The sequence below is a fragment of the Paraburkholderia sp. GAS32 genome, from assembly GCF_050434225.1.
In the GTDB taxonomy this organism is placed as follows: Bacteria; Pseudomonadota; Gammaproteobacteria; order Burkholderiales; family Burkholderiaceae; genus Paraburkholderia; species Paraburkholderia madseniana.
The window spans coordinates 57,672-173,014 of the sequence record NZ_JBNPVS010000008.1 but is presented as its reverse complement, the minus strand read 5'-3'; the positions used below and the strand labels follow the sequence as shown (position 1 = coordinate 173,014).

General features: G+C 62.0%; 94 protein-coding genes (1 of these 94 only partly in view). 38 read left to right on the top strand and 56 right to left on the bottom strand.

Features of this window, described 5'->3' with window-relative positions; translation table 11 throughout:
• Nucleotides 1-94: 94 nt before the first annotated feature.
• Nucleotides 95-1,291 carry an extracellular catalytic domain type 1 short-chain-length polyhydroxyalkanoate depolymerase gene (locus P3T25_RS12715; protein WP_154557919.1) on the bottom strand — a complete coding sequence of 399 codons (1,197 nt, stop codon included), beginning with the start codon at nt 1,289-1,291 and terminating at the stop codon, nt 95-97.
• 356 nt (nt 1,292-1,647) lie between these two features.
• On the opposite strand from P3T25_RS12715, the gene P3T25_RS12710 reads away from it, so the two are divergent.
• From P3T25_RS12710 to P3T25_RS12695, 4 genes are all read left to right on the top strand, one after another.
• On the top strand, nt 1,648-2,349 hold the full coding sequence (locus P3T25_RS12710; protein WP_154557920.1) for a phosphatase PAP2 family protein: 702 nt from the start codon (nt 1,648-1,650) through the stop codon (nt 2,347-2,349).
• 169 nt (nt 2,350-2,518) lie between these two features.
• On the top strand, nt 2,519-3,292 hold the full coding sequence (modA, locus tag P3T25_RS12705) for a molybdate ABC transporter substrate-binding protein (protein WP_154557921.1): 774 nt from the start codon (nt 2,519-2,521) through the stop codon (nt 3,290-3,292).
• 18 nt (nt 3,293-3,310) lie between these two features.
• The gene (gene modB / locus P3T25_RS12700) at nt 3,311-3,985 is read left to right on the top strand and encodes a molybdate ABC transporter permease subunit (protein ID WP_154557922.1); all 675 of its coding nucleotides are present in this window, start codon (nt 3,311-3,313) and stop codon (nt 3,983-3,985) included.
• Between the two features lies 1 nt (nt 3,986).
• Complete coding sequence (locus P3T25_RS12695) at nt 3,987-4,688, top strand: sulfate/molybdate ABC transporter ATP-binding protein (protein ID WP_154557923.1); 702 nt, start codon at nt 3,987-3,989, stop codon at nt 4,686-4,688.
• 94 nt (nt 4,689-4,782) lie between these two features.
• Here P3T25_RS12695 and P3T25_RS12690 read toward each other — a convergent pair whose 3' ends face one another.
• Both P3T25_RS12690 and P3T25_RS12685 read right to left on the bottom strand, forming a co-directional pair.
• Complete coding sequence (locus tag P3T25_RS12690) at nt 4,783-5,619, bottom strand: TOBE domain-containing protein (RefSeq protein ID WP_154557924.1); 837 nt, start codon at nt 5,617-5,619, stop codon at nt 4,783-4,785.
• A gap of 133 nt (nt 5,620-5,752) precedes the next feature.
• Nucleotides 5,753-6,136 carry a tautomerase family protein gene (locus P3T25_RS12685; protein ID WP_154557925.1) on the bottom strand — a complete coding sequence of 128 codons (384 nt, stop codon included), beginning with the start codon at nt 6,134-6,136 and terminating at the stop codon, nt 5,753-5,755.
• Nucleotides 6,137-6,236: 100 nt separating this feature from the next.
• Here P3T25_RS12685 and P3T25_RS12680 point away from each other — a divergent pair, with 100 nt between their 5' ends.
• Both P3T25_RS12680 and P3T25_RS12675 read left to right on the top strand, forming a co-directional pair.
• A complete protein-coding gene (locus P3T25_RS12680) occupies nt 6,237-7,088 on the top strand; it encodes a LysR family transcriptional regulator (protein WP_154557926.1) in 852 nt (283 codons plus the stop codon).
• A gap of 89 nt (nt 7,089-7,177) precedes the next feature.
• Complete coding sequence (locus tag P3T25_RS12675) at nt 7,178-8,101, top strand: HTH-type transcriptional regulator ArgP (protein WP_168435515.1); 924 nt, start codon at nt 7,178-7,180, stop codon at nt 8,099-8,101.
• 13 nt (nt 8,102-8,114) lie between these two features.
• Here P3T25_RS12675 and P3T25_RS12670 read toward each other — a convergent pair whose 3' ends face one another.
• Complete coding sequence (locus P3T25_RS12670) at nt 8,115-8,723, bottom strand: hypothetical protein (protein WP_154557927.1); 609 nt, start codon at nt 8,721-8,723, stop codon at nt 8,115-8,117.
• A 112-nt stretch (nt 8,724-8,835) separates the two neighbouring features.
• Between P3T25_RS12670 and P3T25_RS12665 the strand changes: the two genes are divergently transcribed.
• Together P3T25_RS12665 and P3T25_RS12660 are read left to right on the top strand one after the other, a co-directional pair.
• Nucleotides 8,836-9,273 carry an MbcA/ParS/Xre antitoxin family protein gene (locus tag P3T25_RS12665; RefSeq protein WP_054034811.1) on the top strand — a complete coding sequence of 146 codons (438 nt, stop codon included), beginning with the start codon at nt 8,836-8,838 and terminating at the stop codon, nt 9,271-9,273.
• Nucleotides 9,270-9,971, top strand: coding sequence for an RES family NAD+ phosphorylase (locus tag P3T25_RS12660; protein ID WP_168435516.1), 702 nt, complete (start codon nt 9,270-9,272; stop codon nt 9,969-9,971). The genes P3T25_RS12665 and P3T25_RS12660 overlap by 4 nt, the downstream gene beginning before the upstream one ends.
• Before the next feature lie 21 nt (nt 9,972-9,992).
• Here the strand turns inward: P3T25_RS12660 and P3T25_RS12655 are convergent, their stop codons facing one another.
• The 4 genes from P3T25_RS12655 to P3T25_RS12640 form a co-directional block, all read right to left on the bottom strand.
• Nucleotides 9,993-10,730, bottom strand: a complete 738-nt coding sequence (locus P3T25_RS12655; protein WP_171927057.1) for a metallophosphoesterase — start codon at nt 10,728-10,730, stop codon at nt 9,993-9,995.
• A 148-nt stretch (nt 10,731-10,878) separates the two neighbouring features.
• Entirely contained in the window at nt 10,879-12,306 is a 1,428-nt protein-coding gene (locus P3T25_RS12650; protein WP_429358186.1) for a c-type cytochrome, read from the bottom strand.
• Nucleotides 12,307-12,326: 20 nt separating this feature from the next.
• Nucleotides 12,327-13,928 (bottom strand): GMC family oxidoreductase, encoded by a 1,602-nt coding sequence (locus P3T25_RS12645; protein ID WP_154557931.1) that lies wholly within the window; start codon nt 13,926-13,928, stop codon nt 12,327-12,329.
• A gap of 112 nt (nt 13,929-14,040) precedes the next feature.
• Nucleotides 14,041-14,691: a sugar dehydrogenase complex small subunit gene (locus P3T25_RS12640; protein WP_154557932.1), complete on the bottom strand. Its 651-nt coding sequence runs from the start codon at nt 14,689-14,691 to the stop codon at nt 14,041-14,043.
• Nucleotides 14,692-15,058: 367 nt separating this feature from the next.
• Here P3T25_RS12640 and P3T25_RS12635 point away from each other — a divergent pair, with 367 nt between their 5' ends.
• The 8 genes from P3T25_RS12635 to treY all read left to right on the top strand — a co-directional run bounded on the left by P3T25_RS12635 (nt 15,059) and on the right by treY (nt 34,641).
• Nucleotides 15,059-15,721, top strand: coding sequence for a DUF1345 domain-containing protein (locus tag P3T25_RS12635; protein WP_154557933.1), 663 nt, complete (start codon nt 15,059-15,061; stop codon nt 15,719-15,721).
• 474 nt (nt 15,722-16,195) lie between these two features.
• Nucleotides 16,196-19,648 (top strand): alpha-1,4-glucan--maltose-1-phosphate maltosyltransferase, encoded by a 3,453-nt coding sequence (locus P3T25_RS12630; protein WP_154557934.1) that lies wholly within the window; start codon nt 16,196-16,198, stop codon nt 19,646-19,648.
• Entirely contained in the window at nt 19,645-23,106 is a 3,462-nt protein-coding gene (treS, locus tag P3T25_RS12625; protein WP_154557935.1) for a maltose alpha-D-glucosyltransferase, read from the top strand. The genes P3T25_RS12630 and treS overlap by 4 nt, the downstream gene beginning before the upstream one ends.
• Nucleotides 23,099-25,309 carry a 1,4-alpha-glucan branching protein GlgB gene (gene glgB, locus P3T25_RS12620; protein ID WP_154557936.1) on the top strand — a complete coding sequence of 737 codons (2,211 nt, stop codon included), beginning with the start codon at nt 23,099-23,101 and terminating at the stop codon, nt 25,307-25,309. The genes treS and glgB overlap by 8 nt, the downstream gene beginning before the upstream one ends.
• Nucleotides 25,310-25,407: 98 nt before the next feature.
• Nucleotides 25,408-27,627 carry a glycogen debranching protein GlgX gene (gene glgX, locus P3T25_RS12615; protein WP_154557937.1) on the top strand — a complete coding sequence of 740 codons (2,220 nt, stop codon included), beginning with the start codon at nt 25,408-25,410 and terminating at the stop codon, nt 27,625-27,627.
• A gap of 29 nt (nt 27,628-27,656) precedes the next feature.
• Nucleotides 27,657-29,576 carry a malto-oligosyltrehalose trehalohydrolase gene (gene treZ, locus P3T25_RS12610; protein ID WP_154557938.1) on the top strand — a complete coding sequence of 640 codons (1,920 nt, stop codon included), beginning with the start codon at nt 27,657-27,659 and terminating at the stop codon, nt 29,574-29,576.
• Complete coding sequence (gene malQ / locus P3T25_RS12605; protein WP_168435517.1) at nt 29,573-31,774, top strand: 4-alpha-glucanotransferase; 2,202 nt, start codon at nt 29,573-29,575, stop codon at nt 31,772-31,774. The genes treZ and malQ overlap by 4 nt, the downstream gene beginning before the upstream one ends.
• Nucleotides 31,771-34,641, top strand: coding sequence for a malto-oligosyltrehalose synthase (treY, locus tag P3T25_RS12600; protein ID WP_154557939.1), 2,871 nt, complete (start codon nt 31,771-31,773; stop codon nt 34,639-34,641). Before malQ ends, treY begins: the two co-directional genes overlap by 4 nt.
• Before the next feature lie 84 nt (nt 34,642-34,725).
• Here the strand turns inward: treY and P3T25_RS12595 are convergent, their stop codons facing one another.
• The gene (locus P3T25_RS12595; RefSeq protein ID WP_054034925.1) at nt 34,726-36,069 is read right to left on the bottom strand and encodes a hemolysin family protein; all 1,344 of its coding nucleotides are present in this window, start codon (nt 36,067-36,069) and stop codon (nt 34,726-34,728) included.
• Between the two features lie 94 nt (nt 36,070-36,163).
• Nucleotides 36,164-36,970 carry a sensor histidine kinase gene (locus P3T25_RS12590; protein ID WP_429358185.1) on the bottom strand — a complete coding sequence of 269 codons (807 nt, stop codon included), beginning with the start codon at nt 36,968-36,970 and terminating at the stop codon, nt 36,164-36,166.
• Between the two features lie 189 nt (nt 36,971-37,159).
• Here P3T25_RS12590 and P3T25_RS12585 point away from each other — a divergent pair, with 189 nt between their 5' ends.
• Together P3T25_RS12585 and P3T25_RS12580 are read left to right on the top strand one after the other, a co-directional pair.
• On the top strand, nt 37,160-37,501 hold the full coding sequence (locus tag P3T25_RS12585) for an FKBP-type peptidyl-prolyl cis-trans isomerase (protein WP_027803023.1): 342 nt from the start codon (nt 37,160-37,162) through the stop codon (nt 37,499-37,501).
• Nucleotides 37,502-37,545: 44 nt separating this feature from the next.
• The gene (locus P3T25_RS12580; RefSeq protein WP_154557940.1) at nt 37,546-38,325 is read left to right on the top strand and encodes an AraC family transcriptional regulator; all 780 of its coding nucleotides are present in this window, start codon (nt 37,546-37,548) and stop codon (nt 38,323-38,325) included.
• A gap of 66 nt (nt 38,326-38,391) precedes the next feature.
• On the opposite strand, the gene P3T25_RS12575 is transcribed toward P3T25_RS12580, so the two are convergent.
• The 17 genes from P3T25_RS12575 to leuC form a co-directional block, all read right to left on the bottom strand.
• Entirely contained in the window at nt 38,392-39,582 is a 1,191-nt protein-coding gene (locus tag P3T25_RS12575; protein ID WP_154557941.1) for an O-succinylhomoserine sulfhydrylase, read from the bottom strand.
• A gap of 294 nt (nt 39,583-39,876) precedes the next feature.
• Nucleotides 39,877-41,424 (bottom strand): amidophosphoribosyltransferase, encoded by a 1,548-nt coding sequence (gene purF, locus P3T25_RS12570; RefSeq protein WP_153142101.1) that lies wholly within the window; start codon nt 41,422-41,424, stop codon nt 39,877-39,879.
• Between the two features lie 133 nt (nt 41,425-41,557).
• Entirely contained in the window at nt 41,558-42,052 is a 495-nt protein-coding gene (locus P3T25_RS12565; RefSeq protein WP_154557942.1) for a CvpA family protein, read from the bottom strand.
• A gap of 7 nt (nt 42,053-42,059) precedes the next feature.
• The gene (locus tag P3T25_RS12560) at nt 42,060-42,980 is read right to left on the bottom strand and encodes an SPOR domain-containing protein (protein ID WP_154557943.1); all 921 of its coding nucleotides are present in this window, start codon (nt 42,978-42,980) and stop codon (nt 42,060-42,062) included.
• Nucleotides 42,981-43,009: 29 nt separating this feature from the next.
• The gene (folC, locus tag P3T25_RS12555; RefSeq protein ID WP_154557944.1) at nt 43,010-44,320 is read right to left on the bottom strand and encodes a bifunctional tetrahydrofolate synthase/dihydrofolate synthase; all 1,311 of its coding nucleotides are present in this window, start codon (nt 44,318-44,320) and stop codon (nt 43,010-43,012) included.
• Between the two features lie 148 nt (nt 44,321-44,468).
• Nucleotides 44,469-45,341 carry an acetyl-CoA carboxylase, carboxyltransferase subunit beta gene (gene accD / locus P3T25_RS12550; RefSeq protein ID WP_074289018.1) on the bottom strand — a complete coding sequence of 291 codons (873 nt, stop codon included), beginning with the start codon at nt 45,339-45,341 and terminating at the stop codon, nt 44,469-44,471.
• An 81-nt stretch (nt 45,342-45,422) separates the two neighbouring features.
• Nucleotides 45,423-46,235: a tryptophan synthase subunit alpha gene (trpA, locus tag P3T25_RS12545; protein WP_093634943.1), complete on the bottom strand. Its 813-nt coding sequence runs from the start codon at nt 46,233-46,235 to the stop codon at nt 45,423-45,425.
• Between the two features lie 33 nt (nt 46,236-46,268).
• Nucleotides 46,269-47,186 (bottom strand): DNA-methyltransferase, encoded by a 918-nt coding sequence (locus P3T25_RS12540; RefSeq protein ID WP_154557945.1) that lies wholly within the window; start codon nt 47,184-47,186, stop codon nt 46,269-46,271.
• An 11-nt stretch (nt 47,187-47,197) separates the two neighbouring features.
• Entirely contained in the window at nt 47,198-48,391 is a 1,194-nt protein-coding gene (trpB, locus tag P3T25_RS12535) for a tryptophan synthase subunit beta (protein WP_154557946.1), read from the bottom strand.
• A 60-nt stretch (nt 48,392-48,451) separates the two neighbouring features.
• Nucleotides 48,452-49,165: a phosphoribosylanthranilate isomerase gene (locus P3T25_RS12530; RefSeq protein WP_154557947.1), complete on the bottom strand. Its 714-nt coding sequence runs from the start codon at nt 49,163-49,165 to the stop codon at nt 48,452-48,454.
• The gene (gene truA, locus P3T25_RS12525) at nt 49,162-49,974 is read right to left on the bottom strand and encodes a tRNA pseudouridine(38-40) synthase TruA (RefSeq protein ID WP_168435519.1); all 813 of its coding nucleotides are present in this window, start codon (nt 49,972-49,974) and stop codon (nt 49,162-49,164) included. Before truA ends, P3T25_RS12530 begins: the two co-directional genes overlap by 4 nt.
• The gene (locus P3T25_RS12520; protein WP_429358192.1) at nt 49,971-52,652 is read right to left on the bottom strand and encodes a FimV/HubP family polar landmark protein; all 2,682 of its coding nucleotides are present in this window, start codon (nt 52,650-52,652) and stop codon (nt 49,971-49,973) included. The genes truA and P3T25_RS12520 overlap by 4 nt, the downstream gene beginning before the upstream one ends.
• Nucleotides 52,653-52,821: 169 nt before the next feature.
• Complete coding sequence (gene asd, locus P3T25_RS12515; protein ID WP_027805102.1) at nt 52,822-53,943, bottom strand: aspartate-semialdehyde dehydrogenase; 1,122 nt, start codon at nt 53,941-53,943, stop codon at nt 52,822-52,824.
• Nucleotides 53,944-54,304: 361 nt separating this feature from the next.
• The gene (gene leuB, locus P3T25_RS12510; RefSeq protein ID WP_054034794.1) at nt 54,305-55,372 is read right to left on the bottom strand and encodes a 3-isopropylmalate dehydrogenase; all 1,068 of its coding nucleotides are present in this window, start codon (nt 55,370-55,372) and stop codon (nt 54,305-54,307) included.
• A gap of 26 nt (nt 55,373-55,398) precedes the next feature.
• Nucleotides 55,399-56,052 carry a 3-isopropylmalate dehydratase small subunit gene (gene leuD, locus P3T25_RS12505; RefSeq protein ID WP_154557949.1) on the bottom strand — a complete coding sequence of 218 codons (654 nt, stop codon included), beginning with the start codon at nt 56,050-56,052 and terminating at the stop codon, nt 55,399-55,401.
• A gap of 85 nt (nt 56,053-56,137) precedes the next feature.
• Nucleotides 56,138-56,296: an entericidin A/B family lipoprotein gene (locus P3T25_RS12500; protein ID WP_154557950.1), complete on the bottom strand. Its 159-nt coding sequence runs from the start codon at nt 56,294-56,296 to the stop codon at nt 56,138-56,140.
• A gap of 6 nt (nt 56,297-56,302) precedes the next feature.
• A complete protein-coding gene (leuC, locus tag P3T25_RS12495) occupies nt 56,303-57,712 on the bottom strand; it encodes a 3-isopropylmalate dehydratase large subunit (RefSeq protein ID WP_154557951.1) in 1,410 nt (469 codons plus the stop codon).
• Between the two features lie 133 nt (nt 57,713-57,845).
• Here leuC and P3T25_RS12490 point away from each other — a divergent pair, with 133 nt between their 5' ends.
• Both P3T25_RS12490 and P3T25_RS12485 read left to right on the top strand, forming a co-directional pair.
• Nucleotides 57,846-58,088 (top strand): hypothetical protein, encoded by a 243-nt coding sequence (locus P3T25_RS12490; protein ID WP_154557952.1) that lies wholly within the window; start codon nt 57,846-57,848, stop codon nt 58,086-58,088.
• 139 nt (nt 58,089-58,227) lie between these two features.
• On the top strand, nt 58,228-59,745 hold the full coding sequence (locus tag P3T25_RS12485; protein ID WP_154557953.1) for a Fic family protein: 1,518 nt from the start codon (nt 58,228-58,230) through the stop codon (nt 59,743-59,745).
• A 160-nt stretch (nt 59,746-59,905) separates the two neighbouring features.
• Here P3T25_RS12485 and gltA read toward each other — a convergent pair whose 3' ends face one another.
• The 7 genes from gltA to P3T25_RS12450 form a co-directional block, all read right to left on the bottom strand.
• Nucleotides 59,906-61,207, bottom strand: coding sequence for a citrate synthase (gltA, locus tag P3T25_RS12480; protein ID WP_028196113.1), 1,302 nt, complete (start codon nt 61,205-61,207; stop codon nt 59,906-59,908).
• A 92-nt stretch (nt 61,208-61,299) separates the two neighbouring features.
• Entirely contained in the window at nt 61,300-61,572 is a 273-nt protein-coding gene (locus P3T25_RS12475; RefSeq protein WP_097397112.1) for a succinate dehydrogenase assembly factor 2, read from the bottom strand.
• Between the two features lie 84 nt (nt 61,573-61,656).
• Complete coding sequence (locus P3T25_RS12470) at nt 61,657-62,361, bottom strand: succinate dehydrogenase iron-sulfur subunit (protein WP_054034792.1); 705 nt, start codon at nt 62,359-62,361, stop codon at nt 61,657-61,659.
• A 24-nt stretch (nt 62,362-62,385) separates the two neighbouring features.
• Nucleotides 62,386-64,161, bottom strand: coding sequence for a succinate dehydrogenase flavoprotein subunit (gene sdhA, locus P3T25_RS12465; protein ID WP_093634934.1), 1,776 nt, complete (start codon nt 64,159-64,161; stop codon nt 62,386-62,388).
• Between the two features lie 4 nt (nt 64,162-64,165).
• Nucleotides 64,166-64,534 carry a succinate dehydrogenase, hydrophobic membrane anchor protein gene (sdhD, locus tag P3T25_RS12460; RefSeq protein WP_063498406.1) on the bottom strand — a complete coding sequence of 123 codons (369 nt, stop codon included), beginning with the start codon at nt 64,532-64,534 and terminating at the stop codon, nt 64,166-64,168.
• A gap of 4 nt (nt 64,535-64,538) precedes the next feature.
• Nucleotides 64,539-64,955 (bottom strand): succinate dehydrogenase, cytochrome b556 subunit, encoded by a 417-nt coding sequence (gene sdhC, locus P3T25_RS12455; RefSeq protein ID WP_054034790.1) that lies wholly within the window; start codon nt 64,953-64,955, stop codon nt 64,539-64,541.
• A 157-nt stretch (nt 64,956-65,112) separates the two neighbouring features.
• A complete protein-coding gene (locus P3T25_RS12450) occupies nt 65,113-65,913 on the bottom strand; it encodes a GntR family transcriptional regulator (protein WP_154557954.1) in 801 nt (266 codons plus the stop codon).
• Between the two features lie 505 nt (nt 65,914-66,418).
• On the opposite strand from P3T25_RS12450, the gene P3T25_RS12445 reads away from it, so the two are divergent.
• The 6 genes from P3T25_RS12445 (at nt 66,419) to acnA (ending at nt 74,833) form a co-directional block, all read left to right on the top strand.
• Complete coding sequence (locus tag P3T25_RS12445; RefSeq protein WP_154557955.1) at nt 66,419-67,402, top strand: malate dehydrogenase; 984 nt, start codon at nt 66,419-66,421, stop codon at nt 67,400-67,402.
• A gap of 228 nt (nt 67,403-67,630) precedes the next feature.
• Nucleotides 67,631-68,644: an HpcH/HpaI aldolase/citrate lyase family protein gene (locus P3T25_RS12440; RefSeq protein ID WP_154557956.1), complete on the top strand. Its 1,014-nt coding sequence runs from the start codon at nt 67,631-67,633 to the stop codon at nt 68,642-68,644.
• Nucleotides 68,645-68,807: 163 nt separating this feature from the next.
• A complete protein-coding gene (prpC, locus tag P3T25_RS12435) occupies nt 68,808-69,995 on the top strand; it encodes a bifunctional 2-methylcitrate synthase/citrate synthase (protein ID WP_429358184.1) in 1,188 nt (395 codons plus the stop codon).
• 105 nt (nt 69,996-70,100) lie between these two features.
• A complete protein-coding gene (locus P3T25_RS12430) occupies nt 70,101-70,598 on the top strand; it encodes a hypothetical protein (RefSeq protein ID WP_154557958.1) in 498 nt (165 codons plus the stop codon).
• Nucleotides 70,599-70,623: 25 nt separating this feature from the next.
• Nucleotides 70,624-72,075 (top strand): bifunctional 2-methylcitrate dehydratase/aconitate hydratase, encoded by a 1,452-nt coding sequence (locus P3T25_RS12425; protein ID WP_154557959.1) that lies wholly within the window; start codon nt 70,624-70,626, stop codon nt 72,073-72,075.
• Nucleotides 72,076-72,115: 40 nt separating this feature from the next.
• Nucleotides 72,116-74,833, top strand: a complete 2,718-nt coding sequence (acnA, locus tag P3T25_RS12420; protein ID WP_154557960.1) for an aconitate hydratase AcnA — start codon at nt 72,116-72,118, stop codon at nt 74,831-74,833.
• A 103-nt stretch (nt 74,834-74,936) separates the two neighbouring features.
• Here the strand turns inward: acnA and P3T25_RS12415 are convergent, their stop codons facing one another.
• The 4 genes from P3T25_RS12415 to P3T25_RS12400 all read right to left on the bottom strand — a co-directional run bounded on the left by P3T25_RS12415 (nt 74,937) and on the right by P3T25_RS12400 (nt 79,820).
• Nucleotides 74,937-76,106, bottom strand: a complete 1,170-nt coding sequence (locus tag P3T25_RS12415; protein ID WP_154557961.1) for a hypothetical protein — start codon at nt 76,104-76,106, stop codon at nt 74,937-74,939.
• Nucleotides 76,103-77,128: a sensor histidine kinase gene (locus tag P3T25_RS12410; RefSeq protein ID WP_154558025.1), complete on the bottom strand. Its 1,026-nt coding sequence runs from the start codon at nt 77,126-77,128 to the stop codon at nt 76,103-76,105. The genes P3T25_RS12415 and P3T25_RS12410 overlap by 4 nt, the downstream gene beginning before the upstream one ends.
• A gap of 689 nt (nt 77,129-77,817) precedes the next feature.
• Nucleotides 77,818-78,453 (bottom strand): response regulator transcription factor, encoded by a 636-nt coding sequence (locus tag P3T25_RS12405; RefSeq protein WP_154557962.1) that lies wholly within the window; start codon nt 78,451-78,453, stop codon nt 77,818-77,820.
• 305 nt (nt 78,454-78,758) lie between these two features.
• Nucleotides 78,759-79,820 carry an OmpA family protein gene (locus P3T25_RS12400; RefSeq protein ID WP_154557963.1) on the bottom strand — a complete coding sequence of 354 codons (1,062 nt, stop codon included), beginning with the start codon at nt 79,818-79,820 and terminating at the stop codon, nt 78,759-78,761.
• Between the two features lie 177 nt (nt 79,821-79,997).
• Between P3T25_RS12400 and P3T25_RS12395 the strand changes: the two genes are divergently transcribed.
• From P3T25_RS12395 to P3T25_RS12375, 5 genes are read left to right on the top strand one after another with little or no spacing between them, the layout of a single operon-like run.
• On the top strand, nt 79,998-80,765 hold the full coding sequence (locus P3T25_RS12395; protein ID WP_429358183.1) for a TetR/AcrR family transcriptional regulator: 768 nt from the start codon (nt 79,998-80,000) through the stop codon (nt 80,763-80,765).
• Nucleotides 80,762-81,721 (top strand): HlyD family secretion protein, encoded by a 960-nt coding sequence (locus P3T25_RS12390; protein ID WP_154557965.1) that lies wholly within the window; start codon nt 80,762-80,764, stop codon nt 81,719-81,721. Before P3T25_RS12395 ends, P3T25_RS12390 begins: the two co-directional genes overlap by 4 nt.
• On the top strand, nt 81,718-82,671 hold the full coding sequence (locus P3T25_RS12385) for an ABC transporter ATP-binding protein (RefSeq protein WP_154557966.1): 954 nt from the start codon (nt 81,718-81,720) through the stop codon (nt 82,669-82,671). The genes P3T25_RS12390 and P3T25_RS12385 overlap by 4 nt, the downstream gene beginning before the upstream one ends.
• Nucleotides 82,668-83,810, top strand: a complete 1,143-nt coding sequence (locus P3T25_RS12380) for an ABC transporter permease (RefSeq protein ID WP_429358182.1) — start codon at nt 82,668-82,670, stop codon at nt 83,808-83,810. The genes P3T25_RS12385 and P3T25_RS12380 overlap by 4 nt, the downstream gene beginning before the upstream one ends.
• Before the next feature lie 12 nt (nt 83,811-83,822).
• On the top strand, nt 83,823-85,280 hold the full coding sequence (locus P3T25_RS12375; protein WP_154557967.1) for an efflux transporter outer membrane subunit: 1,458 nt from the start codon (nt 83,823-83,825) through the stop codon (nt 85,278-85,280).
• A gap of 178 nt (nt 85,281-85,458) precedes the next feature.
• Here P3T25_RS12375 and P3T25_RS12370 read toward each other — a convergent pair whose 3' ends face one another.
• The 4 genes from P3T25_RS12370 to P3T25_RS12355 all read right to left on the bottom strand — a co-directional run bounded on the left by P3T25_RS12370 (nt 85,459) and on the right by P3T25_RS12355 (nt 90,082).
• Entirely contained in the window at nt 85,459-86,298 is an 840-nt protein-coding gene (locus P3T25_RS12370; protein WP_154557968.1) for an ABC transporter permease, read from the bottom strand.
• Nucleotides 86,299-86,322: 24 nt separating this feature from the next.
• Nucleotides 86,323-87,591: an ABC transporter permease gene (locus P3T25_RS12365; protein WP_154558027.1), complete on the bottom strand. Its 1,269-nt coding sequence runs from the start codon at nt 87,589-87,591 to the stop codon at nt 86,323-86,325.
• Between the two features lie 219 nt (nt 87,592-87,810).
• Complete coding sequence (locus P3T25_RS12360; RefSeq protein ID WP_154557969.1) at nt 87,811-88,860, bottom strand: ABC transporter substrate-binding protein; 1,050 nt, start codon at nt 88,858-88,860, stop codon at nt 87,811-87,813.
• Nucleotides 88,861-88,984: 124 nt separating this feature from the next.
• Nucleotides 88,985-90,082, bottom strand: a complete 1,098-nt coding sequence (locus P3T25_RS12355) for an ABC transporter ATP-binding protein (protein ID WP_154557970.1) — start codon at nt 90,080-90,082, stop codon at nt 88,985-88,987.
• Between the two features lie 130 nt (nt 90,083-90,212).
• Between P3T25_RS12355 and P3T25_RS12350 the strand changes: the two genes are divergently transcribed.
• Nucleotides 90,213-91,772, top strand: a complete 1,560-nt coding sequence (locus P3T25_RS12350) for a PLP-dependent aminotransferase family protein (protein WP_154557971.1) — start codon at nt 90,213-90,215, stop codon at nt 91,770-91,772.
• A gap of 73 nt (nt 91,773-91,845) precedes the next feature.
• Here the strand turns inward: P3T25_RS12350 and P3T25_RS12345 are convergent, their stop codons facing one another.
• Nucleotides 91,846-95,607: a DUF748 domain-containing protein gene (locus tag P3T25_RS12345; protein ID WP_154557972.1), complete on the bottom strand. Its 3,762-nt coding sequence runs from the start codon at nt 95,605-95,607 to the stop codon at nt 91,846-91,848.
• Nucleotides 95,608-95,901: 294 nt separating this feature from the next.
• Nucleotides 95,902-97,323 carry a DUF1254 domain-containing protein gene (locus P3T25_RS12340; RefSeq protein ID WP_154557973.1) on the bottom strand — a complete coding sequence of 474 codons (1,422 nt, stop codon included), beginning with the start codon at nt 97,321-97,323 and terminating at the stop codon, nt 95,902-95,904.
• Nucleotides 97,324-97,665: 342 nt separating this feature from the next.
• Between P3T25_RS12340 and P3T25_RS12335 the strand changes: the two genes are divergently transcribed.
• A complete protein-coding gene (locus P3T25_RS12335; protein ID WP_154557974.1) occupies nt 97,666-100,113 on the top strand; it encodes a heavy metal translocating P-type ATPase in 2,448 nt (815 codons plus the stop codon).
• Nucleotides 100,114-100,251: 138 nt separating this feature from the next.
• Complete coding sequence (locus tag P3T25_RS12330) at nt 100,252-102,234, top strand: methyl-accepting chemotaxis protein (RefSeq protein WP_154557975.1); 1,983 nt, start codon at nt 100,252-100,254, stop codon at nt 102,232-102,234.
• 52 nt (nt 102,235-102,286) lie between these two features.
• On the opposite strand, the gene P3T25_RS12325 is transcribed toward P3T25_RS12330, so the two are convergent.
• Nucleotides 102,287-102,940 carry a glutathione S-transferase family protein gene (locus P3T25_RS12325; RefSeq protein ID WP_054034774.1) on the bottom strand — a complete coding sequence of 218 codons (654 nt, stop codon included), beginning with the start codon at nt 102,938-102,940 and terminating at the stop codon, nt 102,287-102,289.
• 219 nt (nt 102,941-103,159) lie between these two features.
• On the opposite strand from P3T25_RS12325, the gene P3T25_RS12320 reads away from it, so the two are divergent.
• Entirely contained in the window at nt 103,160-104,623 is a 1,464-nt protein-coding gene (locus P3T25_RS12320; protein WP_154557976.1) for a polyhydroxyalkanoate depolymerase, read from the top strand.
• 1 nt (nt 104,624) lies between these two features.
• Here P3T25_RS12320 and P3T25_RS12315 read toward each other — a convergent pair whose 3' ends face one another.
• Nucleotides 104,625-105,059 (bottom strand): cupin domain-containing protein, encoded by a 435-nt coding sequence (locus P3T25_RS12315; RefSeq protein ID WP_093634459.1) that lies wholly within the window; start codon nt 105,057-105,059, stop codon nt 104,625-104,627.
• 179 nt (nt 105,060-105,238) lie between these two features.
• Nucleotides 105,239-105,850, bottom strand: a complete 612-nt coding sequence (locus P3T25_RS12310) for a flavin reductase family protein (protein WP_154557977.1) — start codon at nt 105,848-105,850, stop codon at nt 105,239-105,241.
• Nucleotides 105,851-106,085: 235 nt separating this feature from the next.
• On the opposite strand from P3T25_RS12310, the gene P3T25_RS12305 reads away from it, so the two are divergent.
• A complete protein-coding gene (locus tag P3T25_RS12305; protein ID WP_154558028.1) occupies nt 106,086-106,481 on the top strand; it encodes a helix-turn-helix domain-containing protein in 396 nt (131 codons plus the stop codon).
• A gap of 370 nt (nt 106,482-106,851) precedes the next feature.
• Here P3T25_RS12305 and P3T25_RS12300 read toward each other — a convergent pair whose 3' ends face one another.
• The 7 genes from P3T25_RS12300 to P3T25_RS12270 form a co-directional block, all read right to left on the bottom strand.
• Complete coding sequence (locus P3T25_RS12300) at nt 106,852-107,106, bottom strand: DUF7660 family protein (RefSeq protein WP_154557978.1); 255 nt, start codon at nt 107,104-107,106, stop codon at nt 106,852-106,854.
• A 394-nt stretch (nt 107,107-107,500) separates the two neighbouring features.
• A complete protein-coding gene (locus P3T25_RS12295; RefSeq protein WP_154557979.1) occupies nt 107,501-107,914 on the bottom strand; it encodes an Imm70 family immunity protein in 414 nt (137 codons plus the stop codon).
• A gap of 508 nt (nt 107,915-108,422) precedes the next feature.
• Nucleotides 108,423-109,376 carry a 3-hydroxyacyl-CoA dehydrogenase family protein gene (locus P3T25_RS12290; protein WP_154557980.1) on the bottom strand — a complete coding sequence of 318 codons (954 nt, stop codon included), beginning with the start codon at nt 109,374-109,376 and terminating at the stop codon, nt 108,423-108,425.
• 109 nt (nt 109,377-109,485) lie between these two features.
• Entirely contained in the window at nt 109,486-109,791 is a 306-nt protein-coding gene (locus P3T25_RS12285; RefSeq protein WP_154557981.1) for a hypothetical protein, read from the bottom strand.
• A 435-nt stretch (nt 109,792-110,226) separates the two neighbouring features.
• Nucleotides 110,227-110,385, bottom strand: coding sequence for a hypothetical protein (locus P3T25_RS12280; protein ID WP_166618131.1), 159 nt, complete (start codon nt 110,383-110,385; stop codon nt 110,227-110,229).
• A 192-nt stretch (nt 110,386-110,577) separates the two neighbouring features.
• On the bottom strand, nt 110,578-110,886 hold the full coding sequence (locus tag P3T25_RS12275) for a hypothetical protein (RefSeq protein ID WP_154557982.1): 309 nt from the start codon (nt 110,884-110,886) through the stop codon (nt 110,578-110,580).
• A gap of 273 nt (nt 110,887-111,159) precedes the next feature.
• Complete coding sequence (locus tag P3T25_RS12270; protein WP_154557983.1) at nt 111,160-112,578, bottom strand: hypothetical protein; 1,419 nt, start codon at nt 112,576-112,578, stop codon at nt 111,160-111,162.
• 438 nt (nt 112,579-113,016) lie between these two features.
• On the opposite strand from P3T25_RS12270, the gene P3T25_RS12265 reads away from it, so the two are divergent.
• Nucleotides 113,017-114,126, top strand: coding sequence for an AGE family epimerase/isomerase (locus P3T25_RS12265; RefSeq protein WP_154557984.1), 1,110 nt, complete (start codon nt 113,017-113,019; stop codon nt 114,124-114,126).
• A 54-nt stretch (nt 114,127-114,180) separates the two neighbouring features.
• Here P3T25_RS12265 and P3T25_RS12260 read toward each other — a convergent pair whose 3' ends face one another.
• Nucleotides 114,181-114,456, bottom strand: a complete 276-nt coding sequence (locus P3T25_RS12260) for a hypothetical protein (protein ID WP_054034765.1) — start codon at nt 114,454-114,456, stop codon at nt 114,181-114,183.
• Between the two features lie 218 nt (nt 114,457-114,674).
• On the opposite strand from P3T25_RS12260, the gene P3T25_RS12255 reads away from it, so the two are divergent.
• Nucleotides 114,675-114,878: a cold-shock protein gene (locus P3T25_RS12255; RefSeq protein WP_007178724.1), complete on the top strand. Its 204-nt coding sequence runs from the start codon at nt 114,675-114,677 to the stop codon at nt 114,876-114,878.
• Nucleotides 114,879-114,990: 112 nt separating this feature from the next.
• Here P3T25_RS12255 and P3T25_RS12250 read toward each other — a convergent pair whose 3' ends face one another.
• On the bottom strand, nt 114,991-115,343 hold the 3' portion of the coding sequence (locus tag P3T25_RS12250) for a methyl-accepting chemotaxis protein (protein WP_154557985.1). 1,270 nt of this gene lie beyond the right edge of the window; 353 of the gene's 1,623 nt are visible here — the last part of the coding sequence; its start codon lies off the right edge, out of view; the stop codon is at nt 114,991-114,993.

Genomic DNA, 115,343 nt, shown 5'->3' with positions numbered 1-115,343 from the left:
AATGAGTTTAGGCGTTAACGCCTAAGGGATAACCCGTATTATAGGGAAAACCCTAGGATTACGCCAATACTCATTTCGAAGTGTTGTTCCAACGTCACCGTGCGCCTGCCGAAGCTTCTGTGGCGGTGCTTTCAGCGATACGGCCGGTGCCCGTGCGGCGTTGGTGCCTGAAAAATTCCCACACCATGGCGCTTGCGTCCGGACCTTTGGCGGAATGGAAAGGTACGGCGTCATCGCCGCCACTCCATGCGTGCGCGAGCCCCTGGACACGGCACAGCCGCACCACGCGCCGGCCGCCGCGCAGGTAGTCGCGCATCACTACGCCACCTTTGCGCTCTTCCTTCACTTCGCCGGATTTGCGCGCGCCTTTCTCGTCGACGATCCGGTTCAGACGGAGAAACTGCACCGCCAACTGGTCCGCATTGACGGGCGCGACCACATGGTCGGTGTCGCCGTGGAGGATGATGGCCGGCATCCCGGGGTATTCAGCCACGTTAACGAGTTCGTCGACCAGCTCGGCCGGCTCGCGACGCGCGCCGCGCCGCATCACGTCCATCGCCGCAATGCCGGAGCGAGCCTCGCCGAAAGCGGGGCCGGAATGCAGCGCGACCGCCGCGAATCGCTCCGGGTAGTTAGCGGCCAGAAGCGCCGTCAGGCCGGCCCCGGCAGAGATTCCGGCGACATAGACGCGCTCGCTGTCGAAGCCGTGCTGGGCAACCAATGAATCCACCAGCGAGACGACCGCACGCGCCTCAGCACCACCGGCGCTGTCGCTGGCGTCGTACCAATGCCAGCAGCGATGCGAATGCACATGCTTCGACTGTTCCGGATAAACCACGGCAAAGCCGAACCGGTCGGCGAGCACGTTCATCCGCGTGCCTTCGGCGAATTCGTCAATCGACTGGGTGCAGCCGTGCAGCATCACCACCAGCGGCATCGCCTCGTGCGCATGGCCGGTCGGGATGTACAGCCCGTACTGAAGGTGGTTGACGAGCCGCCCAGGCGCGGTAGGCGCCGAATGGAACGAGCGCGTCCATGAACCGCTCGCCCATGCAGAGGCGCGCGGACGAACCCGCGATTCCCGTGGAGCGGCACGCGGCGCGTCGCGTTTCGCGGATGCGCGCAGCGCGGCCGCCGGCTTGACAGGACGGACCTTGGCCGAAGGTTTGGTGGTAGCGGCGCGTGCCGGCCGCGTGGGGGCGCGCTTGGTGGTTGCGTGAGTGTGCTCGGTTTGAATGGCGAGCAGCCGCTTGAGACCACGTAGCCAGATTTTCGACAGACTTTTTGCCATCGGCGGGTAACCTCGCAAAAAGGGACAGGTGTCGTTCGATCGAACGACGCTTTGTTGTGCAATGCACAATAACACCAATCCTCATGCGATGCTGACGGCCTTAGCCTCTGCCGGATACCGAATTTTCCGCCCGGCGAACCTTGCAGCAGCAGCAACGTCAAATCATGGCAAAGCTTGTTCGCTAGCCAACGCCCCGCTACAAAAAGCCTGACGCGTGGCGAATCCCGCCCGCAGCACCCGTCTATACTGGCGGGTAAATAATGTCGGTGACGCCTTCGCCGCGTCGGCGATTCGCGCCGTTCGCGCGTTAAACCATTACCAACCCGATTCTACGCGGCCTTGGTCGCGCCTTTGCCATGCCCGATTTACCTGCCCATCTGTGGTACTCGATCACCAGCCTCGGCGGCGCCGGCATGACGCTGCCGCTCGCGTTCGCCATCGCACTTTGGCTGGCGATCGGCTACACGTGGCGCATGGCGGCTGGCTGGTTGCTGCTGCTTGGCGCGGCCATCGGCGTTGTGACCGTGACCAAACTTGCCTTCCTCGGCTGGGGCGTCGGCGTGCGCGAACTGGATTTCACTGGCGTCAGCGGTCACGCCATGCTGTCGACCGCCGTCTATCCGGTCGCGCTGTTCCTGATGTTGCTGCCGGCGCGCCCGGCGATTCGTCTGCTCGGCGTCTTGTTGGGCCTGGCTGCGGGTATTGCGGTCGGCTTGTCGCGCGTCGTACTGAGCGCTCACTCACCGTCTGAAGCCGTAACCGGCTGCCTGGTCGGCGCGCTGGCGGCGCTCTTCTTCGTGCGAATGGCGTGGCATGCCGAGCCGGGCCGGTTGTCGGCGGCGCCCGTCGCCGCAAGTCTGATGATCCTCGCGCTGCTGATGCACGGTGTTCATGTGCCGACGCAACGCTGGGTCACGCATATCGCGCTGAAGGTGTCCGGTCACGACCGGCCGTTCATTCGCGCCAAGTGGCGGGCCGTGCGTGACGTACGCCCCGCTATGGCACCCCTGTCGCAGACGCTCAACACGCTTACGCCGCCGCACTCGCCGGACGTCTGAAGCGCGTTCAATCGATTTCCTGTTTGGCAACTGAAGCCCACCCCTGCCGGCCCACGCGCCGCGTTATGCGCGCAACTGAATAATCAGCATGGGTACCGCTATAACCTTTCATATATTACGATAGCGTTTTAACCCCCCAGTTCCGGCCCACGCCGGACATCCAGCCTTCATGACACTGTCCCGCCGCCTTGTGAAACATGCGCTGTTCATCGCCAGCGCCATCTCCGTTGCAGTCAGCGCCAACGCACGTGCCGACGAACTGGTGGTTTCCGCCGCCGCCAGCCTGACCAACGCGTTCAAAGCGGTGAGCGAGGTCTTCGAACAGCAGCATCCCGGCACCAAGGTCCTGCTGAACTTCGGCGCCTCCGACGTGCTGATGCAGCAAATCGTCAAGGGTGCGCCCGCTGACGTGTTCGCCTCCGCCGATCAGAAAGCAATGGACAAGGCCGCGGCGGAAAAAGTGATCGTTCCGGCTACGCGCAAGGACTTTGCCGCCAATTCGCTGGTGCTGATCGTGCCGACCGACAGCCATTTCGCGCCGGCCTCGCTGAACGATCTGACGTCGGCGAATGTGAAGCGTGTGGCCTACGGTGATCCGGCTTCGGTGCCGGTTGGCCGCTATACACAGGGCGCGCTGCAAGCCGCGGGCGTGTGGGACGCGGTCAGCGCAAAGGCTGTGCTGGCATCGAACGTACGCCAGAGCCTGGACTATGTGTCGCGCGGTGAAGTCGACGCCGGCTTCGTGTTCAGCACCGATGCCGCAGTCATGCCGGACAAGGTCAAGGTCGCGATGAACGTGCCGACACAAACGCCGATCACCTATCCAATCGCGCAGGTCGAAGGCAGCCGTCACGCGGCCGACGCGCAAGCCTTCATGAACTTTGTGCTCTCGCCGGCCGGCCAGGCCGTGCTCGCGAAGTACGGCTTCAAGCCCGCGCATTAACCTGGGTACCGCACGCACATGCAACAGGCCTGGATTCCGCTCCTGCTGTCACTGAAAGTGGCGGGCTGGGCCACCGCGCTCAATCTGGTGTTCGGCGTCGCGGCCGGTTTCGGTTTGTCGCGCTGGCGCTCCGGCGCGCGCGATGTGATCGATTCGCTGCTCATGCTGCCACTCGTTTTGCCGCCCACCGTGCTCGGCTACTACCTGCTGGTCCTGCTCGGGCGGCGCGGCGTGATCGGCGGATGGCTCGACAAGCTCGATATCCAGTTGGTGTTCACCTGGCAGGGCGCGGTGATCGCGTCGACGGTGGTGGCGTTCCCGCTCGTGCTGAAGTCGGCGCGCGCCGCCTTCGAATCCGTCGATCCACAACTCGAGCGGGCCGCGCGCACGCTCGGCGTCAGCGAAACGGCGGTCTTCTTTCGCGTGACACTGCCGCTCGCCGCTCGCGGCATCCTCGCGGGCGGTCTGCTGGCGTTTGCGCGGGCGCTCGGCGAATTCGGCGCGACGCTGATGATCGCGGGCAACTTGCCGGGACGCACGCAGACGCTTTCGGTTGCAGTCTATTCAGCCGTGCAGGCCGGCGACGACAGCACCGCGAATTTCCTTGTGCTCGTGACTTCGGTGACGTGTGTCGTGATCCTGTTGCTCGCGGGCCGTCTGGTGCCGCAGCACACGCTTTTGACGTCCCGCTGATATGTTGCTTACCGTCGACATCCGCAAGACCTTCGAGAGCGCCGAGCGCCATTTCACGCTCGACGTCTCGTTCAAGGCGACCACGCAGCGCGTCGTGCTGTTCGGGCCGTCCGGCGCGGGGAAGAGTCTGACTTTGCAGGCCATCGCCGGTTTGCTGCACCCCGACGAAGGGACAATCACGTTGCACGGCAACGCGTTGTTCGACAGTGCGCGCGGTATCGATCAGAAACCGCAGGCACGCAAGATTGCGTATCTGTTTCAGGACTACGCGCTGTTTCCGCATCTGAACGTGCGGCAGAACATCGGCTTCGGGTTGCAGCAGGGTTGGCTCAATCCGCGCGCGCGAATCTCGCACCCGCAAGTCGATTACTGGCTCGATGCGCTCGAGTTGAAGAGTGTGGCGGGTAATCATCCGGCGCAGCTTTCGGGTGGACAGAAGCAACGCGTGGCCCTGGCGCGGGCGCTCGTCGCTGAGCCTCGCCTGCTATTGCTGGACGAACCGTTTTCCGCACTCGATAGCGCGCTGCGTCAGCGTATGCGGAGCGAGTTGTCGGACCTGCAGACGCGGCTCGATATTCCGATGGTGTTAATCACGCACGATCCCGACGATGTCGCCGCGTTCGGCGATCAGGTCGTGCAGGTCAGCGATGGTTGCGTGCGTGAGAACCATCCGTTTGCTGGGTACGAGCGCAGCGTGCCGTAAGGTCTGCGCGCGCCGTCGGATGGTTCGGGGCCATCCGGGACGCCACAATTCTCAGAATCGCCAGAGCCTGCGCCCTTCAGTGCCCTCGGCTCATTCAATCCTTCACGCCAAGAATCACGCTCGACGCCTTGAATACCGCGACCGCAGTCCCGCCTTCCACAAGCCCAAGCGTATCGACGCTTTGATTCGTGACGACCGCGGTAATCACCGCGCCGCCGTCCAACAGCAGCGACACCTCCGCGTTGACCGCCCCGCGCTTCACGCTCTGCACCGCGCCGCGCAACTGATTGCGCGCGGACAGTTGCAGCGGCGCACCGCTTTCGTTCTCCACGAGCAGCACCACCCACGACGCCTTGATCAACGCAAACGCCGCCGCCCCCACCGCGAGGCCCAACGTCTCCGTACTTTCATGCGTGACTACGGCGACGATCGTATGGCCGCCTGGTAGCGCCAGCGACACTTCATCGTTGACCGTCCCGCGCGTAATTGCCGACACCGTGCCATAAAGCTGATTGCGTGCGCTCGTTTTCACGCCGATGCGGCCAATCAGGTCCCAATCCGTTGCAAAGCCTTCGATCGCCGCACCCGCGCGTTCGAGAAAACGCCGATGCTCGCGTTCGACCGCCCGAAACGTATCGATCAGCTTCACGGCGCGCGGCGTGAGTATCGTGCCGCCACCGCCTTTGCCACCGGTCGAGCGCACGACGAGCGGCTCGCCGGCGAGATTGTTCATCGTGTCGACGGCGTCCCACGCGCCTTTGTAGCTCATGCCGATGGCTTTCGCCGCGCTGGTGATCGAACCGGTCTCGCCGATCGCCGCGAGCAGCGCAATCCGCGACGCGCCGCCGAGCGTTTGCGCGCCTGCCTTAAACCAGACGGAGCCGCCAAGTTCGAGGGCTTCGTGGGACGGATCGATGCGGTCGGATGTCATGGCGGCGGAGTGTCGGTGGGTGAGGAAAGGACAGCGAACCATTATAGCGACGCATCGTTGCCTGTCTGGCTGCCCCGCGCATCCATTCCCGCCCGCCTCAATTACGCGCAGGCCACCTGAGTTCGTCAGTCACTCAAACCGCGTACTGCGCGATTCCATTACCGAACGACCAATTCTCCTTCAGCACTTCGACGAGATTGATGAATACATCCTCTCGTCGCAGTCCGGGCGACTCCGCCAGTTCATCCGCCATGCGCTTGTACAGCGCCTTCTTTTGTTCGAGCGTGCGCGTATTGTTAAACGTGATCTGAATCACCACGAGATCGTCGCTGCGTTCGATGTTCAGATACTGCTTGTCGTACACAAAATTGCCGGCATCGTGCTCGGTGATGAGCATGAAGATGTCGTCTTTCGGCACATTGCACGTCTCCACCAGCGAACGCTGGATGCTGTCCGTCAGCGCCTTCCGGTATTCCACCGGCTTGCCGGCGCGCAATGCGATTCGTGTGAGCGGCATGATGAAACTCCTTGGTTGCCGTGATTGGGTAAACACAGCTTAGGCGCGCTCAGTCATAATGAACAGCCATCTTTGGCTATTTCATCCATATTCAACTGAAATGAAAGTCCTCGATCTCGATGCGGTGCGCGCCTTCGTGCTGGTCGCCGATCTGCACAGCTTCACGCGGGCAGCGGACGCGCTCGATACCACGCAATCGGCCGTCAGCCTGAAGCTGAAACGGCTGGAAGCGCATCTCGGCAAGCAGTTAGTGGAACGTACGCCGCGTGTCGTGCGCCTTTCCGCGGATGGCAACGCATTCCTTGGCGCGGCCCGGGATCTGCTGAGCGCACATGAGCGGGCGCTGGGTTCGTTGTCCGTGGAGCGTCGGCGGCTCACGCTGGGGCTGAGCGAGCACGTCGCGGGAACGAACTTGCCGCAGTTGCTCGCGCGGCTCAACGCGCACGATCCGGGTCTGGTGGTCGAATTGCATCTGGGCATGTCCGCTGCACTGCTCGCACAATTCGATGAACGGCGCCTCGACGCAGTGATCGTTCGCTACGGCGCCGATGAGCCGCCGCGTGACGACGCGCAAGTGCTGTTCAGCGAGCCGCTTGGCTGGCTCGCTACGCCGGAATGGCTGCCGCGCGTCGGCGAGCCGTTGGCGCTGGCACTGCTGAGTCCGCCGTGCAATGTGCGCGACGTCGCGCTGCACACGCTGAATGAGGCGGGGCTTGCATGGCAGGAAGTGTTCGTCGGCGGCGGAGTGGCTGCCGTCGGCGCCGCGGTCGCGGCTGGTCTTGCGGTGTCGCCGCTGGCGCGCAGAGTGGCGCCGCGTGGATTGATCGATGTCGGCGCACGGCTGGGTTTGCCGCCGCTGCCGGAATCACGCGTGACCCTGCATTCGCGCGTGAGGGATGCGCGGTCGATGGAGACGTTGCGGTTGGTGACGAATGGGTTGGCAACGCAATGACAAAACGACTTCTCGCCCTAAATCATGAATAAAGTTCGCCGGCTTTCGCTTAAGCTGGAAAACCAACCATTTCATTTAAAAGTAGATCAGTGGACCTCGACCCCCGACAAACCGCCGCCGTCCGCGCGGTCATCGAAACCGGCAGCTTCGAGCAGGCCGCCGTTCGCCTGAACATCACGTCGTCGGCGGTATCGCAGCGTGTGCGGGCGCTCGAAACGCGCCTGGGCAATCCGCTGATCGTGCGCACGCGGCCCTGTCGCGCGACGCAGATGGGCCAGCGTCTATTGCAATATCTACGGCGTGCCGCCCTGCTCGAAGACGACTTCGCCAGCGATCTTGCGGGCGCCAACGAAGCGCTGCTGAACGTCGCCGCTGCCGTCAACGCAGATACGCTGTCCACATGGTTTTTTCCCGCGCTCTCCGAGATCCTGCTGCAGGAAAACGTGCTGCTCGATCTGACCGTCGACGACCAGGATCACACCCACGCGCTGCTCGCCTCAGGCCTCGCGATCGGCTGCATCACCACCGAACCGGCGCCGATGCGCGGCTGCTTCGCGGAACGGCTCGGCGCGATGCGCTACCGGCTGGTGGCGTCGGCGGCGTTCGTCGAGCGATGGTTTCCGAACGGCTTGACGCGTGAAGGCGCGCGGCGCGCGCCGGTGATCCTGTCCTCACGCAAGGACGCGTTGCAGGCGCGCTTTCTCGAGACGCGCTTCGGCCTGCCCCCGGAAGCTTATCCGTGCCACTACGTGCCCGCGCCAGTGCCGCGCTACATGGCGATCCAGCGTGGCCTCGCCTATGGCATGGTGCCCGAACTGGAATTCGGCGATGCCGTCGAGCGCGGCGAACTGGTCGACCTTGCGCCGAAGCAGCCCACCGACGTCGAGTTGTACTGGCACGCCTGGAAGGTCCAGTCGCCACGCCTCGAAAAGCTCTCGGCGCGCATCGTCGAACTCGGCCGCACGGCGCTGGGTCCGCCGGGCACCAAGGCCAAACGCAAACGCGCCGCCTGAATCGAACAGAGGGTCAGTGGAGAATCGGCGGCAACGACCCGCTGCTGACGGTCGCCAGATTAGCGGGCGCGGTCGCCGCGGGACTTGCCGCTACGTTTGCGGCCTTGGCAGGCGCCTTCGTGTGAACCACGGCCGGTTTGGCCACGCTGGTTTTCGCCGTCACATTGACCACCTTGGCATGCGCTGCATGGCCTTGAACCAGGTCGGCGTGCATGATCCGGCCCTGCCCCGATTTCGCCTGAGCGAGTTGTGCGTGCGGCTTCTTACCCTGCGCCACCACCGCTGCCTTCGACTTAGGTTTGCCCGCGCCCTTCACCACGCCACCGTGGCCAACATTCCTGGCGGCGACCTTCTTCACGCTGCCGTGCGCTGCCGGCTTGGCACCGCTCTTCGACACCGACGCGACCCGTTGCGCCCCATGCTGCCCCTTCGCCGCCTGCTTCGAACCCACCTTCGCGCCGGCGATAGACTTGACCTTGGCGGCACCCGTCGTTTTCTTTGCGTGCTTCGCCGCATGCCCGGTCGACTCGGGCGGATTCCACACTTCCGCATAACCAGCGGCCATTGCCGCCCCGGACACGCACCACACTGCAACTGCCGTTGCTACTGCTCGAACCCACATCTCCTGCTTCTCCTGATCTTCGACTTCATAACGAGTCGGGATTATATTCTCTTGCAAAAATCCATTTTTAGACTAATATCAACAACAAGTACAGATAAGGACTCACCCCATCATGGCTCACGCCGCCCGCGTCACCCAGCCCGAACCGCCCATCCGCCGGCCGGTTTCGGAACCCACGCTTACGGAAATGTCGGCGGCAGGCCTGCGCGCGTTCTTCAACATCGCGCGAGACTGGGATTTGAGCGCCGAAGAGCAGATCGTGTTGCTCGGCTCGCCGGGCCGTTCCACCTACTTCAAATGGAAATCCGCGCCGGGAACCGCACGTCTGGGGCGCGACACGCTGGAACGCCTGTCGCTGCTGCTCGGCATCTATAAGGCGCTGCAGATCCTGCTGCCGCAGCCCAGCGCCGCCGACACCTGGATCAAGCGCCCCAACAGCGCGCCGCCGTTCGGCGGCCGCCGCGCGCTGGACCGCATGCTGGCCGGCAACATCAGCGATCTCGTGGCCGTGCGCCAGTATCTCGACGCGATGCGAGGCGGCTGGGCGTGACAGAACCGCATTGGCAGCACCGCTGGCGCAACGCGCCGCTCGACTGGTCGCCCGCGTATCGCGTGATTCCAACGCGCTTTCCGGCCGTCAATCTGTTCGACCGGGTCGCATCGCCCGAAGATTTCGACGCCCTCTACGCGCTCGAAGCGATGACCAACGACCGCCTGCGCACCGAAGTCGGCGAACTCGATCTCGTGCCACGCGAAGAGCGCCGGTTCGGTCCGGGCTATGGGCCGATCATGGCCGCGTTGACACACCTGAATCCACTCGGCAGCCGTTTCTCGGACGGCACGTACGGCGTGTTCTATTGCGCCCGTTCGCGTGCCACTGCGATCGCGGAGACGCGCTACCACACAGGGAAATTTCTGGAGGCGACAGCCGAGCCACCCATGCGGCAGCAGATGCGGCTCTACACCGTCGTGGCGCAAGGCAACGTGGTCGACATCCGCGACGACGCATCGCTCGATCTCGCGGTGCTGTCGCCCGACGACTATGTCGCCGGACAATCGCTCGGCCGTGCCGTGCGCGAGGGTGGTGCGCCGGGCATCGTGTATCCATCGGTGCGGGATGACGAAGGCGAGTGCCTCGCCGCGTTCAGAACCACGCTGCTACGCGACTGCCATCACGCGGCGTATCTGGAATACAACTGGAATGGCACGAGCATCGATATCGTGTTCGAGCTCAATCAGGTGGGCTAAGAGCTAAGAGACTCGCAACAATCAGGGCAGGGCCAGCGCCGCCGCCCCGCTCTCCCGCGCCGCCTCAACCGAGATCGACCAGCGCCGCAACGCCTGCGGCTCCACGATGGTCAGCTTGCCACCGGGCCCGAACGCGCCGGTGTCGATGAAAATCTGCGAGCCGATCTGCTGGATGTCGCGCATCGGCGTATGGCCGCAATAGGTCAGCGAAAGCCCATGCTGCCGCTGCGGATCGCCATTGCCCAAGGCCAGATCCCGCCCCCACAGCAATTGCTGGCGCGTTTCGGCGGAAAAATTCCCGGCGTCGAGTTCGGCGTCCGTGCCGAAGAATTCGGCATGCAGAATATTGAAGCGCTCCTTACCGCTGCCGACCACGCGTACGAGCGGCAGCGTCCGCAGACGTTCGGCGTAGTGTTGCAAACGTTCGTCGGACAAACTCGCCGCCCATATCCCGCCGATTCCATACCACCACTGGCGCCGCAAGCGCCCATCGGCGACGCCGCACAAGGTGTCTTCATGATTGCCGAGCACCGCGTGAAACCACGGCTTGTCGAGCAGGGCCAAAGCCTCTTCGGAATGTTGACCGCGGTCTACCAGATCGCCGACCGAAAAGAGCCGGTCACGCGCCGGATCGAACGCGATGTCGCGCAGCAGATAGCGCAGCGCATCGACACAGCCATGCAAATCGCCGACGACAAAGTCGCGGCCACTCCGATTGGCCGGATGATGCTGAACGGAGTTGACGAGTACGGAATCCATTCGCTCATGATAGTGCGGCATCCGCAAGTGCGTATGCGCGTTCCCTATCTTATCCTGACGTCTCGCATCGCTCGAATGACGTAGAAACAACGCAAGAACGGCGCGTCTCCGGCAGGACTTACCGGAAAACGCGCCGGCCGCGCACTCATTATTGCTGGGTTCGCAGTTTGGCGACCTGATCCACCGTCACCGTGGACTGCGGATTGCCGAACTGTTTGGTGACGTAATTGGTGATAGCCGCCACCTGGTCGTCGGTAAGCTGGGTGCCGAACGCGGGCATCAACACGTCAGCCTGTTTCGTAGTACGGCTAACGCCGTGCAGGATCACCATCGCCAGATTGTTGGCGTCGCTCGCGCCGACCGCCGAGTTGTGAATCAGTGACGGATACGCGCCCGGCGCGCTGGCGCCGACACCCTGACCTGTCCAGTTATGGCACGTCGCGCAATTGGCGATGAACAGTTGCGCACCGTTCACCGCATTGATCTTGGTGCCGCGCAGCGCGGTGACATCGTCGACGGCGGGATTGCCCCACTGGTCGCGCGGACGCGATTCGCCGCCGTTGATCGGCGGCACCGAGCGCAGATACGTGACGATCGAGCGGACGTCCTCGTGCGTCAGATACTGCGTGCTGTCGGTCACCACCTCGGCCATGGGGCCCGCCGCATTGGCTCGACCAGGCGCTGCGCCGGTCGACAGATACGCCACCAGCTCGTCATCGCTCCAGTTGCCCACGCCGCTGGTCTTGTCCGACGTGATGTTGTACGCATGCCAGCCGGCCTGCACCGCGCCGGAGAAGCGCGAACTCGTCTTCAAGCCCTGCGTGAAATTGCGCGGCGTGTGGCATTCCTCGCAATGCGCAAGACCCTGGACCAGATACGCGCCGCGATTCCATTCGGCGCTTTGCTTCGGATCGGGCACGAAGCGGCCTTCGTCGAAATTGAACAGGTTCCAGAACACCATCAGCCAGCGCAGATTGAAGGGGAATTTCAGGCTGTTGCTCGGCGGCGCGTAGTGGATCGGCGTGAGCGTGTTCAGATACGCGCGAATCGCCAGCACGTCCTGATCGGTGACCTTGGTGTATTCCGCGTACGGGAACGCCGGATAGAGCCGTTCGCCGCTCTTGCCAACGCCTTCATGCATCGCGCGCAGAAAATCGGCGTCGCTCCATTGGCCGATGCCGGTATCTGGGTCGGGCGTGATGTTCGGCGTCACGATCGTACCGAACGGTGTGTTGATCGGCAGGCCGCCCGCGAACGGGCGTGCTTTGTCAGCGGTGTGGCAGGCGACGCAATCGCCGGCGCGCGCAAGGTATTCACCGCGTTTCACGAGATCGCTGCTGGTCGCCGCCGCCGGCGTGGCCGCCGCATTGTCCGGTTGCGCAGCGTTGTCCGCGTGGGCCTGTGTGATCGGCAGCTCGTCGTTATGTCGTGCGGTCGGCCCATGCGCTTCGTGCCAGGCGACATACAGCGCAAACAGCGAAAAGACGGCCGCCAGCGTCGCCACCCGGAAGTGCTGACGACGCGCACGCTGAACAAGCGCATCGGCCGGCTGCACGCGAGAGGTGTTCTTCGTCATTGTGGCTCTCCGTTCAGGGCTCAGATTTCACGCTTGAGCTTGTCGGCCAGTTTCAGCGACAAGGCGGCGATCGTCAGCGTGCAATTCACGGAGGCCGCAGTCGGCATCACGCCGCTGCTGGCGATGAACAGATTCGAGTGATCGTGTGTGCGGCAATCCGCGTCGACAACCGAATCGCCTGCATCGCTGCCCATGATGGTGGTACCCATGATGTGATTGTTCGGCGCGAAAGTATCATCGAACGAGACCTCGGCACCGCCGAACAGCGAGGCGATCTGCGCATACAGTTCATGCGTGTTCGCCGCGCTCTTCTTCACGTAATCGTTGATCGAGTAGTAGATCTCGGGCTGCGGAATGCCGAGCGCATCCTTGTGATCCGCCGAGGGCACCACGCGGTTCTGCGGCTCCGCCAGATGCTCGTGAAAACTGTTGATGTTCAGCGTGCGCGACGCGCGGTCGCGAATCTGCCGGTCGAGTTCGGCACCGGTGAGGCCTTGTTTCAGCAGATCGGCGGTCACGCTCATGGTCGGCACGCCATTCGACAGATGCAGCTTTTTCGCTGCGTAATCGGAGCGGAACGAGCCGTCGCGGAAGTTGACGATCGAGGTCATCTCCATCGGCCCGCGTCCGGGCCACAGCGGTTCGTTGGCGAGGAAGGTGACGCCCGTGCCCGGATGGTCCATCAGGTTGCGGCCCACCTGGTCGGAGCTGTTGCCAACGCCGTGCGGGAATTTGTCGGAAGTTGACATCAGCATCAGCTTCGGCGTTTCGATGCCGTTCGCGGCGAGCACGAACAGCTTGCCGGTCACGCGTGTGCTGTTGCCGTTCGGGTCCTTGTAGTGGACGGCCGTGATGAGCCCTTTGTTGTCCGCTTCGACGCGGTACACGACCGCCTCGGGAATCAGCTTCGCGCCGGCCTGTTCGGCCTTCTCCGCGTGCACCACGCCGTTGTACATCGCGGCGATCGGGCAGATCGGCATGCAGTTGTTGTTGCCGCAGCAGGTGGGCCGCGCATCGTACGGACGGCTGTTACGCGCCACCGGCTCGGGCACCACCTTGAAGCCTTGTGCGTTGAGCACGTCGCTAAAGCGCTGATCCATGTACGAGAGCGGCAACGCGCTCATCGGGTAGGGCTTGGAGCGCGGCGAACCGAGATCGATCGTGCTGTCCGGTCCGGAAACGCCCAATTGCATTTCAGCCGCTGAATACCAAGGTTCCAGCGTTTCATACGGATAGGGCCAATCACGTCCCACGCCATACAGCTTGTGCAACTGGAAGTCCGACGGCAACAGCCGCCAAGCAGCGGCAGCCCAGTGCCACGTCGTGCCGCCGACCAGCCGCACATACTGTGAGTTGTACGGATAGTCACCTTTCTGGATCAGATAATTGTTGGCGGGTGCGTACTCGGGATGCGGTGCGTAAGGCGTGGAGGGATAGGGTGTCGCGAAGTCGGACTTGGCCGGCGAATTGCGGAAGTTCTCGACGATCTGCCAGCGCGGAATGCGCGGCCCGGCTTCGAGCAGAATCACCGACGCGCCGGCCAGCGCCATTTGATGCGCGACCAGTCCACCTGCCACGCCCGAACCGACTACGACGATGTCGGCGGAATTTGAGTTTGCCATTGTTGCCCTCATTTACTGGCTTATCTTTGCTTGCTGATCTCGCGTGCCGGCGTTTCGTCGAACGGCTCAATCAGGCCATGCGACGACAAGGCACGCGTGAGAGGAACATCGGTCAGGCGCTCACCGGTTTCTGCGTCCAGTAGAACGGCACGTCGCGGCAATAGGACGGAATCGTCAGCACGTCTTTGACCGGCTCGAACATCAGCGCTTTTTCATAAGCGACCACATCCACATGCGGCATGTCGCCCACGAGACCGAGATACCACGCGCGCATGATCGCGCTCACGGATTTCGCGAGCGCCGGCTGATCGACCTGCAAGGCCTGAGTGACCGTATCGGACGGCACGCCGCCATGGCCTTGCAGCCACGTGTTGAGCGCGGCGACGTTCTGGGAGAACTGGCTGTCGGATTTGGCGAGGGCGTCGTAGACGCGTTTGCCGAGCACGGCGTCGAAGCCCGTGTGACCGGTGAGACGCTGCGAGAGCGCAAGGAAGGCATCGAGTCCGCCACCGGGGGGCGCGGTGTCAGCGAACGCCGGCGCGATCCACGAGAGCGAGCGGCCTGCCCCGGCAAACGCGAGCGCCGCGGCCGTTGCGCATGCGCCTAGCACCCAGGCTCTGCGCGAGGCGGAAAACGATGCATGCAGCGAAGATGAGCGAGTGGATCCCGGCGAAGAAAGCGGCGAAGAGGACTTTGGCGACGGAAACCTGGCCAGATGCGTCACGTCATGGTGCGCATCTTTATTCTCAGGAACATCTGTCATGGGGGCTCCAGATGGTGAGTTGATCGTGAGTTGTTCTCAACAGACAACGCCGCCGTGGCGTGATGCCGTTGGCGCGCTGCGTCGATTTCTCTACCCCAAACCTAGTCTGGCGCCGCTTAAGCGGTCTTGTGTGGCTGCATGATGCCGATGCGAGCCGCATTACGTTGTGCCGATGACAGCCTTGTGAAAACAGCCTGACTGCGCGGCACGCGCGGCGAAAAACCCGCCGCCTGCCAATCGCCTTTCAACTGAAAGCGGCCCGCAAGGCCGTTGCGAAAGACTATAGCCTGTGATTCCCCCATTCGACAAATGGTGCCCGAAGCGCGAGTAGAATCCGCGGCACAGACGGCCCTTCACCCTATATCTCATGCTCCTAAAATATTATCCGCAGGTTCTTCGCAATCGACCCCGCATGCTGATCGGCCTCGCCGTCGGCCTCGTGGCAGCGCTGGTGGCCCCTGAACACACACGCCCCATGGTGCGTGTTCTGGCCGGTTGGGATGCCGCGGTGTGGATCTACCTCCTGCTCATGTGGGTGCACATGGCCGCCGCCGACGAAGGCCGTGTCCGCGAATTCGCGCAGCGCGACGACGAGAACGCGGGAGTGGTGCTGGTTGTGATCTGCGTCGCGACGGTCGCCAGTATTGCCGCGATCGTGCTCGAGCTGGCCTCGGCGAAGGGCACGGCCGGCGCCTCGACTGCATGGCACTACCTGTTGACCGGCCTCACGATGTTCGGCGCCTGGTTCATGATCCCCACCATTTTCACATCGCACTACGCGCGGCTTTACTACGATCCGGATGCAGCGGAGACCCCCCTGCTGTTTCCCGACCACAAGCTCCAGCCGAACTACTGGGATTTCCTGTACTTCTCGTTCACCATCGCCGTGGCCTCGCAAACCTCAGACGTGGTGCTGCGCTCACGATCGATTCGCCGTGCCGCGCTCGCGCAGTCGATCCTGGCGTTCTACTTCAACGTCGCCGTGCTCGGCTTGTGCGTGAACATCGCAGCGGGCTTGCTCGGCTCCTGACCCGCCGAGCTTCCTTAAAAGCCTTTTCCCCTCGACGCTTGCCCCGCCGGCCGCCACTTCGCCTTTTGCGGCCCCGGCGGCCCCCGCGCCCGCGTCGCGCCACCCCGTGTAAAACCCGGGCGAGGCCCGTCCGTTTTACACGCAAGCCACCCGCCACCGCGCGCCCACCGCGTCCGGCCGTCCGTCGCGCCTCCCCTTAGGGCGCGCGCGCCGCCACCCTTCCGCTTCAGTCCAGAACGCACTGGCACAACGTTTGCTGCGTCTTGCGAATAGTTCTGGCCGGCCCCGTGCCATCGACGCCTGGCGTCAAAGCACCCCTTACTGGCCAGCGGCGTGACGATCTTTGCACTACATTGACCAGTACGCGCCCTCGCTTCACGCATCGCGCGGTATCCGGCTCTGGAAGCCCAATGAGCGCTGTGATCGCATGTCAATTGCATCCACACCGCAGCAGGACGAATCTGGAAACGACCGATGGAATCCCCAAACGGGTACGCGCCGCGGATTTACTTTTTCCATTCACTTCTCGTTGGGCCGCTCGATGCATGGCCTGCGCAGTTCGCTCACGCAGCCGGACTGGGCTTCGATCACGCGCTGATCGGCGGCCTCTTCGAGCCGGGCCGCGCGGGTCACGCACAGGTGGTTGGCAACCACGGCCGGCTGCATCCGGCATTCGAGACTCAGCAACCCGCCACGGAGGCGATCCGTACGCTCGCGCACGCCGCACGCCAGAACGGTCTGACCTTGCTGGTCGATCTGGTGATCGACCGGATGGCCGCCGATGGCGCGCTGTACGCCGAACATGCCGGCTGGTTCCACCCATTCGAGTCCGAAGAGGCGCGGCTCGATCCGCGCCACGTCCATCACGAGGACAACGTCGCGTATGCCAACTTCAACGACACCGCCGGCAGCGCTGCGCTAGTCGGCTGGTGGACGCAGCAACTGCTGGCGCTGGCCGACGCCGGTGTCGGCGGCTTCCGGTTCGATTCGCCGCATCGCGTGCCGGCCGCGGTTTGGCGGCAACTCGGCGACGCGGTTCGCGCAAAGCATCCTGAGGTGCGTTTCCTCGCCGCGACGCCGGGTCTCGCGCGTGGCGATCTGCTCGGCCTCGCTGGCGCGGGCTTCGACAGTGTGTTCTCGTCAGTGCGCTGGTGGGACTTCCGCGCCGGCTGGATGGTGGAAGAGCATGCCGCGCTCGCCCGCATCGCCGCACCCATCGCGTTTCCCGAAGCGCCTTACGGCACCCGCCTCGCTGCCGATCTCAGCGATGCGCACGACGCCGCCATCGTCGAGCGGGCCTACCGGCGCGCGCTGTTCGCGTCGGCCTCGACCGGCACCGGCTGGATGATGCCGATGGGCTTCGAATATGGCATCACCGAGCCCATGTCGCAGACGCGCGGCGACGTTGCGCAGTTTGCGCTGGCCTGCCGGTCGAAGCGATTCGATCTCTCGGAACAGATCAGCCATGTGAACGACGTGGCGCGCAATACAAAAACGCTGCATGCCAACGGCGAATTGCGCCCGCTAAGCGGGCCCGGCGCGCCCGCGGCCGTCTTGCTGCGCGCCGACGCACCCGATCTGCGCGACGCCGGCGAAGCAATCCTGATCGCCATCAACCCCGAACTCGGTGCGCCTGTGCGCGTCGATCCAGCCCGCTTCCTCACGGGCGTACCGGGCAACTTCACGCGCTTCGTCCCGCTCGACGCGTCCGCGCATGCCACGCCCGCCACGCTGACGCCGTTCACGCTCGCACCCGGCGCCGTCAGTTTGTTCCGCGGGGTCGCCGATGAACCGATCCGTCTCGCGCCGCCTATCGACAAGGCGAACAGCAAGCGCAGTGGCCGCAAGACCGTGCTCGAAGCGATCGGCGCGCCGCGCGTGGCGATCGAGAGCGTGACACCCTCGGTCGATAACGGACGCTTCCCCGCCAAGCGCACGGTGGGCGAGCGCGCGGAAGTCACCGCCGCGATCTTCGCGGAAGGCCACGACAAGATCGCCGCCGCCGTCGTCTGGCGCGCCGCTGACGAAACCGCCTGGCACGAAGTACCGATGAGCCCCGCACAGCCGGCCGGCCTCGATATCTGGAAAGCGCGCATTCCGCTGGAGCGCATGGGCCGTCACGAGTTCACCGTGATCGCATGGCGCGACGACTTTGCGTCGCTGGTCGAGCATATTCAGAAGAAGCTGAAGGCGGGCCAAACCGTCGAACTCGAACTCGACGAAGCCACGCATCTGTTCGCCCTGGTGCTCGCCGAAGTGGAAACCGCGGAAGGCGCGGAGGGTACGATAGGCGAGCCGCTCGAACATATCGTCAAGGTCTTCACCAAGGCCGATCCCGAGGCCAAGCTCGCACTGCTGCTCGCGCCGACCACCGCGAAGGCGATGACCGCCGCGCGCCACCGCCCGTTCCTGAGCCGCGATCCAATCGTCTACAAGATCGACGCCGAACGCACCGCGGCAGGCTTTGCAAGCTGGTACGAAATCTTCCCGCGTTCGATGAGCGACGACGAATCGCGTCACGGCACCTTCGCTGACGTCGTCACGAAACTGCCGCGCATCCGCGACATGGGTTTCGACGTGCTGTACTTCCCGCCGATCCACCCGATCGGCGTCGCCAATCGCAAAGGCCGCAACAATACGCTGACCGCACAGCCGGGCGATGTCGGCAGCCCGTACGCGATCGGTGGGGTCGAGGGCGGCCACACCGCCGTGCATCCCGAACTCGGCACGCTCGACGACTTCAAGCAGATGCTGGCCGCCGCCCACGCGCACGGCCTCGAAATCGCGCTCGACTTCGCGATCCAGTGCTCGCCGGATCACCCGTGGCTGAAGGAGCATCCAACGTGGTTCGCCTGGCGCCCCGACGGCACGCTGCGTTACGCGGAAAATCCGCCGAAGAAGTACCAGGACATCGTCAATCCGGACTTCTATGCGCACGACGCCAAGCCCGATTTGTGGCTCGCGCTGCGCGACGTCTTCCTGTTCTGGATCGAGGCGGGCGTGCACATTTTCCGTGTGGACAATCCGCACACCAAGCCGCTGCCGTTCTGGGAATGGGTGATCGACGATGTGCGCTCGCGCTATCCCGACACGATCTTCCTCGCCGAAGCCTTCACGCGGCCGCGTATGATGAACCGGCTCGGCAAGATCGGCTTCTCGCAGTCGTACACGTATTTCACGTGGCGCGAGTCGAAGCGCGACTTCATCGAGTACATGACCGAACTCACGCAAACCAGCGCGCGTGATTTCTACCGGCCGAATTTCTTCGTCAATACACCGGACATCAACCCGCGGCATTTGCAGTCGTCAGGGCGTTCGGGCTTTCTGATTCGGGCCGCGTTGGCCTCCACGCTCGCCGGTTTATGGGGCTTGTATAGCGGTTTCGAATTGTGCGAGGCCGCTGCGCTGCCGAACAGCGAGGAATATCTCGACTCCGAAAAGTATCAACTGCGCGCATGGGACTGGAACCGGCCCGGCAACATCGTCGGCGAGATCACTGCATTGAACCGGATTCGCCGTGCAAACCCGGCATTGCAAACGCATCTCGGCCTCACGTTACTCACGGCGCACAATGACAACATCCTGTTCTTCGAAAAAGCGACCGCAGCACGCGACAACGTGATCCTGGTGGCGATCAATCTCGATCCGTTCAACGAACAGGGCGCGGATATCGAATTGTCGTGGGACACTTTCAACCACTGGAATCTGCACGACCATGGCGCGCTGGAAGTGACCGATCAGATGACCGGTGCGCGTTTCGAATGGCACGGCCGCTGGCAGCACGTCCGCCTCGGTTCAGGCCAACCGTTTTCGATCTGGCGCATCGCGCCGCTCGGCGGCCTACCCGCTGAACGCCCGGATGATGCCGACAGCGACTATCACGCAGACGACGCTGGCAACCCAACCCCTACGGAAGGTGCGACATGAAGCGTGAAGATCCAGCCCAAAGCACGTCGCAGACCCACACGAGTACAGCCGCCAGCGGCGCGGCGAAAGCGCGGACATCGCGGCGCGGCAAACCCGCCGCGCTCAGCGACGATCCGCTCTGGTATAAAGACGCCATCATTTATCAGGTGCACATCAAGTCATTCTTCGACGCGAACAACGACGGCGTCGGCGATTTTCCGGGCCTGATCGCGAAGCTCGACTACATTGCCGAACTCGGCGTGAATGCGATCTGGCTGCTGCCGTTCTATCCGTCGCCGCGGCGCGACGACGGCTACGATATCGCCGATTACCGCAACGTGCATCCGGACTACGGCCAACTATCGGACGTGAAGCGCTTCATTCAGGAAGCGCACGCACGCGGCATCCGCGTGATTACGGAGCTGGTGATCAACCACACGTCCGATCAACACCCGTGGTTTCAACGCGCCCGTCGCGCGAAGCCGGGGTCGAATCATCGCAACTACTACGTGTGGTCCGAAACCGATCAGAAGTACCAGGAAACGCGGATCATCTTCATCGATTCCGAACCGTCGAACTGGACCCATGATCCGGTCGCGGGCGCTTATTACTGGCATCGCTTCTACTCGCACCAGCCCGATCTGAACTTCGACAATCCGGCCGTGCTGAAGGAAGTGCTGCAGGTGATGCGCTTCTGGCTCGACATGGGCATCGACGGGCTGCGGCTCGACGCGGTGCCGTATCTGGTCGAACGCGAAGGCACCAATAACGAGAACCTGCCTGAAACGCACGCGGTGCTGAAGAAGATCCGCGCAACGATCGACGCCGAGTATCCGAACCGGATGCTGCTCGCCGAAGCGAACCAGTGGCCGGAAGACGTGAAGGAATATTTCGGCGACGAAGACGAATGCCACATGGCGTTCCACTTCCCGCTGATGCCGCGCATTTATATGTCGATCGCGAGCGAGGATCGCTTTCCGATCACCGACATCATGCGGCAGACGCCGGATCTTGCGGAAACGAACCAGTGGGCGATTTTCCTGCGCAATCACGATGAACTGACGCTCGAAATGGTCACGGATTCAGAGCGCGATTACCTGTGGAACACCTATGCGAGCGATCGCCGCGCGCGCCTGAACCTCGGCATTCGCCGCCGCCTCGCACCGCTGATGGAGCGCGATCGCCGTCGCATCGAGCTGATCAATTCGCTGCTGCTGTCGATGCCCGGCACGCCCGTGATCTATTACGGCGACGAACTCGGCATGGGCGACAACATCCACCTCGGCGACCGCGACGGCGTGCGCACGCCGATGCAATGGTCGTCGGATCGCAATGGCGGATTCTCGCGCGCCGATCCTGAACAACTAGTGCTGCCGCCGGTGATGGGTTCGTTGTACGGCTTCGACGCCGTCAACGTCGAAGCGCAAAGCCGCGATCCGCATTCGCTGCTGAACTGGACCCGGCGCATGCTCGCCACGCGCCGTGCGAAACAAACTTTCGGACGCGGCACAATCCGATTCCTGAAGCCGGAAAACCGCAAGATCCTTGCGTATCTGCGCGAACTGCCAGGCGAGCCGCCAATATTGTGCGTAGCCAACCTGTCGCGCGCACCGCAGGCGGTTGAACTCGATCTATCCGAATTCAACGGCTCGGTGCCGATCGAAATGACTGCCGATTCCGTGTTCCCGGCAATCGGCCAGCTCACTTATCTGCTGACCTTCCCGCCGTACGGTTTCCTGTGGTTCATGCTCTGCTCTAGTGGCCAGCGTCCGACATGGGCGCAAGCGCATTCCGAACCGCTGCCCGAGTTCGTCACGATCGTGATCCGCGAGGGTCAGGTCGGCCCGACACCGGAAAACGTCCGCCTGCTCGAATCCGAAGTGCTGCCGTCCTGGCTGAGCCGACGCCGCTGGTTTGCCTCGAAGGATCAGAAGATGCACGCGGTGCGCCTCGCCGCGTTGACGACGATCCCCAACGGCGGTTTCGCGTTCACCGAAATCGAAGCCGACGTGGGCGATCACACCGAACGCTACGTCGTGCCCATCGCGATCACGTGGGGCGGCGAGACCACCACGCCGCTGTTCATGCAACTCGCCTTGGCGCGCGTGCGCCGCGGCCGCAACGTCGGTCATCTGACGGACGCGTTCGCGCTGCCCATCTTCGCTCATGGCGTGATGCGCAAGCTGCGCGAACGCGCGGTCGTGCCGACCGTACAGAAGAGCGAGATCAAGTTCCTCCCCACCGAGCGTTTCTCCGAACTCAATGATATCGGTGAGCGGCCCGAAATCCGCTGGCTGGCGGCCGAGCAAAGCAACAGCTCGCTGATCATCGCCGATGCCGCGGTGTTGAAACTGGTGCGGCGCCTGGTGAGCGGCGTTCATCCGGAAGCGGAAATCAGCCGCTATTTGACCCAGCTCGGCTACGCGAACACCGCACCGCTGTATGGTGAAGTGGTGCGCGTCGATCCCGAAGGCGTGCCGCATACACTCGCTATCTTGCAAGGCTATATCGACAATCAGGGCGACGCCTGGAACTGGTCGCTGGACTACCTGCGCCGCTCGGTGGACGAACTCGCGATCGCCGTCGATACGGACGGGCAATCGCCGGACCGCGACAACGAAACGATTCTCATGGAAGGCTACAGCGCGTTGGCCGGCACCATTGGTAAGCGGCTTGGCGAACTGCACATGGCGCTTGCGTCACCTTCCGACGACCCGGCATTCGCACCGGAACTCGCCAGCGCCGAGCAGGTGAAGGCGTGGGTCGCCGGCACGCAAGCCATGCTCGCCGGCGCGCTCGATCTGCTCGCGCCGCGCATCGAACAGATGAGCGATCCGGACACCCAGGCATTGGCACAAAGCCTGATCGACCGTCGCGCCGCGCTGGTCGCTGCGGTCAGCAAGCTGGTGTCGGGCGATGCGGGTGCGCTGCGTACCCGCATTCACGGCGACTTCCATCTAGGTCAGGTGCTGGTCGCGCAGGGCGACGCGTATCTGATCGACTTCGAAGGCGAACCCGCGCGTACGCTGGAGGAACGGCGTCAGAAGTCGAATCCGTTGCGCGACGTGGCCGGCTTGTTGCGCTCGCTGTCGTATGCGAGCGCCGCGGCGCAGTCCACGATGGAAAGTGCGCCACAGCAAACTGCCGATCGCAAGCGCGCGCTCTTCGACCGTTTCCGTGCGCATGCTACCGAGACGTTCCTCAAGGAATACCGCGCCGCCATCGCGGATTCGCCGACGCCGCTGGTAGCGCCCGAAGCCGAACAGGCCTTGCTCGATCTGTTCCTGATCGAGAAAGCCGCTTATGAAATCCGTTACGAGGCGGCGAATCGTCCAACGTGGCTCAGTTTGCCGGTACGCGGCCTCGCCTCGCTCACCAGCCGCTTGCTCGGTGACACCGGCAATCCGCAGCACGATCCTTCAACCCAGGCGCCAAACGCCGCCGCATCGCCTAATCCGGCCGAGGGCGACTATGAGTGAGCACGATCCGGCCGCAGGCCTCCAAACACTCGATATCGACGCGCTCGTTGAAGCGCGTCACCCCGATCCTTTCTCGCAGCTCGGCATGCATCGGACGGACGCGGGTCCGGTGGTGCGCGCGCTGTTGCCGAACGCCAGGCACGTCACCGTGATTTCACGCACCAACGGCGCAATGCTCGGCGAGCTCGAGCAACTCAGGCCGGGGCTGTTTGCCGGCCGCATCACGTCTTCCGCGCCCTATCGCCTGCGCATCGACTGGCATGGCACCGTGCAGGAAATCGAAGACACGTATTCGTTCGGCCCCGTTCTCGGCGACGAGCCGTTGGGCCGTCTGGCCGGTGGCGACCCGTACGCGGTGCTCGAATGCCTCGGCTCGCGTCCGATGGAAGTGGACGGCGTGCCAGGCGTGCGCTTCGCCGTCTGGGCGCCGAACGCGCGGCGCGTCTCGGTGGTCGGCGACTTCAATTCGTGGGATGGTCGCCGTCATCCGATGCGGCTGCGCCATCAGGCAGGCGTGTGGGAATTGTTTGTGCCGCGCGTCGGCCCGGGCACGCGCTACAAGTACGAATTGCTCGCCCGTGACGGCCATCCGTTGCCGCTCAAGGCCGACCCGTGTGCGATGCAGACGGAATTGCCACCAGGCACCGCATCGGTGGTCGCACATGTCGAGGAGATCGAGCAGTTTGAATGGACCGATCACGACTGGATTCAGTCGCGCGCCGCCAAACAGACCCCGCGCGCGCCGATCTCGATCTACGAAGTGCATGCCGAATCGTGGCTGCGCGTCGCCGAAGAGGGCCAGCGCGGGCTCACGTGGGAAGAACTCGCGGACCGGTTGATTCCGTACGTGAAAAGCATGGGCTTCACGCATGTCGAGTTCATGCCGATCGCCGAGCATCCGTTCGGCGGTTCGTGGGGCTATCAGCCGCTCGGACAGTTCGCGCCTTCGGCACGCTTCGGCAAGCCCGAGCAGTTCGCCCTGTTCGTCGACAAGGCGCACGCGGCCGGCCTCGGCGTGCTTCTCGACTGGGTACCGGCGCACTTTCCGAACGACGCGCATGGCCTGATCGATTTCGACGGCACGCCGCTCTACGAGCACGCTGATCCGCGCGAAGGCTATCACCAGGACTGGAACACGATGATCTACAACCTCGGCCGCAACGAGGTGAGCGCGTTCCTGGTGGCATCGGGCCTCGCGTGGTTGAAGCGCTATCACGTCGACGGCCTGCGTGTGGATGCGGTCGCCTCAATGCTGTATCGCGACTATTCGCGCGCCGCCGATGAGTGGGTGCCGAACATCCACGGCGGGCGCGAAAATCTCGAATCGATCGCATTTCTGAAGCGGCTGAATCATGAAGTCGGCTATGTGCCGGGCGTGCCGGGCGCGATCACGATCGCCGAGGAATCGACCGCGTGGCCGGGCGTGACTGCACACCTCGAAGACGGCGGCCTCGGCTTCCAGTTCAAGTGGAACATGGGCTGGATGCACGACACGCTGCACTACATGGAAGAAGATCCGGTCTACCGCCAATACCATCACCACATGATGACCTTCGGGATGGTGTACGCATATTCCGAGCGCTTCGTGTTGCCGCTCTCGCACGACGAGGTGGTACACGGCAAAGGCTCGCTGCTCGGCAAGATGCCCGGCGACCGGTGGCAGAAATTCGCCAACCTGCGTGCGTACTTCGGCTTCATGTGGACGCATCCGGGCAAGAAGCTGCTGTTCATGGGCGGCGAATTCGGCCAGATGGCGGAATTCGATCACGACACGTCGCCACACTGGCATCTGCTCGACGATCCGAACCATCACGGTGTGCAGAAGCTCGTGCGCGACCTGAACCATCTGTACCTCCATGAGCCCGCGCTGCATTTGCTCGACAGCGAGCCGGGCGGCTTCCAATGGCTAGTTGGCGACGACAACGGCAACAGCGTGTATGCCTACCGCCGCACCGATGGCGAAGGCCGCGAACTGGTGGTGGTGTGCAATATGACGCCGGTGCCGCGGGTCGGTTACCGGATGGGGATGCCGCGCGGCGGCCGCTGGACAGAAGTGCTGAATACGGATGCCGGCGTGTACGGCGGCTCGAACATGGGCAATGGCGGGCTGATCCACACCGACAACGTCTTGAGCCACGGCTGGCCGCATTCCGCTGCGCTGACGCTGCCACCTTTGGCAACGATCGTTTTGCGCGCAGATTGATAGAAGTGTTGTAAGACGGGCGCGCGGCGGCCAGGCCGCGCGCCCGTTGCATGAAGTCCCACGATAGCGTTCATAAAACAGAACAAGGAAGGGGAATCATGTCGCATGCAATGCCCGACCGGCTTCTGCCCGGCTCGCCCTATCCGCTCGGCGCTAGCTGGGATGGCCTCGGCGTCAACTTTGCGGTGTTCTCGGCGAATGCGCAGAAAATCGAGCTTTGCCTGTTCGATCCCACCGGCCGCAAGGAGATCAGGCGCTTCACGCTGCCCGAATGCACCGACGAAATCTGGCACGGCTATTTGCCCAATGCGCACCCCGGCACGGCATACGGCTTTCGTGCGCATGGGCCGTACCAGCCGCAGCACGGACATCGTTTCAATCCGCACAAACTATTGCTCGATCCGTATGCGCGCAAACTGGTCGGGCAGTTTCGCTGGTCCGATGCGCTATTCGGTTACCGTGTGCATTCGAATCGCGCCGACCTGTCCATCGACCGGCGCGATTCGGCGCCGGCCATGCCGAAGTGCGTCGTGATCGACGAAGCCTTCGACTGGTCGCACGACAAGCGCCCGAATGTGCCTTGGGGCGAAACCGTCGTCTACGAGGCGCATGTGCGCGGCGTGTCGATGTTGCGCCCCGATTTGCGCCAGCACGAACGCGGCACGTTTGCCGCGCTCGCGTCGCCGGAATTCATCGAGCATTTACTGAAGCTCGGCGTGACCGCCGTCGAATTGCTGCCCGTGCATGCGTTTCTGAACGACCGCTTTCTGGTGGAGCGCGGCCTGCGCAACTACTGGGGTTACAACACCGCGGCATTTTTTGCACCGGAGCCGTCGTATCTGAGTTCGCACCGGCTCGATGAAATGCGCATCGCCGTTCGTCAGTTGCATGCGGCCGGCATTGAAGTGATTCTTGACGTGGTCTACAACCACACCTGCGAAGGCAACGAGATGGGGCCGACCGTCTCATGGCGCGGCCTCGACAACGCGAGCTACTACCGCCTGATTCCCGGCGACGAACGCCACCATATCAACGACACCGGCTGCGGCAATACCGTGAACCTGCCGCATCCGCGCGTGCTGCAGATGGTGATGGATTCGCTACGCTACTGGTCGACGAAGTTCAATATCGACGGCTTCCGTTTCGATCTCGGCGTGACGCTCGGCCGCGAGCAGCATGGTTTCGATCCCGGCTCCGGTTTCTTCGACGCGTTGCGCCAGGATCCGATCCTGTCGCAACGCAAGCTGATTTCCGAGCCATGGGACATCGGCCCTGGCGGTTATCAACTCGGCAACCATCCACCGGGCTTCGCCGAATGGAACGATCGTTTCCGCGATACAGTGCGCCGCTTCTGGCGCGGTGACGCGGGCCTGCGTCCCGATCTTGCCGCGCGTCTCACCGGTTCCGCGGATCTGTTCAACCGGCGTTTCAGGAAACCGTGGGCATCGGTCAACTTTGTCACGTCGCATGACGGTTTTACGCTCGCCGATACCACCGCGTATGAGCACAAGCACAACGAGGCCAATCGCGAAGACAACAACGACGGCCACAACGAAAACTGTAGTCGCAATTGGGGTGTAGAGGGCCCGACCGACGATCCGGTCCTCCTCGAAACCCGCAAACGCGTGGCCCGCTCGCTGATCGCCACGTTGCTGATGGCGCTCGGCACACCCATGGTGCTGGCAGGCGACGAATCGCTGCGGACGCAGAACGGCAACAACAATGCGTACTGCCAGGATAACGAACTATCATGGCTTGACTGGGAGCGCGCGGAGTCGCCCGACGGCCGTCAGATGACCACGTTCGTCGCGCGCGTGATCGCGCTGCGCAAACAGCATCCGCTGCTGCGCGAAACGCGCTTTCTGTTCGGCGATCGCGAAGTCTTGCCGGGCCTGTTCGATGTCGGCTGGTTCGATGAACACGGCGATCCGCTCACTATCGAAGCCTGGCAGGACCCCGAAGGCCGCGCGTTCACGCTGCGGCGCGCGGGTCCAGGCTTGAATAACGAAACGGAAGTATTGTTGATGATGCTCAATGCTGCGGACGAAACACGGCGTTTCACACCGCCCGCGCCACACCTGGAATGGCATGTGCTGCTAGATACGGCTGAGCCGGAAAGCGCGCCGCATCGGTTGGCAGTGCCGGAGGTCGAAGTGGCCGCGCATAGCCTCGTGATGCTGGCGGCGCAGCCCATTGGCGAAGCGGATTGGCAGGCGGGCTGGAAAGCCGGCGCGCAGCACGGGCCGCGGCTGTTGACCGCGCTGCCGCCCGATCCGGGTGCGCATCCGCCGAGCAGCGATACGTCGCCGACCACGTAGGCGAAAGTCATATCGAATGGTGATGAATCATGTCCGAATGTCCGATTGATCCTCACGCGCATCATCACGCGCATTGCCTGCCGTTCAGCGCACAGTTGCTAGGCGCTACGGGCGCGAAGCCGCGCACGCGGTTCCGTTTCTGGGCGCCTTCGTGCAAGACGGTCCAGGTGGAGATCGAAAACGGACCGGCCCAGGGCGCGCACGACATGACGCCTGCCGGCAACGGCTGGTTCGAAACCACCGTCGAGAGCGGCGCGGGCACACTGTATCGCTTCCGGCTCGATGGCGAGCATGCGGTGCCCGATCCTGCGTCACGCTTCCAGCCGCAAGACGTGCACGGGCCGAGCGAAGTGATCGACCCGCGCGCGTACCACTGGGAACATACGAACTGGCACGGTCGCCCGTGGGAAGAAACGGTGTTGTACGAGTTGCACGTCGGCGCGATGGGCGGCTATGCGGGCGTGCAGAAACGTCTGCCCACGCTTGTCGCGCTCGGCGTGACGGCCATCGAACTCATGCCGTTAAACGACTTTCCCGGCCGCCACAATTGGGGCTACGACGGCGTGCTGCCATATGCGCCCGATTCCGCGTACGGCCGCCCCGAAGAACTGAAAGCGCTGATCGACGCCGCGCACGGTCTCGGCCTGATGGTATTTCTCGACGTGGTCTACAACCACTTCGGACCGGACGGCAATTATCTGCACCAATACGCCCGCTCGTTTTTCCGTGAAGGCACGCACACGCCGTGGGGCCCGGCGATCGATTTCGACCGCAGTGAAGTGAGCGATTTCTTCATCGACAACGCTGTCTACTGGATCAACGAATATCGTCTCGACGGCCTGCGTTTCGACGCGGTGCATGCCATCGACAATCACGCATGGCTGCGCGAATTGTCCGACCATATCCGCGCAAAAGTGCAGCACGGCCGGCATGTGCATCTGGTGCTGGAAAACGAACACAACAGCGCGAGCCTGCTTGAAACGCATTTCGACGCGCAGTGGAACGACGACGCGCACAACACGCTGCACGTTCTGCTGACGGGCGAAACGGAGGGCTATTACCACGCATACGAGGATCAGCCGATCCGTCGCCTTGCGCGCGTGTTGTCGGAAGGTTTCGCGTATCAAGGCGACCCGTCGCCGATTCACGACGGCGCGCCGCGCGGCGAAGCAAGCCGGCATCTGTCGCCCACCTCGTTCGTGATGTTCTTGCAGAATCACGATCAGATCGGCAATCGCGCATTCGGCGAGCGCCTGCGCAAGCTGACGTCGGACGATGCCTTGCGCGCCGCCACCGGTTTGCTGCTGCTGTCGCCGCATATCCCCATGCTGTTCATGGACGAGGAATACGGCTCGACCCAGCCGTTCCTGTTTTTCACCGACTACACCGGCGAGCTCGCCGACGCCGTGCGCGAAGGGCGGCGTCGCGAATTCGCACGCTTTTCGGCGTTCAGCGATGAAAAGCGTCGCGCGCAGATTCCCGATCCGAACGACGTGCAGACCTTTACAGCCTCGTCGCCGCCTGAGCCCATTCAAGGCGCCGCTGCGGATGCCAGCGCGAAAGACCGCCTCGAGTGGATGCACTTCTACAAATCCGCGCTCGCCGTGCGGGCGAAGCTGATCACGCCGCGTCTGAAACATGCCAAAGCGTGTGGCTCGACCGTGTTGACCGCCACAAACGGCGGCGACGCCAATGCGCTGATTGCCCGCTGGAAACTCACCGACGGCGAAACCTTGTCGATTGCGTTGAATCTCTCGAAGGAGAACGTGGCGTTCCCCGATCTGCCTGCCGGCAAAGTGATTTTCGAAACACCGCCGCGCGTGCGGGAGCAGATCGACGCCAAGGTGTTGCCATCATTCGCGTTCGTCGCGTGGGTGACCGGCGACGTCAGCGACTATGCCATCGGCCACGATGCCCGCATCGCCGGCCAACAGGAGCACAACGCGTGAGTGCCACCCGCCGTCCAAACGATACGATCGTGACCCTTGCCACGCGCGCTGGCTTCGAAGTCGAGTGGCGGGATGCGCACCATTCGACGCAACACGTACCCGAGAGCACACTCGCCGTGCTGCTCGACCGGATGGGTTTACCGTGCGGTAACGCCACGCAGATCCGGCACAGCGCCGCCGCGCTCGAAGCGGAACTGTCCGGCCGCAAACTGCCCCCGCTGATGACGGCGGAGGTCGAGCGCGGCATCGCGCTGCCTGCCGCGGCGATCAAATCCGGCAGTCACTACCGGATCGAACTCGAAAGCGGCTCGATCATCGACGGTCGCTTCACGGCGCCTAAAGGCGAGGAAGCGTTGCTCACACCGATCGACGAGCCCGGCTATCACACGCTGGTGATCAACGAACAACGCATGACTTTGGCCGTCGCGCCGTCGCGCTGCTATACCGTCGCCGATGCATGGCGCACGCTGCACGACGGCACCACGACGCAAACGCCGCTGTTGTGGGGTATCGCCGCGCAGTTATACGGCTTGCGCCGCACGGGCGATGGCGGCATCGGCGACTATACGGCCCTCGCGCAAATGGCGATTGAAAGCGCAAAGCGTGGCGCGCATGCGCTCGCCGTCAGTCCGACGCACGCGATGTTCAGTGCCGAGCCGAATCGCTTCAGTCCGTATTCGCCGTCGTCGCGTTTGTGGTTGAACGTCACGCATATCGACCCCACCGCGGTGTTCGGCGCCGAAGCCGCGCGCGCCGCGCTTGAGGTCGCGCGGGCCACCGAAGCATGGCCGGCACTCGAAGACTTGCCGCTGATCGACTGGCCGAACGCGGTCGTGCTGAAGCTGAAGGTTTTGCGCGCGCTGTACGAGAACTTCTGCACCCAGGAGCGCGCGCACGACACGCCGCGTGCGCTCGAATTTCATGGTTTCTGCGAACGTGCCGGCCGTGCGCTCGAAGACCACGCGCGTTTCGAAGCGCTGCAGGCGGTGCAGTTGGCTCAGGAGGGCGGCAATGGCCACTGGCGCAACTGGCCCGAGGCGTTGCGCGATCCGCGCAGTCCGGAAGTTGAAGCCTTTGCCGAAGCGCATCGGCATGAAGTCGACTTTCATCTGTTTCTGCAATGGCTCGCCGCCAAGGGCTTGTCGCACGCGCAGCATGCAGCGAGCGACGCCGGCATGGCGGTCGGCCTGATCGCCGACCTCGCCGTCGGGTGCGATAGTGCCGGCAGCCATGCATGGTCGTACCGCGACGACATGCTGCAAGGTATTTCAGTGGGCGCACCGCCCGATCTGTTCAACCAGGCCGGACAGGCTTGGGGGCTCACCACCTTCTCGCCGCGCGCGATGCGCACGCAGGGCTTCTCCGCATTCATCGACATGCTGCGCGCGGCGTTCGCGCATGCGGGCGGCATCCGCATCGACCACATTCTCGGCTTGCGGCGCCTGTGGCTCGTGCCCGAGGGCGAGAGCGCGCGCAACGGCGCCTATCTGCGCTATCCGCTCGAAGACCTGCTGCGGCTGATCGCGCTCGAATCATGGCGGCATCGCGCGATCGTGATCGGCGAAGATCTCGGCACTGTGCCGCCCGGTTTTCGCGAGCGGCTCGACGAGCACGGTCTCGCCGGCATTCGCGTGCTGTGGTTCGAAGGCGCGGAAGGCGGCAGGGGCTTCAAGCCGCCGCAGGCGTGGGACCGCAACGCTGTCGGCACCACCACGACCCATGATCTGCCGACCGTGGCGGGCTGGTGGCGCGGCAGCGACATCACGTGGCGCAACCGGATCGGTCAGACGATGGCGCGCGCCGATGGCCGCGACGCGGAGGAAGTGGCACAGGAAGAACGCGCCGCCGATCGCGCGCTGTTATGGCGCGCGTTCCAGCAAGCCGGCGTCGCCGCGCCGGACGTGGACGCGCCGCCGCCCGACAAGGCGCCCGTGGATGAAGCGCTCGCCTTCGTAGCCGCCACGCCCGGGCCGCTCGTCACTTTCCCGCTCGAAGATTTGCTCGCACTGGTCGAGCAGCCGAATTTGCCCGGCTCGATCGACGAGCATCCGAACTGGCGCCGCCGCGTGATCTTGCCCATCGACGCATTGTTCGAGGACGGCACCTTCAGCGATCGCCTGCTGGCGGTCGACCGCGCGCGCCGCGGCGCCACCGTTCCTGCTGCTTCCAACGTTTCTTCGGAGCCTGATACGCCATGACCGTCCCGCGCTCCACGCTTCGCCTCCAGTTCCATCGAGGCTTTACCTTCGACGATGCCGCAAAGCATGTCGACTACTTCGCCGCGCTCGGCATCAGCCACGTGTACGCGTCGCCCATCACCACCGCCGAGCCGGGTTCGATGCATGGCTACGATACCGTCGACTACACCCAGGTCAACGCTGAATGCGGAGGCGAAGCGGGCTTGAAACGCCTCGCCGATAAACTGCGCGCGCACAACATGGGGTTGATCGTCGACGTGGTGCCGAACCACATGGGAGTCGGCGGTTCGAGCAACGCTTGGTGGCTCGATATCCTCGAATGGGGCCGGCACAGCGCGTACGCTCGCCACTTCGATGTCGACTGGCATTCGCCCGATCCGGCCTTGCGCGGCAAGGTGCTGGCGCCGGCACTCGGCGCGCCGTACGGCGAGGAACTCGCGGCCGGCCGGATTGCGCTGCATTTTGCGGCCGACAGCGGGCGCTTTTATATCGGCTACGGGCCGCATATGTTTCCGGTGTGCCCAATCGACTACGCGGCGATTCTGCAAAGCGCGGACCGCGCCGATCTCGCCGCACTGGCCGAACGTTTCCAGGGCCTGACGACGCAGCCTGCCGATCAGCCGCGCGCCGGCGAAGGACGCGACATGCTGCGCGAATTCGTCGCGCAAAGCGGCAGCTCAGCGATCGAATTGGTGCTGGAATCGTATTCGCCCGCGGACCCGGTGACGCGTGACCGTTTGCATCGATTGATCGAACGGCAGCACTTCCGCCTCGCGTGGTGGCGCACCGCTTCGGACGAAGTGAACTGGCGACGTTTCTTCGACATTTCGACGCTGGCCGGCGTGCGCGTGGAGCGGCCCGAAGTGTTCGAGGCCGTGCACGCGCTGATTTTCCGTCTGTATCAGGAAGGTGTGGTGGATGGTTTGCGGATCGACCACGTGGACGGTCTCGCTGAACCGCGCGAGTACTGCCAGCGCCTGCGGCAGCGCCTCACCGAATTGCGCGACACCGCGCCGTATGTGGTCGTCGAAAAAATTCTCAGCCGTGGCGAGCCGCTGCGCGACGATTGGCCCGTCGACGGCACGACCGGCTACGATTTCATGAACGACGTGGGCGCGCTGCTGCACGATCCGGCCGGCGCCGAGCCGCTCGCGCAGACGTGGGCCGAACTCACCGGCCGCAGCCCGCGCTTCGCCGACGAAGCCCTGGCCGCGCGACGCAAGATTCTCGCGGAGAACCTCTCGGCGGAACTGGACCGCGCGGCGCGCGCGCTGCACCGCATTGCCCGTGATTCGCTGACCACGCGCGATTTCACCTTCACCGCGCTGCGGCGCGTGCTGGCCGAACTGGTCGTGCATTTTCCGGTGTATCGGGTCTATCCACAGAACGGGCTGCGCAGCGCTGCCGACAACGTGTATTTCGAGCAGGCGCTAGCAGGCGCGAGAGAGACGCTTTCGCGCGCGGACTACGTGGTGCTCGACCGCGTGAACGCGTGGCTTGGCGGCAGTGCTGAAGAGGTGCCGAACGCACGCGGCAATGCGCAATCGCAACAGCAAGGTTCGAATGGCGCCCCGCCAAGTCAAGCAGGTTCCGCGCGGCGCACTGCGCAGACGCTGTTTTCGCAATTGACCGCACCCGTCGCCGCAAAGGCGATTGAAGATACAGCGTGCTATCGCTATGGACGCTTGCTATCGCGCAACGAAGTCGGCTCGGACCCGGGCGAGTTTGCTCTGTCGGTCGCGCAATTTCATGCGGCGAATCTCGAACGTTCGCAGCGCTTTCCTCACGCGATGCTCGCCACGGCCACGCACGATCACAAGCGTGGCGAAGACGTGCGTGCGCGCCTTGCCGTGTTGAGCGAGATTTCTCATGACTGGAGCACGACGTTGCGGGCGTGGTCGACCTTGAACGCGCCGCATCGGCGTGCGCTCGACGGTAAGCCGATCAGCAGCGTGAGCCACGACACAAGCTACGATTGGGCGCCAGGCCCCGCCGCCGAGGCGATGCTGTATCAGACCTTGGTGGGCAGTTGGCCACCGGATTTAAAACCGGACGATGAAGCGGGCGTCAAGGAACTGGCTGAGCGCGTCGCGCAATGGCAATTGAAGGCGCTACGGGAAGCGAAGCTGCAGACCAACTGGCTCGCACCCGATGAAGCCTATGAGGCCGGTTGCCGCGATTTCCTGTTCGATATCCTGGCGCCGCAGCGGCGCAATGGTTTCCTGCGCGAGTTGTCCGCGTTCGTGGCGCGGATTGGACGCGCCGGTGCGCTCAACAGTTTGCAGCAGACCGTGTTGCGGCTGACGTCGCCTGGGATTCCCGATCTTTATCAGGGTACTGAGTTGTGGGACTTCAGCCTGGTCGATCCAGACAATCGCCGGCCCGTCGATTTTGCGAGGCGTGAGGCGTGGCTCGCACAAACACCGCCTTCGGAGTTTCTGGCGAACTGGCACGATGGCCGGGTAAAGCTCTCGGTAGTGCAGCGCATGCTGGCGTTGCGCGCGCATTTGCCGGAGTTGTTGAGTCAGAGTGCGTATCTGCCGCTTGCAGTGCGCGGTGCGCATGCGTCGAATGTGATCGCGTTTGCACGGCGGCATGGGAATGCGTGGGCCGTGGTGGTGGCGAGCCGGCTTGCTGCCGGGTTGCTCGGCGCAGAAGGCAATGGCGGCGATTTGCCGATGGTCGATCCGGCCAAATGGGGCGATACGGCGATCGAAATGCCTGCGGATCTGGCCGCGCGGGCGCTGTTCGACTGGCTGAGTCCGGCGGCGCCCAAGGTCGACGAAAACGGTTTGCTTTATCTGCGCGATGCGTTGAGCGCGATGCCTATCGCGGTGTTGGTGGAGGACGGCGTGCCACGTAGTTGATCTGTGATTTTTAGAAGATCTTTTGAAGATCGTATGCAGAGCAATGTTTCAGTGGACCTGAGACGGACTCAGCAAATAAGCCGTTCAACCGCCTTCGTCGTCGTAGGTCTTCGGATAAACGCGCACGAGCACGATGCGCGGCCCCTTCATCTTCTTGACCACCACGTCGAACCGATCGAACTCGACGCGCTGCCCTTCGGTAGGCAGATCGTTGAGCGCCTGAATCACGAGGCCGCCGACCGATTCGGCCTTGCCCTCGTCAATGTCGATTCCGAGCGCGCGTTCCAACGACACCACCGGCAAGCTGCCCTTGCCCATCAGCGTGCCGTCGTCCATACGCGTCCAGTCGGCGTCGCCCTGGCGGAATTCGTCGTGGATCTGCCCAACCAGCGCGCCGAGCAGATTGTCCAGCGTCAGAAACCCGATCGGCTTCGAGTTCTTGTGACCAACCAGTGCAAAGTGAGGCGCGCCCTTGCGGAAGCGGCGAAACAGTTCAAGCGCCGGCATGTCCGGTTTTACGTACTGCACGGGTCGCGCATATTTGGAGAGGTCGTCGAGCGTGCTGCCCGCGTGCCGCGCCAGCAGCAAATCCTTCAAGTGGATCATGCCGGCCACGCGCTCGCCGGACGCGTCTTCGAACAACGGATAGCGGCTAAAGCGGTGCCGCGCCACGACCTGCATGTTTTCGCGCAACGGCAAATCGCGCCGCAGGCCGACCATTTCGTAGGACGGACGCATCAGATCCGAGACGGTCATGCGCGAAAAATCCAGCGAATGCGCAATCGTGTTCCATTCGTCCTGGCTGTATGCGCCATCCGGCGCACCGAGTTCAGTCGCGACGTTGGCTCGGCGGCCACGCAGGATCAGCTTGAGTTCGTCGGTCGAATAATGCGAGTCGTGGCCATGGTCCGCGTCGAGGCCCGCGAGCTTCAACACCGCGTTGGCGCTCGTATTGAGCACCCAGATCGCCGGATACATCGCCCAGTAGAAACCGTACAACGGCGTGGCGGCCCACAACGAAACCTTTTCCGCCTCGCGAATCGCCAGCGACTTCGGCGCCAGCTCGCCCACCACGATGTGCAGGAACGAAATACAAGAGAACGCGAAGAACAGCGAGATGCCGTGGATCAGCTTCTCCGACTCGACGCCGAGCAGGCTGAACACCGGCGTGAGCAGTTCCGCGAACGCCGGCTCACCAATCCAGCCGAGCCCAAGCGACGCCAGCGTAATGCCGAGCTGACAGGCCGACAGATACGCGTCGAGCCGACCATGCACCTTTGCCAGCAAACGCCCACGCATACCGTGTTTGGCCGCGAGGCTCTGCACGCGCGTCTGCCGCAGCTTCACCAGACCGAATTCGGCGGCGACGAAAAAACCGTTGAGGGCAACGAGAAACAATGCACCGATAAGGGCGACAACCTGGATCAAAGCGACGGGCTCCGGCAACAAAAGTTGTCAGTATAAATGGCGAAAGCAAGCTGAAAGTTAATCGCGTGCACGAACGCGGGTCGACAGCCGCCGCTCACGTTGCTGTCGTTGCACTCAGCGGCACATGTAGCGCGAGCGTCGCCGCTTCGCTCTCAGGCGCGTCGCTTTGCTCGAAACTGCCGCCGTGCGCTTCCGCAACGCGTTTGCACAGCGCGAATACCCACGCGACCCGTTTGGCTTCGCGCGGCTCGCGCGCCTGTTTGCGGGCAAAGGCTTCCAGCAAATGCGGCACCGCCGGATCGTTCAGTGCAGCGGCGTTTTGATTGAAGGTGACAGTGGCGTACCACCTGGTGGCGTCCACGCGTGCGGCCAGCGTGACCGCGGCGCCCTCCGTGCTCGCTTCGACGGCAAATGTGAGCATCAGCCACAGCGCGGCGGCCAGGCGCTCACGGTCGCCGTTGAGCTGCTCGGTAGCGAGGTGCGACTCGACCGTGACCTCGACTCCGCGCGCGTGCGCCAGCCCGGAACGGACTTCGTCAACGGTTTCATCGAGTAGCGGATGCAGCGAAAACGGCGCAAACGCCAGTTCCAGCGATTTGGTCTCGGCGCGCGTGGCGTCGACAATCGTCTCCAGCAACTTCACCTGCTGTTCCACACCGTTGCGAATGCCGGTGACGGCGCGTTGCGAATTCGGGTCGTTGGCATCGAGCTTACGCTCGAGCACGTACGCCCAGCTATGGATGGCGTTCAGCGGGCCACGGAGATCATGCGACACCAGCGACAGCACGTGATCGCGCATAAACAGCGCGGTCTCCGCGCGCAGGCGTGCGGTGCGTTCGGATACGGCGAAGCCGGAAGGAACCGGCGGTGCGCCGGCGGTCCCGGTGGAAGGCGTTGTCACGATCGAACCCTCTCAGGCGGTGCATCAAATGTTAAAAGAAGTCCCATTATAGGCATGCCGCCCAGCGCAACCAGCCTGGCCGGATGGCTAACCTGAACGCAAACCGCATACCACACGGCAATCCTCGGCGATGCGACGCCAACACGCCTACAATGTCGGTTTTTACGTTTTTGATCTAAGGAGCGACACATGTCGACTGTGACTACCGAATCCGGCCTGAAATACGAAGACATCGTTGAAGGCACTGGCGCCGAAGCGGTGGCCGGCAAGACCGTCAGCGTGCACTACACGGGCTGGCTGACCGACGGCCAGAAGTTCGACTCGAGCAAGGACCGCAACGACCCGTTCGCGTTCGTGCTGGGCGGCGGCATGGTCATCAAGGGCTGGGACGAAGGCGTGCAAGGCATGAAGGTCGGCGGCACGCGCAAGCTGACGATTCCGCCGCAACTCGGTTATGGCGTGCGTGGCGCAGGCGGCGTGATTCCGCCGAATGCAACGCTCGTATTCGAAGTCGAACTGCTCGGCGTCTAAGTTTTTCGCTGCGCTGTTTTGTATTTTGTAATTGGGCTTCACCGATGAGTCACGCCGCCGTCACCGCTCCTAGCGTTTCGTTGCGCCGCTACGGCGCGATCGAAGCGTCGGACGTGCACGACTTTCACCAGGTCGTGCTCGGGCTCGACGGCGCGATGGTGATGGCGGTAGACGGCGTCGCGCATCAGATCGACGCCGGCTCCGCCTGGCTCATCCCGGCGGGTGCACGGCACGACTATGCGGGCGTCGGCGAGAACCGGCAGTTGGTGCTGGATCTGCCGGCTACTTCGCTGGCCGTGCCGGAGCGTCTGTTCGACCGCGCGCGGGCCGTGACGGTGGATGCTTCGCTCACGCAACTCGCGCATCGGATTGCGGCGCACGCCACGGGCGGCGCGCAAGGCGACGATCTGGATACGCGGCGTTTTCAATGGGACGCGGCGGCGCGATTGGGCGCTGCGTTAGTGGCCGATACCGGCACGGTGGCCGAGGCGCAGGCATCTGGCGCCGGCCTCGACTTCGCGCGCATCGACCGCTGGCTGCGCGCCCATCTGTCGGAACCGCTGCGTATCGCCGACCTGGCCGCCCATTGCGGCTTTGGCATGCGGCGCTTTCATCAGCTTTTTATCGACGCCTTCGGCGAAACGCCGCATCGCTATTTGCAGCGTTTGCGGCTCGATACCTCTCTTGGTTTACTGTCTGATCCACGCCTGTCGCTCAGCGATATCGCGTTGGAAATCGGCTTCGGCGATCAGAGCGCTTACACGCACGCATTCACGCGGCGTTTCGGGCTGGCGCCCGGTCAATGGCGCGCGTTGCGTCATTGAGTTTGTGCAACATGCGGGCTGCCTGAAAAGGCGGCCCGCGTTTCCTGCTGCGCTCGCCTAGCGCTATTAACCCGCTAAACCGCGCTCCAGATCGCCGCGGATATCGCCGGCGTTTTCCAGACCCACTGCGAGACGGATCAAACCTTCGCTGATCCCCGCCGCTGCGCGCGCTTCCGGTGTCACGCGACCGTGCGTGGTCGTAGCCGGATGCGTGATGGTGGTACGCGTATCGCCGAGGTTGCCGGTGATCGAGCAGATCTTCGTGCTGTCGATCACGCGCCAGGCATTCGCGCGCATCTGCTCAGGCGTATCGCCCTTCAGTTCGAACGACAGAATCGCGCCGCCCGCCTTCTGCTGACGCATCGCCAGCGCGTGCTGCGGATGCGATTCGAGCCCCGGATAGAACACGCGGTTCACGGCCGGATGCGTTTCCAGCCAGCGCGCGATTTCGAGCGCATTCGCCGACTGCTTTTCGACGCGCAGCGACAGCGTTTCCATGCCCTTGAGCAGCACCCACGCGTTGAACGCGGACAAGGTCGGCCCGGCACTGCGCACGAACGGGAACACCTTTTCCATGATGAACTGCTTCGAACCGACCAGCGCCCCGCCGAGCACACGCCCTTGGCCGTCGAGGAACTTGGTGGCCGAATGCATCACGACGTCCGCGCCGAGCGTCAACGGCTGTTGCAAAGCCGGGCTACAGAAGCAGTTGTCGACCACGAAGATCGCATTGGCCGCCTTCGCGATCTTGCTGATCGCTTCGATATCGGCGACTTCGGTGAGCGGGTTCGACGGCGTTTCGAGGAAGAACATCTTCGTTTCCGGACGCACGGCGTTTTTCCACGCGTCCAGATTGGTCGGATCGACGAAGGTCGTCGTGATGCCGAACTTGCTGAAGATCTGCGAGAACATGCCGAGCGTCGAACCGAACAGCGCTTGCGAGCTAACCAGATGGTCGCCGGCCTGCAAGGTCGACATCACCACCGACATGATCGCGGCCATCCCCGAAGCCGTGGCCATGCACGCTTCTCCGCCTTCAAGCGCGGCCAGACGGTCCTGGAACATCGAGACGGTCGGATTCGTGAAGCGCGAGTAGGTGTAGTTGTCTTCGGAATTCTTGAATTTTTCGGCGGCGTCCGCGGCACTCGCGAAGACGAAGCTCGAGGTCAGGAAAATCGCTTCCGAATGTTCGTTGAAGTCGCTGCGCACTGTGCCCGAGCGGACTGCCAGCGTGTCGAAGTTCAGGGAGTCGTCCATGTTGGTTCTGGTATCCAATGTTCCATGGCTGGGTTCAGCGTCTGCGGCTCATGTTAGACGAGCACAACAACGCCAAACGGCAGCAACAAAAAAGCCCGCTTTTGCGTCGGCATAAGCGGGCTTCATGTGCGGGGGAAAGCTGGAGCGGAGGCGGATGACTGCGGCTTTTCCACCATTCGCTTTAGCTGTTTTGGGTTGCCCCGCGTCCGCAAGCTGAGATCAAATCGACGCAAGCCGTCATGCTAACACGCTCGCGGCGTGGCGTGCAGCGGGCCACGACGCGAGCGCTATTACTCAACCGACCGACAACTGCAGATGCAGTTGCGAACGCGACGGGCCACCCTCGGCCGCTTCGCTCGCGGCGTCGCGATCCGATTGCGAGGACGGTGCGAGACGCGCGGTTTCGATGCGGTCGAGGTACTCGGTGGTCACATCGCCCGTCACATAGTTGCCGTCAAAACACGAGGCTTCGAATTCCTTCAGCGCCGGGTTGATATCGCGCACTGCCTGCTTCAGGGCGTCGACGTCCTGATAAACCAGATAGTCCGCGCCGATCATGCGCGCGACTTCGTCGTCCGTGCGGCCATGTGCGACGAGTTCACCGCGCGTGGGCATATCGATACCGTAGACGTTCGGGTACTTCACCGGCGGCGCCGCCGAAGCGAAGATCACCTTGTTCGCGCCGGCATCGCGTGCCATCTGCACGATTTCGTGCGAGGTGGTGCCGCGCACGATCGAGTCGTCGACGATCAGCACGTTCTTGCCCTTGAACTCGATGCCCATTGCGTTCAGCTTCTGGCGCACCGACTTCTTGCGCATCGCCTGGCCCGGCATGATGAAGGTACGGCCCACGTAACGGTTCTTGAAGAAGCCTTCGCGATATTCCACACCCAGTTTCTTCGCGACCTGCATCGCGGCCGGACGGGACGAATCGGGAATCGGCATCACGACGTCGATCGCGACGTCGGGCAATTCGCGCTTGATCTTCTCGGCGAGGTAATCGCCCATGCGCAAACGCACGTTGTAGACCGGCACGCCGTCGAGCACCGAGTCCGGACGCGCGAGGTACACGAGTTCGAAAATGCACGGGTTCAGGCTCGGATTCGTCGCGCATTGCTGCGAGTGCAAATTGCCTTCGAGGTCGATGAAAATGGCTTCGCCCGGCGCAATGTCACGCACAAATTCGAAACCAATACCTTCGATCGCAACCGATTCCGACGCCAGGATCCACTCGACACCTTCCGGCGTTTCCTGCTTGCCGAGGCACAGCGGGCGAATGCCGAACGGGTCACGAAAGCCGAGCAAACCGTAGCCGGCAATCAGCGACACGATCGCGTACGAACCCCGCACCCGGCGATGCACGCCCGACACCGCCTTGAACAGCGCAGCCGGATCGAGTTGCAGGCTCGAACTGGATAGCTGCAATTCGTGCGCGAGCACGTTGAGCATCACTTCGGTGTCGGAATTGGTATTGATGTGGCGGCGATCGATGCGGAACATCTCATCTTTCAGTTGCTGCCAGTTGGTCAGATTGCCGTTGTGCGCGAGGATGATGCCGAACGGCGCGTTCACGTAGAACGGCTGGGCTTCTTCTTCGCTCGATGCAGAACCGGCGGTCGGGTAACGGACCTGGCCGATACCGGTGGTGCCGGGCAGGCTGCGCATGTTGCGCGTGCGGAACACGTCGCGCACCATGCCGTTAGCCTTGTGCATGTGGAAATTGCTGCCGTTCGCTGTCGCGATGCCGGCGGCGTCCTGACCGCGGTGCTGCAGAAGCAGCAGGCTGTCATAGATCAACTGATTGACCGGAGAATGGGAAACTACGCCTACGATGCCGCACATGGCATGTCCTTCAAAGGTACGAAATTCGTAACGGCGGCCGGTGCCTGCGATGCTGCGCGAGGGTACGCGACTACGTAGAGGCACCGGATTGCGCCGGAGTCCTGCTGCGCTCCTCTAACCGTTCACCTGATCGTCACACGCGGACGTAGGCAGCGAGCGGCTCGGGAAGCAGCGGTTTCATTACGTGCACGCCCTCGACCGCATAGGGCCGAAGCAAGGCGTTGCGCCAGAATTCCTGTTGGGGCAGTTCGGTCAAGCCTGCGAGGGCGACCAGAATCAGCACCAGAACGACCCCGCGCACGAGGCCGAACATCAAACCGAGCGAGCGGTCCACGCCGCTCAAGCCGCTTGCCTGCACGATGCGGCTCAGCAGCGCGTTCAGCACGCTTGCGACCAGCACCACGCCGATCGCCACCAGCGCGAACGCCAAAAGCCACTGGGTCAGCGCGCCGCCCGGCCACGTGGCAGGGATAAACGGCACGACATAACCAACAAAGCGGCAAGCAATAAAAAACGCGGCGATCCAGCCGATCAGCCCGAAAATCTCAGACAAAAAGCCGCGCCATGTGCCGCGCAAGGCCGACAAACCGATCACCGCCATTACAGCGTAGTCGAAGGCAGTGAACATCGCTCGCTTACTGTGCTGCGCCGCTGTTCGCGCCCGACGTCAAGCCGGCCTCACGAACCTTCGCAATCGCGGCGCTAGCCGCTGCACGGTCGGCGAACGGACCGGCGCGCAATAGCGTGAGCATCGAGCCGTCGGCCTGCTTCCGATGTTCGGTATATGCGGGCACACCGGCCGCTTTCAACTTGGTGGCCCAGGTACGGGCATTGGCGTCGTTCGCAAATGCGCCTAGTTGGACGGCGAAACGGCTACCCGGCGGCGATGCTGGCGTGCCAGAATTGGCGTCCGCGCTTGCGGCGGCCGTATTCGCGCTGTCTTCGCTCGGGGCCGAAGTGTTCGCCGCGCTTTGCGTGGCAGGTGCTTTGACCGGTTTGGCAGGCGTTTGCGCTACAGGCGCTGCAGGTGCCGTATTGGCGGCAACGGCGGCGGGCGCTTGCGGTTTCGCAGCCGGTTTGGCTGTGGGCGCTGCGCTCGTAGCCGCACTCTGCTGTTTAGCAGCGCTGGACTGGCCTTGCGTGGCTGCCGTTGTCGGCGCAAGGCCGGAAGCGGCGAGTGCCGCGTCAGGCGCTGGGTTATCCGGTGCTACGCCGGCCTGCGTGTCTTCTTCGGTCTTGGTAGCGACCTTCGGCGCGGGGCGGCTTGGAATGTCGATGGAGATGTCGTCCGTGACGGGCTTTGGATGCGAATCCAGCACCATGGGCAGGATCACCACCGCTGCAACCACCAGCGCGACCGCGCCGACGAGTCTGCGCCGCGCACGCTGCTTTTCAGGCAACGTAGGGTCGAGCAGCATCGCATCGGCATCCACGGTGCGCTCCGTGCGGCGGGTTCGCCGCTCCACACGCTCGCCACGGGCGGCCCGGGTGGAACTGGTGTTTGCGCCGCGCCGAGTAGGTGCGTCGTCTTTCTTGCCGAACGAGAAAATTCCCATGAATCGCTTGGTTCGAGCCTGGCGCCCGTTCAGTGTTGCTGCGATTTACGGTAGGCCATCACGCCTGCTACCGTATAGAAACTGCCGAAAACCACGATTCTATCATTCTCTGACGCTCGTTTTAGCGCGTCTTGGAAAGCGTCTGCCGGTGTTGCGTAGCGCGTCACGCTGCTGTCATTGCCGTCGCTCACGCCCTGCTCGCGCAAAGCCGCTTCGAGCTCTTCCGCCGACGCCGCACGCGGGGTCGGCAGATCGGTCACGCACCAGTGGTCGATTTCGCCTTTCAGGTGCGTCAGCACGCCGGCAATGTCCTTGTCGCGCATCGCGCCGAACACGGCGTAGGTGTACGGGAAAAAGCCCATATTGCCGAGGTTTTGCGACAGTACAGCCGCAGCGTGCGGATTGTGGCCGACGTCGAGCACGATGGCCGGCTTGCCGGGCAGCACCTGGAAGCGTCCCGGCAATTCGACGTTAGCCAGACCGAGCCGGATGTCCTGCGCCGACACCGGCAAACGGTCGCGCAGCGCTTCAAGACCGGCCAGCGCCGCCGACGTGTTGATCAACTGGTTCGCGCCGCGCAATGCCGGATAGGCGAGCGCGGAACGGCGCATGGTCGGGCCCACGTAGCTCCATTGCTGGCGCTCGCTGCCTGCCTGCCCTTCGTAGCGGAAATCGCGGCCGAATAGCCACAATTGGGCGCCGATCTTTTCGGCATAGTCGATCAGTGTTTGTGGCGGCACCGGATCGGCGCAAATCGCCGGCTTACCCGGGCGGAAAATACCGGCTTTTTCGAAGCCGATTTTCTCGCGCGTGTCGCCGAGATACTCGGTGTGATCGATATCGATGCTAGTGATGATCGCGCAGTCCGCATCGAGGATGTTGACCGCGTCGAGGCGGCCGCCCAAGCCGACTTCGAAGATCACGGCGTCCAGTCCGCGCGAGGCGAACAGGCTCATGATCGCGAGCGCCGTGAATTCGAAGTAAGTCAGTGTGATCGGTTCGGCAAGGCTCAGGCGTGCGGCTTCGACGGCTTCGAAATGCGGCAGCAGGTCTGCGTCGCTCGCCATTTCGCCGTTCACGCGCGCCCGTTCGTTGAACGTCAACAGATGCGGCGACGTGTGGCAGCCAACCGTGAAGCCCGCGCGCAGCAAAATCGATTCGAGGATCGCGCAGGTCGAACCCTTGCCGTTCGTGCCGCCGACCGTGATGATCGGGCATTCAAACGACAACTGCATCGCGTCACGTACCTGGGAGATGCGTCCCAAACCCATGTCGATGCCGACAGGATGCGCGGATTCAAGGTGCGTGAGCCACGCGTCGAGGGTGGGGAATGTGGTCATCGAGCGAATCTTTGCTGCGTTGCGAGATCGTGATTATCCCGGAAATGACAGCGCGCCGCTTGATGACTCTCGCGGCGCGCTATTTTTCGACTGCTTTTCGGACGGCTGCGGCGCCCTTTCAGGCGCGGCCCCGTATTGATGCAAAGGCTTACGCGACTGCGTCCGCCGGCTGATGGCTCAACAGCGCCATCAATTGCGCGATTTCTTCACGCAGCTTGCGACGGTCGACGATCATGTCGACCGCGCCCTTCGTCAGCAGGAATTCGGCGCGCTGGAAGCCTTCCGGCAGCTTTTCACGCACGGTTTGTTCGATCACGCGCGGACCGGCAAAGCCGATCAGCGCCTTCGGCTCGGCGATCACCACGTCGCCCAGGAACGCGAAACTCGCCGACACGCCGCCCATGGTCGGATCGGTCAGCACGGAAATGAACGGCAGCTTGGCTTCGGCGAGCTTGGTCAGCATGGCGGTGGTCTTCGCCATTTGCATCAGCGAAAGCAGGCTTTCCTGCATCCGCGCGCCGCCCGAAGCGGTGAAGCAGATAAACGGCACTTTCTGTTCGAGCGCGTTCTGTGCGCCGCGCGCGAAACGCTCGCCGACCACCGAACCCATCGAGCCGCCCATGAACGAGAATTCGAAGCACGCGACCACCACCGGCAGCGTGTGGATGGCGCCGCCCATCACGACCATCGCGTCGGTTTCGTCGGTGTCGTCCATCGCCTCTTTCAGGCGGTCCGGGTACTTGCGGCTGTCCTTGAACTTGAGCGCGTCGACCGGGACGATTTCCTGACCGATTTCGTAGCGGCCTTCCGGATCGAGCAGGCCGTCGAGCCGCTCACGCGCGCCGATGCGCATGTGATGGTCGCACTTCGGGCAAACGTGCAGATTGGCCTCGACGTCATTGCGGTACAGCACGGCTTCGCACGACGGGCACTTGATCCACAGGCCTTCCGGAATCCCCTTGCGGTTCTTCGGGTCGGTTTGTTTGATTTTCGGCGGCAGCAGCTTATCGAGCCAGCTCATATTGAATCCCTCTGGGTCAACCGGTTGCGCAAACGGCGGGACGAACCCGCCGCTCACACTACAGGAGACAAAAAATAACTGTTATCGGGCAGTCGCGACGCTATCGAGCGCCTCGCGCACTTCGGCAATGAAGCGCGTAAGCGTCTCGGCGGCGGCTTCGGGCGCCGCTTGTTCGAGCAATTGCACGATACGGCTGCCGATCACGACGGCATCGGACACTTCGGCCACCGAACGCGCCGTTTGCGCGTCACGGATGCCAAAACCGACGCCCACCGGCAGGGGTACGCGCGACTTGATGGCGGGGATTTTACTCGCGATGCTGGAAACGTCCAGATTTGCCGCGCCGGTCACGCCTTTCAGTGACACATAGTAGACGTAACCACTGGCGATTTTGCCGACTTCCGCGATGCGCTCATCCGTGGAGGTGGGCGCCAGCAAAAAGATCGGATCGATGCCGGCAGATCGCATCTGTTCGGCGAAATTAACGCACTCTTCCGGCGGGTAGTCGACAACCAGCACGCCGTCTACACCGGCTTCTTTCGCAGCCTTGGCGAACGCTTCGGTGCCCATGCGCTCGATCGGATTGGCGTAGCCCATCAGCACCACCGGCGTCTTGTCATCGGTTTCGCGGAAGCGCTTCACGTCGGCCAGTACATGGCGCAGCGACACGCCATGCGCCAGCGCGCGTTCGGACGATTGCTGGATCACCGGGCCGTCGGCCATCGGGTCGGAAAACGGTACGCCCAGTTCGATCACATCGGCGCCGCCGGCGGCGAGCGCGTGCATGAATTCAACCGTGCGCGCCGGATCCGGGTCGCCGGCCGTCATGAACGGAATCAGGCCTTTCTTACCCTGGGCGGACAACGCGGCAAACGTGTTCTTGATACGGGACATGGAATATTCTCGGATTTTTAAGCTACTGCGCGCTTATTGCGCCTCGGTTTGCTGCTCGGCTTTGGCCGCATTCTTGCGGCTTTTGCGAGCGGCAGCAGGCGCCGACGCGGCCGCGCTAACGCGCTCGCGTGCTATCGCGCAGTAACTTTCATTGATCTCATAGCCGACGAATTCGCGCTGCTGCCGGGCGCAAGCGACTGCGGTGGTGCCGCTGCCCATGAACGGGTCGAGTACGCGCCCGCCCTTCGGACAACTTGCCAGCACCATCCGCTCGACAATTTCCAGAGGTTTCTGGGTCGGATGATCGACGCGCTCGGCGTGTTGCCGATGCAGCCGCGATACCGACCAGACGTCCTTCGGATTATAGCCAAGCTCCAGCCACTTACTGCCTTCGAACAATTTACGCGAACGCGCCTTCTTCGTGATGGCATCGTACGGGATGCGGACGGGATCGAGATCGAAAAAGTAATCTTTCGACACCGCGAAAAAGCCGATGTTGTCATGCACCGAGGTGAACCGGCGAACCGTTCCCCCCATGCTCGGCACACGCCGGTCCCAGATGATTTCGTTGATCATCGTGAGTTTTGTCTTCAGGAAGCTGAAGATTTCCGGCGCGTACTGCCAGGTGCAGAAGATATACAGCGAACCCGACGGCTTGAGCTTCGGAATAGCCAACTCGAGCCAGCCACGCGTCCAGGCGAGGAAATCCTCGCCGGAGCGCATGTCAGAGTCGTTGCCGTAATCCTTGCCGAGCCCATAAGGCGGATCGCACAGGATCAGGTCGATCGACCCGTCGGGGATGTTCGCTACATCGGTCAGAAAATCGCGGTTCAACAGCCGGATGCCGGCGGGCACCTGCGCTAACAAGGGTGCAGGCGCCTCGGCCGCCACTACCTCGGCGGCCGGGCTGGTTTCAAGCGCCGGTTGCGGCTCGTCGAACTCGTCACGCATCGTCGCGGCGCTCAGAACTGAATGCCCGATCGCTCAGCGACCGTATGCATGTCCTTGTCGCCGCGGCCCGACAGATTGACCAGAAGGACCTTGTCCTTCGGCAGCGTCGGCGCGAGCTTCGCGGCGTAGGCCAGCGCATGGCTGGACTCGAGCGCCGGAATGATGCCTTCGATGCGGCAGCAATCGTGGAACGCCTTGAGCGCTTCTTCGTCGGTGATGCTGACATATTGCGCGCGATTGCTGTCTTTTAGCCACGCGTGTTCAGGGCCGACACCCGGATAGTCCAGACCGGCCGAGATCGAATGTGTTTCGATGATCTGACCGTTCTCGTCTTGCAGGAGATACGTGCGGTTACCGTGCAGCACGCCCGGAGTGCCGGCGATCAGCGAGGCTGCGTGCCGGCCGGTTTCGATCCCGTCACCCGCTGGCTCGACGCCGATCAGTTGCACCGAAGCGTCGTCAATGTACGGGTAAAAGATACCCATCGCGTTCGAACCGCCGCCAACGCACGCAATCACGGCGTCCGGCTGACGACCGACCAGTTCGGGCATCTGTACCTTGCACTCGTCGCCGATCACGCGCTGGAAATCGCGCACCATCATCGGATACGGATGCGGCCCCGCCACCGTGCCGATGATGTAGAAGGTGTTTTCGACGTTGGTCACCCAGTCGCGCATCGCTTCATTGAGCGCGTCTTTCAGTGTGCGCGAGCCGGACGTCACGGGCACGACGGTCGCGCCGAGCAGCTTCATCCGATACACGTTGGCCGCCTGGCGGCGCACGTCTTCTTCGCCCATGTAGACCACGCATTCCATGCCGAAACGCGCCGCGATGGTCGCGGCCGCCACGCCGTGCTGGCCCGCGCCGGTTTCCGCGATCACGCGCGGCTTGCCCATCCGCTTTGCGAGCAGCGCCTGACCGATCACGTTATTGATCTTGTGAGCGCCGGTGTGATTCAGGTCTTCACGCTTGAGGAAAACCTGCGCGCCGCCGAGCATTTCGCTCCAACGTTGTGCGTGATAAATGGGGGACGGACGACCCACGAAATGCTTCAGTTCGCGCTCGTATTCGGCGACGAATTCCGGGTCTTTTCGAAATTTCTCGTACGCGGCACGCAGCTCGTCGAGTGCGTGAACCAGCGTTTCGGCGACGAACACGCCGCCATACTGGCCGAAATGGCCTCTTTCGTCAGGCAAGTTATACATGGTGATCACTCTTCTCAGTGTGGCGCACGGCTTTGATATGAGAAAACCGCGCCGCCTGAATCATTCAGCGTCCGCTGCGCGCACTGCGCGTACGAACGCCGCCATCCGGGCGTGATCTTTCACGCCCTTGGCGCCCGGCACTTCGATGCCGCTCGAGACATCGACCGCGTACGGGCGCACGCGATGGATCGCATCACTGACGTTTTGCGCGTTCAACCCACCACTCAAAACGGCCCGACGCGCGAGCTCTGCTGGAATAAGTGACCAATCGAAAACCTTCCCGCCGCCGCCATAGCCTTCGACATGGGTGTCGAACAGGAGGGCGCTGGCTGCTGAATAGTTAAGCGCTGATTTTACCAAATCTGCCGGCTGAGTATCCGCTGCGACTCGCAAAGCGCGCAACCAAGGCAAACCCGCAACACTGGCGAGGGATTCACACTGCTCAGCGGTTTCGTCGCCGTGGAACTGCAGCAGCGTAAGCCCGACATTGCTGGCGACTTCGCGAATCCAGTCCGGCGTTGCGTTCACGAACAAGCCGACCACCGATATGAACGGCGGCACGTCGTGTACCAGCTCTACTGCCTGCGCAACGCTCACCGAACGCGGGCTCGGCGGGTAGAACACGAGGCCGATCGCGTCGGCGCCGAGGTCGATCGTCAGCGACACGTCTTCCGGCTTCGACAGGCCGCACAACTTGATACGCGTGCGATGCGGCGCGGCATGCTGCTGCGCGCCGGCGTTTGCTTCGGCTGCCAGATTTTCAGTTGATTTCATGTTTGCGCTTGCTCGGTCCAGACGGTACTCCACGGCACGCTGCCGGTCTGCGGCGCGGGCACGGCGAATTGCTCAGGATATCCCACCTGCGCCAGGTACAGGCCGTCAGGCATGAAGGTCGGCGCGGCACAATCGCGATCGCGGCTGGCAAGAACCTCTGCCATCCATTCGGCCGGATGGCGTCCCCGGCCGATATCGACCAGACAGCCCATCAGGTTGCGCACCATGTGATGCAGGAACGCGTTCGCCCGAAACCGGAAATGAACGAAGTCGCCCTGTTGCCGCATGTCGATCTGATACAGATGTTTGACCGGCGTTTTCGCCTGGCATTGCGACGAACGGAATGCCGAAAAATCGTGCTCGCCGATCAGATGAGCGGCCGCGGCCTGCATGGCGTCGACGTCGAGCGGCGTGTGTACCCAGCCGGCCCGCGTATCCTGCATTGGCGAACGGAACGGATGGACGTACAGGACGTAGTAATAGGTCCGTTCGAACGCCGAAAAACGCGCGTGGAATTCGTCGGGCATCGGCTTGGCCCATTGCACGGCGATCGTCTTCGGCAGGAAGGCGTTGGTGCCGCGAATCCACGAAAAGTCCGTGCGATCGAGTTCGGTGTCGAAGTGCACGACCTGGCCGAGGCCGTGCACGCCGGTATCGGTGCGCCCAGCCACAATGGTTTGCACAGGCGTTTGCGCGAACTCGCGCAACGCCCGTTCGAGCTCGTCCTGCACGGTCTTGCCGTGCGGCTGCGACTGCCAGCCGCAGAATGCTGAGCCGTCGTACTGAACGCCTAACGCAATACGCTTCACGACAACGGCGCGAGCGTCGAGAGCAGCGCGCGCGCCTCAGTGCGCGTGGCCGGATCGTTCGCTTCGATCACTTCGTTGATGAGCGTGCGCGCGCCGGACAGATCGCCGAGGTCGATATATTCGGCGGCCAGATCGAGCTTGTTGCGGGCGATGCGGGTGAGATCGGCCCGCGTGAAGGCCGGCAACGGCTGAGCCGGGCTCGGCGGCAACTCCAGGTCGAAATCGAGCTTCAGCGCGCCGAAGCCGGCCGCGCCCAGGCCCGCGACGGCTGCATGGCCTGCGGTGCCGGCGGCGATTTCGTCAGCGACATGCGGGAAGTCGTCCGGATCGTGCGGCGCTACGGCTTGCTGCGCGGCGGTTTCCGGGGAGGCAACCGGCGGCGTCGCCAGCGATCCGGGTACGCTCACCGCTGCGTCGTCGGTCGATTCGACGCGCGGCGGCAATGGCATGTTCAGACTGCTGAAGGCATCGAGGGCATCGCGTGGGAACTCGGTCGGCACGGACAGCGCGGGCTGAACTGGTGCAACGGGTGCCGGTTCGAAGTTCGGTGCGCCATCGGGCGTCGCGGGTTCGGCGTGCAGATGTGACTGCGGTTGCGGTTCGTAAGACGGTTGATGCGTCGGTTCGACGTGAGCCGCGCCCTGTTGGGCTGTGGGCACTGCCGGCACCGAAGTATCGGGCACCGGATGCGCCGACGTCTCGCTGTGCGGCTGGCCGAACGGCGAAGTCGTGTGCGGTTCAGCCTGCTGCCGCGTGAAGTCGATGACCGGCGGCGGGGTGTCCTGATGGCTCCACGACTCTGCACGCGACTCATTCGTCGGCTCTGCCAACGGCATGGCCGGCGCGCTCGATGCCGGTTCGTCGTCCCATTGCAGACGGTGCGGAGGCACCTCTTGCTGGAAGCTCTCGTCGACCGGTTCAAGTGGAGTCAGCGGCAATGCTTCGGCACCGAGTTCCGCGGCGGCTGCGAGGCTCGCAGCCGTGGTTGCCCCGTCGAGATTCTCGTGATGGGCCGAGGGAAGAGGTTCGGACGTGGGACCGCCGTGGCCGATCGATTCGGTGTCCGGGCTCGATTGCGTAGCTTCGAACGGCGCGGGTGTCGGGTGGACTTCCTGCGATGCGTGTTGGAACGCATCGTGGTCTTGTGAGGGCGAGCCTGTGTGAGGTTGGCGGGCAGCGGCTTCGTGTTCTGCTGCGGCGCGTTGTGCCGCGTCGTGATCTTCCGCCGCACGCGCAGCCGCGGCCTGGTCTGCCTCCGCGCGTTCGGCTTCTGCGCTTTCTACCGCAGCGCGCTCCGCTTCTGCACGTTCCGCCGCCAAGCGTTCGGCCGCCGCGCGTTCTGCACTTTCTCGCTCTGCCGCCTCGCGCACCGCCGCTTCCCGCGCAGCCGCCGCGCGAATTTCCGCTTCGCGCTCTGCTGCCACGCGTTCCGCCACTTCTCGCGCTGCCGCTTCATCCCCAGCGGTCTCGTGGCCAGCCGGCGCCACCGCAGCCGCGTACCCGGCTGCCGCTTCGCCGCTCACGTCCGACGCTTCGCGCGTCGAATCGACATCCTGCGACCCAGCCGCTCGCGCGGAAGCCGCCGCTGCGTCCTCCGCCAGCGAGCCGCCTGCGGCGGCAACACCAACGCGCTTACGTCGACTCAAACGCAACGCCGCCAGCAACACGACCAACGCCGCGCCGATCGCCGCCGCGATGCTCAAATTCGTCTGCGAAATGCCAGCGTCGGTCGACGTGGAAATCGGCGCGCTGCCATGACCGGAAACGGCTGCCGCGGACGAAACACCGGCGGCCGGTTGCGCACCATTTGTAGCAGGCGGCACCGGCGCGGTCGGCGTACCACCGATGCCATGTTTCTGCAGTTCCATCAGCACGCGGTTTTTCAGCGCGAGCAATTGCTGCAAGCTAGAAACCTGCGCACGCGGTTGCGATGCCGGTTGAGCGGTGGACGTTGCAGCTGCTGTGGCAGCCGCCGACGCCCCTTCGGCAGCCTCACTGGCCGAGGGCTGGATCGCTCCCGACCAGACATGTGCGCCGCTGGCTGGCACGGCTTGCGACCCTCCTGCTACTGGAGCCGCGCCGGCCGCTGCGGAGCTACCCGGCATCGCCGAGCTGGCTTCAGCCGTCGAGCTGGCCGTCCCTGAAACCGCACGCATGGCAGCCTGAGCCGCAGCGCTTGCCGCGCTCGCTGCGGCGGCATTGACCTGCGCCACACCGCTCGCGGCGCCGACAGCAGCACCAACCGCCGCCGCGTTCGGCGCGGAAGCCGGCGCAGCCGTAGTGGCCGATGGCGCGGCAGACGCAGACCCCGCAACCGGCGCAGAAGCCGCCGGAGCACCGGTTGCATCGAGAGCCGGGATCGTCAACAGCGCACCGACGCGCATCCGGCTCGGGTCATGACTCATGAAGGCATTCGGATTCGCATCGAACAGCGCGCGCGAAGCGCGTGCGAGCGTCCCCTTGTCGTGCGATTGCGTGACGGCAATCGCCACGTCGTTCAACGACTGCCCGGGCCGCACCGTATATTGGCTCCCGGCGGCGTAAGAAACGGAAGCGCCCTCGGGCGCGCTCGCGGCGTCGCCCGGCGCTGCCACCGCGCTACCCATACCGGCGCCCGCCAGCGCGAACGCCAAGGCGGCCACGGCCATCAGCCGGCCCGTACCTTGATGCATAGACATAGCCCGAAGGGAAGAGAGTCGAAGGTTCATCGGGACTCCAGGCGCGTCAGCGCGCAGCCCTTTTTTGCGGTTGGAAAGAGACAAGATAATCGGAGCACACAATGAAAAAAGCGCCGCGCAAGCGCGACGCTTTTTGAGTTTTCTACGCGTCGTGAGCGCGTAGTTTACTTTACTTGTCGAGCACAATGCGAAGCATGCGACGCAGCGGTTCTGCCGCGCCCCACAGCAGCTGATCGCCGACCGTGAAGGCCGACAGATATTCGCCGCCCATCGCCAGTTTGCGCACACGGCCAACCGGCACCGTCAGCGTGCCCGTGACCACGGCCGGGGACAGATCGCGCATCGACGCTTCGCGTTCGTTCGGCACAACCTTGACCCAGTCGTTACCCGAGGCGAGGATGCTGTTCACTTCGTCCAGCGGCACGTCCTTATTCAGCTTGATGGTCAGTGCCTGCGAGTGGCAGCGCATTGCGCCGATCCGCACACAGAGGCCATCTACCGGGATCGAACCCGGCGTGCCCATAGCCGGCTTGCCGAGGATCTTGTTGGTTTCCGCGCCGCCCTTCCACTCTTCCTTCGACATGCCGTTGCCGAGATCCTTGTCGATCCACGGAATCAGCGAGCCCGCGAGCGGCACACCGAAGTTGTCGGTCGGCATACGGTCGCTGTTCATTGCACTCAGCACGCGGCGGTCGATGTCGAGAATCGCCGACGACGGATCCGCCAGGTCTTCCTTGGCCGCGCCGTACAGCGTGCCCATTTGCTGCAGCAGTTCGCGCATGTTTTGCGCGCCTGCGCCCGAAGCGGCCTGATACGTCATGGCCGTCATCCAGTCGACGAGGTTTTCGCGGAACAGGCCGCCCAGCGCCATCAGCATCAGGCTGACCGTGCAGTTGCCGCCGATGAAATTCTTCTGGCCCTTGACCAGCGCGTTCTTGATCACGTCGAGGTTGACCGGATCGAGAATGATGACCGCGTCATCCTTCATGCGCAGCGACGAGGCCGCGTCGATCCAGTAGCCGTTCCAGCCCGCTGCGCGCAGCTTCGGGAACACTTCATTCGTGTAATCGCCGCCTTGGCAGGAGATGATCGCTTCGCACTTCTTCAGGTCTTCGATGCTTGTCGCATCTTTGAGCTTGGTCTCGTTTTTGGCGAACGACGGCGCGTTGCCGCCCGCGTTGCTGGTGCTGAAAAACACCGGTTCGATCAAGTCGAAATCGCCTTCCTGCTGCATACGTTGCATCAGGACGCTGCCGACCATACCGCGCCAACCTACGAGACCTACGTTCATGACTTCATACCCTTCGAATGGAAACTTCCCCGCATCTTTGCCCGCAGTGACCGCGCGGGGAAGATGAGCGGGCACGACGGACGATCAGCGTTTCGTGATCGTTTTCGGGGTAATCGCTTTTGTGGTGGTAATGGCGAGCTCAACCACACGGGCCGTTTTGCCGTGCAGTTTCGAAATCGAGGAGATTTGAGCCATGTGCGCCATCGCTACAATATACACGAAAACCGGAATCTGGCGACGTGATCGTCTGCCGCTATCGTCCGTATTACGCGCGAATCGGCCTGTTTTGAGGCCAATTCGCGTTTTAAAGGCCGTTTGACCGCCTAACTACAACCTTTACCACGTGCTGTTTCAAAGGCCGTTACAGCGCGGCGACCACTGCGTCGCCCATCGCCACGGTGCCGACCTGCTTGCAACCCGGCGTCAGAATATCGCCCGTGCGGAGGCCCTGTTCCAGCACCTTCTTCACCGCGTTTTCGATGCGATCCGCCTGTTCCGCCTTGTTCAGCGAATAGCGCAGCATCATCGCGGCCGACAGAATCGTAGCCAGCGGATTCGCCACGCCCTTACCGGCGATGTCCGGCGCCGAACCGTGCGACGGCTCGTACAAGCCCTTGTTGTTCTTGTCGAGCGAGGCCGACGGCAGCATGCCGATCGAACCCGTCAGCATGGCGGCTTCATCCGACAGAATATCGCCGAACATGTTGCCGGTCACAACCACGTCGAACGCCTTCGGCGCCTTGACCAGTTGCATCGCCGCGTTGTCCACGTACATATGCGACAACTCGACGTCCGCGTATTCCTTCGACACGTCGATCATCACGTCCCGCCAGAACTGCGACGTTTCGAGCACATTCGCCTTGTCCACGCTCGTCAGCTTCTTCTGACGCTTTTGCGCGGCCTGAAAAGCGACGTGCGCAATGCGGCGCACTTCCGGTTCCGAATAACGCATCGTGTCGAAGCCTTCCTTCGCGCCTTCGAACAGCCCATCCGGCGACGAACGCACGCCGCGCGGCGCGCCGAAGTAGATGTCGCCGTTCAGTTCGCGCACGATCAGGATGTCGAGACCCGAAACAATTTCTTCCTTCAACGAGGAAGCACCAGTGAGCTGCGGATAGCAGATTGCCGGACGGAAGTTCGCGAACAATTGCAGGTGCTTGCGCAGACCGAGAATCGCCTGCTCCGGGCGCAGCGCGCGTTCGAGCGAGTCGTATTTCCAGTCGCCGACGGCGCCGAACAGGATCGCATCGGCTTCTTTCGCCAGCGCCAGCGTCGAATCGGGCAGCGGATGGCCCTTGGCTTCGTAACCCGCGCCGCCAACCGGTGCTTCTTCGAGTTCGAACTTTTCGCCGAGCACGTTCAGGACCTTCACGGCCTCCTTGACGATTTCGGGACCGATGCCGTCGCCCGGCAAGACTGCGATCTTCATGCGAATTTCCTTGATGATTTTTCTGTTTATCCGACGATGCGGTGATTCAGCCACGGCTGCTTCGCGATCCGCTCTGCTTCGAACTGGCGAATCTTGTCAGCGTGACGCAGCGTGAGGCCGATATCGTCGAAGCCATTCAGCAGACAGTACTTGCGGAACGCCGCCACTTCGAACGGATACTCGGCGCTACCGTCTGACGTGCGCACGACTTGCGCTTCCAGGTCGACGGTCAGCTTGAAGCCGTTGAACGCGTAGGTTTCGTTGAACAGGTGATCGACTTGCTGTTCGGTCAGCACGATCGGCAGCACGCCATTCTTGAAGCAGTTGTTGTAGAAAATATCGGCGAAGCTCGGCGCGATGATCGCGCGGAAACCATACTGCTCCAACGCCCACGGCGCATGCTCACGCGAGCTGCCGCAACCGAAGTTCTTGCGCGCCAACAGCACCGATGCGCCCTGATAGCGCGGCTGATTCAGCACGAAATCCGGATTCAGCGGACGCTTCGAATTGTCTTGACCCGGCTCGCCGTGGTCGAGGTAGCGCCATTCGTCGAACGCGTTCGGACCGAAACCCGTGCGCTTGATCGACTTCAGGAATTGCTTCGGAATGATCGCGTCCGTGTCGACGTTCTCACGATCGAGCGGCGCCACGACGCCGGTGTGTACGATGAATTTATCCATGACGCTTGCGCCTGTTTCAAGACCAAACGATGCGCGTGGCGGCCGGAAAGCCGCTCGCGCATCGCCGGCAAAAATCAAAAACCGCTTATTTGTCAGCGTGATTGCTGATCGAATTGCCGAGGTGCGACATGTCCTCGCCAAATCCGTGCACCGTGTTGCAGCCAGCCAGACCGAACAATAGCCCGGCCAAGGTACCGAGTGCGAAGCGGCGCAATAGAGTGGTGCGATTCATGTTCTTCATCATGCGTGTTTATCCAAGCTTGCGAATATCGACGAAATGCCCTTCGATAGCCGCTGCGGCAGCCATCGCGGGGCTCACGAGGTGGGTACGGCCACCGGCGCCCTGACGACCTTCGAAATTACGATTCGACGTGGACGCGCAACGCTCGCCCGGATCCAACCGGTCGGCGTTCATTGCGAGACACATCGAGCAACCGGGCTCACGCCATTCGAAACCGGCATCCGTAAAGACCTTGTCGAGGCCTTCGCGTTCCGCTTGCGCCTTCACCAGACCCGAACCCGGCACGACCATGGCCAGACGAATGTTCGGTGCGACGCGGCGGCCGAGCTTCTTCACGACGTATGCCGCAGCGCGAATGTCTTCAATGCGCGCGTTGGTGCACGACCCAATGAAGATTTTATCCGGCTTGATGGATTCGATCGGCGCATTCGGTTCGAGCGCCATGTATTTCAACGCGCGCTCCATTGCGTCACGCTTGACCGGGTCCTTTTCACGCTCAGGATCCGGCACGCGGCCGTCCACGGCAGTGACCATCTCCGGCGAAGTGCCCCACGTGACTTGCGGCACGATTTCAGCGGCGTTCAGCTCGACTACACGGTCGAATTGCGCGCCTTCGTCTGACTTGAACTGCTTCCAGTACTCGACCGCGTGATCCCATTCGACGCCTGCCGGCGAGAAGGGACGGCCCTTCAGATATTCGATGGTGGTGTCGTCCACAGCGACCATGCCGGCGCGCGCACCTGCTTCGATCGCCATGTTGCAGACCGTCATGCGACCTTCCATGGACAGCGCGCGAATCGTCGAACCGCCGAATTCGATTGCGTAGCCCGTGCCGCCTGCCGTGCCGATCTTGCCGATGATCGCGAGCACGATGTCTTTCGCGGTACAGCCGCGCGGCAACGGGCCTTCGACCTTCACCAGCATGTTCTTGCTTTTCTTCTGCAAGAGCGTTTGCGTGGCCAGCACGTGTTCGACTTCCGACGTGCCGATACCGTGCGCCAGCGCGCCGAACGCGCCGTGCGTGGACGTGTGCGAGTCGCCGCAGACAATGGTCATGCCGGGCAGCGTTGCGCCCTGCTCCGGCCCGATGATGTGCACGATGCCCTGACGCAGGTCGTTCATCTTGAACTGCGTGATGCCATAGGCGTCGCAGTTCGTGTCGAGCGTATCGACTTGCAGCTTGGAGACCGGATCGGCAATGCCGTGGCTGCGATCCGTGGTGGGGACGTTGTGGTCCGACACCGCCAGATTCGCGCTGATGCGCCACACCGGACGCTCAGCCAGCTTCAGGCCTTCGAACGCCTGAGGGCTGGTGACTTCGTGCAGCAGGTGACGGTCGATATAGAGAATCGTCGTACCGTCTTCTTCCGTGTGGACCACGTGTGTGTTCCACAATTTGTCGTAGAGAGTCTGTGCCATGGTATGCGGAGTAGTAATGACTGCGGGCTGACTGTGTCGGTCGATTATGCCACGCAGAACCCGGCTTTGGGCCCATGAATCATGCAAAAAACCGATAAAAAACAGGGAGTTGGGTGGTAGTGGCGATACCTGTATGGGTGTTACCCGGCAAGGGATTGCATGGGGCAATACGAAGCTTGAAACGCGGCTCGTTGCCCGGGAGTTTCCGGCGGTTGACACCCGCGAACAAGTGGTTCAACTTCGCCAAGCCTTTGTATTCGCGATATGTTTGGCTTTCCCCGAGTGCAACCGCGGGCTGGTAAAAAAATTTGCGAGAAAGACGGATTTCGAACAAAAAACTTGTTGGGATACAAAAAAAACGCTGAACTGCGCCTGAACGACAAATTTTTGGCCATGCGATGGCAGCGCTTCAGCGTAAAAAAACCTTCAGTCATACGGCGTTTTGTAAAAAAAACTGTGCCGATATAAAAAAATATTTGTAAACTGCACGTTTGGGATAATTTTTCGGGACACTCATGTCAGCCGTCGGTTACGAGTACTTGCGCCAGCAATTGAACCTGAGCGCGCTGGAGCTCAAGCGGCCAGCCCTCGTGAAACCGGTCACGCGGCTGACCAACATCAACGACTGTCTGTCCGTTCCCAAAAACATGGCGCCGGCAGACGGAGCCTATCTTGACCACGTGCTCTTTGCTTTGAAGCACGAAGGCACCAATTTGGCGGTTCTCGCCCAAACATTGCCGAACATCAGTGCCGAGGATCTCCTGGCGGAACTGCGCCGCTCGCCTAGCGGTGGCTATATACGGAAAGCCGCATTTCTCTGGGAGACATTCACCGGTAAAGAACTCGAAGGCGCACCGGTTGCCGGTGGCGCTGTCATCCCCTTGTTTGATCCCACCCAGTACTACACAGGTCCCTCTGTGCGTAATGCACGTTGGAGAGTCGACTTCAACGGCCTTGGTTCAATGCGTTATTGCGCAACGGTCGCACGCACGCCAACGATTACTCAACTCCTCGAGTCAGACGTTCTCACACGGGCGCGCGAGTTCATGGCGTCGCTGCCGGCAGAGATGCAAGACCGGGCGCTCAGTTGGGCTTATCTCCACGAAACACAAGATTCGTTCGCTATCGAGAAGGAAGCGCCCTCCGAAGACAAGGCTCAGCGCTTCGTCAAGCTTCTGCGGCAAGCACATGAGCGTCATCCACTCAGCGAAGAATATCTCGTCGAATTGCAGAACATCTGCGTAACAAATCCACTGGATCAAGCCGCGTCTTATCGCGCGGAACAAAACCATCTGCAAAGCGGCCTGCGGGGAGCGGCGGGCGTGACATACGTGCCGCCACCGCCGGACATGCTGACTGATCTGATGGCAGATTGGCTAGCATTTGCCAACTCCGCGCCCACCCAAGTAGACCCGCTCATTGCGGCAAGCATCATCTCGTTCGGCTTCGTGTTCCTGCACCCGTTCATGGATGGTAACGGCCGGCTCTCACGCTTCCTGATTCATCACGCGCTCTGCTCATCGGGCAAACTCGAAAACGGCCTGCTTCTGCCGGTATCGATTGCCATGAAACGAGAGGAGCAGGCTTACCTGGAAGCCTTGCGGGATTTTTCAAAACCAATCCGCGAACGTTGGCAAGTCCGCTGGTTGGACGAAATGAAATACGACTTCAAATTTCAAGGTGACGTGTCGATTTATCAGTTCTGGGACGCGACTCCGGCGGTCGAGTTCGTCGCCAGAATGGCCGACCTCGCACTGGAAGTTGAGCTTCGTCAGGAGACGCTCTTTCTGCAACGGTATGACAAAGTGCTGCGCGCGGTAAATCAGCGATATGACGTGCGCGGCAGTACGCTTTCGACGCTCGTCATGATGTGTCTCGATAACGCTGGGAAAGTGTCTAAAAATCGCCGGAAGCAGTTCGCCAACCTCGTGCCTGAAGCGATTTTCGACGCCATCGAAGCTGAAGCGAAAGCCGTTCTGGACGAAGAGAATGAGTTGAGGGAGGAGCCCGGACATACACCGGACAACACTTAGTCCGCGGCTTGACGGCTTCGTCCTCAACGCCTGACGCTCGAGATCTATCGCCGCAAACAAAACGCCCCAACGATAAACCCGTTGGGGCGTTTTTTATCAGCTGATTCCGCACTGGCTCGCAGCAGTCACAACCCTACGAACCACGCAGATTCAAACCCGATCAGCGTTGCGCAATCGGCTTCGCTTCACGTTGCGTGTCGCCGATGAACAACTGACGCGGACGGCCAATCTTCTGTTCCGGATCAGCGATCATTTCGTTCCACTGCGCAATCCAGCCGACCGTACGTGCCATCGCGAAGATACACGTGAACATCGAGGTCGGGATGCCCAGCGCGCGCTGCACGATGCCCGAGTAGAAGTCGACGTTCGGGTACAGCTTGCGCGACACGAAGTATTCGTCTTCCAGAGCGATCTTTTCCAGCGCCATGGCCAGCTTGAACAGCGGGTCGTCGTGCAGGCCCAGCTCTTCCAGCACTTCGTGGCAGGTTTCGCGCATCAGCTTCGCACGCGGATCGTAGTTCTTGTAGACGCGGTGACCGAAGCCCATCAGCTTCACGCCCGAGTTCTTGTCCTTCACCTGCTTGATGAACTCAGGAATATTGTCGACCGAGCCGATTTCTTCCAGCATGTTCAGTGCGGCTTCGTTCGCACCACCGTGTGCCGGGCCCCACAGGCAAGCGATACCGGCCGCGATACACGCGAACGGGTTAGCGCCCGACGAACCCGCCAGACGAACCGTCGACGTCGACGCGTTCTGTTCGTGGTCTGCGTGCAGGATCAGGATACGGTCCAGCGCGCGCACCAGCACGTCGTTGACCTTGTACTCTTCGCACGGGTTCGAGAACATCATGTGCATGAAGTTCGCGCTGTACGACAGGTCGTTCTTCGGGTACGCAAACGGCTGGCCGATGCTGTACTTGTACGCCATCGCGACGAGCGTAGGCAGCTTCGCGATCATGCGAATGGCCGACACTTCACGGTGACGCGGATTGTTGATGTCGAGCGAGTCGTGATAGAACGCCGACAGCGCGCCGACTGCAGCGACCAGAATCGCCATCGGGTGCGCGTCGCGACGGAAGCCACGGAAGAAGAAGTGCATTTGCTCATGCACCATCGTGTGCTTCGTGACGGTGTTCACGAACTCGTCTTTCTGCTGCGCGTTCGGCAGTTCGCCCTTCAGCAGCAGATAGCAGGTTTCGAGGAAGTCGGCGTTTTGCGCGAGGTTGTCGATCGGGTAGCCGCGATACAGCAGCTCGCCCTTGTCACCGTCGATGTACGTGATCGCCGAATTACACGCCGCCGTCGACATAAAGCCCGGGTCGTACGTGAACTTGCCGGTCTGGCCGTACAGTTTGCGGATGTCGATCACGTCCGGGCCGAGAGTGCCCTTGTAAATCGGCATTTCAACGCTCGGCGAATTGTCGCTGAACGATAGCGTGGCTTTAACATCTGACGGGGTCATAGCACATCCTCAATCGAAGTATGGAAACAGGGTTTCGATAATTTGCACGCCTTGGAACAACGGACAAGCGGCGCTCAAGACGTTAGCGGCGCTCAAGCATTCCGCAACAGCTCCAGCACCCGGATCACATCCGGGTCGGCAAGTTCGCCTTCCGGTTCCTTGCGAACGAGCAGCAAGTCCATCAGGTCGTTATCGCTCAGCTCGAGCAGGCGCGTGAGAGCGCCTACATCGGCATCGCTGAGGTCATGCTCATATCGGCTGAAAAAACGTTCAAAGATCAGATCGTTTTCCAGCAGGCCCCGCCGCGCGCGCCAGCGAAGGCGCGCGCGGCGGAGAGGGTCGGACTGATGCGATGTTTCGTTCATGTCAGTACGCGCCGGGCCGCCCCAAGCGTACTGACCGCCCCCTCGGGGGGCAGCGAACGATAGGGAGCGTGGGGGCTGTTCATATCAAACTGCGCGGCGAACCATCAATTCCTTGATCTTGCCAATCGCCTTGGTCGGGTTCAGGCCCTTCGGGCAGACGTCGACGCAATTCATGATCGTATGGCAACGGAACAGACGGTACGGATCTTCCAGATTGTCGAGGCGTTCACCCGTCGCTTCGTCGCGGCTATCCGCGATGAAACGATAGGCTTGCAACAGACCAGCCGGGCCGACGAACTTGTCCGGATTCCACCAGAAGCTCGGGCACGACGTGGAGCAGCTAGCGCACAGAATACATTCGTACAGGCCGTCGAGCTCGTCGCGTTCTTCCGGCGACTGCAGACGTTCCTTTTCCGGCGGCGGCGTATCGTTGATCAGGTACGGCTTGATCGAGTGATACTGGTTGAAGAACTGCGTGAAGTCGCAGATCAGGTCGCGCACGACGGGCAGGCCCGGCAGCGGACGCAGCACGATCTTCTGCGGCAGGTCGTTCATGTTCTGCAAGCAGGCCAGACCATTCTTGCCGTTGATGTTCATCGCGTCCGAACCGCACACGCCTTCGCGGCACGAACGGCGGAACGACAAGGTTTCGTCCATCGCTTTCAGCTTGAGCAGTGCATCGAGCAGCATGCGTTCGTGCGAGTCGATTTCGATCTCGTACGTTTGCATGCGCGGCGCTGCGTCCTTGTCCGGATCGTAGCGGTAAATTTCAAATGTACGCTTGGCCATTTCTGAATTCCTTTGACTTGTGCCTTAGAAGGTACGCGCTTTCGGCGGTACCGATTCGACCGTCAGCGGTTGCATCTGAACCGGCTTGTAGTCGAGGCGATCGCCTTCGCTGAACCACAGCGTATGGCGCAGCCAGTTTTCGTCGTCGCGATGTTCGAAGTCGTCTTGCGCGTGCGCGCCGCGGCTTTCCTTGCGCGCTTCGGCGGAAACCATCGTGGCGCGGGCCACTTCGATCAGGTTCTCCACTTCCAGTGCTTCGATACGTGCCGTGTTGAACACCTTCGACTTGTCTTTCAGGTAGATGTTGTCGACACGGTCAGCCACTTCGCGAATCCGCTCGACACCTTCGGCCAGCAGCTTCGACGTGCGGAACACGCCGGCGTGCGCCTGCATCGTGGAACGGATGTCGGCCGCAACGGTCTGCGAGTATTCGCCCGACGTGGATTTGTCCAGCTTGTTCAGACGCGCCAGCGAGAAATCGCCTGCGTCGGCCGGCAGCGGCTTGTGCTCCTTGATGTCCTTCACGTGCTTGACGATGTGATTGCCGGCCGCGCGGCCGAACACCACCAGGTCGAGCAGCGAGTTCGTACCGAGACGGTTTGCGCCGTGCACCGACACGCACGAGCATTCGCCCACTGCGTAGAAACCGTTGACGACTTCCTTGTGATCCCGCGACGTGCCAACGACCTGGCCGTTGATGTTCGTCGGGATACCACCCATTTGATAGTGGATGGTCGGCACAACCGGAATCGGCTCTTTAATACAGTCGACGTTCGCGAACTTCATGGCGATTTCGCGGATCGACGGCAGACGCTTCATGATCGTCTCAGCGCCGATGTGCGACAGGTCGAGCAGCACGTGGTCCTTGTTCGGACCCACGCCGCGGCCTTCCTTGATTTCCTGGTCCATCGAACGCGAAACGAAGTCGCGCGGCGCCAGGTCCTTCAGCGTCGGCGCGTAGCGTTCCATGAAACGCTCGCCGTTCGAGTTACGCAGAATGCCGCCTTCGCCACGCACGCCTTCGGTAATCAGCACGCCCGCGCCGGCCACGCCGGTGGGGTGGAATTGCCAGAACTCCATGTCTTGCAGTGCGATACCCGAACGCGCAGCCATGCCCAGGCCGTCACCGGTGTTGATGAACGCGTTCGTGGATGCTGCGAAGATCCGGCCCGCGCCGCCCGTAGCGAACAGCGTGGTCTTGCCTTCGAGGATATAAACGTCGCCGGTTTCCATTTCCAGCGCGGTCACGCCAAGCACGTCGCCGTCGGCGTCGCGGATCAGATCCAGCGCCATCCATTCGACGAAGAACTGCGTCTTGGCAGCCACGTTTTGCTGGTACAGCGTGTGCAGCAGCGCGTGACCCGTACGGTCAGCGGCCGCGCAAGCGCGTTGCACCGGCTTTTCGCCGTAGTTGGCGGTGTGGCCGCCGAACGGGCGTTGGTAAATCGTGCCGTCAGCGTTGCGGTCAAACGGCATGCCGAAGTGTTCGAGCTCGTACACGGCGTTCGGTGCTTCACGGCACATGAACTCGATCGCGTCCTGGTCGCCGAGCCAGTCGGAACCCTTGATCGTGTCGTAGAAGTGATAGTGCCAATTGTCTTCGCTCATGTTGCCGAGCGAGGCGCCGATGCCGCCTTGGGCAGCGACCGTGTGCGAACGCGTCGGGAACACCTTGGACAGCACGCAAACCGACAGACCGGCGCGCGCGAGTTGCAGCGAAGCGCGCATCCCCGAGCCGCCCGCGCCGACGATAACCACGTCAAACTTGCGACGCGGCAGAGAATTCTTGATTGCAGCCATTCTTTTACACTCTCCAGAGAATCTGCGCAGCGTAGCCCGCACATGCGAGCAGCCAGACGATCGTCAGCGCTTGAAGAAACAGGCGCATGCCAACGGGCTTCACATAGTCCATCCAGATGTCGCGGATACCAACCCACGCGTGATAGAACAGCGACAGCAGCGTGACAAACGTGGCGAGCTTCATCCATTGCGTTGCAAAGATCGAGGCCCAACCGTCATACGAGAAATCGCGCGCGCCGAAGAACCACGCGAGCAGGATCACCGTGTAGACCGCCATGATGCAGGCGGTAATGCGCTGGGCGAGCCAGTCGCGCAGGCCGTAATGTGCGCCGACGACGAGACGCTTCGGACCGATTCGGTTATTAGCTGCCATTTTTTTAGAATGCTCCGAAGAGTTTGAGCGCGAAAGCAATCGTCAGAAGCGACGAAACGACCAGCACCACGATGGAGGTTTGCTTGCCCTTCTCTTTAGTCGTGAGACCGTGGCTCGTGTCCATGAACAGGTGACGGACACCGGCGCAGAAGTGGAACAGGAAGGCCCACGCGAGAACGAGCGTGATGAGCTTGACGATGATGTTGGAGAGGAAGCCCTTGAAGACTTCGAAGCTGAGTTCGGAAGTCAGGCTCTGATCGAAGAGGTACAGCAGGAACGGAAGAAAAACAAAAAGCAGCCCACCGCTTAAGCGATGCAAGATCGACACACGCCCCGCTAGCGGGAGACGGTATGCCGTCAAAATCTGCCCGATACCGATGTTCCGGAATTCCGGCCTCGGTTTTTTTACGGCTTCAGCCATGCTAGACCCCTACTATGTAGTCACACTAATCCGCAATTTTAGCGCCTTTTTATATCGCGCTGCAGCGAAAACCACCACAGGTCCGTTACAGCGTGCGCGATAAAGGCGCCTTCAAACAGGCGCGCGCGTGGGACGCGGCGCCCTTTTTCATCCCGATTCAGCTCAGATCGTTCTGATAGTAATACCCGGTTGTGACATACCAACCACGGCGCACCTCAACCGGCCGGTCTCCATATGTATAGGAGACGCGTTCGACCGACAGCAGCGGAAAACCCGCCGGCACATGCAGCAGGTCAGCGACTGAAGGCTCGGCTGCGACCGCGCGGATCTTCTCCGTTGCGCGGATCATGCGTGTGCCGAATTCCGTCTCGAACATTGCGTAGAGGGGACCTTTATACTCCGACAACCGCTCGAGCGTGAGCCCGCGAAACACCGCGCCGGGCAACCAGATTTCGTCGAGTACGGTGACTTCACCGTCGAACTGCAGCAAGCGCTTGATCAACACCACCGGATCGGCGGGTTTCAGATCGAGTTGCCGGGCGATGTCCGCCGAAGCGCGCAAACGCCGGCATTCAAGCAGGCGGCTGACGTGCGGATGCTCCGCGCCGTCATCGGCCAGTAATCTGAGGAAGCGAAACTGGGCGCGGTCTTCATTGTGCGTTGCAACAAAAGTACCCTTGCCCTGGCGGCGCACCAGCAGGTTATCGGCGGCAAGCTCGTCAATCGCTTTGCGCACTGTTCCCTGACTGACCTTGAATCTGGCCGCCAATTCGACTTCACTAGGAATGATCTCGCCAGGTTTCCATTCGCCGGTTTCGAGGCTCTGCGTAATCAAGCCCTTGATCTGCTGATACAAGGGGCTGAAAGTGGGCGACGTAGCGGGCGTGGCAGCGGATACACCCTCGCCCGTGGCCCCTTGGCCGTTCGGATTCGCGGTGTTCGCCTGGTTCGAAGTCATCCGCGCATTTCATCATAAAGGGCCGGGCCGCGTCTAGGGCTTTCCCCGCAACAGATATGTCTTATATAAGACATAAGATAATGTTGACTTTGTGTCTGACGGCTCCTACACTCCTTGTCGAGCAAGGGTTTGCGGGTTTTTCGGCGGCTGTTTTGCACTGTGCAATACAGCGCCGCAGCGCACCGGCAGCCACTCTGCGCCATGCTGTTCCCACGCAGTCCAGGTTTCGATTCGCCGCCATTCGTTGGTCAGACGCTTGCCGAAACGCGCTGTTTGCAGGAGCCCGCATCGTGCAGCGGCTACCCGGCGCCAAGATGCCCCGCTCCCCGCCCGGCAGTACAGGTTTCCGGCATGGCGGTCTTGCCGTAGCGCGCCGCACAGCCTCGGCACATTCCGAGGCCGTACGCGAACAGTGAATTCCGCCGTGTTTCACAACGCTTCGCTGAACGCGCATATAGAATGGCGTTTTCCCTAGCGTCTAACGCATCGTCCTGGAGATTTCTCAATGGCTAAGCCCGCAAAGCGCGTTGCCGTCACCGGCGCCGCAGGTCAAATCGCTTACTCCCTACTGTTCCGCATCGCCAATGGCGATCTGCTCGGTAAGGACCAGCCGGTTGTCCTGCAACTGCTCGACCTGCCGCAAGCGCAAGGCGCCGTCAAAGGCGTCGTGATGGAACTGGATGATTGCGCATTCCCGCTGCTGTCGGGTGTCGTGATCACTGACGACCCGAAGGTTGCATTCAAGGATGCAGACGTTGCCCTGCTGGTTGGCGCACGTCCGCGTTCGAAAGGCATGGAGCGTAAAGACCTGCTGTCGGCAAACGCCGAAATCTTCACGGTTCAGGGCAAGGCGCTGAACGAAGTCGCGAGCCGCGACGTGAAGGTGCTGGTGGTCGGCAACCCGGCCAATACCAACGCTTACATCGCGATGAAGTCGGCGCCGGATCTGCCGAAGAAGAACTTCACCGCCATGCTGCGCCTGGACCACAACCGCGCGCTGTCGCAACTGGCCGCCAAGTCGGGCAAGCCGGTCGCTTCGATCGAAAAACTGGCTGTGTGGGGCAACCACTCGCCGACCATGTACCCGGACTTCCGCGTTGCAACGGCAGAAGGTCAAGACCTGACCAAGCTGATCAACGACGAAGAATGGAACCGCAACACGTTCATCCCGACCGTCGGCAAGCGCGGTGCAGCAATCATCGAAGCGCGCGGCCTGTCGTCGGCAGCGTCGGCAGCTAACGCTGCAATCGACCACGTGCGTGACTGGGTGCTCGGCACGAACGGCAAGTGGGTCACCATGGGTATCCCGTCGGACGGTTCGTATGGTATTCCGGAAGACATCATCTACGGTGTGCCGGTTACGTGCGAAAACGGCGAGTACAAGCGCGTTGAAGGTCTGGCAATCGACGCGTTCTCGCGCGAAAAGATGGACGGCACGCTGAACGAGCTGCTCGAAGAGCGCGAAGGCGTTCAACACCTGCTCGGCTAAGCGCTAGATGCAGACGAACCGGAACTCCGTGGCTTCATCGCAGCGGGTTCCGGTTTTTTACGTGCGAATGCAGGTACGTCCCACGAAATTGCGGTTCACTTCGCAATTTGTCGTGCCAGTATTCGCCTCTGATTCGAACGCGCTTTGCGTCATGGCGGGCTGATCGCCGAGCAGAGCGCGTCCGAATCCGATTTACCCACCCGACCACCCAGAATCCTGACGCCGAAGATGCGCGCCCTCACACCCGCCGAAGTGCTGTTTGACGGCGAAGTGCCGCCCGCTGTGCTGCCTGCCTGCGATCACTACGCCGGCAGCGAGAAGCTGATGCTGAAATCACTGGCATTGCAGCAGCAGCTCGGCCCGGTGTTCGACATCACGCTCGATTGTGAAGACGGCGCGCAGGTCGGCCGGGAGGCCGAACACGCGGAGCTGGTCGCATCGCTGCTGGGCAGCGAGCATGACCACTTTGACCGCGTCGGTGTGCGGATCCACGACTTCGATCACGCGCACTGGCGTGACGACGTCCGTCTCATTCTGCGGGCCGCAAAGCGAGCGCCCGCCTACATCACCCTCCCGAAGATCCGCAACGTCCCCGATGCCGCCGAAATGGTCGCGTTCATCGAGGCGACGCGGCTTGAGCTTGGCATTGCGCAGCCGGTGCCGGTGCAACTGCTGGTCGAAACGCATGGCGCGTTGACGCGCGTGTTCGATCTGGCTTCGCTCCCCGGCGTCGAGGCGTTGAGCTTCGGCCTGATGGACTTCGTTTCCGCGCACGACGGCGCGATTCCCGATACCGCCATGCGCTCGCCCGGTCAGTTCGATCATCCGCTGGTGCGACGGGCAAAGCTCGAGATTTCGGCCGCCTGCCATGCCTATGGCAAGGTGCCGTCGCATAACGTCAGCACCGAAGTGCGCGACATGAGCGTGGTTGCAAACGACGCCGCCCGCGCCCGCAACGAGTTCGGCTACACGCGCATGTGGAGCATCCATCCGGCGCAGATCGAAGCGATCGTCGCTGCATTTGCTCCGCGCGACGAAGAAATCGTCACTGCTACCGAAATTCTGCTGGCTGCACAGTCGGCGCAATGGGGACCGACGCGCTATCACGACACGCTGCACGACCGGGCGAGCTATCGCTACTACTGGTCAGTGCTACGTCGCGCGCAATCCACCGGCCGCGCCGTCCCGCAAGACGCTGCGCCGCTCTTCACGATAGTGGGCGCTAACGGGCAAGCCGCATGATGAGCACGATGGCCAATGCACCAGCCGGCGTGGCAGCGCTGGGAGGCGCCCTCGCATGGCGCCGTACAAGCGAATCAGAGCAACGTCTCGCGCAGCAGGAAACAGACGTCGAATGCGTGGTTCAAGCGGAAACAATGAGCAGGCACAAAGGAGATTGCGGGAGATGAGCGAGACGACGCAAACCGCCGGTGCACAAGGCGAGAACGAACCTAAAAGCGGCTTCCAACCGAAGAAATCCGTCGCCCTGTCTGGCGTGACGGCTGGCAACACTGCACTCTGCACGGTCGGCAAGACCGGCAACGATCTGCATTACCGCGGCTACGACATTCTCGACATCGCCGGTGCATGCGAATTCGAAGAGATCGCATATCTGCTGGTCCACGAAAAGCTGCCGACGCAGTCCGAGCTGACCGCCTACAAGACGAAGCTCAAGGCGCTGCGCGGATTGCCCGCGAACGTCAAAGCCGCGCTGGAATGGATTCCGGCCGCTGCTCACCCGATGGATGTGATGCGCACCGGCGTGTCGGTGCTCGGCACGGTGCTGCCCGAGAAGGACGACCACAACCTGCCGGGCGCACGCGACATCGCCGACAAGCTGATGGCATCGCTCGGTTCGATGCTGCTGTACTGGTACCACTACTCGCACAACGGCAAGCGCATCGAAGTCGAAACCGATGACGATTCGATCGGTGGCCACTTCCTGCACCTGCTGCACGGTGTGGAACCGTCGAAGGCATGGGTCGACGCGATGCATGTGTCGCTGAACCTGTACGCCGAGCATGAATTCAACGCGTCGACGTTCACCGGCCGCGTGATCGCAGGCACGGGTTCGGATATCTACTCGGCGATTACCGGTGCAATCGGTGCATTGCGCGGCCCGAAACACGGTGGCGCGAACGAAGCCGCGTTCGAGATCCAGTCGCGCTATCAGACGCCTGATGAGGCCGAAGCCGATATCCGCCGTCGTGTCGAAAACAAGGAAGTGGTGATCGGTTTCGGTCACCCGGTGTACACGATCTCCGACCCGCGCAACAAGGTCATCAAGGAAATCGCGAAGAAGCTGTCGAAGGAAGCGGGCAACCTGAAGCTGTTCAATATCGCCGAGCGACTTGAAACAGTGATGGCAGAAGTGAAAAAGATGTTTCCAAATCTCGACTGGTTCAGCGCCGTTTCGTATCACATGATGGGCGTGCCGACGGCGATGTTCACCCCGCTGTTCGTGATCTCCCGCACGGCAGGCTGGAGCGCGCACATCATCGAGCAGCGGATCGATAACAAGATCATTCGTCCAAGCGCAAATTACACCGGTCCCGAGAATTTGAAGTACGTGCCGCTAAATAGGAGAAAATAGCGGTCGCTGTGCGCTTTCATAGCGCGTGCAGTTCAACCCTCGCGGTCGCCAGGACCGGTAGCCCGCGTACTGTTCAACTGAAATTAGATAGAAAGGTTCTCCTCCATGAATAAGCTGTTGATTGCCGCCGTAATCGGCGCTTTGTCCACGACGATGCTGACCGTTGCGACGGACGCCGCTGCACAAACCACCACCACGCCGGCTGCCAAGGCTGTGCCGAAGAAGCCGCAACCGAAACGCCTGATCAAGCGCAAGGCCAATCCGGCCAAGGAAGCGAAGGTTGATCCGGTACCGGAAGGCGCGGAAAAGTGGTCGTGCAACGAAGGTCTGGCATTCGACCTGAAGGGCGACATGAAGCGTGACCAGATCGTCACGGTTCACTGGGCGAACAAAAACTACAATCTCCCGCGCGAAGCGACCACCACGGGCGCAGACCGCTTCCACGACGCAGCAACGGGTATGGACCTGGTCGTGATCCCGACGAAGGCGATGTTGTTCTCGGATAAGGACAGCTCGCGTCTGGCCGACGAGTGCAAGACGGCAGCCATGGTGCAAGGCGCACCGGCCCCGACGCAATCGAACGCGATCAACAAGACCAACTAATCCGTTACATCAGGAAAGCTCCCCGATGTCCGCTCCGATTTCCAACGTGCGACCCGACCCGGACCCAGTCCTGGTCGATATCGTCGATTACGTACTGGATTTCCCGATCGACAGCACGCTCGCGCTGGACACCGCGCGTAACTGCCTGATCGATACGCTCGGTTGCGGACTCGAGGCGCTCACCTACCCGGCCTGCACCAAGCTGATGGGACCGATCGTGCCGGGCACGATCGTCCCCAACGGCGCGAAGGTGCCGGGCACATCGTTCCAGCTAGACCCGGTTCAGGCCGCCTTCAACATCGGCGCAATGATCCGCTGGCTGGACTTCAACGACACATGGCTGGCCGCCGAATGGGGCCATCCGTCGGATAACCTCGGCGGAATTCTGGCGACGGCCGACTGGCTTTCGCGCAGTGCCATCGCAGCGGGCAAGAAGCCGCTGACGATGAAAGACGTGTTGATCGGCATGATCAAGGCGCACGAAATTCAAGGCTGTATCGCGCTCGAAAACTCGTTCAACAAGGTCGGGCTCGATCATGTGTTGCTGGTAAAGCTGGCGTCGACCGCTGTGGTCGGCCAGATGATCGGTTTGACGCGCGATGAGTTGATCAACGCCGTATCGCTGGCGTTTGTCGATGGACATGCGCTGCGCACCTACCGTCACGCGCCGAATACCGGCTCGCGCAAGTCGTGGGCCGCGGGCGATGCGACTTCGCGCGCCGTACGTCTCGCGCTGATCGCGAAAACCGGCGAGATGGGCTATCCGTCGGTGCTGACCGCGAAGACGTGGGGCTTTTACGATGTCCTGTTCAAGGGCAATGCGTTCAAGTTCCAGCGCCCGTACGGCTCGTACGTGATGGAAAACGTGCTGTTCAAGATCTCATTCCCGGCTGAATTCCACGCGCAGACGGCGGTGGAAGCGGCGATGACGCTTCATGCGCAACTCAATGCAGCAGGCAAGCGCGTGGAAGACATCAAGAAGATCACGATCCGCACCCACGAAGCCGCGATCCGCATCATCGATAAGAAAGGTCCCCTGAATAATCCGGCCGACCGCGATCACTGCATTCAATACATGATCGCCGTGCCGTTGATCCATGGCCGCCTGACGGCCGCGGATTATGAAGATTCGATCGCGCAGGACGCGCGTATCGATGTGCTGCGCGCCAAGATGGAGTGTGTCGAAGACGCGCAGTTCACGAAGGATTACCACGATCCGGAGAAGCGTTCGATCGCCAATGCACTGACGGTCGAATTCAACGACGGGTCGACGTTCGACGAAGTTGTAGTCGAATACCCGATCGGTCACAAGCGTCGTCGCGAAGACGGGATTCCGTTGCTGGTCGAGAAGTTCAAGACCAACCTCGCGCGCCGCTTTCCGGTCAAGCAACAACTGGCGATTCTCGATGTGTCGCTGGATCAGGCAAGGCTCGAAGCCATGCCGGTCAATGAATACGTCGATTTGTACGTCATCTAGTTAAGTACTGTAGTTCCGCGATCAAACCAAGGAAAACACCATGGCCCACAACCTCCACAAAACGCTCAAGGAATTCGACAGCGGTTCCGGCAAAGGCAAGTTCTACTCCCTGCCGCAACTCGGCAAGGCACTGAACATCAAGATCGACCGCCTGCCGGTTTCGATCCGTATCGTGCTGGAATCGGTGCTGCGTAACTACGACGGCAAGAAGATCGCCGAAGAACACATCGAGCAACTCGCGAACTGGAAGCCGACCGCTGCGCGCGTCGACGAAATCCCGTTCGTCGTGTCGCGCGTCGTGCTGCAAGACTTTACCGGCGTGCCGCTGCTCGCCGACATCGCTGCAATGCGCGGTGTCGCGAAACACATGGGCAAGGATCCGAAGTCGATCGAACCGCTGGTCCCGGTTGATCTGGTGGTCGATCACTCGGTGCAGATCGATCACTTCCGCGAAAAGAACGCGCTCGATCTGAACATGAAACTGGAATTCCAGCGCAACAACGAGCGCTACCAGTTCATGAAGTGGGGCATGCAGGCATTCGACACGTTCAAGGTCGTGCCGCCGGGCGTCGGTATCGTTCACCAGGTGAACCTGGAATACCTCGCACGCGGCGTGCACAAGAAGGCCGAAGGCGCGGACACCGTGTACTACCCGGATTCGCTGGTCGGCACCGACAGCCACACCACCATGATCAACGGTATCGGCGTGGTGGGCTGGGGCGTGGGCGGTATCGAAGCTGAAGCCGGCATGCTCGGCCAGCCGGTGTACTTCCTGACGCCGGACGTGGTAGGCGTCGAACTGAAGGGCAAGCTGCGCGAAGGTCTGACGGCGACCGACCTGGTCCTGACCGTGACCGAACTGCTGCGCAAGGAAAAGGTTGTCGGCAAGTTCGTCGAGTTCTTCGGCGAAGGCACGAAATCGCTGTCGCTGCCGGATCGCGCGACGATCGGCAACATGGCGCCGGAATACGGCGCAACCATGGGCTTCTTCCCGGTCGACGAAAAAACCATCGACTACTTCAAGGGCACGGGCCGCACCGACGCAGAAATCTCCGCCTTCGAAAACTACTTCAAGGCGCAGGGTCTGTTCGGTATTCCGAAGGCTGGCCAGATCGACTACACCAAGGTCGTCACGCTCGACCTCGGCACGGTAACGCCGTCGCTGGCAGGTCCGAAGCGCCCGCAAGACCGTATCGAAATCGGTCACGTGAAGTCGACCTTCAGCGACCTGTTCTCGAAGCCGGTGGCAGAAAACGGCTTTGCGAAGAAGTCGGAAGACCTCGACGCGCAATACACGACGAGCAACGGCGTCGACGTGAAGAACGGCGACATCCTGATCGCCGCGATCACGTCGTGCACGAACACGTCGAACCCGAGCGTGCTGCTGGCTGCTGGTCTGCTGGCGAAGAAGGCTGTCGAAGCTGGTCTGACGGTCGCCCCGCACATCAAGACGTCGCTGGCTCCGGGATCGCGCATCGTCACGGAATACCTGACGAAGACCGACTTGATGAAGTACCTCGACAAGCTCGGTTTCACGCTGGCCGCTTACGGTTGCACGACCTGTATCGGTAACGCGGGCGACCTGACGCCGGAACTGAACGAAGCGATCACGAAGAACGACATCGTCGCGGCAGCGGTGCTGTCGGGCAACCGTAACTTCGAAGCGCGTATTCACCCGAACATCCGCGCGAACTTCCTGGCCTCGCCGCCGCTAGTTGTGGCTTACGCGATCGCCGGCAACATCACGCGCGACCTGATGACCGAACCGGTCGGCAAGGGCAAGGGCGGCAAGGACATCTATCTGGGCGACATTTGGCCGACCAGCGAAGAAGTCAACGAGCTGCTCAAGTTCGCGCTGGACGCAGATGCGTTCCGCAAGAACTACGCGTCGCTGACCAAGAAGGGCGACCTGTGGAGCAAGATCGAAGGCGAAGAAGGCCAGGTCTACGACTGGCCGAAGTCGACGTACATCGCTGAGCCGCCGTTCTTCGGCAAGGACTTCTCGATGACACCGGCCGACAGCATCGCTCCGGTCAAGGGCGCACGCGCACTGGGCATCTTCGGTGACTCGGTCACGACCGACCACATCAGCCCGGCAGGCTCGATCAAGGAAGACTCGCCGGCAGGCAAGTGGTTGAAGGCAAACGGCGTGCAGAAGGCCGACTTCAACAGCTACGGCTCGCGCCGCGGCAACCACGACGTGATGATGCGCGGCACGTTCGCGAACGTCCGGATCAAGAACCTGATGATCCCGGTGAAGGCAGACGGTACGCGTGTTGAAGGCGGCCTGACGATTCACCAGCCGAGCGGTGAGCAAGAGTCGATCTATGACGCAGCGATGAAGTACATCGACGCGGGCACGCCGACGGTTGTGTTTGCGGGTGAAGAGTACGGTACGGGCTCGTCGCGTGACTGGGCTGCGAAGGGTACGCAACTGCTGGGCGTGAAGGCTGTGGTTGCTCGCAGCTTCGAGCGGATTCACCGTTCGAATCTGGTCGGCATGGGCGTTCTGCCGCTGCAGTTCAAGGGCTCGGATAGCGTGCAATCGCTCGGTATTACCGGCGAAGAAACGTACGACATCGAAGGCCTGGGCGCTGACTTCAAGCCGCAGCAAGAAGTGACGCTGGTGATTCGCGGTAAGGACGGCAAGGAGAAGCGCGTCGCCGTGCTGCTGCGTATCGATACGCCGATCGAAGTGGACTACTACAAGCACGGCGGGATTCTGCCGTTCGTGTTGCGTTCGCTGCTGGCTGCTTAAGGTATCAGGTAACGCATGCAATAACTGCAAGCTGTTTTGCAGGTGCTGCGTCCTTGTGGAAGGACGCAGCCGATTTGAGAGCCCGGCTTTGGCCGGGCTTTTTTTATTTGCCGCTACGGTCCGTGTGGAAGGCGGCGGGATCGTCGGTGATACGGCGCTGGGTCATGTGGGTGTTCCAGTCGACGCCACCCGAGACCGGTACGGTGGCGCGCGTGGTGACATGCGCGCGTGACTGCTTGGCCCAGTTGAGCAACGCTGCGCGGTCGACTGTGTCGTTTTCGGCCGACGGACGCGTGGTCCATTCTGGCTGTTTCGACACGGCAGGCCCCGCGGCTGGGCGAACGGCACGGCTCAGCGCGAGCCGCTCGTTGACATGCCCTTCGGTCATACGTGCGACCGCGACTTTGCGTTCCGTCTTTGCTAGGCGGGTCATCGTGGCTTCGCGAGTGGACGCTCGCGCGGTCGGCTGCTGCACAGTGTGCTGCGACAACTGCGCGCGCTTGCTTCGAGGTGTCGTCACCGGAGCAGTGTCGTCGCGCATCGCGGCGCTGGCCGGCGCCCCCGTTGACCCAGCATAGCTTGCGATGGAAGGTGCTGGCACGACATCTGCCGCCGCATAGCGCGTTGCTGAGCTTGCGGACGGCGGCGCTGCAACGGGGCTTGGCGCAACTGCCTTTGACACCGCGCTGGCTACCGAAGGCACACTCCCCGAAATCGTCTGCGTCTCTTCAACTCCCAACTGAGCCAGCTTAATCGGTTCTTGCGAATCGACAACGGGCGGACTGATGACCGCCGGCACAACGGGCGGTCTCGAGGCCAGTTCGCTCGCCCTGTTGGCGTCTCGCATCGCGCATGTCGCCAGCAACCAGGCCAGCGCAATGCCGCAACCTACGAAGATCGCCCCACCGAGTATGTGGTCCGAACGGGACGAGCGCGGACGCGCCCTGCCTGCCTCAAGGTAGCGCTTTGCTTCAGCCATCGCCACGTCAAAACGGTGGGAATCCACCCGTTGCTGCGGCACTTTATAGAACAAAAGCTTCGCGCCCGGAGGAAACGGACCGGGTCGTGCCTGTTGCGGCCGGCGTTGCACTGCGTCCTGCATCGCCTGTTGTGCTTCGGTTTGAGCGATGGGTTGGGGGGCGCGTTGCGTTGCGTCTTGTGCCGCGGCTCGCGCGGTACGTCGTCGCGAGCCGAAAGGCGGCGGCAAGCCGTCGAATGGGCGCGGTTTCGGAATCGCCAGCGCGCCTTCGATCAAGGCCAGAGGTCGGTTCATCGTATGGTGCTCCGGTATGGGTCGATCGCCGTGTCGAGTTGCGTGACCAAGGTCCTGCCGCGTTCGATGAGCAAGTCGATTGCACCGGTCTCGTGCTCCGGTGCCGCACTAGCGCTCCGTAGCGCGTCCATCAGACTGCCTGCACCGACGAGGCCCACGGCCCCACTCAATCTGTGCAGCAAGGTGCGTAGCTCATCGATGTCATGCTGGCGATGCAAGCCGCTCAGGCGCTCCAGATCGTCCGTCATCGAACGACGCCAGGCATTCAGAAATGTGTGGAGGTTGATACCCTCTTCCGACAACGCGTCGAGATAGCGACGTTCGAAGGGTTCAGATGAGGTGCTCGTGGCAACGTCCCGCGACTGGGCGGCAATGGCGAACAGGGATGCCTGAGCGTTGCTCGTCAATTCCGCGGAGGGCCCCCATTGCTCGACGCTGAACGGCGCACTGAAGCTCACACGAGTGGAGGACTTTGAGTCGCTCGCGACTGAAAGTTCGCCTTGCATACGCTGCGCGAGTATTTGGCAAAGCGACAAGCAAGCATCGAGGTTGGCGCACCATTCTCCGGCGAACGCTAGATCACCGCTCGGCCCGAAAAGTGGCTGTTGTGCAACGTGAACAGCATCACTTCCGGTATCCATCAATTTGATAGAAATACGCTGCGAGCCCGCATTCAACAGGTCCGCCTGCACAACGACGGCAATTTCTCCCAGCGTATTGAGTTGGATCGTACGGTTTAGCAGGTGGAAGAAAATCTGACCGAGCCGCGCGCTATCGGCAAGTATCAGCGTCGCCACCGTTTGGTCAACGCTCACGCTCGGATGCAAGCCTCGCTGCGCAGCGGCCGGAGCCAACAGCGCGATGACACCGTCGATGACTTCTCGCGGATTCGTCACGCTTTCGTCGAGAACAATGGCGCGGGACTCCAGAGGCGAAATATCCAGCAGATCGTGAAGCGTTTGGGCCCACGTGCGCATCGCGGATCGGATCACCAACGCTTGCGCGCGTTGAGCGGAAGGCATGGCTGCGGTTCCGAGCGATTCAAGCAGACCCGTTACGGCGGTCAAAGGAGCTTCTGCATAGAGGCGCATCGCGCCGAGCAGCCAGAGCCGCTCCTGCTTTGCGGCGGCACTTGCCTGGATGGACGCCTCGACACGTGCACCTGTTCCCGCGCTTCGGCTGCATCGCACCGGCGCGCCCATTCATCTTCAGCGCGACGCCATTTCTCAGCAGCGCGCCTCAGCGCCGCGCGAAACAAGCACGCACCGGCAAGCGCTACGACCGCGGGGGCCGCGAGCGCCAATAGCCACGTTTGCCGATCGATCTCGGTATCACGTGCGCCCGTTGCCGGTTGGCCCGTGACATAGCGACTATCGGTCGAAGCAAGCGCAAAAGGCGCGCTGGCTGCAGTCTCGCTGCGCGAATGAGTGCGGTTGGCCGGTTGCCCGAGTTGTGCCACTGCATCTCGCGCAGCCAACACTACAGCCGGACGCGAATTGCTGGCGAGTAGTCCCCGTGGTGCGCCGTCGGCTACCAATGTCGCGTTGGCCCGTAGCGAGAACATACACAGCAGCGCAAACGCACAAAGACCGCCCAACACCGCCGCAAAGCGGATCGACGTGAGTCCCGCATTCTGTGAGATACGCGGCGCACGACTACGCGTGTCCGCTGAAGAACCAAGCCGGCCCATTTTATTCATAGCCCGCAAAACTCAGTCGATCAGTCTGTGCAACGTCGCGAACTCGATTAGCGCGGCCAACGACGACAGCCCAAGCTTTTCCTGAATGCGACTCTTGTACGTGCTCACGGTCTTGTCGCTCATAAACAGCGTGTCTCCAATCGTCTTGTTCGACATACCCTTTGAAAGCATCTGCAGAATCACGAGCTCCTTATCCGATAACAGGGTGAGTCTGTCTTCCTCTTTTGCATCACCGGTATTGGACGACAACCCACGGCCGCCGGGGATTACAGGAAACACGGTATACCCCGCCAACACCGCCTCTACGCCGCGCATAATCTCCTTCATTTCCTGCGACTTGGCAACGAAACCTTGCACGCCGGAGCGCATTGCTCGCGGCGCAAATATAACGGGATCCTGACCTGACAACACCAGCATGCGCATCGACGGATGTGCAAGCTTGAGCCGAGGGATTACATCAAGCCCGCTGATACGTGGAATATCGAGATCAAGTATCGCGAGTTTCGGCGTGTGCTGACGGGCCAATTCGACGGCCGTTTGCCCGTTATCGGCTTCGATCACCTCTTCGACGCCAAGCAGTTGCATAAGCTGCATCTTGATGACCAGTCGAAATGCCGGGTGATCATCGATAACTAGAATAGTAGACATATATTGGATTCCTCATTAAAACACCCCTTGCCACGTCAATTCTTACCACCCGTAATCTCGAAATCTGCATCGATCGAGGAGAGACGTTATGCGCCCTGAGAACGAGAAGACAGGACACCGGTGAATATTTCTGCCTGACGTGCACACAAACGTAGTTCTGCCTCACGACAAGAAACTGCAGGGAATGGAGATTACGGAGAGCTCTTAGCGGAGCCGGGATACAACATGAGCGAGTCGAAATATCGACCAGCCGCGCGACGTCGGCATCCGTTGATACCGACGGTCATTCTCAAAGCGCGTGCACGCTATGATGCAGCGAGCACAAATTCGATCTCGACGCGCCGGTTTGGCTCAAGACACCGCACCAGTTCGTCGCGTTTTGTTTGCTGGCAGGTGACCAACTGATTCGCACTGCCTTGGCCTTGCGCGGTCATCGGCAATGTCACGCCGTGGGTGCGCAGATACTGCCTGACCGTGTGCGCACGCTGCAAAGATAGACTCTGGTTGTAGGCATCGCTGCCGAGGCGGTCGGCAAACCCCGTGATCTTTAGCTCGCGTACGGCGGGAACCTGCTTCAAGCCTGTCACCACGTCGTCGAGATGTCGCTTGCCAGCCGGCAGGATCGCAGCCTCGCTGCCACCGTCGAAACGGAACAGAGAGTCGGCCCGCAGCGTAATCTTTTGAGGCGCCTGCGCTGTGGGTGCCGGTGCAGGCGTCTGCTTCGCTTGCAAGCATTGCAGCGCCGTTTCCGCCGACTTCCGCAAGTTATCCTGAACCTCGGGCAAACGCTTTTCAGCGGCGGAGAACCTACGCGCCCACGCGTCATGCCCTGCGTGCAACAGTTCGACTTCGGCACATGCAAGGGGTTGTTGTGCTTGGGGACACTGGGCGAAGGCAGGATCACCCTTGATGGTATTGACGATCTTCCACAGATCAGGGCGCACGGTGGACACCGTGCGTAAGACCGGGTTAGCAGCGGACAACGGCGTGCCATTTTCGAGGCTGATCGTCAGCATCGCCGCCTGGCCGATAGCTTCCTCGACAAAACCCCACTGGTCATGTGCGCGCCATTCCTGCTGTCCGGCATCGATCCAGCACTGAGCCTTCGCACGAAAATAACTGCTCTTGTCACCGGGCAATGTGTCCAGCTTCTGTTGCAGGGAAGCAAGCGCCTCGCCGCCGCTCCTGATTGGCGCATAGGTGCTGAACCATTGAGGCGTCGGTGCGCCAGCAGCCGCGTCTTGTGTCACGCCGACGCCCGTCTTCAGAACGGTCGGATCTTCGATACCCAGCCGGTCTCGTGCGACCTGCCCCGCGCAACCCGACAATGCCAGTGCACATGCGAGAAGCGTTAACTGAAATTTCATGGAATCCCTGCGAAGAACGCATTCACTTTTAAGAAGTTTTGAGTATGAAGAGGCGCAAAGCGACATGGAATGGGAAGATTCCTAGAGTTCTGTCAGATGGACAGGTCATCTTTGATACGGATTGCACACAGGAACGTCCATCTTGAATTTAACTAACTCATCAATTAACCTGAATTGATGAACCCGACACGTTCTCCCCTGAAACCACTCGGCCGCCGCCCCGCCGTCGAGGACTTCGATGTGCGAGAACATCTGCTCGACACCGCGACGCGGCTCTTTTCCGAATGCGGCATCGCGGCCACGACGGTCGCGCAGATCGCGAGCGAAGCGGGCGTCACGTCGGCACTGGTCCATTACTACTTCACGAATCGCGAAAAGCTGCTTGACGCAGTGGCCGACGAGCGGCTCGCCCCTGCGGCGGAATTCGTCTGGCGCCCGGCCGTTGAAGACGCCGCGGGCGATCCCTTCGCGCTGGTTCACGAATTCGTCGCGCGCCTCTTTGACGTGACGGACCGCATGCCCTGGTTGCCGCCGCTCTGGCTGCGCGAGATCGTCAACGAAGGCGGCCTGCTGCGTGAACGAATGATGCGACGCATCCCGTTCGACAACATCAAGCGCTTCGGTAGCCGCGTTGCACACGCTCAGCGGGACGGCACCGTCAATGCCAACCTGGAAGCGATGTTGCTATTCAATTCCATTCTGGCGCTCGTGATGCTGCCGCTCGCCACGGCAAAGATCTGGCAGAGCGCGCGAGGCCTGCCCGTCATCGAGCGCGATGCGTTGCGCCGGCATGTGATCGCACTGCTGATCGGCGGCATGCAGCCAGCCCCACATGCGGCATCGGCGCCAGCACACGCACGAGCACGAGCACGAGCACAGCAGCAGCCGAAGCCTCCATCAGGACGCCGCAGCCGCAAAGACACAGGAACAGGGAGCCCGTCATGAGTCGTCCGTTCAGCGCCTGCGTTTGTCTGCTGCTCGCGGCGATGGCTCTCGCAGCCTGCTCGCATCGCGACAACAATGTCTATCAAGGCTACATCGAGGGGGAGTTTGTGTATCTCGGCTCGTCGCAGTCCGGCAAGCTGGCGCAGTTGGCGGTCGCACGAGGACAGACCGTTGACGCAAGCGCACCTGTATTCACGCTCGAATCCGAGGACGAGACTGCCGCATTACAGCAGGCACAACAGCAACTCGCTGCGGCACGCGCACAGCTAGCCGATATCCAGACCGGCAAGCGCCGTCCCGAAGTGAACGTCACCAAAGCGCAACTCGCTCAAGCCGTCGCCAATGCGCGCAAGGCGGCGTTGCAACTCACGCGCGATGAAGCGCAGTACCGCGCAGGCGGCATTCCAAAAGCGCAGCTCGACGATTCGCGCGCCAACGCGGACGCCACCGCCGCGCAGGTCCGCGAACTCAGCAACCAGGTGGATGTCGCTTTGCTTCCCGGCCGTTCGCAGCAAATCACTGCGCAGAGCGCGCAGATCGAGGCCGCTCAAGCCGCCGTCGTCCAAGCTCAATGGAAGCTCGACCAGAAGCGCGTCAACGCGCCGGCGGAAGGACTCGTCTACGACACGCTGTATCGCGTCGGCGAGTGGGTTCAGGCTGGCAATCCTGTCGTACAGATGCTGCCACCGCAGAACGTGAAAGTACGCTTCTTCGTACCGGAGACCGTGGTCGGCAAGCTCGCACCAGGCCGTGCGCTTTCCATTCATTGCGACGGTTGCGCCGCCGACGTCCCGGCGAAAATTACGTACATATCGAGCGAAGCCGAATACACACCGCCGGTGATCTACAGCAACGAGAACCGCGCGAAACTGGTGTTCATGGTCGAAGCCCACCCTTCCGCCGCCGATGCAGTCAAGCTGCACCCCGGTCAACCCGTTGCGGTGAGCCTGCAATGAACCAGCCCGCACCGCAACCTGCGCAATACGCGATCGACGTGCACAAGCTCAACAAGCACTTCGGCGATAAACATGTCGTGAACGACGTGACGTTGCAGGTCGCACGCGGCGAGATTTTCGGCTTTCTTGGACCGAACGGCAGCGGCAAGACCACCTCGATCCGTCTGATGTGCGGGCTGCTCACGCCCGACTCAGGCAGCGGCACCTGTCTCGGTTACGACATAGTTCGCGAGAGTGCGCAGATCAAGCGCAACGTCGGCTATATGACGCAACGCTTCTCGTATTGGGACGACCTGACGATTCGCGAGAACCTCGACTTCGTCGCCCGCATTTATCAGATGGCGAACCGGCGCGAAGCGGTTGACCGCTCGCTCGAATCGCTCGGTCTGCAAAGCCGTGCGGATCAGTTGACCGGCGCGTTGTCCGGCGGCTGGAAGCAGCGGCTCGCGCTTGCAGCCTGCATGCTGCACGAGCCTCAGTTGCTGTTACTCGACGAACCGACCGCGGGCGTCGATCCGAACGCACGCCGCGAATTCTGGGAAGAGTTGCATCGCCTCGCCGCGCGGGGCATTTCGGTTCTGGTCAGCACGCATTACATGGATGAGGCCGAGCGCTGTCATAAGCTCGCGTACATCGCGTACGGCAAGCTGCTCGCGCAAGGCACTTCGAAGGACGTGATCGAATCGCAAAATCTCGCGACCTGGACCATCTACGGCGAGCACCTGAGCAAACTGTCGGAACAGTTGCGCAAGACGCCCGGCGTCGATCAGACCGTCGTATTCGGCTCCGCGCTGCACATCAGCGGTATCGACCATGCCGCGCTCGAAACCGCCATCAGACGCGCGACCGAGGGCACGGCGCTGCGCGCCGAGCGCATCGAAACCGGGCTTGAAGACGTGTTCATCTACTTGATGGGCCACTCCACCGACAACTACGGAGCGCAACCGTGAGCACGCGCACCCTGTTCTCGCTGTCGCGCTGGTGGAGCATCGTGCTCAAAGAGTTTTTGCAGTTAAAGCGCGATCGGATCACGTTCGCGATGATCGTCGGCCTGCCGATCATTCAGCTCACGCTGTTCGGTTTCGCGATCAATACCGACCCAAAGCATCTGCCTACCGCTGTCATCATCGGCGACGACAGTACGTTTTCGCGCAGCTTCATCGCCGCGATGAAGAACTCCGCCTATTTCGACATCGTCGAAACCTTGCCCAACGAGGAGGCCGGCCGCCGCTCTCTTACCCAAGGCCGAGTGCAATTCGTGTTGTCGGTGCCGGTGGATTTTTCGAAACGTCTGTTGCGCGGCGAACGCCCTTCGCTGCTGGTCGAAGCCGATGCGACCGATCCCACCGCGACGAACACCGCGCTCGCGGCGCTGCCGGGCCTTGTGCAACCGGTCGCGGACAAAGACATCACCGGCGCGCTCGCTCACCTGAATGGCACTCCGGCCGCTTTCGACGTCCAGGTGCACCGCCTCTACAACCCTGAAGGCATCACACAATACAACGTAGTGCCGGGTCTGATGGGCGTGATCCTGACGATGACGATGGTGATGATGACCGGCCTCGCGATCACGCGCGAACGCGAGCGTGGCACGATGGAAAACCTGCTCTCCACACCTGTGCTGCCGATCGAAGTGATGACCGGCAAGATCGTGCCTTACGTAATGATCGGGCTGGTGCAGGCGTCGATCATTCTGACTGCGGCGCGCTTCGTGTTCGATGTGCCGTTCGCAGGTAGCCTGGTGGCGATCTATCTTGCTGCGCTGCTGTTTATCGCGGCGAATCTGACGGTCGGCATCACGCTTTCGTCGATTGCGCAGAATCAGTTGCAGGCGATGCAACTGACCGTGTTCTATTTTCTGCCGAGCCTGTTGCTGTCGGGTTTCATGTTTCCGTTTGCCGGGATGCCAGGCTGGGCGCAATTCATCGGCAATCTACTGCCGCTCACATATTTCAACCGGTTGGTTCGCGGCATTCTGCTCAAAGGAAACGACTGGGCCGACCTGTGGCCGTCGGTGTGGCCCGTGGCGCTGTTCATGGTCGTCGTGATGGGCATCGCGCTGCGCTTTTACCGGCGCACGCTCGACTAGGAGGACCGGTCGATGAAACCGCTCGCTTTCTTGTCCGTCGTCGCGCTGTGCGGTTGCGCGGTCGGGCCGGATTTTCAACCACCGGCGGCGCCGGACACGCAAACCTATACACGTGAAGCGCAACCTGCTGCCACAGTCGCAGCCAGCGGTGTGGCTGGAGCATCGCAAGCATTTATCGCGGCTGAGCATGCAACACCAATGTGGTGGAAGCAGTTTCAATCCGATGCGCTAGACCGTCTCGTCGAGCAAGCCCTGCAACAGAGCCCCACGCTCACGCAAGCCCGCGCGAAGCTGATTGAGGCACGCGAAAACTACAATGCGCAATTCGGCGCGACTGCATTCCCGGCTGTCGATGCGACCGTATCCGGCGTGCGGCAGCGGGTCGATATCGCGGCGTTCGGCATTCCGAATGTGCCCAATCAGGGGCCGTTTACGCTTTACAACGCGTCGGTCAGCGTGTCCTATGCGCTCGATATTTTCGGCGGTAATCGCCGGGCGCTGGAAGCGCTCATGGCACAAGTCGACTATCAGTCGTTCGAATTCGAAGCGGCGCGGCTCTCGCTCGCAGGCAATGTGGTTTCGACTGCGATTCGACGCGCGTCTTTAAAGCAGCAGACCGCCTTGACGCAGCGCCTCGCGGACACCCAGGCCCAGCAACTCAAGATCACCGAAGAGCGGTTTGCGGCAGGCGGTGTCTCGCAACTCGACGTGCGCAGCCAGCGCACGCTGCTCTCGCAGACCCGTGCGTCGTTGCCACCACTCGCGACACAACGTGCGCAGACCGACCACCAACTCGCGATCCTGCTTGGCATGCCGCCGTCGAAGGCGGACTTCGCAGACCTGACGCTCGATTCGCTGCATCTGCCAGATACGTTGCCGCTCACATTGCCATCGACGCTCGCGCGCGAACGGCCGGACATTCGTGCTTCGGAAGCGTTATTGCATCAAGCGAGCGCGAATGTCGGCGTGGCGACGGCAAATCTGTATCCGCAATTTTCCATCTCGGCGGGGATCGGTTCGGAACGCACGAACATTCAGGACGTGGTCAGCGGGCTGAATATCTGGAACTTCGGCCTCACTCTGACGCAACCGATTTTCCGCGGCGGCGAATTGCGCGCGAAGAAGCGTTCTGCACAGGCGGCTTATGATGCGGCGCTCGCTGACTATCAGCAGACGGTGCTGCAGGCGCTGCAGCAGGTTGCGGACACGCTGACAGCGCTGCAGGACGACGCGCACGAACTGCAGGCTCGCGACGAGGCTGCCCAACAGGCGCACGCGAGCCTGGATATCGCACAAGCGCAGTATGCGGCGGGCGGTGTTAGTCAGTTCGGCCTGCTCGATACGCAGCGTCAGGTGTTGCAAACCGCACTAGACCGAACTCGCGCGCAAGCGGACCGGTTCGCCGACACGGCGGCGCTGTTTCAGTCGCTGGGTGGGGGTTGGCAAGCAGTCGCTACTTCAACGCCGTAGTCACCCCATCCGATGCGGCTGTATTGCGTCAGTCGCCGGGTGACGGGTAGCAGGCTGCGACCATTTTAACGCCGTAGCCATCTCATCCGATACGGCTGCGTTGCTTCGGTCACTGGGTGGCGGGTCGCAGGTTACGGCGACTTTAACGGCGTATCGATCCCACTCCGCCGCACTGCCGTTACGCCGCCACCGCCCGCGCTGCATTCCTCCCACGCAGCCATTCCAGCGCAAGCAACAGGCACGTCGAGAACACGATCAAAATCGTAGCCAATGCCGCGATAGTCGGGCTGATGTTCTCGCGAATACCGGTGAACATCTGACGCGGCAGGGTGGTTTGATCCGCTCCAGCCAGGAACAGCGTCACGACCACTTCGTCAAACGACGTAGCGAACGCGAACAGCGCGCCCGAAATCACGCCCGGCGCGATCACCGGCAACGTGATGCGAAAGAACGTCTTCACCGGATTCGCCCCCAGCGACAAGCTCGCGCGCACCAGGTTGTAGTTAAAGCCTTGCAACGTCGCCGCCACCGTCGTCACCACAAACGGCACGCCGAGCGACGCATGCGCGAGAATCAGCCCAATATACGTATTCGCCAGTCCAAGCGGCGCAAAAAACAGATACATGCCGACGCCGACCACCACCACCGGCACGATCATCGGCGAAATCAGAACCGCCATCAGCAAAGCCTTGCCGCGGAAATTCGCTTTGGTCAGGCCGATCGCCGCCAACGTGCCGAGCACCGTCGCCACGACAGTTGCCGAAGGCGCGACGATAAAGCTGTTCTTCGCCGCCATGCGCCATTCATCGGACCCGATCAGGTTCGCATACCAGCGCAGCGACCAGCCCGGGATCGGATACACGAGGAACGTGCTGGACGAAAACGACAACGGCACAATCGCCAGCACCGGCAGGATCAAATACAGCAGCGTCAGCACGGCAAGCGCGCGCAACGCGAAATACCACACGCGCTCGATCAAGGACGTATGCGGCGCAAACAAGGGCTTGGCAAGTTTCATCGCGAGTAAGCTCCGTTCAGCCAATCAGCCGAGGCTCAGGGACGAACGCGTGAAGCGTCCATAGATGACATACAGCACAAGCGTCGCGGCAAGCAGCAAACCGCCGAGCGCACACGCCATACCCCAATTGATCGTCACGTTGGTAAAGTACGCGACGTAGTAGCTGACCATCTGATCATTCGGTCCACCGAGCAATGCCGGCGTGATGTAGTAGCCGATCGCGAGAATGAACACAAGTAGTGCGCCCGCCCCGATGCCCGGATAAGTTTGCGGCACATAAACACGCCAGAACGCGGCGAACGGATGACTGCCAAGCGAGATCGCGGCGCGCTGATAGGTCGGCGGGATCGACTTCATCACGCTATACAGCGGCAGGATCATGAACGGCAGCAGAATGTGCGTCATCGAGATGTACACGCCCGTGCGGTTGAACAGCAGCGACAACGGATCGTGCAAAATGCCGCTCGCAATCAGCGCCTTGTTCACCAGCCCTTCGCTTTGCAGAATCACGATCCATGCGGCCACGCGTACGAGGATCGAAGTCCAGAACGGAATCAGCACGAGGATCATCACCAGATTCGCGCGGCGATCGGAGAGCGTCGAAATCCAGTAAGCAAGCGGGTAACCGAGCAGCAGCGCAAAGAATGTCACGACTGCGCCGATTACGAAGGTGCGGCTGAATACGTGGAGATAAATCTGTTGATCCGGATCCGTCTCGATGATGTGACCGAATCCGTCCTGCTTGTGGTCCAAAGAAGCCAGTAGATAAAACGGCGAGTAGGCACCGGAATTCTTCGCGATCGCCTGCCAGTAAGCGACGTTGTTCCAGCGTTCGTCGAGTTCGACGAACTTAGCGTGCATCTGGGCCGGCGTGAGCGTCAACGGCTTGCTGTTGTCGTCGACGAACGGCATCGCGTGAGCCGACTTTGCGACCAGCGAGCGATAGCCTGGAATTTCCACGTTCAACCGTCGCGCCAGCGCGCCCATGCCATCGCTATCGGCAATCGCCGTCAGATCCACGGCCAGTGCAGAGTATGCGGCGTCAGGCGGCAGTGCCTTGCGATCCCAACCGCTCAACGCATTCAGCGTGTGCGGCAGGGCGTTCATCACTTCCGGATTCTGCGCGGCCCGAGTCAATAGCGCACCGATCGGCACGACAAAAATCAGCAGCAGAAAAATGGCGAGCGGTGCAATCAGCAACAGCGCCATCGCGCGCTTCTTTGCTTCTGCGGCCTTTAGTTCTCGCTTAAGTCGAACATTCGACTCAGGCGTCGAATCGGCGGCGATCGTCATCGTAGTCACACCTCGTCTCCTCGATCCGGAGTTAGCGCTTTGGCTGTCGGCAGGAGTTAGCGCTTTAGCGCTTACTCCTGCCCCATGCAAAAGCCCTTACCCCGATCCCATGCATCCGGCCGCTCGCGTACATCGCGAAGACACGCGTTTGCGTTTGTTTCATTGCATTGATGCGGCGCGGCTTCACCATAAAAGCCGCGCCTTCTCACACCCGGCTAATTACTTCGAAGCCCACGACGAAAAACGTTGCTCCAACTCATCGCCATGGTCGGTCCAGAACGAGAGGTTCTGCAGCACCGCGTTCTTGCCGTTAGCCGGCGAATTCGGCAGATTGGACAGCGTCTTCGGATCGAGCGCCTTGATGGCCGCCACGTTCACCGGACCATACGCAATGTTGTGCGCGTAGTCCTGCTGCGGCTTCGACGAAATCGAATAGGCGATGTACTTCTCTGCCAGCGCCTTGTTCGGCGTGCCCTTCGGAATCGCCCAGTAGTCGAGGTCGTAAATGCTGCCGTTCCACACCACCTTGAGGTTCTTGCCTTCCTTCTGTGCGGCATCGATACGGCCGTTGTACGCAGTGGACATCACCACGTCACCCGCGACCAGGAATTGCGGCGGCTGCGCGCCCGCTTCCCACCACTGAATATTCGGCTTCAGTTCGTCGAGCTTCTTGAACGCGCGGTCCTGACCTTCCTTGGTGGCAAGCACCTTGTAGACGTCCTTCGGCGGCACGCCGTCGGCCATCAGCGCGAATTCGAGGTTGTAACGCGCGCCCTTGCGCATCGCGCGCTTGCCCGGGAATTTCTTCACGTCCCAGAAGTCGGCCCAGCCGGCCGGCGCGGTTTTCAGCTTGTCGGCGTTGTACGCGAGTGCCGTCGACCACACGAAGAAGCCCACGCCGCAGGTTTGCGGCGCTTCCGGAATCAGATCCGTCTTCTTGCCGATCTTCGACCAGTCGAGCTTCTCATACAGCCCTTCGTCACAACCACGGCCGATGTCGCCCGACTCAACTTCCACCACGTCCCAATTCACATGCTTCGCTTCGACCATCGCCTTCACTTTGGCCTGCTCGCCGTTGTATTCGACCGCGGTCACTTTATTGCTGGTTTGCGTCTCGAACGGCTGGTTGAATGCGACCTTTTGCGCGTCGCCATTCGCACCGCCGAAATTGACGACCGTCAGCTCGGCTGCATTGACTTGCGCGGCGCCCAGCGCGAGCGCCACAGCACCGACAGCGATGGCGCAGCGCGATTTCCCGATCTTGCTCATGGTGTGTTGCTCTCCTTTGGTGGTGTGCTTCAAGCTACGTACAGTGCGACTTGTTATGTGCTGCTTAGGTGAACTGCTTCTTTTGTCTGCGTCGAACGACCTACGACCCGCGCAGTGCACGCGCTCACGCGCCTGCAAACACCCGCAGATGCTCGGGCGCAAACTCGAGCGCGACGGGCGCGCCAGGTGCGAAGGTTTCGAGTGCATCGGTGCCGAGCGGCACCTTCACGAAGCACTCGTCCTGCTCCGGCAGACCACAGCGCATCCGCACGTGGTCGCCGAAATAGATCAGCCCGCGCGCTTCGCCGCTTAGCGCATTAGCGCCAGGCCGTGACACGCCGTTGGCGAGTTTCATACGCTCAGGACGGATACACGCGACCGCCGGCGTACCCGCCCGCGCGCCGCCTATATTGCGTCCCGTAAGCCGTGTGCCGTCAATCAGATGAAACTCGCAGTACTCGCCGTCGACGTTCGCGATCGTGCCGCGCAGCTTGTTGCTGTCGCCGATGAAGTTCGCGACGAACTCGTTGCACGGCGATTCATAGAGACGATCCACGGTATCGAGTTGCTGCACGATGCCTTTATCGAACACGGCGACACGGTCGGACATGGTCAGCGCTTCGCCCTGGTCGTGCGTGACGTACACGAACGTCACGCCAAGCTTCTCGTGCAATGATTTAAGTTCGTACTGCATGTGTTCGCGCAACTGCTTGTCGAGTGCGCCGAGCGGCTCGTCCATCAGCACGAGCTTCGGCTCGAACACGAGCGCCCGCGCCAAGGCAATACGTTGCTGCTGGCCACCGGAAAGCTGCGCCGGGTAACGCTTGGCGAAGCCTTCCATGCGCACCATCTTCAGCGCATTATTCGTGCGATGCGCACGCTCTTCCGCCGACAGTTTGCGCACCGTGAGCGGATACGCGACGTTCTGCTCGACCGTCAGATGCGGAAACAGCGCGTAGTTCTGAAACACCATGCCGATGTTGCGCTTATGCGGCGGCACGGTATTGAGCAGCGTGCCGTCGAGCCAAATCTCACCGCCGGTGGGAAATTCGAACCCCGCCAGCATCATCAGACATGTGGTTTTCCCTGATCCGGACGGCCCGAGCAGCGTCAGGAATTCGCCCTGATAGATATCCAGATCGAGTTGTTTGACGACCAGCGTTTCGCCGTCGTACGTCTTGCGCACACCCCGAAAGCTGACGATCACGTCATCGGTTTTCATCGCACTAGTCTCCTCTGCGGTCCGGCTGGCTCCCCCTGCAAAGCAGCGGGATTGCATTAATTGCGTGGCTCACTATAGTCCCTTACGGTTCTACAATATGGAACCATTTCATTATTCCGGATAGAACCACTTGGACACCGTGATCTTGTCGGATTGGCTTGCCGCGCGGCTCGACCGCGCCGCCGCCGAACCGGTCTACAGACAGACGTTGCGGCTGATGCAGCAGGCCATCCTGACCGGCCAGCTACCGCCTGGCACCAAGCTGCCCAGTTCGCGCATGCTCGCCGAGGACCTCGGCATCGCGCGCAACACGGTGCTGCACGTCTACGATCAGCTAACCGCCGAAGGCTATGTGATCTCGACCACCGGAAGCGGCACCTATGTCGCCGACACGCGGCCGGACACGGCTGCCGTGAATGCACGCAAGAAGCCGACAGTGGCGAGTGTCAATGGGGACATGGACAGCGCCGATCAAGCCGGCGAGGCCTTAAAGCCGCTAAAACGCGATCTAGGCGACCTCTCCATGCGCGGACGCAGGCTCATCGATCAGGCCGGTGTCTCCGCCAAACAGTGGGGCGCGTTCATGCCCGGCGTGCCCGACGTCGCTGAGTTTCCGGCGCGCACGTGGAGCCGTTTGCAGGCAAGGTTGTGGAAGGAAGCCAATCCCGATCTGCTGACTTATGCGCCGGGCGGTGGCTACCGGCCGTTAAGGCGGGCGCTGTCCGACTACCTGCGCGTCGCACGCTCGGTGAATTGCACGCCGGACCAGATCATCATCACGACGGGCATTCATCAGTCGATCGATCTGGCCGTGCGTTTATTGACCGACGTCGGCGATCGCGCGTGGGTGGAAGAGCCGTGCTATTGGGGCGCGCGCAGCGTGCTGCAATCGTCAGGGATTACGCTAGTGCCGGTGCCCGTGGATGACGAGGGCCTCAATCCGCGCGAGCAGGATCTGCAACAGCCGCCGCGGCTGGCGCTCGTCACGCCGTCGCATCAATATCCGCTCGGCATGGTGATGAGTCTCGCGCGGCGCCGTACGCTGCTCGAATACGCACGCCAGCACAACGTCTGGATCATCGAGGACGACTACGACAGCGAGTTCCGTTACGGCAGCCGACCGCTTGCATCGCTGCAAGGGCTAGACGACGCCGGCCAGGTGATCTACGTGGGCAGCCTGGGGAAGATGTTGTTTCCGGGTTTGCGGATCGGCTACATGATCGCGCCGGAGCATCTGGTGGATACGTTCCGCACGGGCGTGGCCGAGCTGTACCGCGAGGGGCAACTGATGCAGCAGGCGGTGATGACCGACTTCATCATGGACGGCCATCTCACATCGCATGTTCGCCGTATGCGCGCGCTCTACGGCGAGCGGCGGCAGATTCTGATCGATGCGATCACCGCGCGTTTCGGCAACGAACTACCCGTGATGGGCGACGAGGCCGGCCTGCACCTCGTGCTCGGCCTGCCCGATCATGCGAACGATCGCGCCGTCACGGCAGCCGCTTACGATGCCGGCGTGATCGTGCGGCCCCTCGCCGCTTACTACAGCAGCGAGACGCCCGCGCGACGCGGACTGTTGCTGGGCTACGCCTGCGTGCCGAACGAGAAGATCGGTCCGGCATTCGACACGCTCGCGCGCGTGATCGAGCAGACGGCGCTGAAGAAGGTGCCGACGCGAGCCGCTTAACCGTACGCCGCCGCTGCCTTGGCGGGCAGGTAGCGGCGTACACCCACTACGCAATACGTTACATCGCGCCGCATCACTTCAGCCCAAAGTCCACCCGCGTCGTGGCGCCCTTGTCCTTGATGCCATCGGCGTCCAGTTTCGGCGCGACGATAAACACGCGGCTGCTGTCGATCTTGCCCTCGAAATACTGCTGCACGGCTTGCGCCCGTTGCTGGGCGAGCTGCCGCAAACTTGCGTCGTCGATCGGAGCATTGGCGGCCATCGCCGCCTTCATCTCGTCGTCCGGCAGGCTCTTGGTCAAGCCGACGAAATTGCGCGGCTTCTTGAAGTCGGCCGCTTTGTAGGCCTTGGCCAAGTACTTATCGTATTCCTTCGGATCCACGGTGACGGTCGACAGATCCACGCTCTCGCCATTGCCCACCACGTCCTTGATCTTCTGTTGCTTGACCTCGCGTTCGACGTATTGCGCACGCAGGCCCGGCCCGTCGACTGCCGGATCGACGCGGCCAATCAGATCGATACGGATCGAGCTCTTGTCGGCCAGCGCCTTCACGATGGTGTCGAGCTTCTTGTCCGCGGCGTCGGACAGTTTCGCCGACCCCGGTTCGAACTCGACGTAGCCCAATTCCTCGCCACCACCACCGAAGGCATTGGCGATCAGCGAGAACGGCGCGGTGACGGCTTTCTGCAGCAGATTGAGCACCGCATGCCAGATGAGCCCGCCGACGCTGAACTCCGGATTCGACAACGATCCCGACACTGGCAGATTCACGTCGATTTCACCGCGCGAGTTTTTCAGCAGTGAGATCGCGAGACGCACCGGCAGCTTGGTCGCCGTATCGTTCTCGACGTGATCGCCGAACGTGAGCTGGTCGATGAAAATATGATTGTTCGCGTTCAACTGATCGTTATCGAGCTGGTAGTGCAGATCGACGTTCAGCTTGCCCTTGGTGATCGGATAGCCGGCGTATTTCGCCGAATACGGCGTGAGGTTGGTGAGTTCGATATCGTGCGCGCTGGCTGTGAGATCGAGCGCCGGTTTTGCGATCAGCGGATTGACGGTACCGCGAATCGACAGCGGACCATTCGCCGCCAGCTTCGCGGCGATGTCCACGGGCGCAGGCGTTGTCGACTGCGTGCCGAACGCGCCGACCGTACCTTGAATGCCAACCAGGTTCGCGGTGAAGTTCGGCTTGATGAAGTTGTCCGTATACGTCACGCGGCCCTGTTGCAGCACCAGTTGGCCGAAGTGCAGTTTGACGGGGCTTTGCGGCGGCGTGGCGGCCGTAACTGTGGCCGGCGTGGCTGGAGTTGCCGACGACGCCGGTACCGGCGCGGAGGCCACCTCAGGCGCCGATGCAGCCTGCGGCGTCAACGGCACCGGCTCGTGGCCGCCGCTCTTGTCGCGTGTCAGCGATTGCGCGGCGCCGCTTTCATGCGCGACCACGTCCTTGAGATTCAGCTTGCCTTGCGCGTCGAGCAGCACACGCCCATAGAACTTCGTGAACGTGACGCGGCCCGCGTCGACCGCCGTGCCGTGTTCGTCGTAGTCGGCCTTGAGATTGGTCAGCGCGAGCGAACTCCATCCTGCGAATGGGTCCGAAGTCGCCTTGTCGATCATCCGCACGTCGACGAGCGCGACGTCGCCGCGGTACGTCGCTTTGAGCGCCTTCGCCTGACTTAGCGCGAGATCGCCGTTCGCGTTGAGCAGCGCGCTGGCAATCAACGCATTCAGCTTGCTGCCGAAGTACGGTTCGAAGGCCGCCGCATCCAGGCGGTTCGCGTTCACTTTGACGGCCACCTTGAGCGGCGTCGCCGTGACATCGCCCTTTACGCCGAGCGTGCCTTTCTTGTTGAGCGTGGCTTGCAGATCGACCGGCAGCGGCTTACTCAGGTCGTCGCTGATCTGTTGTACCTTCAATTGCAGCGGCGTCACGCTCAGCTTCACTGGATTCGGCGTCGTGTTGTCGGTGAAATTCGCGGTCGCGTCTTTCAGGTTGAGTTCGCCGATCTTGTAGTGCCACGCGGGCCCTTCCGCCTCAGCCTTCTTCACCGCATGGATCGCCGTGCGCTTCTGCTCGACCTGATGCGGACCCGCGAGCGTGGCGAGGTCGATGCTGCCGTCTTTCAGACGCTGCGCATTGACCACCAGGCCGGTCGTGTTGACGCCGGTGATATCGGCAGTGCGCCCCGCGACGTCCACCTGCTTGACCGTTACCTGGCCTTGCGCGAGCGAGACGACCGGATCCTTGCTGCCACGCGCCGCGAGTTTGAGCGACTGCAGATCGAGTTGTGTATCGGTGACCATGACTGCGACCGGCGACTTCGACCAGTTCGCGCCGACGTTGGCATTGGCGGAAAGCGCGCCGTCCATCACTTGCGCGGCGGTCGCGGTGTCGAGATACGGTTGCAGCAACGGCAACTTCAATGACTTCAGATCGAGCTTTGCGCTGGCGGTCTTCGCAACAAGGCCGAACGCGCCGGCCACGCCGAGCGAGCCACCGGCGTCCTTGAAGTCGGTATTGAGCGTGTAATGCGCGGGGGCGGGGGCGAGCGTCGAGAAATCGGTCAGCGTGACGGCCAGTTTTTGCAAGCCCAAGTCGACCGGACGCGAGGCGGCTTCATCGTGAACGTTGACGGTGCCGTCGTTGAGCGCGAAACGCTTGATCGACAGGTCCAGAGGCTGTGCGGCCTTTTCCGTGGCGCTGGCACCAGATGCCGCGACGGGCGCAGACGCTGGCACCGACGCAGAAGCCCCCGCAGCAGGCGCAGTCGCGAACATCCGCTCGACACTCAACACGCCTTCTTTATCACGCGCAAGATTGGCGCTCGGCGCGTCGATGCGGATCTCGTCGAAGTGATACAGGCTCTTCAACGGCTCCAGCGTCGCGGCAGCCACATGCACTGCGTGCGCCGCGAAGAACGGCGCCTTGCTTTGATCGCGCACGTCCACATCGTTCAAGTCGACGGTGCCCGCAACACGCAACGAAGGCGTGCCGTTGGACATCACAAAGTTGAGCTTGAGATCGGTCGACAGCTTGCCGTTCTGCACAACCACAGGCAGCTTGGTCGGCGCGTAGGAGATGAGCTGCGGCACGTCGAGCCCGTCGAAGCGCAGCGACACCTCCGATTCGCGCGACGCAGCAAACGGCTTGGTCTTGCCTTCGATCGCAAGCGGACTGCCGTCGATACGCGCACGCAGCAACGGCTCGACGAAGATGTCGGTTTTCGAAGGCAGCGTAGCGATGAACGGAATGCCGAGCTTCCATTGATCGATCACGTGCGTTGCGCCGAGCAATTTGTCGTCGAACGTAATCTGACCGTTTTCGAGGCGAATGTTCGACACCGAAAACAAGGTCGGTTTGCTATCGGGCTTGGCCGGCTGCTTCGAGAATTTCTCGATCAGGTCGGTGAAATTGAAGCGCTGCGCGTCATAGCGAACGATATGAAAGCGTGGTGAATCGAGCTGTATTTCATCGACGATCGGCGCGCCACGAAACAGCGAGCTCCATGACGGCTTCACGATGAACCGCGCAATATCGACAAAATCGCCCGCGCCGCCACGCTCGCCGATATGCACGCTATCGGCTTCGAGCTTGAGCGTGTACGGATTGAGTGCGATGCGGCCGATCGTGGCCGGCCGGTCGAGTTGCTTGCTGAGTTGCTGCTCGGCAATGTGACGAATCAACGGCGGCGCCGCGAAAAAGCCCAGCAGACCGAACAATACGAGGAAGATCAACAGACCCGTGATGACACGCCGGGTGCGGCGTGACTGCGCGACATCGCGCACGGTCTGCATGGAAGAGGCGATTGATGCTTTATTGAGGCTTGCCATGCTCGGTCTTGGGTAATGCGGCGGCAAGCCCGCCGCGAAACGAAAATCCCGCAAGCGGCAGTATAAGTGGTGAATCTTACGCGGGATATAAATGTAAGCCGTGGCTTACACATTGTTGCACGCTACAGCGGCGTATGTCCGCCGGCACGAAGGCGGACATACGCTGATTTATGCGTCACTCATACCTTGCTGTCACAGCAGTGACGCATAACGCTGGTGGACTTCACACCGGCACTTCGCTGCCCCGCATCAACGAGGCATTTCGCTGGCGAACTTCATCGACGTCGGCGCATGTCACTGACGCACGACGGCCGGCGGTTGCCAACTGCCATCGGTGGCTTGCGGCTTCGGTGCGTACAAACGCAGCATCAGTTGCAAATCGGCGCGCGGCGCCGGCAGCCAGTTGCCGCTCTTACCTCGTGTTGATGACACCGTCACGTCGAGTGAGCCGTCGCGATTGCGGCGCGCACCGTTACGGTCGCCGACTGCAAGACGCGCCGGCGCGCTTTCCCCTAACGCGCCGTCCTTCGTGTAGGCGGTGATCGACCAGAAGCCGCGCACCGGCGGCAACTGGTTCGGCTCGAAGTGGATCACGTAACGATTTGCGCCGTTGAGGGCATGACCGTCGCTGTCCTGGGTGACGACCGCGCGCACTTCATCGTCCTTCGTGCCGATGCCCGGTTGGATCGCCGCGGCGTAAGCGCGCATCGCATAGTCGGGGCCGTAATTGCCCACGCCGTCGCCGAACCAGTTCCAACCGTTGCCGCTCAGCAGATTGGACGGCGGCGTCACGACACGCTGGTGGCCATCGGCAAGGCCCGCAGCGATCGCCTCGGGCGCGCTCGGCAGCTTCACCGGATCACCAGGCGTCACGCCGAAGTCCGAAAGGATTTTCAGCGCATGCGGATCGGCCGGCGTCGGCGGGTTGTCCGGCAAGGCCTGCGCGAGCCGGCTGAAGAAGCCGTTCGCGTCGAGCGCGGCGACTTGCGCGGCCGGCGTGCCGGAAACGGCCGCGGCGGCGGCATCGGCAGCACTGCTGCTAGGCGGCGTAATCGATGCCGAGCGCGTGCCGCCCGCGTAGACGCTCAACGGTGCGACGCGGATGGCGCGCTGCAGCTTACGAACCGCTGTCAGATCGCGGGTGCCGTTCGACTGGATGCGCACGCTCACCCAGACGTTGCGGGTCGGCACGTCGACGCGCGTCACGCCCTTGGGCAGATCGCCCTGCCAGCCCGCGCCGACGAAAGCAATCGTTTGCGTCTTGATGCCTGCGGCACGGGTGGTGAATTGCGAACTGGTCGACCAGACGACGTTGGTCCACATGTCGAGCACGCGGGCGTCCACGTAGCGGCCACGCGAGTCGGGCAGCGACACGATCACCGGCTCAGTGCCGACGTCCAGCCAGCCGGTCGAGTCGAGCGTGTCGAGACTCGGCTGCAGCGGATTGGCCGCGCCTATCGGCGGCAAGGCCTGCGCGTGACGTAGCGTATTGACCGGCGCCTGGCCCGGATCGGTGCCGACCGCCGCGTCGCGCGCGACGCCCATCAGCACCAGCGGATAGCCGAACACATACGAATCGGCGACTTCGTCCTTGATCCAACTGTTGGCTTTTTGCGTCGTGGACGGAGTCGACGCACAACCAGCCAGAAATGCGAGGCCTGCGAGCGATGCGCAGGTCCAGTGAAGCGAAAACAGTTCTTGGCGATTTTTTATCATTCGTTCAGGTGGCAGAACGTGCGGTCCTAAGGGAGACGTCGGTGCGCAGCGAAACCGGTTTGCGTGGCCTCCCTAAGCCCAGCGCAGCCAGGCGGTGGCTCGCGATTCCGACAACATCGGGTTGTATCGTATCCTTGCTCACCAGGCAAGCGCAAAGGCAGGAATAGCGCCTGGCAATGCGCGCGCGGACACCATTAGCGTACGGTTGACGATTTTTGCCACTGCGCCGCTGGTTCTTGCCCTGCTGGTCAAGTCGGGCGACTGGTCGGCCAGGCGCACCGCAAAAACATCCTTGACCTTCCCATCATGGGAAGGTCAATACTGGGTTCATGATGCGGCCCAATGCCGCGACGAGCCTTGTCTACCATGACCGAACTTGCCACGCCGCTGCGTCCCGCGGACGCTACACCCTTCAGAACCACCGAACTCGACATCGGCGGGATGACCTGCGCCTCATGCGCGATGCGTGTCGAGAAAGCGCTGGCTAAGGTGCCGGGAGTCGCGGAGGTGTCGGTGAATCTGGCGACCGAAACGGCAACCGTCAATCTCAGCGACGTGGCATCGGATGCCAATGCCGCCTCCGATGCATTGATCGCGGCGGTCAAGAAAGCGGGCTACGAGGCAACGCTGATCGCGCCGCCGGACGCACCGGCGTCGGCTGCCGGGAATGCCGCCCTTGCCTCCTCTGCTGACAACAAACGCAACCAGACACGCCGCGAACTGGCGGCCGTGCTCGCCTCCGCCGTGCTGACGCTGCCGCTCGTCCTGCCGATGGTCGGCGAATGGTTCGGTTTGCACGCAATGCTTTCGCCGTGGCTGCAGTTCGCCCTCGCCTCGATCGTGCAGTTCGTATTCGGCGCGCGTTTCTATCGCGCGGCCTACCGTGCGGTGCGGGCGGGCGCCGGAAACATGGACTTGCTGGTGGCGCTCGGCACGTCGGCGGCTTACGGAATCAGCGTCTACGAACTGGCGACCCATCCGGGCGACATGACGCATCTGTACTTCGAAGCGTCGGCGGTCGTAATTACGCTGGTGCGTTTCGGCAAATGGCTCGAAGCGCGCGCCAAGCGCCAGACCACGGATGCGATCCGCGCCCTCAACGCACTGCGCCCCGACCGCGCACGCATCCGCGTCGGCACGGACGAACGCGAGGTACCGCTCGCCCAAGTGCGGGTCGGCACGGTGGTGATCGTGCGTCCGGGCGAACGCGTGCCAGTCGACGGCGCCGTGCTCGAAGGCCGCACTCATATCGACGAATCGCTGATTACCGGCGAAAGCCTGCCCGTGCCGAAGCAGGCAGCCGATCCGGTTACCGCCGGTTCGATCAACGGCGAAGGCGCGATTGCGGTGACGACGACCGCGATCGGCGCGGAGACGACCCTCGCGCGAATCATCCGCCTCGTGGAAAGCGCGCAGGCTGAAAAGGCGCCGATCCAAAGGCTGGTCGACCGCGTCAGCGAGATCTTCGTGCCGGCGATTCTGGCGATTGCGGCGCTCACGCTGGTGGGTTGGCTGATCGCCGGCGCAGGGGGCGAAACCGCGATTCTGAATGCGGTCGCCGTGCTGGTGATCGCCTGCCCGTGCGCGCTCGGACTGGCAACGCCCGCGGCCATCATGGCCGGCACCGGCGTTGCTGCGCGGCGCGGCGTGCTGATCAAGGACGCTGAGGCGCTGGAAACCGCGCATCGGGTGAATATCGTTGCATTCGATAAAACCGGCACGCTGACGCTCGGGCAACCGTCGGTGACGGCGTTCGAGGCGATCGGCGGCATTGAGCGCGGCGAGGCATTGGCGCTTGCAGCGGCCGTGCAGCGGCACAGCGATCACCCGTTGGCGCGGGCAGTGGTGAAGGCGTATGAAGCGGCACAGGTGGGCGGCAGTCTGCAGGACGACGCTGCGGTTGAGGACTCGCCGGCGAACGGTGCCGTCGGCGCGCTGGACGATAGCAGCGGACTGGGCGCTTCAGCGTCCGTTGCGACAGCGAAGGTCGCGGCGGCGGCGCAAGTTCCGGCAATCACAGCCAGCGCCGCACGCGCGGTGCCCGGGCGCGGTGTGGAAGCCGACATAGACGGCCGCACCCTGGCGCTCGGCAGCACGCGCTGGCTCAACGAACTCGGCATCCAGTTGCCGCCGGAACTCACTGAGCGCGCAAAACAGCTCGAAGCCACCGGCAACACGGTCTCCTGGCTGATGCAGCGTGCACCGCTTGCGCCTACCGCGCTCGCCTTGATCGCCTTCGGCGACACCGTCAAGCCGACCGCCCGCGCGGCCGTCGAACGGCTTGCCCAGATGGGCATCAAGAGCGTGCTCGTCACCGGCGACAACCACGGCAGCGCAGCGAGCGTGGCCCAGGCGCTCGGTATCGACGAATTCCACGCCGAAGTGCTGCCCGACGACAAAGCCCGCGTCATCCGCGACCTGAAGATCCGCAGCGCCGGCATCGTCGCGATGGTGGGCGACGGCATCAACGACGCTCCCGCGCTCGCCGCCGCCGACATCGGCATCGCGATGGCGACCGGCACCGACGTTGCCATGCAGGCGGCCGGCATCACGCTGATGCGCGGCGATCCGGCGCTGGTGGCCGACGCCTTCGACATTTCGCGCAAGACGTGGCGCAAGATCCAGCAGAACCTGTTCTGGGCATTCGTCTACAACCTGATCGGCATTCCGCTTGCCGCCTTCGGCTTGCTGAACCCGATGCTTGCCGGCGCGGCGATGGCGTTTTCGAGTGTAAGCGTCGTGACCAATGCGCTGCTGCTGCGCACCTGGCGCGGCGCGTCAGCGCGTTGACGGTGTTTACGCCGCTACATTACGCAAAGCTTTCGAAATCGCTAAAGATATGGGCAAATCGGCCGTAATGCTGGCATAGGTGAAAACCATGCATTCGCATGGTTTGCGCACCTCATGTCCTCCTTACTCTGAACGCCCATGGAATTTTTCTCTTTGCGCCGCGCCAGCATCGGCGCCCGGCTTGCCGTGCTGTCGTGCGTGCTGGTGGCATTGATTTTTGCCGCCTTTACATGGGCGCTCACGCGCAACGCCGGCAAGCAGGTCAGCGATCAGGTGCTCGAACGCATCGCCGACAAGGACCGCTCGATCGCCGCAATGATCACGCTGTTCGACAAGGCGCTGTCCGCCGAAGTCGATCGCTCGATGTCGCTGTTCGCGAGCTTCCTGCCCACCGCCTACACGCTCGACGACACCCAGAAAGTCGACATCAACGGCGTTGCCACCCCGACCATCAAGGCCGGCGACAAAGTCCTGAACATGGACTTCTCGATTCCCGACCAGTTTCTCGAACGCAGCGGCGCGGTGGCTACCGTGTTCGCACGCAGCGGCGACGATTTCGTCCGCGTGACGACTTCGCTGAAGAAACAGGACGGCTCACGTGCGATCGGCACGCTGCTCGACCGCAAGGCGCCGGCGTACGGGCTGATCATGGCGAACAAGTCCTACACGGGACTTGCCGCGCTGTTTGGTAAACGTTTGATCACGCAATATCGACCGATTACGGACGCGAGCGGTCGCGTGATCGGCGCGCTGTTTGTCGGCGTGAACGTGGACAAGGAAATCCAGTCGGTCCAGGACGGCATCAGCAAACTGAAAATCGGCGACAGCGGCTACTACTTCGTGGTCAATGCCTCGAAGGGCGCGGATCGCGGCAAGCTGATCGTGCATCCGGCCGCCGCCGGCCAGAACGCGGACAACGCGAACGCGCCGTATCAGCAGATGCTCGACATGAAAGAAGGCCAACTCGAATTCAGTTCCGCCGACGCGACGCTGGGCGAGCGCAACGCGCGCGACAAATTCGTGTCGTTCGTCACCGTGCCGGAATGGCAATGGCTGGTGGGCGGCGTCGCGCCGCGCGACGAAGTGATGGCGGACGTCGTCGCGACACGCGATGAATTCCTGCTGATCGGTTTCGCACTGGTCGGCGTGTTCGCGATCGTGTTCCTGATCGCCGTGCGTCGCCTCGTGAGCCGTCCGCTCGATGAGGCCGCGAAAGCGTCCGAGCGCTTCGCGTCGGGCGATCTGAGCGTGCGCGTGGGGAAGGGTGTCAAGGGCGCGAATGCGCGTGCCGACGAAATCGGCCGCCTGATGCAGTCGATCGACGGCATTGGCGAAGGCCTTGCGCGCATCGTTTCGCAAGTACGCAATGCGTCGACGGATATGTCGGAAGGGACTGAAAAGATCGTCACCGGCAGCGGCAACATCGCCGCGCGCATTGCCACCCAGGCGAGCAGCCTCGAGGAAACGGCGGCCAGTATGGAACAGATCACGTCGACCGTGCAACAGAACGCCGACCATGCCGCGCAGGCCAACACGCTCGTCACGAATGCCGCGGACGCCGCAGTCGAAGGCGGCCGTGCCGTCGAACGCGTGGTTTCGACGATGGGCGAGATCAGCCGCTCGTCGCAGAAGATCGCCGAGATCACCAGCGTGATCGAAGGCATCGCATTCCAGACCAATATCCTTGCACTGAACGCGGCCGTGGAAGCGGCGCGCGCCGGCGAACATGGCCGGGGCTTTGCGGTGGTGGCGTCGGAAGTGCGCGCGCTGGCGCAGCGCAGCGCGGCTTCGGTGAAAGAGATCGACGGGCTGATCGCCGCCTCCACGGCGACCGTGCAAAGCGGTTTCCGGATCGCGGAGGAAGCTAGCTCGACGATGCAGGGCATCGTTCAACAGGTGGGCCAGGTGCGCGCGATCATGGCCGAGATCAGCGTTGCGTCACGCGAGCAATCGGGTGGTATCGAGCAGGTCAATCTCGCTGTCACGCAGATTGGCGAGGCGACCCAGCAGAACGCGACGATCGTCGGCGAGGCTGAACTCGCGGCGGCTGAGTTGCGCGATCAGGCTGCTCGGCTTGCGCAGGTCGTGAGTGTGTTCAAGCTGGAGGCTGGGCGGGATTAAAGCGTTGCCTATGTAACGGCGCGGCAGCTTGCCGCGCCGCCGTGCGCCGTGATCAAAACTCGACGTCCAGTTCGTCGATCTCCTCCACTTCCTGCTGCGCGTCCGCGATCCATTGCTGCATCTCGGGCAGCGCCATGATCCGCTGCCCATAGTCGACGATCTCCGGATCCAGCTTGACGTCGTAGGTCACGAAACGCGTCACCACGGGCGCGTACATCGCATCCGCCGCACTGCGCTCGCCGAACAGAAACGGCCCACCGTACTGCTTCAGGCACTCGCTCCAGATCGTCACGATGCGGTCGATATCCGACTGCGCCCGCGCCCACACCTTGAAGCCCGGAAAATGCGCTTTCAGATTCATCGGCAACGCCGAGCGCAGCGAGCCAAAACCCGAATGCATCTCGCCGCAGATCGAGCGGCAATGCGCTCGCGCGCGAATGTCTTTGGGCAATAGCGCCGCTTCCGGCTTCAGTTCGTTCAGATATTCGGCAATCGCGAGGGTGTCCCAGACCTTGATGCCGTCGTGAAAGAGACATGGCACCAGAATCGACGGCGACAGCAGCAACAATTCTGCGCGCGCGGCGGGATCGTCGATCGGCATCACGATCTCTTCGAACGGCAGGCCGCTGAATTTGGTCAGCAGCCAGCCGCGCAGCGACCACGACGAATAGTTCTTGCTGCTGATGGTGAGCGTGGTATTCGCCATACGATTCTCCTCCAGATGAGGCGTTCGTCCGACGCCTGACGATGCGCATGCACGTTGTCGTGCGCGGGCGCACCAAAGCGCGGCAAATTCGGCCCGTTCCCATGACCGGCGCAAATGCTATGCCAACGTGCAGTGACGGCCGCGTCAGTGCGACTGCACGATTGGCACATGACTTGCCTCTATTCGGGCTCCTTCCCTTTCTGCACTCGTGCGAAGGTTATGAACCTGTTCGCATATCCCACATACCAGGCTTTCGCCGACATGATGCTGCCGATGCGGCACGGCGCAGCGCTGGTGAATCATTCGCTCGACGCCTGGCCCGCGTTTGGCGATACGTCGCATGGACGCTCGATACGCGCGGCTTGCGAATTGCTGACGCTCGCCGGACTCACGCCTGTCAGGCCGCCATTCGGCATCGATAGCGTGGTGACGGAAGGCAAATCCGTACAGATCGTCGAGGAAGTCGCGGCGCACACGCCGTTCTGTTCGCTGTTGCATTTCCGTAAAGACACCGCGCCTTCTCATCCGCAACCGCGCGTGCTGGTGATCGCGCCCATGTCCGGCCACTTCGCGACGCTGCTGCGCGGCACCGTGCGCACGATGCTGGCCGAGCACGACGTTTACATCACCGATTGGCACAACCCGCGTGACGTGCCGCTGAGCCAGGGCCGGTTCGGTTTCAACGAATACGTACGGCACGTGATCGATTTCATCGAAACGATCGGGCCGGGCGCGCATCTGCTGGCGGTGTGTCAGCCGACTGTCGCCGCTTTGGCCGCGGTCGCGCTAATGGCCGCCGATGACAACCCCGCGCAGCCCGCCAGCATGACACTGATGGCCGGCCCGCTCGACACCCGCATCAACCCGACACGTGTCAACGAGCTGGCTAAAAGCAAGCCGATCGAGTGGTTCGAGCAGAACCTGATCAGCGCGGTGCCGTTCGGTTTTGCGGGCGCGCACCGTCGCGTGTATCCCGGCTTCGTGCAACTGACCGCGTTCATGGCGATGAATCTCAACCGCCATCTCGACTCGTTCGAGACCATGCATTACGAGCGGGCCAAAGGCGATCCAACGAAGGCCGATACGATCCGCACTTTCTACGAAGAATACTTCGCGACGATGGACCTGACGGCCGATTTTTATCTGGAGACCGTCGACACGGTTTTTCAGCGGCACGCGCTGCCGTTGCATGAACTCGAGGTGGAAGGGCGGCTTGTGGAGCCTTCGAAGATTCGACGTACTGCGCTGCTGACTGTGGAGGGTGAAAAAGACGATATTTGCGCGGTTGGGCAGACGCTCGCTGCGCAGGATATGTGCGACAAGTTGAGGCCTTATCTGAAGACGCATCATGTGCAGACCGGTGTGGGGCACTATGGCGTGTTCAATGGACATCGGTGGGAGCGGCAGATTTATCCACGCGTGCGGGCCGTGATTTACGACAACGAACCGCGTGCGGTGGTGGTGAGTTCGCGGGCGCGGACGATTCAGCCGGTGTCGGTGGCTGCGGCGGCTGAGGTGATGGCGGCAGCGCCGGCTGCGGTGGCGGTGGTCGATGTCGAAGTGGGTTCGGCGACGACGGTGGTCACTGACGCGCCGAACGGAGTTAGCTCCGGCAGCGGCACCAAGCCTCAGCAGGCGGCGTCACGGGCGCCGCGCCGGCGGCCGCCCGCGACACAATCGTGAGTCAAGCCACGGCGCTCTTCCACGGCTGCACCGCCGGGACTTCGCACGGACCTTCGACTTCAATCGACTTGAAATCGGCCGGCGACACGATCTCGATGTACTCCATATCTTCGGAGTAATCGAACAGATAGTGGACGATGCCCGGCGCCTGATGCACGCAATCGCCGGCGGCGACGAGCGTCTCCTTGTCGCCGTACATGAAGCGCGCCCAGCCCTTCAACATGATCACAATGTGGAAATCGGCCTCATGACGGTGCCAACCGGTGCCTTGCTCTGGTGCGTGATTCGCCTTGACGAGTTGCGCGAGCACCTTGCCGCCGGTTGCCTGCGCGATGCCTAAATCGCGGTAGAGAAAAAAGTCGCGTAGGCCCTGATCCACGTAGGACGTGTCTTGCGGACGGACATGGCTGAACTGCGTAGCGAATTCGGTGGACATGATCGCGCTCCTCTTGAGTGAGCCGGCAGTTGAAAACGACGCGTTGGAGCGTCGGTTGCAAGCATCAAGCGGGCCAGTTTGCGGGGGTGGCTATGCGTTGCTCGAAGGCGACCAGGCTGAGGACGCACCACGCATTACGCAGTGCGTCTTGCTTCAAACGCTTCGGCTGTTGCGGACCATTATGCGCTCGGGCGAAACATCTGGAACATCTCACCGATTCCCGCGTAGTCCGCGCGGTAGCCCGCGCGCATGATCGGCTGCGCGGCGTGTGTGTCGAACAGACCGTCTTTCAGATAGGCCTCGTTGATGTGGACGCCGACCACTTGCCCGAGCGACAGGTAGTTGTCCATCGGCTTGCCGTCGAGGGTATGCAGACGGACCACTTGCAGCAGCTTGCATTCGAGCGCGGCCGGCGATTCGGCGACGTGCGGCACGGCCACGTTGCGGCCAGGCGCGGGTGTAAGGCCCGCGAGTTCGAATTCGTCGACGTGGGACGGGACGGGTGCGGAGGAACGGTTCATCTGCTCGGCGAGCGGCTTGCTTGACAGATTCCAGACGAATTCGCCGGTGGCCTCGATGTTGGCGATGCTGTCTTTACGGCCTTCGCTGCAGAAGCCGATGATCGGCGGGAAGCTGGCGAACGCGCCGAAGAAACTGTAGGGCGCGAGGTTCAGCGTGCCGTCGGTGGCGCGTGAGGAAATCCAGCCGATCAGGCGCGGAGCGACGATGGCCTTGAACGGGTCGTGCGGGAGGCCGTGACCGGTGGCGGGGTTGTAGAAGTAGTGGGACATGGTTTGTGTTGGGGTTTGCGGGTGAGGCGGGAGGTATTTATACCGCAGAGTCATTAGGGCTGCTGGGAGTGGGAGTGAAGGGAGCTGCTGCTGTTGGCCTTTCCGTGGATTCAGGTTGATCGGTTGGCTTCGCGCTCCCTCTTAACAGGCTTTAGACTGTAAATGCTAAATACAGCTTATTGCCTGTATTTGTGCGCTACAGTTCAGAGACTGTATGAGCCTGAAGAAGGAACCGATGGATTACGCTATCAAGACGCTAAGTCAGCTTCGCCCCATTCTCCTGGGCTTCCGAAAATCCGCGGGGCTCACACAAACTGCGGTGGCGGAACTGCTAGGTATCACCCAGCAGAGTTACGCACAACTGGAAGCCAAGCCGGCATCGGCAAGCGTCGAGCGGCTTTTTAAGGTCTTGCGCTTGCTGAACGTGGAGCTACGTATGAGACAGAGATCGTCCGCGCCAGGTAGTGAACCGAAGCAGGCCGACCCGCCGAAAAGCCAAGGGCAAGTCCCCGCCGCCGAGAAAACGAAACCGTCGCCGGTCGCCAAGCGCCCGAGCCGAACTCAGAACGCGTCTAGTTCGAAACAACCTCTTAGGGCAATCGCGACCAAAAAGAAACGAGAAAACTGGTAATCGTGGCACGCCCTTGTCAGACGCAGCGACTTGACATCTGCGGAGCCGTTGTGACGCACGGGACTGGGCTTGCCATAGAAGGCTCTTTCTCAAGCGCTTTCCCGCGGCAAGATCGAGGCTCAATCACCCGGGTAACGCCACCGCCTGCAATCTGCACGTAGTTGGTTGCGGCGTCCGTCAGCGATGCGTAAGCACACCGTCATAGTCGACCGGTGCCGCACACACGACAACCGCGAATTGCACAAACCGGATGGCAGCGCCACGACATGCTCAGACGCCATAAAGCACAAACCCGGTGCTCGGGCTGGGTTTGTGCTACTGCTTGCTGCGGGGGCTAAATCCCTAATCTGGCGATCAAACTAGATCCCCTCTATTCGTACATCTTCGCCGCGTAAAGGATATCGGCCGACGTGCGCCAACTCGGCGTGACCGGAATGTCTTGTCCAGTGTTTCTGTAAAAGTTGTCAATGGATCTGATCCAACTTTCCATTGCGACAAGAAACCGCTCAAGCGTTGGGTTTTCCCATTCAGCTCGATTTTGCTCTAGATCTTGTAACAGAGCGGCAACGAAATCTGCCAATTCCTCTTTGGATGCAATGCCCCTCACCCGCTCCGACAATTGCATGCGTTCCTCCTACGGTTTGGACGTGCCTTTGACACAAATGATGCAACCTTGATTGGGGGTTGTGAACTTCCACCCCCGACTCGACACTTCCTGAGCTGTAGCCGGGGTAATGTTAACTTGGGTTCCTAACTGATACGTAGCAAATAGTCGGCGGTTGTCGAACGTGTACACAAGTCCGTCTTGCTCGTACACGCGTATCGGTGGCAAATCGGCTGGCGAAATCACGCCGGATTTCAGAGCCCCGATCGTATCTTGCCGCGATGTTCCATCCTTAAACGTTGAGCTGATGCTGTATCGCGTGAAACGAACCAAACCCGGATTCGCCAATCTGCTCAGATTGCTCGGCACGCCATTGTTTGTGGCATGGCAAGCCTGTCCAACTCGCGAACGCTGATTACTGGAACAATATCGAGAGGCGACGTGCTATTGCAATCGCGGCCAGATCATCAATCCGCTCAAGCAACAACTCTCCGTCAACATCAATAAAAGATTCAAGCGCATTTTTCGGAACCAATCCCACCGATCTCGCGACCTTGTTTTGCCACTCCGAAATGAAAGGTGTTGGCGCTCGAGTTTTCATTTCTGAAATTATCTCATTCAATTCGTTACGGAGATCAATGCATGCCAAATCCCCCCATTCTCCATCAGAATCGGAATGCAGAATGAAGGTCGGGAATCGACATCCAGCACGCCCACCCTCCAGCTCCGTTACCAAGTACTCGCGCAAACCATTGAAGTCGGCATAAGTGCCGATCTCGACACCTTCCACCTCTTCTTGGCCGTCAAAGATACAGAGATAGAGACCCATCAATAGTTCTCCCGTGTGACCGAGTTCCGGCACCGCTTTATCAAATCAACCAGAGATCGATCAAACTCAAACGAATTCGGCACCTTAATAATCAGTCTCTTCCTTTCCTCGACTGCCCGGAATGCAAGAAGTCGAATCTGATAGGTCGCCCGTAGTTTCGAAACATTTTTCACCAGATACATCCTGTTAAAAGACTCCGCATCCGGCATCGCGCTCCGTGCAACTTGATGTTTCGTATTCTTAAATTCCACGATATCCCCTTACTTCGGCACTGGTTGAACGCTTACACCCCAATTTGATAGCCATTGTGCAAACGTCGAGTTGACGCTGAATGCTTCGCACGACCTCGCATTGACCGGCCCGCTGCAAGGCGCGAGCGTCACGACCGCGCCTGCGACGTTGATATCGTGTTGCGCATTAATGCCGACTGTCGTACCACTGGAGATCTTACCCGTCGATACCACGGTCACATCGTTCTGCGCCGTCGCCGTCACAGCGTGCAACGCCATTAACCGCGACTAATCACCTGCTTACGGCCTGCTTTGACGCGCGCCAAATGGGCGTCGTCCCACTCATAGAAACCAGCACCGCTACGTACGCCAACACGCCCCGCGTTCACCTGCGCACGCAGCAGATCGAGCACGTCTTCGTCTTTGGCGAGTTCCGGCATCAGATGCTGGGAGATATCGAGGAAGGTATCGAGGCCGCCCATGTCCGCGCCCTCGAGCGGCCCGACGATCCCCCATCGGCGCCCGAGCGACGCCTTCATGACCCGATCGACCACATCAGGCGTGGCCGCTCCTGAACGCACGATGTTCAACGCCTCGCGCAGCACCGCGAACTGCAGCCGGTTGCCGACAAAACCCGGAATCGCCTTCGCGAGCACCACCGGCTCCATGCCGATCGCGCTCATCAACGCTGCGGTACGTTCGGTGACTTCCGGCGCGGTCGCGGTACCCGGCACGACTTCGACGAGCGGGATCATGTGCGGCGGATTCCAGAAATGCGCGATCAGAAAACGCTCCTTCGCGCGCAACGGAGCAACCAGTTGATCGGGTGGGAAACCGCTGGTGTTGCTCGCGAGAATCGCATCGTCTGCCATCAGTTCAGCCAGCGACGCATACAGGCGATGCTTCAGTTCCAGCACCTCGGGAATCGCCTCGATCACGAATTGCGCCGCCGCCATCACGTCGAGTTGCGCATGTGTCTCGATGCGCCCGAGCGCCGCCTGTTTGGCGGCGTGGTCGATGCGCCCGGCGTCGATCAGTTCGTCGAGTACCGCTTCCGCCTTGGGCGCGACGCTCGCGAGGCGCGCCGGGTCGACGTCGTGAACGATCGTCCGATGCCCATGCAACGCGCTTTGCGTCGCAATGCCGACGCCCATCAATCCAGTGCCCACTACGCCTATGACTGCCTCGTCCACGCCGCTCTCCTGCTGCCGTCGATGAAAGCCTTCGAGCATAGCGTAGCGCGCCGTTTTCCAAGACCGAACGTGGCAAAGCCGGTCTTCCGTGAGGAAAGACCGGCTTTGCGAACTTCACGCCGCGTCGCACGGCGCCGTCATGCGCGCATTAGTAGCGCGGGGGCGGCGGGCGATGATCGTCGCCGTGATGATGCGGATCGTAGTCGTGCGGATGGTGACCCATCCAGTCGTCATGAGCCCAGTAGCGGTGGCCGTCGTAGTAACGATCGCCGTGCCAGCCGATGTTGATCGACACGCCCACCGGCCTCATGTGCGGCTGACCGTAAACCGCCGGTCCCGGACCATTCTCGACAACCACCCGTTCCTGGGCGAAAGCACTGCCGGCTGCGAGCAACGCGCCGCCCGCCAGCAAGGTTGCAACGATCGAACGCGACGTCTTGTTAAAGGTTTTCATCGTGACCTCCCATGCAAAGTTTTGTATCAAGCCAGCGCCCGTGTTCGGTCGACATCGAACCGCGGTTTTGGGTTCGGACCAGACGCCGTACGCTTGAGACCAACTTTAGCGGTGCAAACCGCGTGAAGACGTGAGCACTTGTAAGCGCACATTTCATTGGAAAAGACTGATGAATGGGAGTCTTTTCGACCTTCGCCGCCCGTCTATAGCACATGCGCGGTGGATCAACTGAATGACACGATGGCGCCGTGTGAGGCGCCGTTACATCCATTTCGGCCGGGAAATATTCGGAAAAACTGGAAATCGGGCTGCGAGCGCACCAAAAACAAAAGCCACGGCACGCGTTTCGCGGGCGGTGGCTTCAATGATGCGAGGCGCACTCGACGTGCGCGCCCATGCGCGATGGTCCGCGCTCAGGCCATACGACTTTGCTTTTTAGTCGCTCAGCTTGATGCCGAACAACGTAGATTGCGCTTTGCGCATGCGCTCTGCTTCGCGGCTACGTGCTGCGTACGAGTAGTCCGAATCCAGCGGCAGATGGGGCGACGCAAAGAGGTCGCTGACCTTTTGGAACAATGCAAAAATGAAGCTCATGGCGACTCCCGGTTGGTTACTGCATTTGCTAGGGTTTTCCCTTAACAAGAATTATAGGGTTTTCCCTAAGCAAAAGCTAGTGCAATGCAGCAATTTCTCGGGTGTGGTGTGTTGTCACAGGGTTTTAGTCCATGGTGCGTTGCACCATGACAACGTCCCCGTTTTTCGTATTTCAGGGTCAAAAGCGTCCGCTTACTGAAGGGTGGTCGATTGCGGCTTTCTGCTGCGCGTGGGTTTCGCGCTCGTCGTGTTTTTGCGAGGGTTCACTACGGCTGCATCGACTGCACCCTCCGCAGTGCTCTCCGCACGCATCAGCGTCGCGCTGTTGACGGAGACAATCAGCCCCGGCAAGGTCCGCGCGGGGTTCTCTTGCGGCTTGACGGAAGCGCCCGTCGCCGAAAACTCGACGTTCAACGCCCAGTGCCCTTCGTGGATGCCCTGATCGCGCAGAAGCGCGCCTAGCAGTTCCTCGATCGAATATTTGTGCGTGCTGGTCGGCATGGTGGCTCCCGTCAGAAGATGCGCTGGCGTATCCGGTCCGGCTTCGCAACAGCAACGAGAGTGTAAAACGCGACGTTTGGCTTGCAAGGCGTTGGCGGCGGGTGTTGCCTTACGGCGCCTATCCTAGGAGGCAGGGAGCGAGAGCGGGGCTGGGGGTTCAGGACTGGAAGCCGCGATGCTGCGGGGCCGGGAGCGGGAATAGGCGCCCAGCTGTTTGCGCGGGCAAAACGAGCTGCCGCGGCCGGCTAACGCCGGCGCGGCAGTAGTTGAAGATCAGTGCGAATTGGCAGCTTTCGGCTTGTGCGCGTGCTGCGCGCGCGTGCCGCGTTTGCCATGCGCTGGCGTGGCCACGGCTGGCTGAGGCGCTGCGGTTGCGGCTGCGTCAGAAGCCGCATTGGCCGCCGCCGCGTTGGCCATCGCGATGTGCGTGTCGAGCAAGCTGGCCATGGCGGCCTGCTGGTTCTGCATCATCTGTTCGATGCGGTGTTGCTGGGCGGTGGTTTCACGCGTCAGGCGCATCAGGAGCACCGTCTGCGTGATACCGATCGCGACTGTCATCAGCAACGCGCCCACCACGATCGACAACATCCACTTCATTCGGCGTGAATGGTCGGTCGCGGCGAGGCGTTGATCGGCGATCACGCCGTACAGGGCATCGACGGTATCGGCGAAGGCCGTAGCACGCGCGCGGTCGAGTTCAGGCGCGGCCCGCAGCGCTGCCGCGGCTGCTTCGGCGCGCTGGGCTTCACGGAAAGAAGGCGCAGAGAAAGACGCGTTTGTGTGTGCGGCAGATGCCGAGGCTGATGCGGGCGCTGATGCCGACACCGACGCCAGCGCAGATGCCGATGCGGGCGCAAACGCAGACACATTGCCCGACGACTTCGCAGCCGGCCTCGGCTCAGCAACCACCGCGCCGGAATCAGTCCCAGCCCCAGACTCGGAGGAAGACAAAGCACGCTCCGCTCCCGCATGCGCGCCTTCTGCGCCGACCGCTTCTCTCAAAGCCGTCGTCGCCTTGGCAAAAGTCGCCGCGAAACGCTGCGGCGGAATAGGCGGCCTGGCACCGCCCGAGGTCGTTGCAACCGCTGCATCTGTCGTCGCTGCGCCCGGCTCAGCAGCCTGGCGCAGCGCGGTCACACTGCGCGCCACAGTCGCCGCCGCCATCGCAGACGTGAGCGGCACAACCGCGTCACGTGCCGACGCCGCCGTTTTATCTTCGGCCGACGCTTCTGCGACCGCCTTCACATCCCCGAAAGCCAGCTCGCCGACAGGCGATGCCGTGGCCTCCACGGCCTCCGTCTCCAGCCCACTCAATTGCGCATTCACCTGCACCGGTTCATCCGATTTCGCAGCGCGAGGCGCACGCCGCGCCGCCCTTGCCTCCAGCGACATGCCGTCGGCATCGATCGCGCCAACCGCGGCCAGCACGACATCGGGTAATTCAAAGCCGTGCAACGTGCCTTGCCGGACGTCGATATTCATCGCTTCCAGCGTGGCGCGAGTGGGATCGTCGGGGAACAGGTCGAGCGTGCTGTCGTCGCGCGAGGCATCGCTCAGTTGCGCGAGACGTTGTGCCGAGCGCGCGGCGCGCGCCAGCTTGTTTTCAGTTTCGGTCGAGACGGTGGCCTGCCGCCGCTTCTTCGAAGCGGCGCGCTGAGGCCGGGACTGCGTGGATGCTGCGGAATCTGCCATAGAGAAAAAAGCGGTCGTCGCCGGAAAGCGGGCGCCGAGCACCGCTCGTCAATGCCATTGGAATTTTTCGAGACCGCATTGTCGCATGGCCGCCCGCCCCAGCCGAAGCCATTCGCCGAGGTTTTTCCGTTTTTAAGACGACGCCTCGTCCTGCCGGAACTGCTTGACGCCGCGCAACTGACGCAAGCGTGAGCGGATCACTTCATATTCGGTATTCGACACGCGGTGCAACGTGATCACTGTGACGGAGTGCCAGCGGCAGCCGTTTGCTTTATGCTTGGCCGCACGTCGCCGCGCGGGTTGCTGGGACGATCGTCGTGCCGCTGGCGAACTGCCCTATTGCGGGCCAATCAGCATCCACGATCGCCGGCGGCGCGCGCCGTGGCGAGAGCCAAAACCCGCACGCGCTTCGAATGACCGAGTTTGACCAACCGAACTATGCAGAGCATGACCCCTTTCACCGCTTCGACCATCCCGCTTGCCACCACACTGCGTGATCACTTCACTCACGTCGTGCTGCCGCTGTGGCGCGGACCCGGTTTCAACCCCGTGCTGAAGCTACCCTACGAAGCGGTCAGCGCCGAGGGTCCCGAACCGTTGCCCGCGGAGCGTTATCGGGCGATGGCGTGCGCGCGACAATTGTTCGTGTTCTCGCAAGCAGGCGATGCAGCGCATGCCAAGGTGCTGTTCGACTCGCTGATGCACGCCTTTCAGGACACGCGCAACGGCGGATGGTTCTATAGCGCGGATGCGCAGGGCGCGCCGCTCGACACGACCAAAGACTTGTACACGCATGCGTTCGTCGTGTTCGCCTGCGCGGAATATGCCGGCCGTTCCGGCAACCGCGACGCGCTGGAAGTCGTGCATCGCACGTCGTCACTAATTCAGTCGCACTTCGCGGCCGGCGATGATCTGTTCAACGCCGCACTCACCGCGGACTTCGCCAGCGTGACCGGCACGCCGATCCAGAATCCCTTAATGCACCTCACCGAAGCCTGGTTGGCCGCCCGCGAAGTCACGCGCGACAACGCCTTCGACGCCGCGTTGCGCCGCCTCGCCGGCGCCATCGCGCATCACTTCGTGCATGCGCCGACCGGCTGCGTCGCCGAATTGCCGATTGGCGCGGACGACAACCGTCTGGAACCGGGGCACCAGTTCGAATGGTTCTGGCTGGTCAAGCAGGCGGGTGCGTTGTTCGAAGCCTCAGGTCTCGACGAATCGCTGACGCGCGCGTTCAGCTTCGCGCAGCAATATGGCGTGGACCCGCAAACGGGCGGCGTGTACGCCTCGCTCGACGAAACCGGACGCATCAAGGACGCCACCCAGCGGATCTGGGCGCAGACCGAGTACCTGCGCGCCCTGGCGAGCCATGACGACCCCGCTGCGCACGCCGCGCTGCCGCGGCAAATCGAACTCTTCCGGCAACGCTTCCTGCGTCCGCAAGGCTGGTTCGAATGCAAAACGGCCGCCGGTGATGTGGTGCGCGCCGACATGCCGTCGACCACCCCCTATCACCTCGCGACCGCCTATGACGCCTTGCCCGGCTAAGTGCCGGCCGCCGTCTTCCCGTGCATCGGCGTCAAAAGCCGACTGACCGGTCAATCAGTATTCTTCGCGTTGCCAGGGTCCCCAATCGGCGTCGGCAGTTTTGAATCGCGTGTAGGTTGCGCTATGTCCGGTGGGGGTATCCGATGTGTCGCCGTGCGGCTTTTTATCGGTGGTGTGAAGGGCGAAAGCCTGGTGCTCTTCGGTATCGACCGTGATACGGCCGACCGGATCCGGGGCGCCTTCTTGAGGTGATTTCGACTCCAATATCGCGAGATAGGGGGTCAAACGACTCCAGAATGAGGTAAGTTCATCTTGCAAATAATGTGTCAATGTTTTTCCTGGAAGAGTAATACAAGCAGTTTACCCTACCGGCTGGGCCCCCTTGGAAAATGGTTTCCGGACCTCAAAAGGGTCCAATCAGGGGAATACCCGAATACTTGTTGATTGGCGTCCATCATAAAGACGTGATACAACTCGTACTTCGCGCTCGATCTCGTGTTGAGAAATAGCGGTCGCGAATGCAACACACAACATTTACTGGATTAAAAATGGCAACAGGTACTGTGAAGTGGTTTAACGATGCAAAGGGCTTTGGCTTCATCACCCCGGACGACGGCGGCGAAGACCTGTTTGCACACTTTTCGGAAGTTCAAGGCAGCGGCTTCAAGTCCCTGCAGGAAAACCAGAAAGTGACGTTCGAAGTCAAGCAAGGCCCGAAGGGCAAGCAAGCTGCGAACATCCAGCCGGCCTAAGTACCTTCAGGTACGTTGAGGCACCCTTAGGCGCTTGCGTCTAATGCAAAATGGCCCGCTTTGGCGGGCCATTTTCTATTGCAGATGCCCTCTTTTTGGGCACGTTCGCGGTCTAGATCGCCCGCATTCCTGACAGCGCAAACGCCGCCGTTTGCCCGCGCAGATCGTCCATTTGTTGCATTCGCAACACAGTCTCAGAAATTTCGAACACGGAAACGGCGTCCTTCAATTGCTGCGTCTGCTGATGCAGCGAAGCAGCCGCTGCGGCGGCTTCCTCGACGAGCGCCGCGTTCTGCTGCGTCATCTCGTCCATCTGCACCACCGCCTGGTTGACCTGCTCGATGCCCGTGCTCTGCTCGAGCGACGACGCGCTGATTTCCGCCATCATCTGCGTGACGCGCGAAATCGACGCGGAAACGTTGCTCATCGCCTCACCGGCATGCTCGACCAGCGCCGAACCGCCCT

What these genes read in the sequence shown, in the direction of transcription:
- P3T25_RS12715 (WP_154557919.1), bottom strand. Translation starts at nt 1,291, where the DNA reads ATGGCAAAAAGTCTGTCGAAAATCTGGCTACGTGGTCTCAAGCGGCTG.
- P3T25_RS12710 (WP_154557920.1), top strand. Translation starts at nt 1,648, where the DNA reads ATGCCCGATTTACCTGCCCATCTGTGGTACTCGATCACCAGCCTCGGC.
- modA (WP_154557921.1), top strand. Translation starts at nt 2,519, where the DNA reads ATGACACTGTCCCGCCGCCTTGTGAAACATGCGCTGTTCATCGCCAGC.
- modB (WP_154557922.1), top strand. Translation starts at nt 3,311, where the DNA reads ATGCAACAGGCCTGGATTCCGCTCCTGCTGTCACTGAAAGTGGCGGGC.
- P3T25_RS12695 (WP_154557923.1), top strand. Translation starts at nt 3,987, where the DNA reads ATGTTGCTTACCGTCGACATCCGCAAGACCTTCGAGAGCGCCGAGCGC.
- P3T25_RS12690 (WP_154557924.1), bottom strand. Translation starts at nt 5,619, where the DNA reads ATGACATCCGACCGCATCGATCCGTCCCACGAAGCCCTCGAACTTGGC.
- P3T25_RS12685 (WP_154557925.1), bottom strand. Translation starts at nt 6,136, where the DNA reads ATGCCGCTCACACGAATCGCATTGCGCGCCGGCAAGCCGGTGGAATAC.
- P3T25_RS12680 (WP_154557926.1), top strand. Translation starts at nt 6,237, where the DNA reads ATGAAAGTCCTCGATCTCGATGCGGTGCGCGCCTTCGTGCTGGTCGCC.
- P3T25_RS12670 (WP_154557927.1), bottom strand. Translation starts at nt 8,723, where the DNA reads ATGTGGGTTCGAGCAGTAGCAACGGCAGTTGCAGTGTGGTGCGTGTCC.
- P3T25_RS12665 (WP_054034811.1), top strand. Translation starts at nt 8,836, where the DNA reads ATGGCTCACGCCGCCCGCGTCACCCAGCCCGAACCGCCCATCCGCCGG.
- P3T25_RS12655 (WP_171927057.1), bottom strand. Translation starts at nt 10,730, where the DNA reads ATGGATTCCGTACTCGTCAACTCCGTTCAGCATCATCCGGCCAATCGG.
- P3T25_RS12650 (WP_429358186.1), bottom strand. Translation starts at nt 12,306, where the DNA reads ATGACGAAGAACACCTCTCGCGTGCAGCCGGCCGATGCGCTTGTTCAG.
- P3T25_RS12645 (WP_154557931.1), bottom strand. Translation starts at nt 13,928, where the DNA reads ATGGCAAACTCAAATTCCGCCGACATCGTCGTAGTCGGTTCGGGCGTG.
- P3T25_RS12640 (WP_154557932.1), bottom strand. Translation starts at nt 14,691, where the DNA reads ATGACAGATGTTCCTGAGAATAAAGATGCGCACCATGACGTGACGCAT.
- P3T25_RS12635 (WP_154557933.1), top strand. Translation starts at nt 15,059, where the DNA reads ATGCTCCTAAAATATTATCCGCAGGTTCTTCGCAATCGACCCCGCATG.
- P3T25_RS12630 (WP_154557934.1), top strand. Translation starts at nt 16,196, where the DNA reads ATGGAATCCCCAAACGGGTACGCGCCGCGGATTTACTTTTTCCATTCA.
- treS (WP_154557935.1), top strand. Translation starts at nt 19,645, where the DNA reads ATGAAGCGTGAAGATCCAGCCCAAAGCACGTCGCAGACCCACACGAGT.
- glgB (WP_154557936.1), top strand. Translation starts at nt 23,099, where the DNA reads ATGAGTGAGCACGATCCGGCCGCAGGCCTCCAAACACTCGATATCGAC.
- glgX (WP_154557937.1), top strand. Translation starts at nt 25,408, where the DNA reads ATGTCGCATGCAATGCCCGACCGGCTTCTGCCCGGCTCGCCCTATCCG.
- treZ (WP_154557938.1), top strand. Translation starts at nt 27,657, where the DNA reads ATGTCCGAATGTCCGATTGATCCTCACGCGCATCATCACGCGCATTGC.
- treY (WP_154557939.1), top strand. Translation starts at nt 31,771, where the DNA reads ATGACCGTCCCGCGCTCCACGCTTCGCCTCCAGTTCCATCGAGGCTTT.
- P3T25_RS12585 (WP_027803023.1), top strand. Translation starts at nt 37,160, where the DNA reads ATGTCGACTGTGACTACCGAATCCGGCCTGAAATACGAAGACATCGTT.
- P3T25_RS12580 (WP_154557940.1), top strand. Translation starts at nt 37,546, where the DNA reads ATGAGTCACGCCGCCGTCACCGCTCCTAGCGTTTCGTTGCGCCGCTAC.
- P3T25_RS12575 (WP_154557941.1), bottom strand. Translation starts at nt 39,582, where the DNA reads ATGGACGACTCCCTGAACTTCGACACGCTGGCAGTCCGCTCGGGCACA.
- purF (WP_153142101.1), bottom strand. Translation starts at nt 41,424, where the DNA reads ATGTGCGGCATCGTAGGCGTAGTTTCCCATTCTCCGGTCAATCAGTTG.
- P3T25_RS12565 (WP_154557942.1), bottom strand. Translation starts at nt 42,052, where the DNA reads ATGTTCACTGCCTTCGACTACGCTGTAATGGCGGTGATCGGTTTGTCG.
- P3T25_RS12560 (WP_154557943.1), bottom strand. Translation starts at nt 42,980, where the DNA reads ATGGGAATTTTCTCGTTCGGCAAGAAAGACGACGCACCTACTCGGCGC.
- folC (WP_154557944.1), bottom strand. Translation starts at nt 44,320, where the DNA reads ATGACCACATTCCCCACCCTCGACGCGTGGCTCACGCACCTTGAATCC.
- accD (WP_074289018.1), bottom strand. Translation starts at nt 45,341, where the DNA reads ATGAGCTGGCTCGATAAGCTGCTGCCGCCGAAAATCAAACAAACCGAC.
- trpA (WP_093634943.1), bottom strand. Translation starts at nt 46,235, where the DNA reads ATGTCCCGTATCAAGAACACGTTTGCCGCGTTGTCCGCCCAGGGTAAG.
- P3T25_RS12540 (WP_154557945.1), bottom strand. Translation starts at nt 47,186, where the DNA reads ATGCGTGACGAGTTCGACGAGCCGCAACCGGCGCTTGAAACCAGCCCG.
- trpB (WP_154557946.1), bottom strand. Translation starts at nt 48,391, where the DNA reads ATGTATAACTTGCCTGACGAAAGAGGCCATTTCGGCCAGTATGGCGGC.
- P3T25_RS12530 (WP_154557947.1), bottom strand. Translation starts at nt 49,165, where the DNA reads ATGAAATCAACTGAAAATCTGGCAGCCGAAGCAAACGCCGGCGCGCAG.
- P3T25_RS12520 (WP_429358192.1), bottom strand. Translation starts at nt 52,652, where the DNA reads ATGTCTATGCATCAAGGTACGGGCCGGCTGATGGCCGTGGCCGCCTTG.
- asd (WP_027805102.1), bottom strand. Translation starts at nt 53,943, where the DNA reads ATGAACGTAGGTCTCGTAGGTTGGCGCGGTATGGTCGGCAGCGTCCTG.
- leuB (WP_054034794.1), bottom strand. Translation starts at nt 55,372, where the DNA reads ATGAAGATCGCAGTCTTGCCGGGCGACGGCATCGGTCCCGAAATCGTC.
- leuD (WP_154557949.1), bottom strand. Translation starts at nt 56,052, where the DNA reads ATGGATAAATTCATCGTACACACCGGCGTCGTGGCGCCGCTCGATCGT.
- P3T25_RS12500 (WP_154557950.1), bottom strand. Translation starts at nt 56,296, where the DNA reads ATGATGAAGAACATGAATCGCACCACTCTATTGCGCCGCTTCGCACTC.
- leuC (WP_154557951.1), bottom strand. Translation starts at nt 57,712, where the DNA reads ATGGCACAGACTCTCTACGACAAATTGTGGAACACACACGTGGTCCAC.
- P3T25_RS12490 (WP_154557952.1), top strand. Translation starts at nt 57,846, where the DNA reads ATGGGTGTTACCCGGCAAGGGATTGCATGGGGCAATACGAAGCTTGAA.
- P3T25_RS12485 (WP_154557953.1), top strand. Translation starts at nt 58,228, where the DNA reads ATGTCAGCCGTCGGTTACGAGTACTTGCGCCAGCAATTGAACCTGAGC.
- gltA (WP_028196113.1), bottom strand. Translation starts at nt 61,207, where the DNA reads ATGACCCCGTCAGATGTTAAAGCCACGCTATCGTTCAGCGACAATTCG.
- P3T25_RS12475 (WP_097397112.1), bottom strand. Translation starts at nt 61,572, where the DNA reads ATGAACGAAACATCGCATCAGTCCGACCCTCTCCGCCGCGCGCGCCTT.
- P3T25_RS12470 (WP_054034792.1), bottom strand. Translation starts at nt 62,361, where the DNA reads ATGGCCAAGCGTACATTTGAAATTTACCGCTACGATCCGGACAAGGAC.
- sdhA (WP_093634934.1), bottom strand. Translation starts at nt 64,161, where the DNA reads ATGGCTGCAATCAAGAATTCTCTGCCGCGTCGCAAGTTTGACGTGGTT.
- sdhD (WP_063498406.1), bottom strand. Translation starts at nt 64,534, where the DNA reads ATGGCAGCTAATAACCGAATCGGTCCGAAGCGTCTCGTCGTCGGCGCA.
- sdhC (WP_054034790.1), bottom strand. Translation starts at nt 64,955, where the DNA reads ATGGCTGAAGCCGTAAAAAAACCGAGGCCGGAATTCCGGAACATCGGT.
- P3T25_RS12450 (WP_154557954.1), bottom strand. Translation starts at nt 65,913, where the DNA reads ATGACTTCGAACCAGGCGAACACCGCGAATCCGAACGGCCAAGGGGCC.
- P3T25_RS12445 (WP_154557955.1), top strand. Translation starts at nt 66,419, where the DNA reads ATGGCTAAGCCCGCAAAGCGCGTTGCCGTCACCGGCGCCGCAGGTCAA.
- P3T25_RS12440 (WP_154557956.1), top strand. Translation starts at nt 67,631, where the DNA reads ATGCGCGCCCTCACACCCGCCGAAGTGCTGTTTGACGGCGAAGTGCCG.
- prpC (WP_429358184.1), top strand. Translation starts at nt 68,808, where the DNA reads ATGAGCGAGACGACGCAAACCGCCGGTGCACAAGGCGAGAACGAACCT.
- P3T25_RS12430 (WP_154557958.1), top strand. Translation starts at nt 70,101, where the DNA reads ATGAATAAGCTGTTGATTGCCGCCGTAATCGGCGCTTTGTCCACGACG.
- P3T25_RS12425 (WP_154557959.1), top strand. Translation starts at nt 70,624, where the DNA reads ATGTCCGCTCCGATTTCCAACGTGCGACCCGACCCGGACCCAGTCCTG.
- acnA (WP_154557960.1), top strand. Translation starts at nt 72,116, where the DNA reads ATGGCCCACAACCTCCACAAAACGCTCAAGGAATTCGACAGCGGTTCC.
- P3T25_RS12415 (WP_154557961.1), bottom strand. Translation starts at nt 76,106, where the DNA reads ATGAACCGACCTCTGGCCTTGATCGAAGGCGCGCTGGCGATTCCGAAA.
- P3T25_RS12410 (WP_154558025.1), bottom strand. Translation starts at nt 77,128, where the DNA reads ATGCCTTCCGCTCAACGCGCGCAAGCGTTGGTGATCCGATCCGCGATG.
- P3T25_RS12405 (WP_154557962.1), bottom strand. Translation starts at nt 78,453, where the DNA reads ATGTCTACTATTCTAGTTATCGATGATCACCCGGCATTTCGACTGGTC.
- P3T25_RS12400 (WP_154557963.1), bottom strand. Translation starts at nt 79,820, where the DNA reads ATGAAATTTCAGTTAACGCTTCTCGCATGTGCACTGGCATTGTCGGGT.
- P3T25_RS12395 (WP_429358183.1), top strand. Translation starts at nt 79,998, where the DNA reads ATGAACCCGACACGTTCTCCCCTGAAACCACTCGGCCGCCGCCCCGCC.
- P3T25_RS12390 (WP_154557965.1), top strand. Translation starts at nt 80,762, where the DNA reads ATGAGTCGTCCGTTCAGCGCCTGCGTTTGTCTGCTGCTCGCGGCGATG.
- P3T25_RS12385 (WP_154557966.1), top strand. Translation starts at nt 81,718, where the DNA reads ATGAACCAGCCCGCACCGCAACCTGCGCAATACGCGATCGACGTGCAC.
- P3T25_RS12375 (WP_154557967.1), top strand. Translation starts at nt 83,823, where the DNA reads ATGAAACCGCTCGCTTTCTTGTCCGTCGTCGCGCTGTGCGGTTGCGCG.
- P3T25_RS12370 (WP_154557968.1), bottom strand. Translation starts at nt 86,298, where the DNA reads ATGAAACTTGCCAAGCCCTTGTTTGCGCCGCATACGTCCTTGATCGAG.
- P3T25_RS12365 (WP_154558027.1), bottom strand. Translation starts at nt 87,591, where the DNA reads ATGACGATCGCCGCCGATTCGACGCCTGAGTCGAATGTTCGACTTAAG.
- P3T25_RS12360 (WP_154557969.1), bottom strand. Translation starts at nt 88,860, where the DNA reads ATGAGCAAGATCGGGAAATCGCGCTGCGCCATCGCTGTCGGTGCTGTG.
- P3T25_RS12355 (WP_154557970.1), bottom strand. Translation starts at nt 90,082, where the DNA reads ATGAAAACCGATGACGTGATCGTCAGCTTTCGGGGTGTGCGCAAGACG.
- P3T25_RS12345 (WP_154557972.1), bottom strand. Translation starts at nt 95,607, where the DNA reads ATGGCAAGCCTCAATAAAGCATCAATCGCCTCTTCCATGCAGACCGTG.
- P3T25_RS12340 (WP_154557973.1), bottom strand. Translation starts at nt 97,323, where the DNA reads ATGATAAAAAATCGCCAAGAACTGTTTTCGCTTCACTGGACCTGCGCA.
- P3T25_RS12335 (WP_154557974.1), top strand. Translation starts at nt 97,666, where the DNA reads ATGCCGCGACGAGCCTTGTCTACCATGACCGAACTTGCCACGCCGCTG.
- P3T25_RS12330 (WP_154557975.1), top strand. Translation starts at nt 100,252, where the DNA reads ATGGAATTTTTCTCTTTGCGCCGCGCCAGCATCGGCGCCCGGCTTGCC.
- P3T25_RS12325 (WP_054034774.1), bottom strand. Translation starts at nt 102,940, where the DNA reads ATGGCGAATACCACGCTCACCATCAGCAGCAAGAACTATTCGTCGTGG.
- P3T25_RS12320 (WP_154557976.1), top strand. Translation starts at nt 103,160, where the DNA reads ATGAACCTGTTCGCATATCCCACATACCAGGCTTTCGCCGACATGATG.
- P3T25_RS12315 (WP_093634459.1), bottom strand. Translation starts at nt 105,059, where the DNA reads ATGTCCACCGAATTCGCTACGCAGTTCAGCCATGTCCGTCCGCAAGAC.
- P3T25_RS12310 (WP_154557977.1), bottom strand. Translation starts at nt 105,850, where the DNA reads ATGTCCCACTACTTCTACAACCCCGCCACCGGTCACGGCCTCCCGCAC.
- P3T25_RS12305 (WP_154558028.1), top strand. Translation starts at nt 106,086, where the DNA reads ATGGATTACGCTATCAAGACGCTAAGTCAGCTTCGCCCCATTCTCCTG.
- P3T25_RS12300 (WP_154557978.1), bottom strand. Translation starts at nt 107,106, where the DNA reads ATGCAATTGTCGGAGCGGGTGAGGGGCATTGCATCCAAAGAGGAATTG.
- P3T25_RS12295 (WP_154557979.1), bottom strand. Translation starts at nt 107,914, where the DNA reads ATGGGTCTCTATCTCTGTATCTTTGACGGCCAAGAAGAGGTGGAAGGT.
- P3T25_RS12290 (WP_154557980.1), bottom strand. Translation starts at nt 109,376, where the DNA reads ATGCTCGAAGGCTTTCATCGACGGCAGCAGGAGAGCGGCGTGGACGAG.
- P3T25_RS12285 (WP_154557981.1), bottom strand. Translation starts at nt 109,791, where the DNA reads ATGAAAACCTTTAACAAGACGTCGCGTTCGATCGTTGCAACCTTGCTG.
- P3T25_RS12280 (WP_166618131.1), bottom strand. Translation starts at nt 110,385, where the DNA reads ATGAGCTTCATTTTTGCATTGTTCCAAAAGGTCAGCGACCTCTTTGCG.
- P3T25_RS12275 (WP_154557982.1), bottom strand. Translation starts at nt 110,886, where the DNA reads ATGCCGACCAGCACGCACAAATATTCGATCGAGGAACTGCTAGGCGCG.
- P3T25_RS12270 (WP_154557983.1), bottom strand. Translation starts at nt 112,578, where the DNA reads ATGGCAGATTCCGCAGCATCCACGCAGTCCCGGCCTCAGCGCGCCGCT.
- P3T25_RS12265 (WP_154557984.1), top strand. Translation starts at nt 113,017, where the DNA reads ATGCAGAGCATGACCCCTTTCACCGCTTCGACCATCCCGCTTGCCACC.
- P3T25_RS12255 (WP_007178724.1), top strand. Translation starts at nt 114,675, where the DNA reads ATGGCAACAGGTACTGTGAAGTGGTTTAACGATGCAAAGGGCTTTGGC.